General features: G+C 64.1%; 111 protein-coding genes and 4 tRNA genes (2 of these 115 only partly in view). 44 read left to right on the plus strand and 71 right to left on the minus strand.

The features are described 5' to 3' along the window. From IVA88_RS21400 to IVA88_RS21420, 5 genes are all read right to left on the minus strand, one after another. Positions 1-1,323: the 5' portion of an acetamidase/formamidase family protein gene (locus IVA88_RS21400; protein ID WP_247499157.1), read on the minus strand. Its footprint begins 1,011 nt before the window's first position; the window shows 1,323 of its 2,334 coding nt (coding positions 1-1,323); its start codon is at positions 1,321-1,323; the stop codon falls past the left edge of the window. A 133-nt stretch (positions 1,324-1,456) separates the two neighbouring features. Continuing rightward, entirely contained in the window at positions 1,457-2,698 is a 1,242-nt protein-coding gene (locus IVA88_RS21405) for an acetamidase/formamidase family protein (RefSeq protein WP_247499158.1), read from the minus strand. A 49-nt stretch (positions 2,699-2,747) separates the two neighbouring features. Beyond that, the gene (locus tag IVA88_RS21410) at positions 2,748-4,370 is read right to left on the minus strand and encodes an amino acid ABC transporter permease/ATP-binding protein (RefSeq protein ID WP_247499159.1); all 1,623 of its coding nucleotides are present in this window, start codon (positions 4,368-4,370) and stop codon (positions 2,748-2,750) included. Beyond that, complete coding sequence (locus IVA88_RS21415) at positions 4,370-5,287, minus strand: ABC transporter substrate-binding protein (RefSeq protein WP_247499160.1); 918 nt, start codon at positions 5,285-5,287, stop codon at positions 4,370-4,372. The genes IVA88_RS21410 and IVA88_RS21415 overlap by 1 nt, the downstream gene beginning before the upstream one ends. A gap of 430 nt (positions 5,288-5,717) precedes the next feature. Next, positions 5,718-5,981 (minus strand): hypothetical protein, encoded by a 264-nt coding sequence (locus IVA88_RS21420; protein ID WP_247499161.1) that lies wholly within the window; start codon positions 5,979-5,981, stop codon positions 5,718-5,720. Positions 5,982-6,238: 257 nt separating this feature from the next. Between IVA88_RS21420 and IVA88_RS21425 the strand changes: the two genes are divergently transcribed. Continuing rightward, positions 6,239-6,451: a hypothetical protein gene (locus IVA88_RS21425; RefSeq protein WP_247499162.1), complete on the plus strand. Its 213-nt coding sequence runs from the start codon at positions 6,239-6,241 to the stop codon at positions 6,449-6,451. A gap of 83 nt (positions 6,452-6,534) precedes the next feature. Here IVA88_RS21425 and IVA88_RS21430 read toward each other — a convergent pair whose 3' ends face one another. The 9 genes from IVA88_RS21430 to IVA88_RS21470 all read right to left on the minus strand — a co-directional run bounded on the left by IVA88_RS21430 (position 6,535) and on the right by IVA88_RS21470 (position 18,581). After that, on the minus strand, positions 6,535-6,681 hold the full coding sequence (locus tag IVA88_RS21430; RefSeq protein WP_247499163.1) for a hypothetical protein: 147 nt from the start codon (positions 6,679-6,681) through the stop codon (positions 6,535-6,537). Between the two features lie 175 nt (positions 6,682-6,856). Next, a tRNA-Cys gene (locus IVA88_RS21435) sits at positions 6,857-6,930 on the minus strand. Between the two features lie 57 nt (positions 6,931-6,987). Continuing rightward, positions 6,988-7,740 (minus strand): ABC transporter ATP-binding protein, encoded by a 753-nt coding sequence (locus IVA88_RS21440; RefSeq protein WP_247499164.1) that lies wholly within the window; start codon positions 7,738-7,740, stop codon positions 6,988-6,990. Between the two features lie 10 nt (positions 7,741-7,750). Then, positions 7,751-8,467: an ABC transporter permease gene (locus tag IVA88_RS21445; protein ID WP_247499165.1), complete on the minus strand. Its 717-nt coding sequence runs from the start codon at positions 8,465-8,467 to the stop codon at positions 7,751-7,753. Positions 8,468-8,664: 197 nt separating this feature from the next. Next, positions 8,665-9,408, minus strand: a complete 744-nt coding sequence (locus IVA88_RS21450) for a tRNA-uridine aminocarboxypropyltransferase (protein ID WP_247499166.1) — start codon at positions 9,406-9,408, stop codon at positions 8,665-8,667. Between the two features lie 41 nt (positions 9,409-9,449). Next, a complete protein-coding gene (locus IVA88_RS21455; protein WP_247499167.1) occupies positions 9,450-12,557 on the minus strand; it encodes an efflux RND transporter permease subunit in 3,108 nt (1,035 codons plus the stop codon). After that, the gene (locus IVA88_RS21460; RefSeq protein WP_247499168.1) at positions 12,557-15,706 is read right to left on the minus strand and encodes an efflux RND transporter permease subunit; all 3,150 of its coding nucleotides are present in this window, start codon (positions 15,704-15,706) and stop codon (positions 12,557-12,559) included. Before IVA88_RS21460 ends, IVA88_RS21455 begins: the two co-directional genes overlap by 1 nt. A 36-nt stretch (positions 15,707-15,742) precedes the next feature. Then, positions 15,743-17,140, minus strand: coding sequence for an efflux RND transporter periplasmic adaptor subunit (locus IVA88_RS21465; protein WP_247499169.1), 1,398 nt, complete (start codon positions 17,138-17,140; stop codon positions 15,743-15,745). Beyond that, the gene (locus tag IVA88_RS21470; protein WP_247500379.1) at positions 17,130-18,581 is read right to left on the minus strand and encodes an efflux transporter outer membrane subunit; all 1,452 of its coding nucleotides are present in this window, start codon (positions 18,579-18,581) and stop codon (positions 17,130-17,132) included. Before IVA88_RS21470 ends, IVA88_RS21465 begins: the two co-directional genes overlap by 11 nt. An 839-nt stretch (positions 18,582-19,420) precedes the next feature. On the opposite strand from IVA88_RS21470, the gene IVA88_RS21475 reads away from it, so the two are divergent. Further along, complete coding sequence (locus tag IVA88_RS21475; RefSeq protein WP_247499170.1) at positions 19,421-20,455, plus strand: cysteine synthase A; 1,035 nt, start codon at positions 19,421-19,423, stop codon at positions 20,453-20,455. Positions 20,456-20,580: 125 nt separating this feature from the next. Here IVA88_RS21475 and IVA88_RS21480 read toward each other — a convergent pair whose 3' ends face one another. The 7 genes from IVA88_RS21480 to IVA88_RS21510 form a co-directional block, all read right to left on the minus strand. Then, complete coding sequence (locus tag IVA88_RS21480; protein WP_247499171.1) at positions 20,581-20,985, minus strand: hypothetical protein; 405 nt, start codon at positions 20,983-20,985, stop codon at positions 20,581-20,583. 130 nt (positions 20,986-21,115) lie between these two features. Further along, on the minus strand, positions 21,116-23,359 hold the full coding sequence (locus tag IVA88_RS21485) for a tetratricopeptide repeat protein (protein WP_247499172.1): 2,244 nt from the start codon (positions 23,357-23,359) through the stop codon (positions 21,116-21,118). 133 nt (positions 23,360-23,492) lie between these two features. Then, the gene (locus tag IVA88_RS21490; protein WP_247499173.1) at positions 23,493-25,736 is read right to left on the minus strand and encodes a tetratricopeptide repeat protein; all 2,244 of its coding nucleotides are present in this window, start codon (positions 25,734-25,736) and stop codon (positions 23,493-23,495) included. Between the two features lie 166 nt (positions 25,737-25,902). After that, positions 25,903-26,640 (minus strand): amino acid ABC transporter ATP-binding protein, encoded by a 738-nt coding sequence (locus IVA88_RS21495; RefSeq protein ID WP_249811324.1) that lies wholly within the window; start codon positions 26,638-26,640, stop codon positions 25,903-25,905. Between the two features lie 11 nt (positions 26,641-26,651). Next, on the minus strand, positions 26,652-28,172 hold the full coding sequence (locus tag IVA88_RS21500; protein WP_247499174.1) for an amino acid ABC transporter permease: 1,521 nt from the start codon (positions 28,170-28,172) through the stop codon (positions 26,652-26,654). Further along, positions 28,169-29,374: an ABC transporter permease subunit gene (locus IVA88_RS21505; protein ID WP_247499175.1), complete on the minus strand. Its 1,206-nt coding sequence runs from the start codon at positions 29,372-29,374 to the stop codon at positions 28,169-28,171. Before IVA88_RS21505 ends, IVA88_RS21500 begins: the two co-directional genes overlap by 4 nt. A 25-nt stretch (positions 29,375-29,399) precedes the next feature. Further along, the gene (locus tag IVA88_RS21510) at positions 29,400-30,416 is read right to left on the minus strand and encodes an amino acid ABC transporter substrate-binding protein (RefSeq protein ID WP_247499176.1); all 1,017 of its coding nucleotides are present in this window, start codon (positions 30,414-30,416) and stop codon (positions 29,400-29,402) included. A 409-nt stretch (positions 30,417-30,825) separates the two neighbouring features. Between IVA88_RS21510 and metC the strand changes: the two genes are divergently transcribed. Both metC and IVA88_RS21520 read left to right on the plus strand, forming a co-directional pair. Beyond that, complete coding sequence (gene metC, locus IVA88_RS21515; protein ID WP_247499177.1) at positions 30,826-32,010, plus strand: cystathionine beta-lyase; 1,185 nt, start codon at positions 30,826-30,828, stop codon at positions 32,008-32,010. 176 nt (positions 32,011-32,186) lie between these two features. Continuing rightward, on the plus strand, positions 32,187-33,878 hold the full coding sequence (locus IVA88_RS21520) for a Na/Pi cotransporter family protein (protein WP_247499178.1): 1,692 nt from the start codon (positions 32,187-32,189) through the stop codon (positions 33,876-33,878). 10 nt (positions 33,879-33,888) lie between these two features. On the opposite strand, the gene IVA88_RS21525 is transcribed toward IVA88_RS21520, so the two are convergent. The 6 genes from IVA88_RS21525 to IVA88_RS21550 all read right to left on the minus strand — a co-directional run bounded on the left by IVA88_RS21525 (position 33,889) and on the right by IVA88_RS21550 (position 45,029). Then, positions 33,889-34,227, minus strand: a complete 339-nt coding sequence (locus IVA88_RS21525; RefSeq protein WP_211395887.1) for a lipid-A-disaccharide synthase N-terminal domain-containing protein — start codon at positions 34,225-34,227, stop codon at positions 33,889-33,891. Further along, the gene (locus tag IVA88_RS21530) at positions 34,224-34,973 is read right to left on the minus strand and encodes a glycosyltransferase family 2 protein (RefSeq protein ID WP_249811326.1); all 750 of its coding nucleotides are present in this window, start codon (positions 34,971-34,973) and stop codon (positions 34,224-34,226) included. Before IVA88_RS21530 ends, IVA88_RS21525 begins: the two co-directional genes overlap by 4 nt. Positions 34,974-35,040: 67 nt before the next feature. Continuing rightward, a complete protein-coding gene (locus IVA88_RS21535; RefSeq protein ID WP_247499180.1) occupies positions 35,041-35,886 on the minus strand; it encodes a phosphatase PAP2 family protein in 846 nt (281 codons plus the stop codon). A gap of 1 nt (position 35,887) precedes the next feature. Then, positions 35,888-37,630, minus strand: coding sequence for a glycosyltransferase family 39 protein (locus tag IVA88_RS21540; protein ID WP_247499181.1), 1,743 nt, complete (start codon positions 37,628-37,630; stop codon positions 35,888-35,890). Between the two features lie 50 nt (positions 37,631-37,680). Next, complete coding sequence (gene pbpC, locus IVA88_RS21545) at positions 37,681-39,813, minus strand: penicillin-binding protein 1C (RefSeq protein WP_247499182.1); 2,133 nt, start codon at positions 39,811-39,813, stop codon at positions 37,681-37,683. 11 nt (positions 39,814-39,824) lie between these two features. After that, complete coding sequence (locus IVA88_RS21550; protein ID WP_247499183.1) at positions 39,825-45,029, minus strand: alpha-2-macroglobulin; 5,205 nt, start codon at positions 45,027-45,029, stop codon at positions 39,825-39,827. Between the two features lie 404 nt (positions 45,030-45,433). On the opposite strand from IVA88_RS21550, the gene IVA88_RS21555 reads away from it, so the two are divergent. Beyond that, positions 45,434-45,510: transfer RNA gene (locus IVA88_RS21555), tRNA-Arg, on the plus strand. Positions 45,511-45,731: 221 nt separating this feature from the next. Continuing rightward, positions 45,732-45,974 (plus strand): hypothetical protein, encoded by a 243-nt coding sequence (locus tag IVA88_RS21560; RefSeq protein WP_247499184.1) that lies wholly within the window; start codon positions 45,732-45,734, stop codon positions 45,972-45,974. Positions 45,975-46,106: 132 nt separating this feature from the next. Here IVA88_RS21560 and IVA88_RS21565 read toward each other — a convergent pair whose 3' ends face one another. Next, positions 46,107-46,382 (minus strand): hypothetical protein, encoded by a 276-nt coding sequence (locus IVA88_RS21565; protein ID WP_247499185.1) that lies wholly within the window; start codon positions 46,380-46,382, stop codon positions 46,107-46,109. A 103-nt stretch (positions 46,383-46,485) separates the two neighbouring features. Beyond that, the gene (locus tag IVA88_RS21570) at positions 46,486-47,763 is read right to left on the minus strand and encodes a hypothetical protein (RefSeq protein ID WP_247499186.1); all 1,278 of its coding nucleotides are present in this window, start codon (positions 47,761-47,763) and stop codon (positions 46,486-46,488) included. Positions 47,764-47,887: 124 nt separating this feature from the next. On the opposite strand from IVA88_RS21570, the gene IVA88_RS21575 reads away from it, so the two are divergent. Next, positions 47,888-48,115, plus strand: coding sequence for a DUF2171 domain-containing protein (locus IVA88_RS21575; protein WP_247499187.1), 228 nt, complete (start codon positions 47,888-47,890; stop codon positions 48,113-48,115). A gap of 712 nt (positions 48,116-48,827) precedes the next feature. Here IVA88_RS21575 and IVA88_RS21580 read toward each other — a convergent pair. After that, positions 48,828-49,139, minus strand: a complete 312-nt coding sequence (locus IVA88_RS21580; RefSeq protein WP_247499188.1) for a hypothetical protein — start codon at positions 49,137-49,139, stop codon at positions 48,828-48,830. Between the two features lie 213 nt (positions 49,140-49,352). Between IVA88_RS21580 and IVA88_RS21585 the strand changes: the two genes are divergently transcribed. Continuing rightward, positions 49,353-49,514 (plus strand): hypothetical protein, encoded by a 162-nt coding sequence (locus IVA88_RS21585; RefSeq protein ID WP_247499189.1) that lies wholly within the window; start codon positions 49,353-49,355, stop codon positions 49,512-49,514. Between the two features lie 112 nt (positions 49,515-49,626). On the opposite strand, the gene IVA88_RS21590 is transcribed toward IVA88_RS21585, so the two are convergent. From IVA88_RS21590 to IVA88_RS21600, 3 genes are all read right to left on the minus strand, one after another. Beyond that, positions 49,627-50,439: a hypothetical protein gene (locus IVA88_RS21590; protein WP_247499190.1), complete on the minus strand. Its 813-nt coding sequence runs from the start codon at positions 50,437-50,439 to the stop codon at positions 49,627-49,629. Positions 50,440-50,624: 185 nt separating this feature from the next. After that, positions 50,625-50,849 carry a hypothetical protein gene (locus tag IVA88_RS21595; RefSeq protein ID WP_247499191.1) on the minus strand — a complete coding sequence of 75 codons (225 nt, stop codon included), beginning with the start codon at positions 50,847-50,849 and terminating at the stop codon, positions 50,625-50,627. Between the two features lie 76 nt (positions 50,850-50,925). Next, a complete protein-coding gene (locus IVA88_RS21600; RefSeq protein ID WP_247499192.1) occupies positions 50,926-51,162 on the minus strand; it encodes a hypothetical protein in 237 nt (78 codons plus the stop codon). A gap of 265 nt (positions 51,163-51,427) precedes the next feature. Here IVA88_RS21600 and IVA88_RS21605 point away from each other — a divergent pair, with 265 nt between their 5' ends. After that, entirely contained in the window at positions 51,428-51,775 is a 348-nt protein-coding gene (locus tag IVA88_RS21605) for a DUF6481 family protein (RefSeq protein ID WP_247499193.1), read from the plus strand. Positions 51,776-51,913: 138 nt separating this feature from the next. Here the strand turns inward: IVA88_RS21605 and IVA88_RS21610 are convergent, their stop codons facing one another. Further along, the gene (locus IVA88_RS21610; protein ID WP_247499194.1) at positions 51,914-52,156 is read right to left on the minus strand and encodes a pentapeptide MXKDX repeat protein; all 243 of its coding nucleotides are present in this window, start codon (positions 52,154-52,156) and stop codon (positions 51,914-51,916) included. Between the two features lie 317 nt (positions 52,157-52,473). Here IVA88_RS21610 and dctP point away from each other — a divergent pair, with 317 nt between their 5' ends. The 4 genes from dctP (at position 52,474) to IVA88_RS21630 (ending at position 56,585) form a co-directional block, all read left to right on the plus strand. Then, complete coding sequence (gene dctP, locus IVA88_RS21615; protein WP_247499195.1) at positions 52,474-53,496, plus strand: TRAP transporter substrate-binding protein DctP; 1,023 nt, start codon at positions 52,474-52,476, stop codon at positions 53,494-53,496. After that, entirely contained in the window at positions 53,493-54,047 is a 555-nt protein-coding gene (locus tag IVA88_RS21620) for a TRAP transporter small permease (protein ID WP_247499196.1), read from the plus strand. Before dctP ends, IVA88_RS21620 begins: the two co-directional genes overlap by 4 nt. Then, positions 54,044-55,402 carry a TRAP transporter large permease gene (locus IVA88_RS21625; RefSeq protein WP_247499197.1) on the plus strand — a complete coding sequence of 453 codons (1,359 nt, stop codon included), beginning with the start codon at positions 54,044-54,046 and terminating at the stop codon, positions 55,400-55,402. The genes IVA88_RS21620 and IVA88_RS21625 overlap by 4 nt, the downstream gene beginning before the upstream one ends. Before the next feature lie 682 nt (positions 55,403-56,084). Then, the gene (locus tag IVA88_RS21630; RefSeq protein WP_247499198.1) at positions 56,085-56,585 is read left to right on the plus strand and encodes a hypothetical protein; all 501 of its coding nucleotides are present in this window, start codon (positions 56,085-56,087) and stop codon (positions 56,583-56,585) included. Between the two features lie 149 nt (positions 56,586-56,734). Here the strand turns inward: IVA88_RS21630 and IVA88_RS21635 are convergent, their stop codons facing one another. After that, a complete protein-coding gene (locus tag IVA88_RS21635) occupies positions 56,735-57,427 on the minus strand; it encodes a GntR family transcriptional regulator (RefSeq protein WP_247499199.1) in 693 nt (230 codons plus the stop codon). Positions 57,428-57,633: 206 nt separating this feature from the next. Between IVA88_RS21635 and IVA88_RS21640 the strand changes: the two genes are divergently transcribed. From IVA88_RS21640 to IVA88_RS21655, 4 genes are all read left to right on the plus strand, one after another. Further along, the gene (locus IVA88_RS21640; RefSeq protein WP_247500381.1) at positions 57,634-58,242 is read left to right on the plus strand and encodes a TRAP transporter small permease; all 609 of its coding nucleotides are present in this window, start codon (positions 57,634-57,636) and stop codon (positions 58,240-58,242) included. Next, positions 58,242-59,507, plus strand: a complete 1,266-nt coding sequence (locus IVA88_RS21645; protein WP_247499200.1) for a TRAP transporter large permease — start codon at positions 58,242-58,244, stop codon at positions 59,505-59,507. The genes IVA88_RS21640 and IVA88_RS21645 overlap by 1 nt, the downstream gene beginning before the upstream one ends. Positions 59,508-59,531: 24 nt before the next feature. Then, positions 59,532-60,515, plus strand: a complete 984-nt coding sequence (locus IVA88_RS21650) for a TRAP transporter substrate-binding protein (protein WP_247499201.1) — start codon at positions 59,532-59,534, stop codon at positions 60,513-60,515. Between the two features lie 72 nt (positions 60,516-60,587). After that, positions 60,588-61,514, plus strand: coding sequence for a dihydrodipicolinate synthase family protein (locus IVA88_RS21655; protein WP_247499202.1), 927 nt, complete (start codon positions 60,588-60,590; stop codon positions 61,512-61,514). 2 nt (positions 61,515-61,516) lie between these two features. Here the strand turns inward: IVA88_RS21655 and IVA88_RS21660 are convergent, their stop codons facing one another. Genes IVA88_RS21660 through IVA88_RS21675 form a run of 4 tightly spaced genes read right to left on the minus strand, consistent with a single transcriptional unit; the run spans position 61,517 to position 67,240 of the window. Beyond that, positions 61,517-62,428: a hydroxymethylglutaryl-CoA lyase gene (locus tag IVA88_RS21660; protein WP_247499203.1), complete on the minus strand. Its 912-nt coding sequence runs from the start codon at positions 62,426-62,428 to the stop codon at positions 61,517-61,519. A gap of 2 nt (positions 62,429-62,430) precedes the next feature. Then, positions 62,431-64,434 carry an acetyl/propionyl/methylcrotonyl-CoA carboxylase subunit alpha gene (locus tag IVA88_RS21665; protein WP_247499204.1) on the minus strand — a complete coding sequence of 668 codons (2,004 nt, stop codon included), beginning with the start codon at positions 64,432-64,434 and terminating at the stop codon, positions 62,431-62,433. A 4-nt stretch (positions 64,435-64,438) separates the two neighbouring features. Beyond that, a complete protein-coding gene (locus IVA88_RS21670) occupies positions 64,439-66,043 on the minus strand; it encodes a carboxyl transferase domain-containing protein (protein ID WP_247499205.1) in 1,605 nt (534 codons plus the stop codon). A gap of 24 nt (positions 66,044-66,067) precedes the next feature. Continuing rightward, positions 66,068-67,240 carry an isovaleryl-CoA dehydrogenase gene (locus tag IVA88_RS21675; protein WP_247499206.1) on the minus strand — a complete coding sequence of 391 codons (1,173 nt, stop codon included), beginning with the start codon at positions 67,238-67,240 and terminating at the stop codon, positions 66,068-66,070. 110 nt (positions 67,241-67,350) lie between these two features. Here IVA88_RS21675 and IVA88_RS21680 point away from each other — a divergent pair, with 110 nt between their 5' ends. Continuing rightward, positions 67,351-68,379, plus strand: coding sequence for an AraC family transcriptional regulator (locus tag IVA88_RS21680; RefSeq protein WP_247499207.1), 1,029 nt, complete (start codon positions 67,351-67,353; stop codon positions 68,377-68,379). Positions 68,380-68,475: 96 nt separating this feature from the next. Here the strand turns inward: IVA88_RS21680 and IVA88_RS21685 are convergent, their stop codons facing one another. The 3 genes from IVA88_RS21685 to IVA88_RS21695 all read right to left on the minus strand — a co-directional run bounded on the left by IVA88_RS21685 (position 68,476) and on the right by IVA88_RS21695 (position 69,933). Continuing rightward, positions 68,476-68,775: a DUF3551 domain-containing protein gene (locus IVA88_RS21685; protein WP_247499208.1), complete on the minus strand. Its 300-nt coding sequence runs from the start codon at positions 68,773-68,775 to the stop codon at positions 68,476-68,478. 271 nt (positions 68,776-69,046) lie between these two features. Beyond that, positions 69,047-69,532 carry an Lrp/AsnC family transcriptional regulator gene (locus IVA88_RS21690; RefSeq protein WP_247499209.1) on the minus strand — a complete coding sequence of 162 codons (486 nt, stop codon included), beginning with the start codon at positions 69,530-69,532 and terminating at the stop codon, positions 69,047-69,049. 95 nt (positions 69,533-69,627) lie between these two features. Next, positions 69,628-69,933, minus strand: a complete 306-nt coding sequence (locus IVA88_RS21695; protein ID WP_247499210.1) for an ETC complex I subunit — start codon at positions 69,931-69,933, stop codon at positions 69,628-69,630. 260 nt (positions 69,934-70,193) lie between these two features. On the opposite strand from IVA88_RS21695, the gene IVA88_RS21700 reads away from it, so the two are divergent. Beyond that, on the plus strand, positions 70,194-71,363 hold the full coding sequence (locus tag IVA88_RS21700; RefSeq protein WP_247499211.1) for an OpgC domain-containing protein: 1,170 nt from the start codon (positions 70,194-70,196) through the stop codon (positions 71,361-71,363). Positions 71,364-71,402: 39 nt separating this feature from the next. Here the strand turns inward: IVA88_RS21700 and IVA88_RS21705 are convergent, their stop codons facing one another. Beyond that, positions 71,403-71,597, minus strand: a complete 195-nt coding sequence (locus tag IVA88_RS21705) for a hypothetical protein (protein ID WP_247499212.1) — start codon at positions 71,595-71,597, stop codon at positions 71,403-71,405. A gap of 309 nt (positions 71,598-71,906) precedes the next feature. Between IVA88_RS21705 and IVA88_RS21710 the strand changes: the two genes are divergently transcribed. Together IVA88_RS21710 and IVA88_RS21715 are read left to right on the plus strand one after the other, a co-directional pair. Next, positions 71,907-72,065 carry a hypothetical protein gene (locus IVA88_RS21710; RefSeq protein WP_247499213.1) on the plus strand — a complete coding sequence of 53 codons (159 nt, stop codon included), beginning with the start codon at positions 71,907-71,909 and terminating at the stop codon, positions 72,063-72,065. A gap of 823 nt (positions 72,066-72,888) precedes the next feature. Beyond that, entirely contained in the window at positions 72,889-73,050 is a 162-nt protein-coding gene (locus IVA88_RS21715) for an RNA-binding protein (RefSeq protein ID WP_247499214.1), read from the plus strand. A gap of 14 nt (positions 73,051-73,064) precedes the next feature. Here IVA88_RS21715 and IVA88_RS21720 read toward each other — a convergent pair. The 4 genes from IVA88_RS21720 to IVA88_RS21735 all read right to left on the minus strand — a co-directional run bounded on the left by IVA88_RS21720 (position 73,065) and on the right by IVA88_RS21735 (position 75,508). Further along, positions 73,065-73,141 (minus strand) — tRNA-Pro (locus IVA88_RS21720). An 85-nt stretch (positions 73,142-73,226) separates the two neighbouring features. After that, positions 73,227-73,700 (minus strand): DUF192 domain-containing protein, encoded by a 474-nt coding sequence (locus IVA88_RS21725; RefSeq protein ID WP_247499215.1) that lies wholly within the window; start codon positions 73,698-73,700, stop codon positions 73,227-73,229. Positions 73,701-73,915: 215 nt separating this feature from the next. Next, the gene (locus IVA88_RS21730) at positions 73,916-74,548 is read right to left on the minus strand and encodes a cold-shock protein (RefSeq protein WP_018457757.1); all 633 of its coding nucleotides are present in this window, start codon (positions 74,546-74,548) and stop codon (positions 73,916-73,918) included. Positions 74,549-74,746: 198 nt separating this feature from the next. Further along, on the minus strand, positions 74,747-75,508 hold the full coding sequence (locus tag IVA88_RS21735; protein WP_247499216.1) for an NAD-dependent protein deacetylase: 762 nt from the start codon (positions 75,506-75,508) through the stop codon (positions 74,747-74,749). 295 nt (positions 75,509-75,803) lie between these two features. Between IVA88_RS21735 and IVA88_RS21740 the strand changes: the two genes are divergently transcribed. Then, entirely contained in the window at positions 75,804-75,968 is a 165-nt protein-coding gene (locus IVA88_RS21740) for a hypothetical protein (protein WP_015686271.1), read from the plus strand. Positions 75,969-76,035: 67 nt separating this feature from the next. Here IVA88_RS21740 and IVA88_RS21745 read toward each other — a convergent pair whose 3' ends face one another. Then, positions 76,036-76,329 (minus strand): hypothetical protein, encoded by a 294-nt coding sequence (locus IVA88_RS21745; protein ID WP_247500382.1) that lies wholly within the window; start codon positions 76,327-76,329, stop codon positions 76,036-76,038. 97 nt (positions 76,330-76,426) lie between these two features. Between IVA88_RS21745 and IVA88_RS21750 the strand changes: the two genes are divergently transcribed. Next, positions 76,427-76,843 carry a hypothetical protein gene (locus tag IVA88_RS21750; protein WP_247499217.1) on the plus strand — a complete coding sequence of 139 codons (417 nt, stop codon included), beginning with the start codon at positions 76,427-76,429 and terminating at the stop codon, positions 76,841-76,843. A 75-nt stretch (positions 76,844-76,918) separates the two neighbouring features. Next, complete coding sequence (locus IVA88_RS32470) at positions 76,919-77,044, plus strand: hypothetical protein (RefSeq protein ID WP_256466817.1); 126 nt, start codon at positions 76,919-76,921, stop codon at positions 77,042-77,044. An 11-nt stretch (positions 77,045-77,055) separates the two neighbouring features. Here IVA88_RS32470 and IVA88_RS21755 read toward each other — a convergent pair whose 3' ends face one another. The 4 genes from IVA88_RS21755 to IVA88_RS21765 form a co-directional block, all read right to left on the minus strand. Continuing rightward, positions 77,056-77,253, minus strand: coding sequence for a hypothetical protein (locus IVA88_RS21755; RefSeq protein ID WP_247499218.1), 198 nt, complete (start codon positions 77,251-77,253; stop codon positions 77,056-77,058). A gap of 187 nt (positions 77,254-77,440) precedes the next feature. After that, on the minus strand, positions 77,441-77,620 hold the full coding sequence (locus IVA88_RS21760; RefSeq protein ID WP_247499219.1) for a hypothetical protein: 180 nt from the start codon (positions 77,618-77,620) through the stop codon (positions 77,441-77,443). Between the two features lie 52 nt (positions 77,621-77,672). Then, a complete protein-coding gene (locus IVA88_RS32475) occupies positions 77,673-77,807 on the minus strand; it encodes a hypothetical protein (RefSeq protein WP_256466818.1) in 135 nt (44 codons plus the stop codon). 244 nt (positions 77,808-78,051) lie between these two features. Continuing rightward, positions 78,052-78,219, minus strand: coding sequence for a hypothetical protein (locus IVA88_RS21765; RefSeq protein WP_247499220.1), 168 nt, complete (start codon positions 78,217-78,219; stop codon positions 78,052-78,054). Positions 78,220-78,487: 268 nt separating this feature from the next. Between IVA88_RS21765 and IVA88_RS21770 the strand changes: the two genes are divergently transcribed. Next, positions 78,488-78,715: a hypothetical protein gene (locus tag IVA88_RS21770; RefSeq protein ID WP_247499221.1), complete on the plus strand. Its 228-nt coding sequence runs from the start codon at positions 78,488-78,490 to the stop codon at positions 78,713-78,715. Between the two features lie 236 nt (positions 78,716-78,951). On the opposite strand, the gene IVA88_RS21775 is transcribed toward IVA88_RS21770, so the two are convergent. Further along, a complete protein-coding gene (locus tag IVA88_RS21775; protein WP_247499222.1) occupies positions 78,952-79,128 on the minus strand; it encodes a DUF2934 domain-containing protein in 177 nt (58 codons plus the stop codon). Between the two features lie 135 nt (positions 79,129-79,263). Continuing rightward, positions 79,264-79,560 (minus strand): HU family DNA-binding protein, encoded by a 297-nt coding sequence (locus IVA88_RS21780; protein WP_247499223.1) that lies wholly within the window; start codon positions 79,558-79,560, stop codon positions 79,264-79,266. A 406-nt stretch (positions 79,561-79,966) separates the two neighbouring features. Between IVA88_RS21780 and IVA88_RS21785 the strand changes: the two genes are divergently transcribed. The 4 genes from IVA88_RS21785 to IVA88_RS21800 all read left to right on the plus strand — a co-directional run bounded on the left by IVA88_RS21785 (position 79,967) and on the right by IVA88_RS21800 (position 81,397). Further along, positions 79,967-80,152, plus strand: a complete 186-nt coding sequence (locus tag IVA88_RS21785; RefSeq protein ID WP_007591378.1) for a hypothetical protein — start codon at positions 79,967-79,969, stop codon at positions 80,150-80,152. A gap of 275 nt (positions 80,153-80,427) precedes the next feature. Then, positions 80,428-80,730 carry a hypothetical protein gene (locus IVA88_RS21790; protein WP_247499224.1) on the plus strand — a complete coding sequence of 101 codons (303 nt, stop codon included), beginning with the start codon at positions 80,428-80,430 and terminating at the stop codon, positions 80,728-80,730. Between the two features lie 95 nt (positions 80,731-80,825). Continuing rightward, positions 80,826-81,098 carry a hypothetical protein gene (locus tag IVA88_RS21795; protein WP_247499225.1) on the plus strand — a complete coding sequence of 91 codons (273 nt, stop codon included), beginning with the start codon at positions 80,826-80,828 and terminating at the stop codon, positions 81,096-81,098. A 122-nt stretch (positions 81,099-81,220) separates the two neighbouring features. After that, positions 81,221-81,397 carry a hypothetical protein gene (locus IVA88_RS21800; protein ID WP_247499226.1) on the plus strand — a complete coding sequence of 59 codons (177 nt, stop codon included), beginning with the start codon at positions 81,221-81,223 and terminating at the stop codon, positions 81,395-81,397. Between the two features lie 123 nt (positions 81,398-81,520). Here IVA88_RS21800 and IVA88_RS21805 read toward each other — a convergent pair whose 3' ends face one another. Continuing rightward, positions 81,521-81,808 carry a hypothetical protein gene (locus tag IVA88_RS21805; RefSeq protein ID WP_247499227.1) on the minus strand — a complete coding sequence of 96 codons (288 nt, stop codon included), beginning with the start codon at positions 81,806-81,808 and terminating at the stop codon, positions 81,521-81,523. 175 nt (positions 81,809-81,983) lie between these two features. Between IVA88_RS21805 and IVA88_RS21810 the strand changes: the two genes are divergently transcribed. From IVA88_RS21810 to IVA88_RS21820, 3 genes are all read left to right on the plus strand, one after another. Further along, positions 81,984-82,199, plus strand: a complete 216-nt coding sequence (locus IVA88_RS21810) for a hypothetical protein (RefSeq protein ID WP_247499228.1) — start codon at positions 81,984-81,986, stop codon at positions 82,197-82,199. A 434-nt stretch (positions 82,200-82,633) separates the two neighbouring features. Beyond that, a complete protein-coding gene (locus tag IVA88_RS21815; RefSeq protein WP_247499229.1) occupies positions 82,634-83,086 on the plus strand; it encodes a VOC family protein in 453 nt (150 codons plus the stop codon). A gap of 285 nt (positions 83,087-83,371) precedes the next feature. Beyond that, positions 83,372-84,010 (plus strand): glutathione S-transferase, encoded by a 639-nt coding sequence (locus IVA88_RS21820; protein ID WP_247499230.1) that lies wholly within the window; start codon positions 83,372-83,374, stop codon positions 84,008-84,010. Positions 84,011-84,128: 118 nt separating this feature from the next. Here the strand turns inward: IVA88_RS21820 and IVA88_RS21825 are convergent, their stop codons facing one another. Genes IVA88_RS21825 through IVA88_RS21835 form a run of 3 tightly spaced genes read right to left on the minus strand, consistent with a single transcriptional unit; the run spans position 84,129 to position 84,860 of the window. Next, positions 84,129-84,296, minus strand: a complete 168-nt coding sequence (locus IVA88_RS21825; RefSeq protein WP_247499231.1) for a hypothetical protein — start codon at positions 84,294-84,296, stop codon at positions 84,129-84,131. 6 nt (positions 84,297-84,302) lie between these two features. Next, the gene (locus IVA88_RS21830) at positions 84,303-84,548 is read right to left on the minus strand and encodes a hypothetical protein (protein ID WP_247499232.1); all 246 of its coding nucleotides are present in this window, start codon (positions 84,546-84,548) and stop codon (positions 84,303-84,305) included. Between the two features lie 57 nt (positions 84,549-84,605). Next, positions 84,606-84,860: a PilZ domain-containing protein gene (locus IVA88_RS21835; protein WP_247499233.1), complete on the minus strand. Its 255-nt coding sequence runs from the start codon at positions 84,858-84,860 to the stop codon at positions 84,606-84,608. A gap of 223 nt (positions 84,861-85,083) precedes the next feature. Here IVA88_RS21835 and IVA88_RS21840 point away from each other — a divergent pair. Then, positions 85,084-85,158, plus strand: a tRNA-Glu gene (locus IVA88_RS21840). A 297-nt stretch (positions 85,159-85,455) separates the two neighbouring features. Here the strand turns inward: IVA88_RS21840 and IVA88_RS21845 are convergent. Together IVA88_RS21845 and IVA88_RS21850 are read right to left on the minus strand one after the other, a co-directional pair. Beyond that, positions 85,456-85,857 carry a hypothetical protein gene (locus tag IVA88_RS21845; protein ID WP_247499234.1) on the minus strand — a complete coding sequence of 134 codons (402 nt, stop codon included), beginning with the start codon at positions 85,855-85,857 and terminating at the stop codon, positions 85,456-85,458. Next, positions 85,854-86,579, minus strand: a complete 726-nt coding sequence (locus IVA88_RS21850; protein ID WP_247499235.1) for an AraC family transcriptional regulator — start codon at positions 86,577-86,579, stop codon at positions 85,854-85,856. The genes IVA88_RS21845 and IVA88_RS21850 overlap by 4 nt, the downstream gene beginning before the upstream one ends. Before the next feature lie 615 nt (positions 86,580-87,194). On the opposite strand from IVA88_RS21850, the gene IVA88_RS21855 reads away from it, so the two are divergent. From IVA88_RS21855 to IVA88_RS21875, 5 genes are all read left to right on the plus strand, one after another. Beyond that, complete coding sequence (locus IVA88_RS21855; protein WP_247499236.1) at positions 87,195-89,072, plus strand: ATP-binding protein; 1,878 nt, start codon at positions 87,195-87,197, stop codon at positions 89,070-89,072. Beyond that, complete coding sequence (locus IVA88_RS21860; RefSeq protein WP_247499237.1) at positions 89,069-89,740, plus strand: response regulator transcription factor; 672 nt, start codon at positions 89,069-89,071, stop codon at positions 89,738-89,740. The genes IVA88_RS21855 and IVA88_RS21860 overlap by 4 nt, the downstream gene beginning before the upstream one ends. A gap of 100 nt (positions 89,741-89,840) precedes the next feature. Next, positions 89,841-90,221 carry a response regulator gene (locus IVA88_RS21865; RefSeq protein WP_247499238.1) on the plus strand — a complete coding sequence of 127 codons (381 nt, stop codon included), beginning with the start codon at positions 89,841-89,843 and terminating at the stop codon, positions 90,219-90,221. Positions 90,222-90,545: 324 nt separating this feature from the next. After that, positions 90,546-90,869, plus strand: a complete 324-nt coding sequence (locus tag IVA88_RS21870) for a hypothetical protein (protein WP_247499239.1) — start codon at positions 90,546-90,548, stop codon at positions 90,867-90,869. Positions 90,870-91,184: 315 nt separating this feature from the next. Then, complete coding sequence (locus IVA88_RS21875; protein ID WP_247500383.1) at positions 91,185-92,231, plus strand: AraC family transcriptional regulator; 1,047 nt, start codon at positions 91,185-91,187, stop codon at positions 92,229-92,231. 186 nt (positions 92,232-92,417) lie between these two features. Here the strand turns inward: IVA88_RS21875 and IVA88_RS21880 are convergent, their stop codons facing one another. The 10 genes from IVA88_RS21880 to IVA88_RS21925 all read right to left on the minus strand — a co-directional run bounded on the left by IVA88_RS21880 (position 92,418) and on the right by IVA88_RS21925 (position 100,556). Further along, on the minus strand, positions 92,418-93,356 hold the full coding sequence (locus IVA88_RS21880; RefSeq protein WP_247499240.1) for an acyltransferase domain-containing protein: 939 nt from the start codon (positions 93,354-93,356) through the stop codon (positions 92,418-92,420). Between the two features lie 9 nt (positions 93,357-93,365). Next, the gene (locus tag IVA88_RS21885; protein ID WP_247499241.1) at positions 93,366-94,316 is read right to left on the minus strand and encodes an AEC family transporter; all 951 of its coding nucleotides are present in this window, start codon (positions 94,314-94,316) and stop codon (positions 93,366-93,368) included. Beyond that, positions 94,313-95,194: a triphosphoribosyl-dephospho-CoA synthase MdcB gene (gene mdcB / locus IVA88_RS21890; protein WP_247499242.1), complete on the minus strand. Its 882-nt coding sequence runs from the start codon at positions 95,192-95,194 to the stop codon at positions 94,313-94,315. Before mdcB ends, IVA88_RS21885 begins: the two co-directional genes overlap by 4 nt. Then, positions 95,191-95,871, minus strand: a complete 681-nt coding sequence (gene mdcG / locus IVA88_RS21895; protein WP_247500384.1) for a malonate decarboxylase holo-[acyl-carrier-protein] synthase — start codon at positions 95,869-95,871, stop codon at positions 95,191-95,193. Before mdcG ends, mdcB begins: the two co-directional genes overlap by 4 nt. Beyond that, positions 95,846-96,568 (minus strand): biotin-independent malonate decarboxylase subunit gamma, encoded by a 723-nt coding sequence (gene mdcE / locus IVA88_RS21900; RefSeq protein ID WP_247499243.1) that lies wholly within the window; start codon positions 96,566-96,568, stop codon positions 95,846-95,848. The genes mdcG and mdcE overlap by 26 nt, the downstream gene beginning before the upstream one ends. After that, entirely contained in the window at positions 96,555-97,493 is a 939-nt protein-coding gene (locus IVA88_RS21905) for a biotin-independent malonate decarboxylase subunit beta (RefSeq protein WP_247499244.1), read from the minus strand. The genes mdcE and IVA88_RS21905 overlap by 14 nt, the downstream gene beginning before the upstream one ends. Continuing rightward, a complete protein-coding gene (gene mdcC, locus IVA88_RS21910) occupies positions 97,490-97,807 on the minus strand; it encodes a malonate decarboxylase acyl carrier protein (protein WP_247499245.1) in 318 nt (105 codons plus the stop codon). The genes IVA88_RS21905 and mdcC overlap by 4 nt, the downstream gene beginning before the upstream one ends. A gap of 9 nt (positions 97,808-97,816) precedes the next feature. Next, the gene (gene mdcA, locus IVA88_RS21915) at positions 97,817-99,463 is read right to left on the minus strand and encodes a malonate decarboxylase subunit alpha (protein WP_247499246.1); all 1,647 of its coding nucleotides are present in this window, start codon (positions 99,461-99,463) and stop codon (positions 97,817-97,819) included. Beyond that, positions 99,460-99,681 carry a hypothetical protein gene (locus IVA88_RS21920; RefSeq protein ID WP_247499247.1) on the minus strand — a complete coding sequence of 74 codons (222 nt, stop codon included), beginning with the start codon at positions 99,679-99,681 and terminating at the stop codon, positions 99,460-99,462. The genes mdcA and IVA88_RS21920 overlap by 4 nt, the downstream gene beginning before the upstream one ends. A gap of 89 nt (positions 99,682-99,770) precedes the next feature. Then, entirely contained in the window at positions 99,771-100,556 is a 786-nt protein-coding gene (locus IVA88_RS21925; protein WP_247499248.1) for an alpha/beta hydrolase, read from the minus strand. 297 nt (positions 100,557-100,853) lie between these two features. Here IVA88_RS21925 and IVA88_RS21930 point away from each other — a divergent pair, with 297 nt between their 5' ends. From IVA88_RS21930 to IVA88_RS21955, 5 genes are all read left to right on the plus strand, one after another. Next, positions 100,854-101,195 carry a hypothetical protein gene (locus IVA88_RS21930; protein WP_247499249.1) on the plus strand — a complete coding sequence of 114 codons (342 nt, stop codon included), beginning with the start codon at positions 100,854-100,856 and terminating at the stop codon, positions 101,193-101,195. A gap of 1 nt (position 101,196) precedes the next feature. After that, entirely contained in the window at positions 101,197-101,874 is a 678-nt protein-coding gene (locus tag IVA88_RS21935; RefSeq protein WP_247499250.1) for a hypothetical protein, read from the plus strand. Between the two features lie 20 nt (positions 101,875-101,894). Continuing rightward, positions 101,895-103,067: an efflux RND transporter periplasmic adaptor subunit gene (locus IVA88_RS21940; protein ID WP_247499251.1), complete on the plus strand. Its 1,173-nt coding sequence runs from the start codon at positions 101,895-101,897 to the stop codon at positions 103,065-103,067. Next, the gene (locus IVA88_RS21945) at positions 103,064-106,207 is read left to right on the plus strand and encodes an efflux RND transporter permease subunit (RefSeq protein WP_247499252.1); all 3,144 of its coding nucleotides are present in this window, start codon (positions 103,064-103,066) and stop codon (positions 106,205-106,207) included. The genes IVA88_RS21940 and IVA88_RS21945 overlap by 4 nt, the downstream gene beginning before the upstream one ends. A 598-nt stretch (positions 106,208-106,805) precedes the next feature. Further along, positions 106,806-108,866 (plus strand): ATP-binding protein, encoded by a 2,061-nt coding sequence (locus tag IVA88_RS21955; protein WP_247499253.1) that lies wholly within the window; start codon positions 106,806-106,808, stop codon positions 108,864-108,866. 23 nt (positions 108,867-108,889) lie between these two features. Here the strand turns inward: IVA88_RS21955 and IVA88_RS21960 are convergent, their stop codons facing one another. Next, a complete protein-coding gene (locus IVA88_RS21960; RefSeq protein WP_247499254.1) occupies positions 108,890-111,181 on the minus strand; it encodes an FdhF/YdeP family oxidoreductase in 2,292 nt (763 codons plus the stop codon). A gap of 251 nt (positions 111,182-111,432) precedes the next feature. Between IVA88_RS21960 and IVA88_RS21965 the strand changes: the two genes are divergently transcribed. Then, a protein-coding gene (locus IVA88_RS21965) for an oxalate decarboxylase family bicupin (RefSeq protein WP_247500385.1) crosses the window boundary here: on the plus strand, positions 111,433-111,786 show its 5' end (the start). The gene runs 894 nt beyond the window's last position; the window shows 354 of its 1,248 coding nt (coding positions 1-354); the start codon lies at positions 111,433-111,435; its stop codon lies beyond the right edge, outside the window.

Genomic DNA, 111,786 nt, shown 5'->3' on the forward strand with positions numbered 1-111,786 from the left:
GGCATCCATCGGGCCGGCGCCGCGGCGGTCGATATTCTTCTTCTCTCGCGTCCAGCCGAACACGTTTTCGGCAGCGGCATCGCCCGCGATCATCAACTCAGGATCGTCGGAGGCGTGCTGCGTCAGCGTTTCGATGGTGATGGTATCGCCCGAGGCGATCTCGAGCTGCGGCTGTAACGAGCGGCTGAAATAGCCCCAATGAACACGGTTGGCGTCGATCGGAAGATGATGATGCTTGCGTTCGGCCGTCCCCCGCTCATCGATGTCGGTCCGGGCGAGATCGCTGCGCGCCTCTACACTCGCCTGGTGCACGCGGAGCTGCGCCAGCGCATCCTGCGGCCAGCCGCGCTGGCCGGTTATCCCATGCTGCGTCGTCGCTCGCTCCGCCTCCTGCTGGCGAAACTCGCGCGGCGGCAGCCCGAAGCGATGGCGGAAGGCGCGGCTGAAATGCGCGGAATCGCCAAACCCATAGGCGTAGGCGATCTCCGAGATCGAGCGGTGCGCCTCGGACGGATTGGACAGGTCGGCCCAGGCGCGCTGGAGCCGCCGCTCGCGAACGTAGTGCGTAAAGTTGTCGCCCACGGTCTCGAACAGCTTTTGCAGATAGCGCTCGGAAATTCCTTCGGCCTGCGCGACGCGCGCCGGCACCAGTTCGGGATCGTCGAGGCGGCGTTCGATGGTCTGGCAGATCCGGTGCAGCAGTGCTGACTGCGTTGCGCTCGATCCGGCGTCGGACGTCGAAGCGGCCAGTTGATGGGCGAGTGTCAGCAGGAGATCGACGAGCGACTGCGCGACCGCATTCCATTCGGCATCGCTCAGCGTGTCGAGCGTGCGCGCGGTCGCGTTCATCAGGCGCGCGAAAACATCGGCAAAGCCGCTGGGCGGAACGACCCGGGGTTCGCCGAGCCGCGGCCTGCCCGAGAGCCGGCCGTGCAGCGCCTTAGACGTCACCGACAGCACGATGGCGCGCATGTCGCGCTGGAATACGATGCTCCAGTCCCCGCTCCGCGGCAGCAGCACGAGATGGCCGACCGGAACGATGCGATGGCCGCCGGCGCTCTTGAGCACCATGCCGTCTTCGAGCGGCATCAGCGCAATCGGCATGTCTTCGTTGGATTGCGAGAGCGGACCGATGCTCTGGGCGCCGGCCGCCATGCGCGTCAGCGCGACGCCCGCGGCGTGGCGATGCGACGCCGTTGCGTGCCCGTCGAGGAAGGAATGCCCGGTCGCCGGCTGCAGGCCGACCGCGGCCAGCACGTCCCGCCAGGCTTCGGGGCGGTCGTCTTGCGCGTAGGACTCGCTCGTGAAGGGACGGAAGCTCATCGGATCCACCCAGATTGCAGTGGATCGAAGCAACCTCTGTGCCAGACGCACATGGTCATCCGTTGCGGCGACGGCCTGCAAATGAGGTTGGCTGGTCACGTGCTCATCCCCAAATGGGCTGTGCTTCAATGCATTAGTCGCATCGGAAGATGTTCTTGCGGATCGTGCCGTGGACGCCCCAATTGGCGTCGACCACCTGGGTGACGCCAAAATCGGCGCCGACCGACAGCAGGGAGATCGCCTCGTCCTCGCTCAAACCGTGCACCGTCATCAGGAACCTCCTGAGCTTGCGGAACGCATCGCGCATCGCACGGTCGAGACTCGAATGATTGGCAATCTCGGTTTGAGCGTCGGCGCCGAGCGCGGCGAGGTAGTTCGGATAGGTAAAGCCGTAGAACGACCACGCCTGATCGGTCTCCAGCATCGGATGGTCGAGACCTTCGAGGCTGGTGCCGGCGAGATCGGCCTTCTTGTGCAGGATGAACTCGAAATCGCCGGTCAGTGAGGTCTCGATCGCGGTACCGCCAAGCTCGCTGTCGCCTTGCGCGGCGTGAGGATCGCCGACAGAAAAATAGGCGCCGGGGACCGCGACCGGATAGAACATCCGCGCGCCCTTGCCGATGCGCCAGTCGTCGATGTTGCCGCCGGTATAGCTCGGCGGGATCGAGCTGACGAAATCGGCCTCCGACGGTGCGAGCCCCATGGTGCCGAAATGCAGCCGTGCCGGCACCTTGACGCGTGCGAGGATGTTCTCGCGCTTCTTGATGGTGGCGTGATCGACGCGCACGCCGGGATAATCGATGGTCGGATGCACGATGCCGTCAGGGTCGGTCTGCGGCGTCCAGACGTAGTTGTAGACCGCCTTGGCATAGGGCTCGCCGGAGGTGTCGAGCTCGAAGATGGTAACGACCTCGCGCGGTTTCGGCTCCTCGATCAGATCGCGATAGTGAAAGCCCCAATTCGCGGCGACATTGGAGCCGAAGCAGCGCCCGGCATGGCAGGCGCTGCAGCTCGGCCGCGGCCGGACGTCGAGGATGCGCACTTCCAGGATATCGCCGGGCTCGGCGCCTTCAATGGCGACTGGACCGGTGAGGAGATGCACGCCAATCCCCTCGCCTGCGCCGCGGATGAAGGGGCCTTCGACGGGCCCGGCGCCGCGCCGTGCCACCGCCTTGTGCTCGCGCGTCCACTGGAACACGCTTTCTGCGCCGGGATCGCCCTGGATCATGCGCTCGTAATCGTCATTGGCGTGATGAGTCAGCGTCTCGATGGTGGCGCGATCGCCAGAGCGCAGCGTCAGGGCCGGCGCGACCTTCTTTGAGAAGTAACCCCAGTGAACGGTTTTCGGCGAAACCCGCAGTGTGAAATGCTTCATGACGTGGCCTTTTCGGGGAGCGCGGTCTTGAACGTTGAGGATGCGGCTCTCATCGCACCGCCTCCGAAGTCTTGTCGGCTTCCATCACGCTGAGGAAACGCGCCGTCAGCGGATTGCGGGGGTTGGAGAGCACCTCGTGCGCTGGCCCCTCCTCGATGATCGCGCCGCCACTCAGGAACGCGACGCGGTCGGCTACTTCATCAGCGAAGCGGATCTGGTGCGTCGAGATGATCATGGTGAGGCCGTCATCGATGGCGAGCCGCCGGATCACCTCCAGCACCTCGCTGACGAGCTCGGGATCAAGCGCCGAGGTCGGCTCGTCCAGGAGCAGCACGCTTGGATTGGGTGCCAGCGCCCGCGCGATGGCGACGCGCTGCTGCTGGCCGCCAGAGAGATGCCGCGGCAGCGCGTCGGCGCGGTGCGACAGCCCGACCCGGTCGAGCAGCTCGGCAGCGCGGCGATCCGCATCAATGCGGGTCATGCCGTGCACCCAGCGCAAGGGCCCCGCGATGTTTTCCTTCGCCGAAAGATGGGCGAACAGGTTGAACTGCTGGAACACCATGCCGACGCCCAGGCTGGCCCGCTCATTGGCAATCGCGCGCGGCGGCAGCAGCTTGCCGGCGTCGTCGAAACCGAGGCGGCGGCCGCCGACGCGCACGGTGCCGGAATCCCAGCTTTCGAGATGATTGATGCAGCGAAGCAGCGTGCTCTTGCCGGAGCCACTGGGCCCGAGCAGCGCGACCACCTCGCCGACGCGCACCGTGAGATCGAGGCCGCCGAGCACTTTTTGCGCGCCGTAGCACTTGGTGAGGTCCTTGGTCTCGACCGCGATGTTGTTGCGCGAAATCGTCGCCGCACGCCGGGTGCGCTCCTCGCGGGTCAAGGCGAGCGGAGGTGTGTCGGCGAGTTCTGCCTGTGCGGGCACTGGATCATCAGCCGTGACGGCGGCAAGTTCGACTTTGGCGGCGAGATCGACGCGGCGCCAGGGCAGATAATCGGCGAGCTTGCGCTGGCGAGCTTTGGCGCGGTCGAGATCGAGCAGCCATTCGACAAAAAGCTGAATGATGCTGATGGCAAAGGTCAGCACGAGGTACAGCAAGCCCGAGGCGAAGAAAATCGAGAAGAAATCGAAGGTCGAGGACGCAAGCTGGGTCGAGCGCAGCGTCAGCTCCTGGACCGCGACGACGGAGGCCAGCGAGGAGTTTTTCAGCGCGCTCACCGCCTCGTTGCCAAACGCAGGAATCATGGTGCGGATCGCCTGCGGCGCGATCACCCGCCACATCAATATCCGCGGCGTCATGCCGAGCGCCTGGCCGGCCGTCACCTGCCCGCGATCGACGCCGAGCACGCCGGCACGCAGCATCTCGGCGATGAACGGCGCCTCATTGCAGGCCAGCGCAAGGCCGGCGGCGAGCACCGCCGGCAACTTGATGCCCATATGGGGCAACGCGTCGTACGCAAACACCATTTGCAGGATCAGCGGCGTGCCGCGGAAGATCACAGTGTAGGCCCTGGCGATCGCCGCCAGCAGCCAGAAGCGAGAGAGCTGCATGCCGGCGAGGATCAATCCGAGGATCAATCCGCCGCCGAGCCCGAGGGCAGTCACCTCGAGGGTGAGCTCGATGCCCTCGAGCAGATACGGCATGCTCAGGTAATGGAGGAACAGCGACATCAGTCGGCCGTCAGAATGTCAGGCTCCTTGAAGTTGTTCACGTCGAGCCCATGCTTCTTCAGAAGCTCCATATGCGTGCCGGCCTTCTGCACCTCGACCAGCGCGGCGAGCACGGCGTCACGGAATTTCGGCTTGTCCTTGGGCACGGCGATGCCGACCGAATACGGGATCGTCACCGCGGTCGCCTTCTCCAGCTTGTCCGGATAGGCCTTGACCGCGCTGTCGACGGTGTTGACGTCGTTGACATAGGTGTCGGCGCGGCCGGCGAGGATCGCCTGGATGCAATTGGCGTTGTTGTCGTAGAGCTGGACGGTCGGCTCCGGCTTGCCGGCCTTCTTGCACTCGGGCATCAGGGCCTGGATCAGCGGTACCTCGACATAGCCGGTGTTTTCGGCGGCAGCCGCGCCGCACATCGACATGTTGATGCCGTTGATGCCCTTAGGATTCCCCTTGGCGACCAGCACGCCGTCGAACACCTTCGAATAGGTGATGAAGTCGGCGGCCTTGGCGCGCTCCTTGGTGGCGTAGATGTCGGAGATGACGATGTCGGCTTGTCCGGCGGCGAGCGTGGTCAGGAGTGCAGCGAACGTCACCGGCTTGTAGGTCAGCTTGAAGCCGAGGCATTCGCCGATGGCTTCGCCGAGATCGATGTCGAAGCCGATATATTTGCTGGGATCCTTCGGATCGATCGTCTCATAGCCCGGCGTGTGCGGATTGATCGCGTTGACCAGGGTCTTGCCCTTCCAGTCCGGATATTTGTCCTGGAGCGCGGCGCAGGACGCCGGCGCCGCAGCCTGCGCGCTCAGGGGCGCGGCTGCCAGCGTGCCGAAAGCAACGGCGGCGCCGAGCGCGCCCTTGCGCCAAGACAGCGATGCACGCGCGATCCCCCGCGCCTGGGACAATACCGGTCTCTCCATCTCCAGCTCCTTCGAATTGTCATGGCAATGGCCATGTTCCAGATTCCGGAAGCGAGCCTAGGAGGAGAGCGGAGCGGAAAGCTTGTCCGCGGGCGTACAAATAATTGGATGGAGGGAGCCCGTCATTTGGGCACGCGGCTGCACAAAAACTGTTCGTGCGTGAGGGATGCTCGCGGGGGCGCAACTCCGAATTCGGAGGAATCAAGATCTTGCGCCACGCGGTGATCTGCACGATCAGGGAAACATGTGGTGTGGTCATTTGACAGGGATATGACAATCGAAGGACGCATCTGAGGGCGACATCCGAAGCACATCACCGCCGTCCACAGCCTGTCCGCAGCATACCCACAGTATATCCACAAGCCGACTATGCCGGATTCGCAAGCCCGCAAGGGCCACTTGCTGCGCACAAACCCACAGGGCCGGTATGTCAGCCGCCGCCTTGATCGAAAACGGTGCGGCAAGCCTCACTCAAGCTTGACCGGTTACGGCGCAGGCACGCCGTGATGGCCCGGACGTTGGGGATTTCGCCGGCACAGAGGCGGTAGACGTCGGGGGTGCAGGCCCGGCGCTGTTCGGGCGTTCCCTGCTGTGCATGGGCCGCGGAGGCAAACAGCGTCAGGAACAGCCCGAGCGTCGAGGCGCGACGCGCCCGGCTTTTCACACCCGCGAACCGCAAGAACCTCGCCTTCATGACCAGTCTCCCGTTCTGCCCTGCCCGCCCGGCCTGTCTTGGCCGCTGTGCAAAGGGGTAGGAGAAAGGAACAGCCGAAGATGTGATCTCCTTCACACTGAGGGCGCGCGATAGGAACCCAAGTCTCCCAGGGGGATTTTTACCAATCGCTAACCAATCGGAACCCGATTGGCGGATCGTTAAAATGCGAACGATCGGCTCAATCCGGAAACAAGCCGGCTTTGCGACATTGCCCCATCCGCGGTCCGGAGGGTGGGATGAGCGAAGCCGAATTCAACTTGCTGCTGGATGCCGTCCAGGACGCCATGGTCCATGAAGATCTGGCGTTCGGGCCGGAGGAGGATTTCGTGCCCCGCTCGTGGACGTATTACGCGAAACCCAAGGCTTTCGCGAAGTCCCAGGCCGCCAATGACAACGAGGGCGCCTGGCCCCTGCTGCCGTTTCCGGACGGCTGGTACGCGGCCTGCTGAGCTCAATTCCACCGTGAACGGATCCGCCCGCGCCCTGCGGGCGTTCTGCTATGGTCCCTACGCCGAATCCGGCGCGGCCGCGATCACGTCTTGACGCTCTCCCCGCCGTTCTGGGGCGCCTGGTCGGGTGCGGCCGACAGAAAGATGCTGTCATAGATCGCGCGGGCCTCGCGAATGAGGCGAGCCCGCTCCAGTTCGGATTTCGGGATAAATCGGACGATTTCGCTCACGTGCTCTCCAGCGCTCGATCGTTGGGATGCATCACTTCGCAGATGCGAAGACTATGCCAGCGGGCTGAATGGCAGGTTTCCGCCACGCTCCGGGCAAACCCGGTGTCCGCAGCCGGCAGGCATCGCCCGCGAGCCCGATGGATCCAATAATTGCTGAGATATCAGGAGGTTGTGATGGAGGCCACGTCGGGACTCGAACCCGAGTAAACGGTTTTGCAGACCGGCGCGTAACCACTCCGCCACGTGGCCCCAACGAGGGCGGAGCAATATAGGGGATCAAGGATTTAGGCAACCCCGGCCGGGCGGCTACGCCTTCCCGCGGCCGAGATATTGGGCGAGAATCTCATCGGTCGCGCCGGCCGCCACGATCCGCCCCTCCTCCAGCAGGATCGCGCGATTGCAGGTGCTTTTGATCAGATCGACGTCGTGCGAGGCCAGCACCAGGATGCCGGCGCGCGCGACAATCTCGTCGAGCCGCTGCCGCGCCTTTTTGCGGAATTGCTGGTCGCCGACGCCGATCCATTCGTCGAGCAGCACGATCTCGCCCTCCACTGCGGTTGCGACCGCAAAGATCAGACGCAGCATCATGCCGCTGGAATAGGTGCGCAGCGGCAGGTCCAGCCGGTCGCCGAGCTCGGTGAATTCCGCGATTTCTGTGCGCCGGGCGTCGATCTCGGAGCGCCGCGCGCCGATCACGAGCCCGCGCCGCATGATGTTCTCGTAGCCGGTCGCTTCCTCGTCGAAGCCGGCCGACAGGTCGAACAGCGACAGGCAGCGGCCGAGCACGTCGACGTTGCCCGCCGTCGGATGGTAGATGCCTGCGAGCACCCGCAGCAGCGTGGTCTTGCCGGCGCCGTTGGCCCCGACGATAGCGACGCGGTCGCCCGCAACGATATCGAGATTGACGTCGTTCAACGCGCTGACGATGTGCGGGCGCGGCGCCTCCCGTCGCAGCGTCACGGCACGTACGAACCGGCTGCGCAGCGAGCGGTCGCGGAACGACAGCACCGGAAATCTCACCGAGACGTTGCGAAGCGCGATATGAGCTGCGGGGATCATATCTCGCGCCTCACAGCCAATACGCCACGCGGTGGCGGTATTTTGCGTAGCAACCGAGGGCGACGACGACCACGACGGCTGCATAGACGATCCCGAGCAGCCATTGCTCCGCATCGGTCGGCTGCGAGAGCAGCGGCCGGCGCACCAGATCAAGCAGTGTCGCGAACGGATTGGCGCGGACCAGCCACTGGAACGCGGTGCCGCGCACGCTGTCCTCGGTCCAGATGATCGGCGTCAGGAAGAAGACGAATTGCAGCCCGCTGACGATCGCCGAGCCGACGTCGCGAAACCGCGCGCAGAGCATGCCGAGCGCAACCGAGCCGCCAAGCAGCACGACGAGCAGGATCGCAAGGCCCGGCGCCGCGAGCAGCATGCTCCCCTGCAGCGGCCACCGCATCACGAGATAGAGCAGGATCACGATCACCAGATGATGCGCGAAGATGAGGACGTTGCGCGCGATCATCTGGAGCACATGCACGATCAGCGGCGCCGGCACCGCCTTGATCAAATGGCCTGACGCCACGAAGATGTTGGAGCCCTCCTGAAGCGTCGTCGCGATCAGGGTCCAGACGATCAGGCCGACGGCGAAGGCCGGCAGAAAGCTGGTGATGTCCTGCCTGAACAGTGCCGCATAGACCGTGCCGACGCTGGCAATCGTCGCGGCGAGCGTCAGCGTGATCCAGAGCGGGCCGATCACGGTACGGCGGTAGCGCAGCGAAATGTCCATCAGGGCCAGCGTGCCCCAACGATCGAACCGCGCCGCCTGGGCAAGGATTTCCTTCGCTGCAAGCTGAATTCGACGGCCCCTTCCGCTTCCGGCTCTCCGATGCGCGACAGGATAGCAGATCGCGGCCTGTTGGCCGATGGTCTCTATCCGCCCGCTCCGCGCCGGGCAATCAACCGTACGGATGATCTAGGCCGAAGTCAGGCTCGCTTCCCCCGCCGGACACCGCGCCGGCGGTCCTTCACCGGCGGCTTCGGAGCCAGTTCCGGCATCGCGACCTGCACCTCGCGGTAGCGCGTCAACATCCGTTCAAAACTGGCGTTCAGCGTTTCCGCGATGTCAGGGCGCTTCTCAAGACTGGCCAGGATCGTCGCCGCCGCCTCGATGGTGGAGAGCCCATCTTTCCGCGGCTCCTTGCGCAGGCGCCCGTAGCGCGAGGGGCGCGCCGGGTTGAGGATCACCCGCTGGCATTTCAGCATCCAGGGGTTGCGCCACCACAGCGCCTTGGCCTGGCTCCAGGTGCCGTCGAGCAGCACCACGCCTTCGAGCTTGCCCAGGATCGCGCGCTGGTTCTCGGCGATCTCGCCTTTGCGGTTGAGCGCCAATATCTCGCCCTCGGCCTCGAGATCGGCGGCGTGCGCCGAGCCGAGATAGAGCACGGCCCAGTGCGAGGCGTTCTCGATCGGTTGCCCCAGCGCCTTGGACAGACTCGGCCAGGACAGGCCGACCCGCAGCGTGGCACCGGCGAAATGCTTCGCAAGCAGCCGCGCGGTGCCGAGCGCCCTGTCCTGCTCCTGCGGATGCTGCAGGATCAGGAGCCCAAGCCGGCTCTTTTCGATCGGCGTGACACTGTCGCAGATGCACAGCGGCATCGGCTTCTGGCAATGCGGGCATTCGGGGATCGGCTCGGGCGCTGCGGCGGCCGTCTCTGCTGGGTTCGACATGGCCGCCGCTATACGCTTTGCACGGCGGTTCAACAACCCGCCTATTCAGCCGGCGCGGCCAGGGGGCGCGGCTCGGAACGCCGGCGCAGGCGATCGATCAGCAGGTAGATCACCGGCGTGGTGTAGAGCGTCAGGATCTGCGAGACGAACAACCCGCCGATGATGGTGATGCCGAGCGGGCGGCGGAGTTCCGTGCCGGGCCCGGTCGCGACCACCAGCGGAATGCCAGCGAACAATGCCGCCATGGTCGTCATCAGGATCGGGCGAAAACGCGCCTGGCAGGCCTCGAAGATCGCCTCCGCAGACGACAAGCCGCGCTGGCGCTCCGCGTCGAGCGCGAAATCCACCATCATGATTCCGTTCTTCTTGACGATGCCGATCAACAGGATGATGCCGACGAACGCGATCACCGTCAGCGGCGTATTGGTGAGCTGCAAGGCCAGCAGCGCGCCGAGGCCCGCCGAGGGCAGCGTCGAGATGATCGTCAGCGGATGGGCGAGGCTCTCATAGAGCACGCCGAGCACGATATACATCGCCACCAGCGCGCCGAGGATGAGGAGCGGCTGTCGGCCGCTGGTCTTGGCGAAATCGCCGGCATTGCCATCAAAACTGCCGCGAATGCCTTCCGGCATGTGCAGCTCCTCGACCGCGCGCTGGATGTTCTGCGTTGCGGCCTGGAGCGCTGCGTCCGGCAACAGGTTGAACGACACCGTGGTCGATGGGAACGACTGCGAATGATAGACCGCGAGCGCGGCGAGTCCGCGCGTCGCATGCACCACGGCCGACAGCGGTACCTGCGCGTCATTGGCGCCAGCGACATAGATGCGTTCGAGGTTGGCCGGGTCGACCTGGAATTTCGGATCGATCTCCAGCACGGTCATGTACTGGTTGCGCTGGGTGTAGATGATCCCGATCTGCCGCTGCGAAAACGCGTTGTTCAGCGCGTTGTCGATGTCCTGGACGCGCACGCCGAGGGCCGACGCCTTCTGGCGGTCGATGGACAACGTCAGTTGCAGCCCGCCGGGATCGCGGTCGCTGGAGATGTCGGTGATGCCCTCGACGCTTTCCATGCGCTTGGCCACGATCGGCGCCCACTTCTGCAATAGGCCAAGATCGGTGCTGGTCAGCGTGTACTGGTAGTCGGAATCGCTCTGCCGCCCGCCGGCGCGCACGTCCTGGGCCGCGAACATGAACAGGCGGATGCCGGGCACGGGGTATAACGCCCGCCTGAGACGGTCGATCACCACCTGGGTCGAGACGTGGTCGCGCTCCTCCGGCGGCTTCAGGCTGATGAACATGGTGCCGCGATTGGAGGTCGCAGCGCCCGGGCCGCCACCCCCGCTGCCGACCGTTGAGCCGATGCCGGCCACCGCCGGATCCTGCATCACGATGTCGGCGAGCCGCTGCTGGAGGCCGAGCATGGACTGGAACGAGATGTCGGCCGAGGCGCGCGTCGCCCCGATGACGAAGCCGGAATCGTCCGTCGGGAAATAGCCCTTCGGAATCTTGATGTAGAGCGTCACCGTCAACGCAATGGTGGCGAAGAACACCAGCAGCGTCAGCATCGGAAATTCCAGCACGGTGCGCAAGGTGCGGGTGTAGAACGCGACGATGCGCGACAGCGAGCCTTCGATGATGCGGTCGAACAGGGTTGCCGTGCCGGACGTGGTCTGCCGGATGTAATGGGCGCAGATCATCGGCGTTACCGTGAGCGACACCAGCGTCGAGACCAGGATCGCAAAGGTCAGCGTCAGCGAGAACTCGCGCAGCAACCGGCCGACGATGCCATCCATGAAGATCAGCGGCGTGAAGGCCGCGATCAGCGACAGGCTGATCGACACCACGGTGAAGCCGATCTGCCGGGCCCCGTCCAATGCCGCCTGGAGCGGCCGCATGCCGTGCTCGAGATTGCGGTACATGTTCTCGATCATGACGATGGCGTCGTCGACCACGAAGCCGACGGAGATCGCCAGCGCCATCAGCGACAGATTGTCGATCGAGAAGCCCGCGACCCACATGCCGGCGCAGGTCCCGGCCAGCGCCAGCGGCACGGAGATCCCGGCCGCGATCGTCGGCGTGAGCCGTCGCAGGAACACGAATACCACGACCATCACCAGGATGGCGGTCGCGAGCAAGGTCCACTGCATGTCGAGCACGCTGGCGCGGATCGTGGTGGTGCGATCGACCAACGTGGAAATATCGACGCCCGCCGGGATCCACTGCTTCAGCGCCGGAATCAGCGCCTTCACCCGGTCGACGGTGTCAATGACGTTGGCATCGCCCTGCTTGGTGATCTGGATCAACACCGCCGGCTGCTTGTTGAACCAGGCGATGGAGCGGGCGTTACGGACGGAATCCTCGATGTCGGCGACATCGGCCAGCCGCACAAAATTGCCGTTCGAGCTCTTGATGACGATGTCGCGGAACTCCTTGGCCGTCCGCATCTGCCTGTTGAGCCCCAGCGTCTCGCTCTGGCGCTCGCCGTTGAAGATGCCGACCGGACCGAGCGGGTTGGCATTGATGATCGCGGTCCGCACGTCGTCCGTGGCGATGCCGGCGTTCGACAGCGCGACGGGGTTGAGCTGCACCCGCACCGCCGGCTGATCGGCGCCGGAAACCGTGACGTCGCCGACGCCCGGCACCTGCGAGATGCGCTGGGCCAAAACCGTATCGGCGACGTCATAGATCGCGCTCGCCGACAGCGTCTTCGAGGTCAGCGCCAGCACGAACACGGGGGCGCCGGCGGTGTTGGCCTTGCGAAAGCGCGGCAGCGTCGGCAAATCGCTCGGCAGGTCCACCAGCGAGGCGTTGATTGCCGCCTGCACGTCGCGCGCGGCCTTGTCGATGTTGCGGCCGATGTCGAACTGGAGCTGGATGTTGGTCGTACCGAGCGACGACGTCGAGGTGATCTGGTTGATGCCAGCGATCTCGCCGAGCCGCCGCTCCAGCGGCGAGGCTACGGTCGCGGCCATCACGGACGGGTCGGCGCCGGGACGGCTGGCCGAGACGAAGATGGCGGGGAAATCGACGTTCGGGACCGACGCGACGGGGAGAAACTCGTAGGCAACGACGCCCAGCAGGAACAACCCGATCGACAGCAGCGTGGTCGCGACCGGGCGGCGGATGAAGGGCTCCGAGATCGATGCCATCACTGCATCCCCTCGGTCGCGCCCGCGACAGGCGGGCCGCCGGATTCGGCCGGCGGCAACGCCTGCTCGAGGCGGCGGTTGATGCGGTCGAGCGCGAGGTAGATCACTGGTGTGGTGTAGAGCGTGAGCAGCTGGCTCAGCAGCAGGCCGCCAATGATGGAGATGCCGAGCGGAAAGCGCAGCTCGGCGCCGGTGCCGCTCTCGATTGCCAGCGGCAGCGCGCCGAACAGCGCGGCCAGCGTCGTCATCATGATGGGGCGGAAACGCAGGAGACAAGCCTGAACGATCGCCTCGTTCGGCGACATCCCCTGCCGGCGCTCGGCCTCGAGCGCGAAGTCGATCATCATGATCGCGTTCTTCTTGACGATGCCCATCAGCAGGATGATGCCGATCAGCCCGATCACCGAGAGGTCCTGCCCGCACAGCATCAGCGCCAGGATCGCGCCGACGCCGGCTGACGGCAGCGTGGACAGGATCGTGATCGGATGGATGTAGCTCTCGTAGAGCACGCCGAGCACGATGTAGATCGTGATCACCGCGGCGAGCAGCAGCCAGGGCTGACCGGCAAGCGCCTTGGAGAATTCGGCGGCGTCGCCGGCATAGACGCCGACGATGCTGTTGGGCATCTCGATCCGGGTCTCGATGGTCTTCACGGCCTCGACGGCATCGCCGAGCGCCGCGCCGGGCGCGAGGTTGAAGCTGAGCGAGATCGACGGGAACTGCGCCTGGTGCGAAATCGCGAGCGGCGCGATGGTGCGTGTCAGCGTCGCCACGGCGGAGAGCGGCACCTGTGCGTTAGGCGCGCCGGCGGTCGCGCTCGCCCCGCCCGGCAGATAAAGCTTCGACAGAATCGATGGATCGCGCTGGTACATCGGCAGCGCTTCAAGCACCACGCGGTACTGGTTGGCCTGACCGTAGATGGTCGAGATCTGGCGCTGCGCGAAGGCGTCATTGAGCGTGTCGGTGATGCCCTGGAGGCTGACACCGAGCTGGCCGGCGCGGGTGCGGTCGACCGTGAGCTGCGCCCGCAATCCGCCTTCCTGCGCCTCCGACGAGACGTCGCGGAACATCGGTTCGCGCCGCATTTCGGCGACCAGCTTGCGCGCCCATTCCGACACCAGCGCCGCGTCGGTGCCGGTCAGCGTGTACTGGTATTGCGAGCGGCTCGATTGGGTCGAGATCTGCACGTCCTGCACCGGCTGGAAATAGACGGTCATGCCGGGGATGCCCGACACCCTCTCCTTCAGACGGGTGATCACCACGCTGACATCGTCGCGCCGCTCGCCCCGCGGTTTCAGCGTCATGACAAGACGGCCGACATTGGTGGTCGGATTGACCGAGCCCGCACCGATCACCGAGACCACGCCGGTCACATCGGGGTCGGCCTTGATGGCATCGGCGGTCTCGGCCTGCCGCTTCTGCATCTCCGCGAACGACACGTCAGGCCCGGCCTCCGTCACCGCCGTGATCGAGGCGGTGTCCTGCAGCGGCAGGAAGCCCTTTGGCGCGACGACATAGAGCGCCAGAGTCGCAATCAGCGTAGCAAAAGTCACGACCAGCGTCGCGCGCTGGCGTTCCAGCACCCACAACAGCGTTCGATGATAGAACTCGACGGTTCGGTCGATGAAGCGGCTGACGGCGGCCAGTCCCGGTACCGCCAGTTCCTCATGCGCATGGCGAAGCAGCCGCGAGCACATCATCGGCGTCAGCGTCAGCGAGACCACGGCCGAGGTCACGACCGCGATCGTCAGCGTCAGCGCGAATTCGCGGAACATGCGGCCCACAAGGCCCGACATGAACAACAGCGGGATGAACACCGCAATCAGCGACACCGTCAGCGAGATCACGGTGAAGCCGATCTCGCTGGCACCCTTCAGCGAGGCTTCCATCGCGTTGTCGCCGTTCTCCATGTGACGGACGATGTTCTCGATCATCACGATGGCGTCGTCGACGACGAAGCCGGTGCCGATGGTGAGCGCCATCAGCGACAGATTGTCGAGGCTGAAGCCGGCGAAATACATGATGCCGAAGCTCGTGATCAGCGACAGCGGCAGCGCCACGCCGGCGATCAGCGTGGCGCGCAGCGAACGCAGGAACAGCAGCACCACCAGCGTCACCAGCACGACGCTCAGGATCAGCGTGAACTGCACGTCGCGCACCGAGGCACGGATGGTGACGGTGCGATCGGAGACGATGGTGAGGTTCACGCCGGCCGGAATGGCCCGCTGGACCTTTGGGATTTCCGCGCGGATCTGGCTGACGACGTCGATCACATTGGCGCCGGGCTGACGCTGGATGTCGATGATGACGGCCGGCGAGCCCTGGTACCAGCCGCCGGTACGGTCGTTCTCGAGGCCATCGACGATCTGGGCGACGTCGGCAATCGTGACCGGCGAGCCGTTGCGGTAGGCGATGATGACAGGTTTGTAGGCGTCGGCGGCGGCGATCTGGTCGTTGGCGGCGATGATGTAGGATTGCTGCGCGCCGTCGAGCGAGCCTTTCGGCCCCGACACGTTGGCATTGGCAATCGCGGTGCGCAGGTCCTCCATGGCAATGCCGTAGGCTGCGAGCCGCGCGAGATCCGCCTGGATGCGAACCGCCGGCTTCAGCCCGCCGAGCACCGAGACGCGTCCGACACCGGATATCTGGCTCAAACGCTGCGCCAGAAGCGTGTCGGCGATGTCGCTCATCGCCCGCAACGAGATCGTGTCGGAGCGCAGCGCCAACGTCATCACCGGCGCATCGGCCGGGTTCACCTTGGCGTAGGTCGGCGGATAAGGCAGCGTCTTGGGCAGCACGCCGGCCGCCGCGTTGATGGCGGCCTGGACGTCCTGGGTCGCGCCGTCGATGTCGCGGTTGAGATCGAATTGGAGCGAGATCTGGCTGACGCCGAACGAGCTCGTCGAGTTCATCGCCGACAGTGACGGGATCTGGCCGAGCTGCCGCTCCAGCGGCGCGGTGATCAGTGAAGCGATCACGTCGGGGCTCGCGCCGGGCAATTGCGTCGTCACCTGCACGGTCGGGAAATCGACCTGCGGCAGGGCAGACACCGGCAGCGCGAAATAGCCGAGCAGCCCGCCGATCAGAAGCGCGATGCCGAGCAGCGAGGTCGCGATGGGACGGCGGATGAAGGGTTCGGAGACGCCCATGGGATGCGCCTGCCGTTCAGGCGGCTGTTGTCGGGATCATGGCTGCTTGGCTCCACTTCCCGATGCTCCCGGCCCTGGTGCCGGTCCGGTCTGGCCCTTCTGGTCGCCTTCGCTGCTCTTGCGCTTGGCGCGGAACTCGCCGTCCTTATCTTGTCCGTCCTTCTGGCCGTCTTTTGCGCCATCCTTCTTCTGACCATCCGGCCCGCGCGAGCGCTTGCGCGGCGCGAGATCGGCCGACGGGGTCTGGTCGTCGCGGCCGACGACCACCTTGGAGCCGTCGGACAGATTGGCAAAGCCTGTGGTGACGACCTTGTCGGTCGCCGACAGGCCGCTGGCAATGACAGCGTCATGCTCGTTCTGCTGGGTCACCGTCACCGGCTTGGCCGAGACGACATTGTCCTCGCCGATCACATAGCTGAAGGTGCCGATCGGTCCGCGCTGCACGGCCGAGGTCGGCACCACCAGCGCCTGCGTCAAGGTCTCGACCTTGAGGCGGACATTGACGAACTGGCCGGGCCAGAGCTGGTAATTCGCGTTGGGGAATTCGGCCTTGAGCTTGAGCGTGCCGGTGGTCTGGTCGACCTGGTTGTCGATGCCGGTGAGCTTGCCGGTGTCGATCACGGTGAGGCCGTCATTGCCGAACACGTCGACCGCGAGCGTGCCCTTCGACGCGGCGGCGTTGACCCGCATGATCTGCTGCTGCGGCAGGCTGAACCACACCGCGATCGGCTGCAACTGCGTGATGACGACGAGGCCGGTGGTGTCGGAAGCGTGGATGATGTTGCCTTGATCGACCTGGCGCAGGCCGGCGCGGCCCGAAATCGGCGCCACGATCTTGGTGTAGCTCAGCGTCGCCGCCGCATTGTCGATCGCGGCCTGATCGGCCTTGACCAGCGCCTCGGTCTGCGCGACCAGCGCGCGCTGGGTGTCGGCCTGCTGCTTGGATCCGGCATTGGACGCTGCGAGCTGCTCGTAGCGTGTGAGGTCGATACGCTGGTTGGCGAGCTGGGCTTGGTCCTGCGCCTTCTTCGCAACGGCCTGATCGTACGTCGCCTGGTAGAGCGCCGGGTCGATCTCGCCGACCACGTCGCCTTTCTTGACGTCCTGTCCCTCGGTGAAATTGACCGCGATCAGCTTGCCGTCGACCTGCGAGCGCACGGTCACGGTGTTGAGTGCGCGGATCGCGCCGACGCCGTCGAGATAGACGGGAACGTCTTGGACCCGCGGGGTCGCCGCCAGCACTGGCACCGGCAGATCCGGCCGTTGATTGCGGCCGTTCGCCTGCTGCGGCTGCTGGTGCCAGGTGGTCCAGCCGTAGTAACCGAGCCCGCCGAGGATCGCCAGCGTGATCAGGGTCATGACGAAGCCGCGCCCGCGCGACTTCTTCGCCGTTCCCTCCTTCACGCCTTGCTTCGCATCCGGCTTAAAGAGCATTGACCGGTTTCTCCATCCTCGGCTCCCAGCCGCCGCCGAGCGCCTGATACAGGCTGACGATAGCAAGAAGCCGGGCAAGTTGGGCCTGCGACAGCGCGTCTTCCGCCTGGAACAGGGTCAATTGGGTATTGAGCACGGTCACGATGTCGGCGGTGCCGGCGCGCAGTTGTTGCTCCGAGAGATCGAAGGCGCGGCGCGAGGCGTTGAGGACATCGCGCTGCAATTGCAGCCTGATCGTGGTCTGCTTGATCGAGAAGAGCGCATTGTCAACGTCGGCAAACGACTGGATGATGGTCTTGCGGTAGGTCTGCAGCAGTTCATCCTGCCGCGCCTTGGCAAACTCGAAATTGCCGAGGATCCTGCCGCCGTCGAAGATCGGCTGCGTCGCGCTGCCGACGAGCTGGAAGAACGCCGCATGCGGCTGGAACAGTGAGACCAGCGCCGCGCTCTGATAGCCGCCATTGCCGGTGAGCTGGATGGTCGGAAAGAACTGCGCACGGGCATTGCCGACGTTCGCGGTCGCGGAGGCGAGCTGGGCCTCCTGCCGGCGGATGTCAGGCCGCTGCGTCAGGAGCTCCGACGGCAGGCCGGGTGTCACGCGGGGAATCGCAATCCGGTTCAGCGAGCCGCCAAGCACGCGCACGCTCTCCGGCGGACGCGACACCAACACGGCGAGCGCATTGACGTTCTGGTCGAGCGTCTGGCGCAGCGGCGGCACCAGCGCCTTCTGGTTCGCGAGCACGCTCTCCTGCTGCGCGACGTCGAGATCGGTGCCGGTGCCGGCCTTGCGCCGTTCCCTGACGGCATCGAGGATGCGCTGCGCGCTCGCGATGTTGCGCTGTGAGGTCCTGATGCGATCCTGCGAGGCCAGCACCTGGAAATAGGCGTTGGCGACGCCTGCAAGCGTGGTCAGCGCAACGACGTCGCGATCGAAGCGGTTGGCATTCGCCGTCTCTTCCGCTGTCTGGAGCGCGTCGCGGTTCTGCCCCCAGAAGTCGAGCTGGTAGCTCGCGCTCAGCGAAGCCTGATAGTTGACGACCTCACGGCCGCCATTGGTGAGCCCCGAGGCGGAGGAGCCGGACGTGCGCGAATAGGTCTCCTGCCCAGTGCCGGAAAGGCTCGGCAACAGCGCCGCACCCGCCTGCCGCGCCTGGGCGTCGGCCTCGACGATGCGCGAAACGGCGGCGGCGATATCGAGGTTGACGGTGTGCGCCTCCTCCATCAGTTGCGTCAGCTCCGCCGAGCGGAAGCCACGCCACCAATCCAGCGACGGCGGTGCATCGGCCTTGCCGGCATATTTGTACTGCGTGGGAACGTCGAGCGCCGGATCCGGAAGATCCTGCGTCAGCACGCAAGCGCCCGAGCCCGCGGCGAGGCCCAGCACCGCAAGCCAGCGTGCCGCACGTCGCGTCCGGGACGCGGAACCTGGAGACCGCCGCACGGCGATCGCAGGAACATCCTGTGTCACATCGAGCCCCCGCCCGGCAGATCGAGCCGCCGCCGCGCAGCCGGATTAGCCGATTCGCGGCGGCACAGTCGGGGGGCGTTGGACAACTCGTTCACAGTGGTGATGCTTCCTGGGCAACCTGATGCCCATACTAGCCGGGCACGAAACTGCGGGACAGTCCCGCGGTTGCGAGATGGCCGCCAAAGGACGACGATCCCAAAACCAAGAAAATACAAAAAACTGCTCTGCTGCAGTAGCTTTTTGGATTTCAGGGTCATTCCCGAGTGCGTTCAAGCTTACCAAGATTTCATGTGATATTGCCGCCACACCGACGCCCGTCCCTTCAATCCACCTGCACCGCTCGCGACGCGGCTTCAGCCCGGTCCCCAAACCGGGCCGGGCCACTCCCACGAGGTCGTCTATTGTCGAAGACGAACAGGCATTCGTCGTGCAGATATGTCTACCGCCTCCCGCGTACCCAACCGCATCCTTCGACGGCGCGACGGCGACGCGTCACGTCCAGTGGCGAAGGTCTGCTGACGACGGCGTTTATCTTCCAAGTCCTGGTCTTCCAAGTCCTGGTCTTCCAAGTGGTCTTCCAAGTCCTTGCCTTCCAAGTCCTTGCCTTCCAAGTCCTGGCAGAGGTTGGCCACATTCTCCTACCGATATCCCGCGACGTAGCACAGCAGCATCGGCGATCTCTCCTGCCAAAAATTTCACTGCTTCCGGGCACTTCCGCCGGTTTCGCCGCAGCGCAAAAGCCTTCCCCTTTGGCCTCCCAGGCACTAGGTTCTGGCCAACAAGATCAACCCCTTGGTAGCGATTTGCCTGACATGACCATTCGAAATGACGTTGTCGAAGCCATCGGCAACACTCCGCTGATCAAGCTCAAGCGCGCTTCCGAACTGACCGGCTGCACCATCCTCGGCAAGGCCGAGTTCATGAATCCCGGCCAGTCGGTGAAGGATCGCGCCGGCAAATGGATGATCCTGGAGGCCGAGAAGCGCGGCGAGCTCAAGCCCGGCGGTCTCGTGGTGGAAGCGACCGCCGGCAACACCGGCATCGGACTCGCGGTCGTCGCGAGTGCCCGCGGTTACCGCACGCTGATCGTGATCCCGGAGACGCAGAGCCAGGAGAAGAAGGATTTTCTGAAGCTGTGCGGCGCCGAGCTGCTGGAATCGCCGGCACTGCCCTATTCCAATCCGAACAGCTACCAGCATGTCGGCCGCCGACTTGCCGACGAGCTGCGCAAGACGGAGCCGAACGGCGTGCTGTTCGCCGATCAATGGAACAACCTCGACAATGCGAAGGCGCATTACGAGTCCACGGGTCCTGAGATCTGGGAGCAGACCGGCGGCAAGATCGACGGTTTCGTCTGCTCGGTCGGCAGCGGCGGCACGCTGGCCGGCATCAGCCGCTTCCTGAAAGAGAAGAACAAGGACGTCAGGATCGCCTGCGCCGATCCGCATGGCGCCGGCATGTATGAATACTTCAGAACAGGCGATGCGAAGGCAACGCCGGGCGGCTCGATCACCGAGGGCATCGGCCTCAACCGCGCGACCGCAATCGTCGAGAGCGCGAAGGTCGATGACGCCTATCTCATTCCCGATGCCGAAGCGGTCACAGTGATCTACGAGCTGCTCCAGCACGAAGGCCTGTGCCTTGGCGGCTCGACCGGCATCAACGTTGCCGGCGCGATGCGTCTCGCAAAGCAGCTCGGGCCCGGCAAGACGATCGTCACCGTGCTCTGCGATTCCGGCAGCCGTTACCAGTCGAAGCTGTTCAACGCCGACTTCATGCGCGCCAAGAGCCTTCCGGTGCCGGAATGGCTGGAGAAGCGCAGCAACATCAAGCTGCCGTTCGTCTAGCTCCAGGTCGGCCGCACCGATCCCTGCGACACCCGCGCGAGGCGCTCGTTCGATAGTGAGGGCTTGATCTCGCGCGTGCGCGGCGGGAGGGGAGTGCCGTAGGAGCCTTCGCTGCCGCCGCTCGGCTAGAACATGAGCGCGAGCATCAGCACGAGGTTGACGAGCGCGCCGACCGCCGTTGCCTGGTGCTCCTGCCCGATCGCCCAGGCCGGAAACCGGCCCGCGACGACATGGTCGACGATCATGAGCGCGATCCAGGCAGGAATCACGCAGACCGGATCCCAGCCGATGTCACGGATGCGCATCGATTGCAGCGTGAAGGTCGCAGCTCCGAAGAAGACGATCGCAGCGATGATCGCCCAGCTCTTCATGAGGTCTTCCGGCCGGATCGCGCTGGGCGAGGTGTTGCGCAGCACGGCCATCGCGATTCCAAAGCAGATCGCCGTCATCACGACCGCAAGCGCGACCGAGGCGAGGAAGAAATGCAATCGCCCGAGCCGGGGGTTCAAGCCGAAAACGAAACCGAGCATTGGCGCACCCTTTTGGCGCCATAAGCACAGAGATAGCTTTCGGAGCCATGAACCGGCGCGGCCGCGCGCCGGAGCGTGGTTTCCGGACGACTAAGCCGGCCTACGCAATTTTAGGCTTCGCCCGGCAGGGTCAGGCGCCCTCGTCGCCCTTCGAAGCCGAGGCACAATAGTCGCGCCAGAACTGGCGATAGCCTGCCTCGACGCTGCCCGTGTAGATTTTGACATTGCCGGCGGGCGAACTCGCGATCCGGGCCGGCAACTCCGCGCGCAGCTTCGCAAGATGTGCCGGCTGCGCCGCGTATTTGCAGGCGATCGCGGCATAGCCGTCGTCGTCCTCGGCGACCCAGTCATTGAGGTCGACGGCAGCCACGATAGAGCCGCCGGCGCGCGACGAGGCGCCGTTGCCGAGCTTGGCCACGACCGGGACGCCCGCATAGAGCGATTCCCAGGTGCTGACGCCACCATTTTGCGGGAACGTGTCGAGGGAAATATCGACATTCGCAAACGCCAACAGATGCTCGTGGCGCGGGGTCGAGCCCAGGCACGTGACATTCTCTTCGGCAATGCCCTGTGCCACGAACCGCGCGACCAGGCTGTCACGCAGCAAGGGATCGTCAAGCAGGGTATGCTTGATGATGATCTTTGATCCCGTCACCTCGCGCATCAGTTTCGACCACACGCGAATGGCCTCGTCCGAGATCTTGTAGATGCGGTTGAACACGCCGAAAGTCACATAGCCGTTGCGGAGCATGGGAAGCTCCGAAGGCGGCATGTCCAGGATGGGATCGGTCGTGATCAGGCACGGCAGATCATGAACCTTTTCGGTCAGCAGATGACGCGTCGATTCCGGAATAAAGATTGGATCCGCGAGCACATAGTCCATGGTCTGAAGGCCCGTACCGGTCGCATGTCCGAAGCCCGTGACCTGGATGGGAGCGGGCTTCCGTGCGAAGACAGGAAGCCTGTTGCCGGTCGTATGCCCGGACACGTCGATCAGGATATCGATCCCATCGGCTTGGATGCGGTCGGCCAGTTCGTCGTCCGACAGCTGCCAGACGTCGACCCAGACGTCCGCCATCGACTTGAACCTGGCGGTCATCTCATCCTGCGTCGGCCAACACGAATAGCAGACGATCTCGAACCTGGCGTGATCATGATGGCGCAGCACCGGCAACAGGCCGAATGCCGCCGAGTGGTACCAGAACTCGGCCGCGACATAGCCGACCACGATCCGCCGATCAGGATCGAGCTGCCGGGGTGAGAGCTTTCTTTGCGGCAGTCCGGCGCCGATTGCTTCCCCCCAATGTTTTCGCGCTGCCTGCTGGAGCGCGAAATCGGCCTCGGAGAGAAAGTCGAGCAAGTAGATCTTCCGCGCGATCAAGTCCGCATGATCAGGCGCGATTGCCAGCGCGGCGTCGAGATGCTCGATCGCGGATGCGATCTCTCCCTGCTGTGCAAGACAGGCGCTCAGCAGCGTCATCGCGATCGTGGAGCGTGGGTTAAGCTCGAGCAAGGTCGTGCAGGCCAGCATCGCCTGCACCGTATTCCCTGCGTTGAGCGAGACTTTCGCCTTCCCCTCCAACGCCACCTCGAGCTTGGGCGAAAGCGCAAGTGCCGCATCGAAATCCGCGGCCGCCTGTTCCAACCGCGACAGCTCGAGATGAAGCCGTCCGCGGTGCGCCAGGGCCTTGGCCGAATTGGGCCTGATCGCGAGCGCGGCTGCGAGCGCGGCTTCCGCATCACCGTAGTGCCTGAGGTCGACACTGACCGTGCCTTTGCCGATAAGCGCTTCCGCGTGGCGGGGCTGAAACAACAAGGCGCGCTCGAAACTTTGTTTGGCGCTGCCAAACCTGTGCAGCGCCAACTCGGCAATGCCACGATTGCAAAGCGCGTCGGCATAGTCCGGCTTCAGCCGAATGGCGCGATCGTACAGTTCGATGGCCTGTTCGGGCAGGCTCATATGCAGCAAGGTATTGCCAAGGCTGGTCAGCGCCAGCACAAAATTCGGCTTCAGCGCGATCGCCTTCTCCTGACAGGCGCGGGCCGCCTCAAGGTGCCCGAGGTCCGAGTGCACGGTCGCGAGATTGTTATAGGCCTCATGCGAGCGCGGATCGATCGCGATCGCGCGCTCGAGCAGCTGTCGCGCCTCCTCGATGCTCCCGCCATGGCGCGCGCACAGGCCTAGCAGGTGCGTGGCGTCGAAATGATCGGGAACAGCTTGCAGTATCTGACGGCAGAGCGCATCCGTCTCGGCATATCGGCGCTGGTCGTAGGCGCTCGCCGCCGCGGTGATAACGGCATCCGCCTGCTTCTTCAATTTCTTCTGCAATCGCGCGTTCTGGAATGCGCGCGCGCCGGCGCCGCTGCTTTGCAAGATGTCTCTCCAGAGGATGGCCCGTGGCGAGTCTAACTGATTCGCGCGTCAAGCCGGCCGCTCGGAGGGCCTCCGGGACATCCCGGGGCTCACCCCGGGATCTGGCCGCGGAATGACCTGGCGCCTGCCCCGCCTATGCAGCGCCGCCGCCTTCCGCGGCAGCAGCGCAATAGTCTCGCCAGAACTGGCGGTAACCCGCTTCGAGCTCGCGCGTGTAGATCTCGACATTGCCGGCGGGCGAGGCTGCGATTTGCGCCGGCAGCCCTGCGCGCAACTTCGCCAGATACCCGGGCTGCGAGGCAAACTTGCGGGCGATCTCGACGTAGCCATCGTCGTCCTCGGCGACCCAGTCGCCGAGGCCGACGGCGGTCACGATGGAGGCGCCGGCACGCGAGGAGGCTCCGATGCCGAGCTTGGCGACGACGGGAACGCCCTTGTAGAGGGATTCCCAGGTGCTGATGCCACCATTTTGCGGGAACGTGTCGAGGGAAATATCGATGTTGCCAAAGGCCATCAGGTGATCGTCGCGTGAGGTGGTGCCGAGGCACGTGATGTCCTCCTCCGCAATGCCCTGCGCGATGAAGCGTGCGACCAGGCTGTGGCGCAGCAGCTGATCATCGAGCAAACCATGCTTGAGGATGATCTTCGATCCCGGCAGTTCCCGCATGATGCGCGACCACACGCGGATCGCATCATCCGAGATCTTGTAGATGCGGTTGAACACGCCGAATGTGACGTAGCCGTTGCGGAGCATCGGCAGATCGGGCGGCTGCAGATTGGTGACGGGCTCTATTGTGATCAGGCACGGCAGATCGTGGATCTTTTCGGCAAACAAATGCCGGACCGACGGTGGAATGAAAATGGGGTCGGCGAGCACATAGTCCATGGTCGGCATGCCCGTGCCCGTCGCGTGTCCGAAGCCCGTGGCCTGGACCGGAGCCGGCTTCCGCGCGAAACACTGCAGCCGGTTGCCGGTCGTGTGGCCCGAAACGTCGATCAGGATGTCGACATTGTCGGCCTGGATACGATCGGCGAGCTCGTCGTCCGAGAGCCCCCAGGCATCGACCCAGACGTCCGCCAATGATTTGAACATGGCGGTGTACTCGTCCGCGCCCGGCCAGGAGTAGTAGCAGATGACTTCAAATTGGGTGTGATCATGCTGGCGCAGCACCGGCAGCAGCGTCAGCCCCGCGGAGTGCTGTCGGAATTCGGCAGCGACATAGCCGACCACGATCCGCTTGTCCGGATCCAGCGGCCGCTTCGGCAGCTCCCTTCGCGGCTGCTTGGAGCCGATCTGGTCCCACCACGTCTTTCGCACCGCCTGCTGGACGACGAAATCAGCCTCGGCGCGGTAGTCCTCCAGGAAGATCTTTCCTCTGATCGCATCTCCATAATCCGGCCGGACCGCCAGCGCGCGATCGAGATATTCGATCGCGACGTCCATGTCCCCCTGGTTCGAATAAGAGAAGCCCATCAGCGCCAGCCCCATCTCGGAGCGTGGATTTTGCTCGATCAGGGCCGTCGCGGCTGCCATGGCCTGCGCGGTCTTTCCCATCACGAGGCAGGTCTGAGCCTTGCCCCGGAGCGCCAGTTCGAGCTTGGGCGAGATCGCAAGCGCGGCCTCGAAATCCGCGAGCGCCGGCTCCAGGCGCTGCAGTTCGTAACTGAGCCGCCCGCGCTGGGCCAGGATTCGCGGCGAGCCGGGCTTGATCGCCAGCGCCATGGCAAGCTTCGCCGCCGCCTCGTCGTGGTGCCGCAGCTCCATGCTGACCATGCCGCTGCCGACGATGGCCTCGGCGTGGCGGGGCTGAAACAGCAGGGCGCGGTCGAAGCTTTCCTTGGCGCGCATGATCTGTCCAAGCACAATCTCGACCATGCCGCGATTGCAGAACGCATCGGCATAGTCCGGCTTGATCTTGATGGCGCGCTCGTGCAGCTCGAGCGCCTGTTCGTACTGGCCCAGATGCATCAGCGTATTGCCGAGATTGGTCAGCGCGACCGCGAAATTCGGCTTCAGCGCGATGGCCCTCTCCTGGCACCGCCGCGCCTCCTCGTAATTGCCGAGGTCGAAATGCACGGTCGCGAGGTTGTTGTGGGCATCGTGCAGGCGCGGATCCAGCGCAATCACGCGCTCGAGCAGCTGTTGCGCCTCCTCGAGGCGCCGGCCGTCATGCGCGCACATGCCGAGCAGGTGCATGGCGTCGACATGATCCGGAAGCGCTTTCAGGATCTCACGGCAGAGCGCCTCGGTCTCCGCATATCGGCCCTGACCATAGGCGGCAGCCGCGGCGGAGAGGACGGCATCCGCCTGCTTTATCAATTTCTTCTGCAATCGCGCGTTCTGGAATGCGCGCGCGCCGCCGCCACTGCTCTGCAAGGTGTGTCTCCGGAGGATGGTCCGGGCAGAGTCTAGCTGATTCGCAAGCCTGACCGGCCGGTCAGCTGGCGCGGTGATACCCCGGGATTTCCCGGAGCTCAGCGGCCCGGCGCTGCCGGCCTGCTACGCAACGTCGCCACCTTCCGCAGCCAACGCACAATAGCGCTCAGCGCAGGATCTGGCTCAAGAACAGTTTTGTGCGGGCGTGCTGCGGGGCCGCGAAGAACTCGTTGGGTGTGTTGGCTTCGATGATCTGGCCGGCGTCCATGAACACCACGCGGTTGGCGACCTCGCGGGCAAAGCCCATCTCGTGGGTTACGACCAGCATGGTCATGCCCTCCTCGGCGAGGTCGACCATGGTGTCCAGCACCTCCTTGACCATTTCGGGGTCGAGCGCCGAGGTCGGCTCGTCGAACAGCATCACCTTCGGGTTCATCGTCAGCGCGCGGGCGATCGCGACGCGCTGCTGCTGCCCGCCGGACATCTGTCCCGGAAACTTGTTGGCCTGGTGCGGGATCTTGACCCGCTCCAGAAACTTCATCGCCGCCGCCTCGGCGTCCCTCTTGGGGATGTTGCGCACCCAGATCGGCGCCAGCGTGCAATTGTCCAGCACGGTCAGGTGCGGGAACAGGTTGAAGCTCTGGAACACCATGCCGACTTCGCGCCGCACGGCATCGACGTGCTTCAGGTTCGGCCCGAGCTCGATGCCGTCAACGACGATCTCGCCCTCCTGAAATTCCTCCAGCGCATTGATGCAGCGGATCAGCGTCGACTTGCCCGAGCCGGAGGGGCCGCAGATCACGATGCGCTCGCCTTTCGCGACCGCAAGGTCGATGTCGCGCAGCACGTGAAACTCGCCGTACCATTTGTTCAGGCCGGAAATCTTGACGATGGGGTCGGACATGGTGAGCTCGATCAGTTGCGGCGGTGAGCGTTGAGGCGATGCTCGACGAAGAGCGAGTAGCGTGACATTCCAAAGCAGAAGATGAAGTAGATGATCCCGGCGAAAGCGAACCCGGTGAACGCGGTCGAGGGCGACGACCATTTCGGATCCGAGAACGACGCCCGAAGCGAGCCCAGGAGATCGAACAGCGCCACGATCGAAACCAGCGACGTGTCCTTGAACAGCGAGATGAAGCTGTTGACGAGGTTCGGAATGACATGGCGGAGCGCCTGCGGCAGTACGATCAGCGAGGTCGTCTTCCACCAGGACAGTCCCAATGCCGCAGCCGCCTCGCCCTGCCCGCGCGGGATCGCAGCCAGCCCGCCGCGGACGTTCTCGGCCTGATAGGCGCCCGTAAACAGCGAAATGCCGATCAGCGCACGCACGAGACCATCAACCGTGAAATTGCCCGGCAGAAACAGCGGCAGCATGTAGGTGGCGAAGAACAGCACGGTGATCAGCGGCACGCCGCGCCAGAACTCGATGAAGGCGATCGAGAAGATTCGGATCAGCGGAATGGTCGAGCGGCGGCCAAGCGCCAGCGCAATGCCGATCGGCAGCGAGGTGACGATGCCGGTGACGGAGACCACCAGCGTCACCAGAAGTCCGCCCCACAGGTTCGTCTGCACGATCGGCAGTCCGCCGTGATCGAGCCCCATCAACTTGATCACGATTGCGATGGCGACGAAAGTGGCGATGCTGGATGCCAGGGCCCGCCCGCCGGTGCGGACGCCGCCACCGAGAACGAAGGCGATCAGGGAGACGATCGCGGCCGTGATGGCGAAATCGGCCCAGACCGACTGGCCCGTCCCCTGGAGCTGGTCGCGCAACCAGGTCAGCGGAAAGATCAGCCAGGAGATCGCGGTACCGACCAGCACGATCAAATTGCCGACGACCCACAACAGCGGAGCAGCAGCAGAGGTCTTGGCGAGACTGAGCAGCGCCTGTCCCGCGCCGATGATGCTGTCGTCGAATAATTGCAGCAGGTCAGCCGTCCAGCTCAGGCCGAATCCCTTGATGCCGCCACCATGCAGCAGAAAGAATGCAACCAATGGAAACGCGAAGAAGAACAGGCCGGCGTTCAGGCCTTTCGACGGCAGCCGCGGAATGAGCAACGGCAACAACAGGAGCACGGCGAGGACGAGCGTGAGGTTGACCCGCCAGCGTTCGGCTTCGGGGTAGAAGCCGTAGATCAGTTGCGGCAGCTTGGCCTGGATGTAGGGCCAGCAGGCACCGACCACAAAGCCGGCGTTCTCGGCGAGGCAGGCCGTGCGATCCTTGCCGGTCCAGACTGCATCCACCACGAGAAACTTGACGGAAGGAATGATGGTGAACCAGAGCAGCAAGGCGCCGATGATCGTGAGCAGGATGTTGGTCGGCGAGTTAAACAGGCGGGTCCGCACCAGGCCGATGAAGCCCGTGGTCTTCACCGGCGCGGGACGCTCATTGAGAAGGTCCTGGCGGACGAAGCTGGACGAGGCGATATCGCTCATGCGCCGAGACTCCGGCTGACGCGCCAACCGTAGACGCTCATGACGGCACTGGTGATCAGCGAGATCAGGAGATAGACGCCCATCGTCATGGCGATGATCTCGATGGCCTGTCCGGTCTGGCTTAGCGACGTGCCGGCGAACACGGAGACGAGGTCAGGATAGCCGATCGCGACGGCCAGCGACGAATTCTTGGTGAGATTGAGATACTGATTGGTCAGCGGCGGAACGATGACGCGCATTGCCTGCGGCACCACGATCAGGCGGAGCGTGGTGCCGCGGCTCAGGCCCAGCGACGCTCCCGCCTCCATCTGTCCGCTGTGGACGGAGAGAATGCCCGCGCGCACGATCTCGGCGATGAAGGCGGCGGTATAGGTCGACAAGGCCAACGTGAGCGCCACGAACTCGGGGATGATCCGCGAGCCGCCGGCGAAATTGAAGCCCTTGAGCTGCGGCAGCTCGAAGGTGAAGGGCAAACCTGATACCAGCATGGTGATGAGCGGCAGCCCGAACAGCAGGCCCAGCACATAAGGCCAGATCCGGATCATCTGGCCCCGCTGGAACAGCGCCCGGCGCGCATAGATGCGCAGCGCCAGCGACGCCACCATGCCGAACGCCAGCACCGCAAGAAACGCCTCGAAGCCGCTCTCGCCGATCGGGCGGGGAATGACGAGACCGCGATTGCTGACGAAGGCGATGCCGAGCAGCGAAATGCTCTGCCGCGGATTGGGCAAAGCCGCGAGCACTGCCAGGTACCAGAACAGGATCTGGAACAGCAGCGGCAGGTTTCGGATGATCTCGACATAGATCTCGCCGACGCGCGCGAGCAGCCAGTTGGGCGACAGCCGGCACAGCGCGACGATGAAGCCGATCACGGTGGCAAAGAAGATGCCCACCACCGAGACCACGAGCGTGTTGAGGAGCCCGACCAGGAACACGCGCAGGAACGTGTCCGAGCCGGTATACGGGATCAGCGTCTGATTGACGTCGAAACCGGCGTTGTTTCCGAGAAAGCCGAAGCCGGCGGCAATGTGCTGGTTCTCGAGGTTGGCGCGGGCGTTGGAGACGATTTCATAGGCGATCCAGCCCAGGATCGCAGCGAAGGCAAACTGGACGGCGATGCCGTTCCAGCCTGTCTTGCCGCCCAGCACGCGCCTGATCTTCAGCGCGATCTGGGGCGGCGGTTTGCGGGCTTCGGTGCTCATCGCCGCGAGCGCGGGTCAGGCGGTATCAGCGGATCGGCGGCGCGTACTGGAGACCGCCCTTGTTCCAGAGATTGTTGAGACCCCGATTGATGGCGAGCGGCGAACCCGCGCCGACATTGCGGTCGAACACTTCGCCGTAATTGCCGACGGCCTTCACGATGCGCACCACCCAGTCCTTGCTCAAGCCGAGCTGTTCACCGAAATTGCCGTCGGTGCCGAGGACGCGCTTCATCTCCGGATTTTCCAGCTTCGCTTTCTCATCGACGTTCTTGGCGGTCACGCCGAGCTCTTCGGTGGTGATCAGGGCAAACAGCGTCCACTTCACGATGTCGAACCACTGGTCGTCGCCGTGGCGCACCATCGGTCCGAGCGGCTCCTTCGAGATGATTTCCGGGAGCACCATGTGATCACCGGGATTGGCAAGCTTCAGACGGTTGGCGTACAGGCCCGACTGGTCGGTGGTGAAGACGTCGCAGCGCCCCGCCTCGTAGGCCTTGACCGTTTCGTCGTTGGTGCCGAATGCGATCACCTCGTACTTCATGTTGTTGGCCTTGAAGTAGTCGGCGAGATTCTGCTCGGTGGTGGTGCCGGTCTGGACGCAGACCGAGGCGCTGTTGAGCTCAAGCGCCGAGTTCACCTTGAGCGACTTCTTCACCATGAAACCCTGTCCGTCATAATAGGTCACGCCGGTGAAGTTGGCGCCGAGCGAGGTGTCGCGCGAAATGGTCCAGGTGGTGTTGCGCGACAGCACATCGACTTCGCCGGATTGCAGCGCCGTGAAGCGGTCCTTCGCGGACAGCGGCACGTACTTGACCTTGGTCGGATCGTTGAAGATCGCCCCGGCGATCGCGCGGCAGACGTCGACGTCGAGCCCGGTCCAGTTGCCCTTGTCGTCCGGCGAGGAGAAGCCGGGCAGGCCCTGACTGACGCCGCAGGACAGCATGCCCCGGTCCTTGACGGTCTTGAGCGTTTGCGCATCGGCGGCTTGGGCAGTCAAGCCGGCGGCGACAGCGAGAGTGAGAGCCAGGGTTACGCGTTTCATGGGCTTTAGGCCTTTCAAAGTCGTCTCAAGGTCGGGAACGTGGTCTTTGGGATCGTCTCTGCCAGGGCTAGCCGCATCAAGACCAGCCTTGCAAGAGTCGTGCTGGAAACAGTCGTGCTGGAAACCTTGCCAAACACCCGCCGATCCCGGGAGGCCCTACCTTAATCCCCGCCGAAAGGCGCCCGCCGTCACGGCTGTGGCGCAAGGTCCGGTCAGGCGATGGATCGAAGGTCGCAGCAGGCCCCTCAACATGCGGCGACTGAGTAGCACCTGCGATAACAGAACGACTGGCGTGCCGGGTCAAGGGGTTGACGGGACTCTTCTGTGTTCTGTTATTAACAACAGCGGCCTTTCGGCCAGCCCGCGGGCGCAGCGCGCCCGGCGGAAACGCCGTTTTGAAAGCAGACGCATGGATTCCTCGCACCCCCAAGAGCAGCACGCCGAGACCCGGCTGGTCACCTCCGGCCGCGACACCAAGGCGCAGAAGGGGTTCGTCAATCCGCCGGTCTTCCACGGCTCCACGGTGCTCTATCCGACTGCCGAGGACCTGCACGCCCATCGCGGCGAGTTCACCTATGGCCGTCACGGTTCCCCCACCACCAAGGCGTTCCAGGAGACCCTGATGGCGCTGGAGGGGCCGCAATGCGCCGGCGTCGGCATCGTGCCGTCGGGGCTGTCGGCGATCTCCACCACCCTGCTCTCGGTGCTGAAAACCGGCGATCACATCCTGGTCTGTGACAACGTCTATCGGCCCACGCGCAATTTCTGCAACGGCATGCTCACCCGCTACGGCGTCGAGACCACCTACTTCGATCCGATGATCGGCGCCGCCGTCGACAAGCTGTTCAGGCCCAACACAAGCGCGGTGCTGGTCGAGGCGCCCGGCTCGCAGTCCTTCGAGATGCCCGACATCCGCGTCATCGCCCAGGTCGCACATGCGCGCGGCGCGCTCGTCATCGACGACAACACCTGGGCGACGCCGCTCTATCACCGCTCGCTCGAACAGGGCGTCGACATCAGCATGCAGGCCGCCACCAAATATATCGGCGGTCATTCCGACATCATGTTCGGCACCATCTCGGCCAATGCCAGAGCCTGGCCGCAGATCGCCGAAGGCATCCGCCTGCTCGGCGTCTGCGCCGGTCCCGATGACGTCTTTTTGGCGCTGCGCGGCCTGCGCACGCTGTCGGTGCGGCTGGCGCAGCATCATCGCTCCGGGCTCGACATGGCACGCTGGCTTGCGAGCCGTCCCGAGGTGGCGCGCGTGCTGCATCCGGCGTTGGAGACCGATCCGGGCCATGCGATCTGGAAGCGCGACTTCACTGGCGCCTCCGGCCTGTTCAGCATCGTCTTGAAGCCGGCACCGCAGAAGGCGGTCGACACCATGCTCGACACGCTAAAGCTGTTCGGCATGGGCTTTTCCTGGGGTGGCTTCGAGAGCCTCGCGATTCCGTTCGATTGCGACGCCTATCGCACAGCCACGAAATGGTCGCCCGGCGGTCCGACGCTGCGTCTGCACATCGGGCTCGAAAGCGTCGATGACCTCAAGGCCGACCTCGATCGCGGCTTCGCTGCCCTCAAGGCAGCAATGTGAGCCTGCTCACAAGGCATCGCGCCTCGGGGCGCGGCAACCGCGCTGGCGGACGCTCCAACGCGCGACGCAGGAACGTGCAGAAGCCGCAAACGTTAACGCCGACGCGCCAACAAATGGTTTGATCCCCCGTCGTTTGGCGCTAGCCTCACCACTCGACTCCAATCCGGACTCGGAGCATGGGAACGTTGGTACTGCTCGATCTGATGGGCGGCGTGGCGCTGTTGCTGTGGGGCCTGCACATGGTCCACAGCGGGATTCTGCGCGCCTTTGGCCCTGACCTGCGACGGCTGCTCGGCAAGGCGCTTGGTAACCGCTTCAACGCGTTTGCCGCCGGTCTCGGGCTGACGGCGCTTCTTCAGAGCAGCACCGCGACCGCGCTGCTCACGAGCTCGTTCGCAGCCGAGGGCCTGCTCAGCCTGGTCACCGCGCTCGCCATCATGCTCGGCGCCAATGTCGGCACGACGTTGATCGTGCAGGTGCTGTCGTTCAACATCGCCGCCGTCGCGCCGGTCTTGTTCGTGCTCGGACTGGTCGCCTTCCGAGTGGGTCCGCGCTCGCGGATCAAGGATGTCGGCCGTGTCTTGATCGGTCTCGGACTGATGCTGCTGTCGCTGCACATCCTGCTCGACACCCTAGCGCCGGCCGAGAATGCGCCGGGCGTTCGCGTCGTGATGTCTTCCATTACGGCCGATCCCGTTCTGTGCATCGTGATTGCAGCGCTCGTCACGTGGGCGGTGCATTCGAGCGTCGCCAGCGTGCTGCTGATCATGTCGCTGGCCTATTCGCAGTTCATCTCGCCTTACGCGGCTTTGGCAATGGTGCTTGGTGCCAATCTCGGCAGTGCCATCAATCCCGTGTTCGAGGGCGCCAAGCGCGACGATCCCGCGAGCTATCGCCTGCCGGTGGGCAATCTCATCAACCGGGTGGTCGGAATCGTTCTGGTCCTGCCTTTCCTGAGCGCCATCGCCCAGCATATGCACGCCTGGCAGCCGGATCTCGCCAGGATGACGGCGGCGTTTCATATCGCCTTCAACGTCGGAACGGCCGTCATCTTCATCGGCCTGCTCGATACCATGTCGCGCCTGTTGACCCGTCTCCTGCCCGATCGTGTTCAGGAGGCCGATCCGGCCCGGCCGCGCTATCTCGACGAGACCGCGCTGGAGTCGCCGTCGCTGGCGCTTGCCGACGCGGCGCGTGAGGTCTTACGCATGGGCGATCTCGTCGAGATCATGCTGCGCAAGGTGATGGCGGCGATGATGAGCGGCGACCGCGCGCTGGTCGACCAGGTCTCGAAGATGGACAACATCGTCGATGGCCTCGACGAAGCCATCAAGCTCTACGTGACGAAACTGATGCGGGGCAGCCTCGACGAGAGCGAGGGCCGGCGCGCGATGGAGATCATCTCCTTCGCCATCAATCTCGAACATATCGGCGACATCATCGACAAGAGTCTGAGCGAGCTCGCGACCAAGAAGATCAAGCGCCGCTTTCAGTTCTCGCCCGAGGGCGCCGAGGAGCTGGCCGCCTTTCACAAGCGCACGATGGATTCGCTGCGCATCGCTTTCGGCGTCTTCATGTCGGGCGACGCCAACGAGGCCCGCAAGCTGCTGGTGGAGAAGACGGCACTGCGCAACACCGAGCTTGCCGCCGTGGAACGCCACCTCGACCGCCTGCGCGAGGGCCGCCCCGAGACCATCGAAACCACGTCGCTGCATCTCGACGTGCTGCGGGACCTGCGCCGTATCCACTCGCATATCTGCTCGGTCGCCTATCCCGTGCTCGACGCGGCCGGCGAACCTTATCGCAGGCACGAGGCGGATACCGCCGCCCTGCCCGCGTCGGGCGCGGCGTCGGCGTTGCCGCGCTAGTCGCCCCGGATCAGCGCTCCAGCGTCCTTGAGCCGCGGCTGCGGTTCTTCACGATCAGCATGATGTTGCGGATATAGATGATGGTCGCGAGCGCCTGACCGAGGATGATGACGGGCTCGCGCTTGACGACGCCATAGACCAGCGTCATCAACCCGCCGCCCATGGAGCAGAACCAGAACGCCATCGGCACCACGCTGTTGCCGGCGCGCTCGCTCGCGATCCATTGCACGAGAAAGCGGGCGGTGAAGAACAGCTGCGCGACGAGGCCGAACGCCAGCCAGAAATCGAACTTGGCGACGAAGACGTCGTAGAAATAGTTGCTCAGCGCCTGACCGTATTGGATGATCATGCCTGCACCTCAGTCACATCTGGCGTCGGCTTCTTGCGGCGGATCAGCCACCACACGCCGACGAGATCCATGATGCCGATCCACAGCCGGTCGAAGAAACCGTAGTTTGACACGCCGGAGCGGCGCGGCCGGTCGATCACGTCGACATAGGCGATCTCATAGCCCTCGCGGCGCACCAGCGCCGGCAGGAAGCGATGCAGCCCGTCGAAATAGGGCATCATCAGGAACACCTCGCGCCGGAACGCCTTCAGGCCGCAGCCGGTGTCGCGCGTACCGTCCTTCAGGATCGCGTTGCGAACGCCGTTGGCGACGCGCGACTGGAATTTCTTGAAGCCGGTATCCTTGCGGCCGACGCGTTGTCCCGCGGCAAGTCCGACCCTGCTTCCGTTCTCGACGGCCGCGATCAGGTCCGGCAGGAAAGCCGGATTGTTCTGGCCGTCGCCGTCGAGCGTCGCCACGATCGCGCCGCGTGCCGCACGCACGCCGCTGCGCACCGCCGCGGATTGACCGCCTGATTTGGCATGGCGGAGCTGTCGCAGATTGTCCCGCTGCTTCATGACCGCGCCGAGCCGTTCGCCGGTCGCATCCGTCGAGCCGTCATTGACGTAGATGATCTCATAGGCCCAGCGGCCGTCGAGCGCCGCACCGATCTCCTCGATCAGCGGCACGATGTTGTCGGCTTCGTTGCGCACGGGAACGACAATGGAAACCGAGGGCTGGGAAACCGAAGGCTGGGGCGACGACAAATCGAAAGCTCGTGGTTGGAAGTGGCCTGCCCTTTGGAGAACCGGCGGTCCCGGCAGGCAGCCGCTTTTATGGGGCGGATGCGCCGTGGGCAACCCTTTTGAGGCGGCCCGAGACCGCCCCCGCAAGAGGCACAATGGTGCCGTCGGCACGGATGGCAAAGCCGAGCCTGCGGGCGGCGAACCAGTAGCGCACCGCCATGGCGCCGACCATGCCGACCAGGGCGCCGGCCACCACGTCGCTCGGGTGATGCGCGAGCAGCACCAGCCGCGTCAGCAGGATCACGATCGCGTAAGTGAACATGAACACGCGCAGGCGCGGCCACAGCGCCGAGACCGCAAACGCCAATGCGAACGCAGTCACCGCATGACCCGAGGGCAGGCTGGCATAAGCCCCCGTCCCCTCGAACGGGATGAAGTTGAACGGGTTGGCCTTGCCGCCGACGAACGGTCGTCCGCGCCCGATGAGATATTTCAGGATCTCGGCGATGAACGCGGACAGCGCAACAGACAGAAACATGAACTGCAGCCGCGTGCCGACGCCGAGCAGCAACGTGCGGCTTGTGCCGTGCAATCCCGCTGCAACGAGCGCCAGGACCACCAGCGCACCTCCGAGCACCGAGAGCACATACTCGTCCTTGCCGAAATCGGTGAGGATGCGGATCGGCCACAGGCCGGGCGTGCCACGCGCCGGCATCAGCTGGATCTCGGTCAGATCGAACGCCAGCATCAGCACGATGACCAGGGCCGCGCCTGCCGCACTGAGCCACAGCGAATGCCGCGCCAGCCTTCGCGCGGCCTCGGCGCGGCGCGAATGCGAGGGCGTGCGCACGAGCTGCGCCAGGGCGCGCCCCGACAAGGCGAGCAATTGCGCGGGATAGCTCGCGCGCGGCGCGATGTCCGTTGGCGCCGACATCCTATTCGGTGCCTTCCGAGCGGAAGATCGAGATCGAGATCGCACGCCCTTGCGAGAAGTTATAGCCGTCGATGCGCGTGCCAACCTTGTAGCGCAGCCCGATCGCCTCGGCGCGCTGCACGAAGCCGCGCTCCGAACGCTGCTCGATCAGCGCGAAACGGCAGCTCCCCTGCCCCAGGAAATCCGCAGCACCCGAGCCGTCGGTGAGCAGCGTCTGCGTACCGGTCAGGAAGACGAGGCTCGGCTCGTGATAGCCGGCGGCGGCCGCCTTCGGGCCGATGCAGGTGACGTTGCGAAGCGCGCGTGCGATCTCGATGCTCGGAAACAGCGGCGTCAGCGACGGCAGCACGATGCCGTAGACCGTCACCGCAAGCATCAGGGCTGCGACCAGCGCGTTGAGCAGCGAGCGCTCTGCGTGGTTATTGTCGTGAAGCCACCAGGCAAACAGGCCGAAGATCAGGGAGGCCGCGATGAACGGCCAGGCCACGAAAGCAGGCTGCCGCGTCAGCATCACCGCGCCGACAACGGCGATGATCGAGCCGGCCACGGGGATCGCGAACCACCAGGCCGAGCCGCGCATCAGCCAGGACCACGACAGCACGCGCCGCTCGAGCGCACCCGCGGTGAGGATCGCGATCGCGGGGTACAGCGGCAGCACGTAATGCGGCAGCTTGGTCAGCACGACCTCGAACACGATCCAGGACGGAACCAGCCAGGCCAGCAGGAATTGCGCGCCGGGCTCGCGCCGCGCGCGCCAGACCGCGGGCGCTGCCATCGCCGCGAGCGGCGCGCCGGGCCAGAACGTGATCCAGAACAGCGCCAGATACAGTCCAGGCGGCGCGCCATGGGATTCCTGGGCCCCTAACTTGCTCAGCATGTCGCCGCCGACCGAATCGGCGAAGAAGGCATCGCCCGCGCGCCAGAAGATCGCGACGAACCAGGGTAGCACCAGCACCAGCATCCACATCAGGCCCCAGAGCGGGCGCAGCTTCCATAGCCAGGAGGAATCGCGGTCCTGTATCGCGAGCGCGACGATGGTCAGGCCTGCGAACATCAGGATCAGCGGGCCCTTGATCAGGATGCCGACGGCGAGAGCTGTCCAGAAGATCGCGGGCCAGGTCCAAGGCGGATGGGTCTCGTCCTCGGCACGCTGCCAGGACAGATAAGCGCGCGCCATCGCGCCCATCGCAGCGACCACGCAGAACAGCAGCATCGCGTCGGTTTTCGCCAGCCGCGCCTCGACGCCGAGCAGCACGGAGGCGCACATCAGAAGTGCTGCGAGCACAGCGGCGCGGCGCGTGACGAAGCCGAGCGCCGCCCAATAAGTCATGAGCACGGCCCCGATGGCGCCGATCAGCGACGGCAGCCGGTACACCCAGATCCGCAACTCAGCCTTCGGCAGCTTGAGCGCCGAGGCAGCTTCAACCGCCGCCGATTGCAGCCAGTAGATCCCGACCGGCTTCTTGTAGCGGACGTCCTCCTGGAAACGGATGTCGACATAATCGCCGCTCTCGACCATTTGCTTGGTCGCTTGCGCAAAGCGGGCCTCGTCGCGGTCGACGGGCGGAATCGTGAAGAAGCCCGGCAGGAACAGCAGCAACGCGCACAGCAGCAGGAAGCCGACCGCCCGGGCATGGCTGGCCGTGGCGTAATCGAGCACGAGCACGAGCCGGCTGCCCGGATTTGCGGGCGCTTTCGGCTCGCGGGGAGCTCCAAAACGTGGGCTGGGATAGGTCTCGGCCATTGGTTCCGCTTACGCTGAAACCGTCATTCCGACAACCGCTTGAGGCAGGGTCATTGAATTCGAATGACAACTGTGTCCGCGGCGCCCGTGGCATCGATGACTGTCAGCCGCGCAAAGCCCGGACCGGGCGGATCGATCAGCCGCTGGCGCCGTCCGTCGATCTCGCCGAGCGCTGTTCCGTTAACCATGACGGTCATGGGCAAGACGCCGCCCGCGACCTTGACCGGCATGGCTGCGCCCCCCTCGCCACCCGAGCGATCGACGTCGATCCGCGAGCCGTTCAACGGGAACTGGATGTGCAGGGCCTGTTCGCCTCCGGCCCGCACGAGATCCCCGAGCGGGCGGAACCGCCTCAAAGGCAACGGCAGCTTGGCGTTGCTGGCGACCAGGGTTCCCTTCGGTGGCCTCGGCAACGGGACGAGCGTCTTGCCGCTTCGGGCGAAGGCGTCGAACAGGATGGGCGCGGCGGCGACGCGACCGATCAGGCCCGGAACCGGTGCGCCGTCGGGCCGGCCGACCCACACACCAATAGTCATGCGGCCGTCGAAGCCCATCGACCAGGCGTCGCGGTAGCCGTAGGAAGTGCCGGTCTTGAAGGCGATGCGGTTGTGAGCCGCGTTCTCCGGCGGCGGCGTGCCGAGCAGCACATTGCCGACCTGCCAGGCCGCGACCTGATCGAGCAGCCGCAGCGACTCGCGGTCGTCTTTGTCAGTCATGATCTCACGCAGCGGCTTGGTGGTGCCGAGCCGGGCGAAGCCCGCATAGAGCTGGGCGAGGTCCTGCAACGTTACGCCGACGCCGCCAAGGCCCATGGCAAGCCCCGGCGCCTCGTCCTTGGGGAGAACCAGATTGCCGCCGGCCTGGCGCAGCCGCGATGTCAGCCGGCTCGCGCCGACGCGATCGAGCAGGACGATCGCGGGCACGTTGAGCGACAGCTGCAGCGCCTTCTTCACCGGCACCGTGCCCTGGAACGTCATGTCGAAATTTTCCGGCGCGTAGGAGCCGAAGCGGACCGGGCGGTCATCGATCAAACTGTCGGGGTGAACGAAGCCGTCCTCGAAGGCGAGCCCGTAGATGAAGGGCTTCAGCGTCGAGCCCGGCGAGCGGATGGCGCGGGTCATGTCGACCTGCCCTGCCCGGCGCTCGTCGAAATAATCCGCCGAGCCGACACGGGCGAGCACGTCGCCGCTCTCATTGTCGACGACGATGATGCCGACCGAGATGTTTTGCCCCAACGCAATGGCGCGGTCGCGCGCCAGCGGCTCCAGCACCTTCTGGAGGTTGGCATCGAGCGTCAGCTTGATGACGGGCGTGTCCTTGACCGTCGCAAGCGCCGCATCGGAAGCGTGCGGCGCCAGGATCGGCATCGGCTTGCGCAGCTTGGGCACCGGCACGGCCTTGGCCTGCACCGCATCGTCGAGGCTGATCTGATGCTCCTCGACCATGCGGTCGAGCACGCGGTCACGCGCTTTGCGCGCCGCATCGGGATAGCGGTCGAGCCTCCGGGTCTCCGGCGATTGCGGCAGCGCGACCAGCAGCGCGGCTTCAGCCAGCGACAACCGCTTCGGCTCCTTGCCGAGATAGGCGATCGAGGCCGCGCGGATGCCTTCGAGGTTGCCGCCGTAAGGCGCGAGCGCCAGATAGAGGTCGAGGATCTGCTCCTTGCTCAAGCTGCGCTCGATCTCGATCGCACGAACCATCTGCCGCAGCTTCGCATAGAGCGAGCGCTGCCGCCGCGGCTCCATGAGCCGCGCGAGTTGCATTGAGATGGTGGAGCCGCCCGAGACGATGTGGCCGCGCGTCGCAAGCTGAAACGCAGCGCGCCCCAGCGCCAGCGGGTCGATGCCGTCGTGCACGTAAAAGCGCTGGTCCTCATAGGCGAGCAGCAGCTTGAGATAGGTCGGATCGATGTTCACCTTTGTCTCGACTGGCAGCCGCCAGCGCCCGTCCGCCATCGCATAGGCGCGCAGCAGCTTGCCGTTGCGATCGACGATGGTGGTGGAGACCTGGCGGGCTTCGTCGAAAGGCAGCGGGCCGAGGGAGTAGACCCAGGCGACGAAGGCGCCAACGGCGAGGATGAGCGTGAGCGCGAGGCCAGAGAGGAGGCGATGGCCCCAGCCCCTCACTCCGTCGTGGCCGGGCTTGCCCCGGCCATCCAACTGGTCTCTCACCACATCGCTCATCTCGCCATCACTCACTTCGCCGCCCGCACTTCGACGGTGCCCGTCCCGGTCCGGCCGTAGCGCGAGGGATTGTACATGTCCTCGACATAGGCCTGCGGCAGCACGTATTTGCCGGGCGAGACCACACGCACGACATAGGCGACCGTGAAGACCGCCTTGGAATCCGAGGCCCGATCGACGGCCGCCGTGAAGCGGTCGTCGCGGAACTCGGTATCCTCCGGCTCTTCGCCATCCTCGATCCAACCCAGCGTGCCGCTGTCACCCGACGACACCAGCTTTGGATTGTCGATCTCGAGGCCCGCCGGCAGATAGTCGGACACCATGATGTGGCCGTACTCGGGCTTGGCCTCGGTGATCTTCAGCACCACGGCGAAGCGGTCGTTCTGCCTGACCTTGCTGATATCGGCGGGCTTGCCGTCGAGCGTGAAGAAGCTGCGCTCGATCTTGAAGCCATTCGATGCCGCAGGCTCCGGCGTCACCGGCGAGCCCGACACCGAGACCACCGCTTGCACCGGCGCATCGCCGGTGTTGGTGATCTTCAGCGGCTTGCCCTCCAGCGTCGAGGCCTTGTAGCTGCGGTACAGCGCGGTCTTGACTGGCTGACCGTCGACCTCCATCGCCAGGTTCTCCTTGGCGAGCGCGCGCGCCGCCAGCACCAGCCACGCGTTCTCCTGCGTGGAGGTATAGGGGGTCAGCCCGCGCGCGGTCTCGACCCGCGTCACCGCCTGCGTCAGCGTCGCCTTCGGTGCGTTGCCTTCGCTGGCAAGCGACACCAGCGCTGCGGCATCGCGGAGCTGCGAGCCGTAGTCGGTGCGGCCGAATTCCAGCACGGGCTTTGGCGCGAGACTGTCGAGGGCCGCGCCATAGACCCGCTCGGCGCGGTTGCGGTCGCCGACCAGCGCGAGCGCCGCCGCAAGCTGCGACTTCGCGATGGGAGTCGCGAGGTTATTCAGCTTGGTGTCGGCGAGATAGCGGAGGTCGCCGATCGGCGCTGCACCGTTGCGCGCCAGCACGTAGAGGCCGTAGGCGAGATCGCGGCCACCGTCCTTCTCCGGCTCGTTGCCGTTGACGACCGAGTTGCGAATGCGGTCGAGCGCGTTCTTGAACAACACATCCGGCACCACAAAACCCTTTTCGCGGGCGCGGGTCAGGAAGTCCGTCACGTACGCATCGAGCCAGGCATCGTCACCGCCGGCCGACCACAGGCCGAACGAGCCGTTCGAGCCCTGGCGCGCCAGTAGCCGCTCGATGGCGTCGCGGATGCGCTGGTCAACGTCAGTGTCCATTGCCAGATGCGCGCCGGCCGCGAGCTCGTTGACATAGAGCAGCGGCATGGCGCGGCTGGTGATCTGCTCCGAGCAGCCATGGGGATAGCGGTCGAGCGCTTTGAGGATCGTCGCCGCATCGAGCGCAGTCGACAGGCTGGCCGACACCGAGACGCTGCCGGTGCCCGGCACGAGATCGGCGAACATATCCGGGGTCAACGTCAGGCTCTCACCCTTCGCGAGCGTCCGGATCGAGCGCCGCGCCAGGACTTGCGTCGCCGCCTTGACGTCGAGCGCATAGTGCCGCGCCAGCGCCAGACCATTCGGCCCCTTGATGTCGACGTCGAGCGTCGCCTGCCCCGCCGCCGTCGCGTCGATGGCGAGCGAGAAGGAATTGCGCTGCTTGGCGGCGAGCTTGACCGTGGTCGCGGGATTGCCGGTCATCTTCACCGGGCCGCCCGCGTTCACGTTGATGACGTAATCGCCGGCCTGCCCCTCGACATTGTCGATCTCGAGATTGACCGTGCCGTGGTCGCCATTGAGCAGGAAGCGCGGCAGGGTCGTGGTCAGCACCACGGGATCGCGGATCACCACATCCGTGTTGGCGCGGCCGAGCTTGGTCGCGGTCCACGCCACCGCCATCACGCGCGCGGTACCGGCGAACTCCGGAATGTCGAAGCTCACTTCTGCGGTGCCGTCGGCGGCAACGGTGACGATGCCCGAATAGAGCGCGAGCGGCTTTTGCGCGGGCGGCGAACCCTGGAGCTCGGCGGCACCGGCGTCGCCGCCGGACTTGATCTGCCCGCGCGTGCCCGACATGCCGTCGATGAGTTGCCCATAGAGATCGCGGATCTCCGCGCTCAGGCGGCGCTGGCCGAGATAATAGTCGTCCGGCGCCGGCGGCTTGTAATTGGTGAGATTGAGGATGCCGACGTCGACCGCCGCGATGACGATCTTGGCGTCCTCGCCCGGATTGAGGCCGTCGAGCTTGACCGGGATCTTCAACATCGCATTCGGCCGGATCAGAGCCGGTGGCGTCAGCTTCACCTGGAGTGTGCGGGTCTGCTTGTCGATGCCAAACCATTTGAGTCCGATCGCCCGGCCCGGCATGCGTTGCGCGGTCGCATCGAGCGGACGGCGCAGCGTCGCCACAACATAGGCGCCGGTGCCCCAATCCTTGCCGACCGGGAGCTTCACCTGCGCGGTGCCTTCCTTGACGTCGATGGTCTGCGTCGTCAGCAGGCGATCGCCGAGCACGTTGACGGTCAGCTTGCCGGCGCTGCGGACGTTGATCGACACAGTCATCGTGTCGCCCGAGGCGTATTGCGGCTTGTCGATCGAGGTCTCCAGGAGGTCCGGCGTGTCGGCGCTGCCGTCGGAATACCAGCCGACGTCGAACTGCACCGAGGTCACCGGGCCGTCCGCGTCGTTCGACTTGACGTCGAGCCGGTAGCGGCCGGGCTGCGGGGTCAGCGAGATCCGCGACGGCTTGTCGGCGGCAACGGTCACGTCGCCGTCAGAGACGCGCGAGGTCGACTTGACCGGCTCGTACTCCCAGTAATTGCTCTGCCGATACCATTGGTAGCGCGACTCCATCTTCATGAGCTCGTAGCGCAGGCCATCGCGGCGAAGCCTCTCGCCTTCGGGCGAGACGAAGACGATTTCGAACTCGGCCTTGTCGCCCTCGGCGACGTTCTTGTCGCCGAACAGCGGCTTGATGCCGATCATCGCGTTCGCGGGTGCGACCGGCAGCACGATCTTGCGCTCGACCGCGCGGCCGCCAGTCTCGACCATGCGGACGAAGATCTGCGCCTCTTGCGACCGCGTCGAGGCCGGCTGCTTGTCGAGCGTGACCGGGAAGGTCGCAACGCCGTTGGCGTCGGCCTCCGGCAGGTTCTCCAGCGGCGTGCGCTCGCTCGACGTGGTCTCCTCGTCGGCGACGCCGAACTGGTAGCCGGCAAAGCCTGGCCGCTCGGACGCGGGCGCGACCAGCATGTCGCCTTCGAGCGCCAGACCCGAGGCCGGCGCGCCATAGAGGAAATGGCCGTCCGCCTTAAGCTCCACTGGAGTGTTAGCTTTGATCAGCTTGTCCTTGGTGGACAAGTCGAATTCGATCCGATCAGGGACGTAGTCCTCGACCATGAAGGTGGTTTCGCCGACCGAAGAACCCTTCGGATCGGTGAAGGCGCGCACCCGCCAGGTCCCGGTCGGGACGGCCGGGTTGAGCGGCACGGGCAATGTGCGCCCGCCGGCGCCCTGGTCGGACAGCACGGCGCGGCGGTATTCGACGCCATCAGGGCGCTCGATCACCAGGGTCATCGGCCCGCCGGTAACAGCATTGCCCTGCCCGTCGCGGAGCAGCGCGGTGAGATAGACGGTCTCGCTGGAGCGATAGACGCCGCGCTCGGCATAAACGAAGGCGTCGGCGCCCGCAGGCACCGCACGGCCAGAGACGCCGCGGTCGGACAGATCGAAGGCGGAGGTCTTGAGGCTGAGGAAGGCATAGTCGGCCTTCTCGCCGGTCACGGTGAGCATCGCCGGCGACAGGCCGCCCTCGCCGCGCGCCAGCCCCGCCTCGAACAGCACATGGCCGCTGTCATCGGTCTTGCGAGTGGCAAGGATCTCGTTGTTGCGGGCGACCAGCCGCACCTCGGCCTTGCCGACCGGATCGGTCGACGCCAGCGAATTCACGAAGACGTGGATGCCGTCCTTGCCGGAATAGGCTGTGACGCCGAGATCGGAGACAATGAACCATTGGGTAGCGAGCTGGTAGTCGTCGTCCGAGCCCGGCCCCTTCGCCGCGGCCGTCATCACGTAGACGCCGGGCTGGAGCTCGCCGAGCGCCTGGTCGACCGGGAATGCCGTGGTGACGTCCTGGTTCAGCGTCATCGCGGTCGCGAGCTCGCCGGTCCAGACCTTGACGCCGCGCTCGCCGCCGAGATCGCTGAGCTGGTATTTCGACAGAGTCTTCTGGAAATCGCTATCGACCACCGTGTTGATCAGATTGCGGTCGCCGATCCGGAAGACGTTAATGTTGACGGCTGGCGTATTGACGCTGACCACGGGAATGCCGCGCTGGCCCGTCCTTGGCAGCACATAGGCCCGGCTGGTGAAGCGCACGAACGGCTTGCGGTCTCGCACATAGACGTTGAACTCGGCCGATTTCGGCAGGCCCTCCTTCACGGTGGACGGCAGGCCGGCGCGCAGATTGATGTTGTAGCGGTCGCCATGCTTCAGCCCGTCGACGCAGAGCTGCTTGCCCTCGGCCGACAAAGCCGGCTTGTCCTGGCCTGCCAGCGCGAGGTACGGCGCGAAATCGGTGCGCTTGGCGAGTTCTTCCGAGAACTGGAAGCAGGCGCGCGGACTGGCGGAGTCCGAGTCCACGGTGTAGTCGAGCAGCCGAAAACCGTGCTCGTCGCGCATCTTCTCATATTGGCCGCGGACGTCGGCGACCTCGCGCATGTCGAGCGACAGCCGTAGCGCATCCAGCGCCGGCCGCCACAGCTTGCGTTCGGACAGCGACTTGCCGAGCACCGCGAGCGCGTCGGCCTCCTCGCCCGCATTGCCAGCCCGCTGGTAGGCGATGTAGGCGGCGGTCGAGGCACGCTCCAGCAGGAACGTCTGCTCGCTCGAGCTCTTGGGCGTGATCTGGAAGATGACTTTCGCCAGGCGCAGCCAGTTGCCGGCGTCCTCCGGCGTAGTTGCCGCGATGTGGCCGAGCACCGACAGGCCGGTGCGATAGTCGTTGCGCCGGAAGGCGGCATCGGCGTCGGTGCGCAAGCTTGCGCCGGACTTGGCGACCGGCCCCGCCTCGCCCTTGATCTGCGCCTCCAGCTTGATCGCGGAATCAGCGAGGTCGTCCCGCTTGAACGCCTTGTCCGCCGCGTGCGTGGCCACAAGGCCAAACGCCAGCGTGGCGCAGAATGTGGCGGCGCGAACCAGACCGATCATGGTGGACTCCCGGAAATCGCGGACGAACGCCCGCTGACGCATGAAATGCGCGGAAAGGTGACGGACTCAAGGCGATGGAACCAAAGGTGCAAATTCGTCGCATTCGCCATGGCAAAGGCAAGCCCAGAGGAGACTGATCAAGATCTCGCCACGCACGCCGTCCTGATGGCGCAGCAATACCCGACCAGTCGACCGGCGGCCGTGCCCCGGAAGCTGGCCAGCGCCCCCGGCGATGTGATCCATCGTCCAGTCCGCTGCCGCTCGACCCGGCACCCTGACACCCCACCGTCCCGCTTTGTTGCGGCTTCTAGGAAAACGGTTCGGTTCAGGCTTGGCGAAAGACGATATTTTTCATAATGGCATGGTAGACGAACAGCAGGCCCCAAACCGAGGTGGCTCAAGACGGTCCCGTAGCTCAACTGGATAGAGCATCAGATTTCTACTCTGAGGGTTGCAGGTTCGATTCCTGCCGGGATCGCCATTTTCAGCTCCATTGGCAATCTCATCCACCGGAGCATCATCTTGGCTCACCCGGCGAGTTCTTCCGGCGCCCGGGGACTCGATGCAACCGGCGTTCATCACGACGCGCACCTGCAGAATCAGTGTCCTTCACGAACGCGTGGGTAGCCTCGCTCCGGGCTTTGATCCGGGCAAACGAGCCCTATCTATGCGCCGAGCGACGTGCGCCCGATAAGGACTTCGATGCTGCTATCCGACTGGACGAGAATGGCTATCGCATCTGCGGTGGCGATCGTCGCAATATCGTTCCTGGCAATCGACGCGGGAGTCCTGAACTCCGGGATGATCACAAAGCCCATCGCGACGGCGCAGGCTTCCATCGCAGACGTGGCGGTGAGTCAGCATCAACTCGCCTTCGCCGTTCAGGCGTGGGCGCGTCGCGGCCACCAGAAGCCTGCCCTGGAAGAATGCCTGGCGGTCGATTGATCCAAGCGCAGTTTGTCGCAGCCCCGTCTCGCGGATGCATACGCGCACGTAACAGTGATGTTTGTTGCAGGCGATGGGTTTCGCACGGGCTCCACCTATCCTGCGAGCTGTAGAGCTCGCACAACAACGCCATTATTCCCCCCGGATGAAGATCGTCCAAATCCAGCCGAACAGTGCGCTCAACGCGGCAACCGATGCGGCGATTGCTGCGGTTCGAGTCCACCAGATCTGCCGCTCATGCCGTTCGATATCCGCCTCGGATTTTTGATTATCTTTCCAGTTCAGCCATTCCTGGGCGAACCCGATCGTCATGACGGGCGCGGCTCCGATCGCAATCGCCCCAGCGGATGCCGCGTCGGTCTGGGCAAGGCGCGCGCGGACGTTGGCTGCACCCGTCTTTTCAAGCACCGCAAGCCATCGCCGGGACTGTTCGTCTGAAACATGCCACGTGCATTCCCTGTAAGGAAATGCTTTCGGTCGCTCTGTCATGGCCTCGCACCGTGCTCACCATTCAGGGGGCCCCCTGATGTCTCGCCCACCACCGCGCAATCGCCGCCGCGACATCCTTCCACAGCTCGGTCGGCAGATCCGGCACGGCCACCCGCACGCTGTACCGGTCCGTGGTCGCATCGTGAAACCACTCGGTCGCGGCGAAATCGAAACCAAAACTGCCGGCGTGCCGAATGGGAAAGCCTTCGCCGCTCAGATCGCGGCTCATGTCTTCGGCGGCCTGCCGTGCGGTCGCCTCATTGAGGGCGCGCCTGCCGCGAAGCGTGACATAGAGACCGTGAGTGAAATGGAGCTCGGCCGAGAGCGAGGCGAGCTCAGAGGCGAAGTATCGCGCCGTGTGGCGACCGTTGCGCAGGATCGCCGCGACGCGTTTTTTCGTCAGTGCCCAATAGGCTGCTGTGCCCACAAACGGCGGGAAGTGCGCCGGCAGCGCCGCGCCGCCGAGAAGCCGTACGGCATTGCCGGTTTCCGCCGCCAGGCTTTCGGACATCAGACGACCTGCCTTCATATCCTTGCCGCTCCAACGCACGAATACAGCAGAGCCGAGCCGGCCGTATTCCACCCCGAGCGAATCCAGCTTGTTATGACTTCGCACCAACACGACGGGAATGTCCCATCGCGCGGCCCATCTCAGGACGCGCCGGATGCGTCCCGATCGGCCGGCGAAACATGTCGTATCGAAGATCAACAGATCGAGCGCCGAACCGTTGCAGTGCAGAGTCGCTTCGAACGCTCCGGCAGAGGCGCATGAATCCAGCAGGAGAATCTGCGGCGAGGCTGCCGAAGCAAGTGCATCGTCCAGCGGCAGCTTCAGCGTGACAAGCCGCAAATGGCGGACGAGGCTTCGGATCAGCTCCAGCGTCTCGCCGTAAGTACCCGGCAGCAGCACGATGTCTGCCTTGCCGATGATGCCTGCGGAGGCGAGCAGCAGCGCGGAGATCGCGGCCATGCCGGAGGCGGTATAGATCGCCTCGCTCCTGCAGCCCCGCTCGAGTTCATAAAACGAGGGGCCGCGCACCCTAAGGTCCGCACGCTGATAATCGTAGCTGAACGCAAACGGACCGCTGCTGGGAGACGTCGCGTGCGACCAGGCGGTCTCTGTCGCCTTCCAGTCCTGCAGCGCATGCTCGGCGCGCAGCGCGGCGGCTAGCTGAAACTTGGAGTCCACAACCTCGTCGACCGATCGCGGACGAACCAAATGCAGCGGGCTCCTCAGGCAATCGTTCAGCAGCCCGATTTCCCCGTGCTTTCGTTCGAGATAAGCCTCAAAAGTCTCCATGCGAATCTTGGCAATTGCGACTGCGTTTCAACGTTCGGCGAACGCATTGGCTCCAACAATCGGCCCCGCCCATCCTTGCAACGAAGACCGGTGCTCGCCGTTGATACTGGACAAGGAGAACATCATGAACGATGTCAGAGAGCACATGAAGATCATCGGCAAGGACGGCGCCCATGTCGGCACCGTCGACCGCGTCGAGGGCAACCGCATCAAGCTGACGCGGAGGGACAGCCCGGAAGGTCACAGGGACCATCATCATTACATCGACACGAAATATATCGGTGCCGTCGAAGGCGATGTCGTCAAGCTTTCGGTGAATGCAGACGCGGTGCCGAAGTCGGAAGCGGTCTGACACACTGAGCCCCTGCGGGGGCTTGTCGTTTGTTCACGGGTCCTGCTCCGCTTCGTTCCCCGAAACGAATCGAGATCAGAAAATCGTCGTCGGAACGAGTGTTAACGCCGTGTTTCGGCAGCTCGCGTCAGGCGTCGAGCGTCACAAGCGCGGGCCGCAACCGGTAGGCGTCGATCGCGGCGTTGGACAGCAGTAATCGTCGCCTTTCCTTCGTGATCTCACGAGGATGGAATGAATCGAGGGGCACGGAACGAACCTACGATCGGCGCGTTAGACTCCGAGTGGCGCCGATCTGCCAGCCCCGGTCGGCTCTAGAACCCGTGCTTGTCCCCCGAGCACCGGGTTTTTCCTGTGAATGCGCGTTCTCCTCGTAAGCGTGCGCTCAGTCCGCCCGTTCCTCGCGCCGGTCACGGGCGAGCTGATGCCAAGCCAGGGCCAATTCGATGAAACGTTGCCGGTCGGGACCTTCGGCGGCCACGGCGCGCTTCATCGCTGCCTCGGCTTCGTGCTGTGGATCGTACTTGCTACACATGAGGCCGACTCTAGCCGGCCGATCTGGACAAGCGCATGGCAATTTCGTCCGTATGATTGCGGGGTCAACACCCGCCTCACGCGAACTTGCGAGGCGCGGTCCAGTTCACGCGCCTGTCGAACGACCGGCGCGACCATTGTCGCGCCGGATTTCGGATTTACACATTCCATGCGAAGCCGCTCAGCGGCCCGTCGCCGGATTCGGAGGCGACGCCGGTTGCGACGGGTTCTGACCGCTGGGCAGCAGCGTGTTACCTGAGGGATTGATCGTCGTGTTCATTCCCCCAGTTGCGCCCGTCGCGCCCGTGCCGGTACCGGTACCGGTACCGGTACCGGTCGTCGTGCCGGAGGAGGCGCCGCTCGACGTGCCAACGCCTCCGGCGGATGCGCCCCCGGATGCGCCGCCTGCACCGGCGCCGCCTGTGCCCTGCGCGAGAACGGCGGTCGATGAAATTGCCAATGCCAGTCCCAGGGTGATCGCAGCCAACTTCATGAAACTCTCCTTCTGATCGCTTGCTGATCGCTTGCCGACAGAAGGGGAAGCCGCGAACGGCGCGTTTGTTTCCAGAGATGTGCCGCACGAAGCAGTGAAGCTGGGCTCGATATGGACGATCTGTGAAGTGCGTCACAGCCTGCGCCCGGCGGCTCCGCTAAACAGCCCTCAACGCTCTCAAGAGAGCGAGAAGGCATGGGAGATGTTCCCGTCATGACACAAAAAGCCGCAGCCGAAATTGTCGCACCGACGCGACGCGAAAAATCCGACCCGCTCGGCATCGCATGTCTTGCGACCATCGGCATCGTGATGCTGGCCTGGATCGCTGGCCTGGTGTGGGCCGCGATCGCATTCTTCAGCTGGCTCGTGTCCTGACGCACACGGCCATCCTTCTTTAATCAATTCTCGGCCAGCTGACGGCCAGCGCCAAAACGAAAAGAGGCGGGCCTTTCGCCCGCCTCTTCGCTTCAGATCTCGCCTGAGGTGCTCAGTAACACGCGCGGGGATCAGCCTGCACGTACTGGCCGCTCGGATAGCGGTAGTAGCAGTTGCCCTCGGCCAGATAGTAGCCGGGACGCGAGGCAGCCGTGGCGCCGGCGATCGCGCCGCTGGCACCGCCGATCACGGCACCCGCGGCCGCTCCCGAAGCGTTGCCCGAGATCAGGCCGCCCAAGAGGCCGCCCACGATGGCCCCGCCAAGCGCACTCGCGCCGGGATCGGCCGGTGGCGGAGGCGGCGGCGGTTCGTAGGCCACGGGAGGCGGCGCCGGGGCATAGGCCACCGGCACGTCGTCGTAATAGTCTTCGGAAATGTAGGCGGGCGGGCCGTCAATCCGCTGCGGATAATAGTACCGCGCGCCCCCAACATCCCACCACCAGCCGGAGCGGCCGTTGTGGACTTCGTGGCGCCAGCGTCCGCCATCCCAGGCGAGATGGCCGCGATAGGCCTGTCCGCCCCAATCGCGCACCGGTGCGGGACCCCTGGCGTAATTGCGTCCGGGCGGCGGGCCGCCGACATTGCGCGGGCTAGGACCTGGACCCCCTGCAAGAGCTGGATTTGCACCCGGACCTCCGCGACCAGGACCGCTGGCCTGAGGCTGGCCGGCAGGCCCGGGCCGGACCGCCTGCTGCGGCGGCGGACCCTTGCGCACGTTCTGCGGCGGGGTACCCGCGCCCGGCCCGGCCGATGGCTGGGCGGCGTCTCTCGGCGGCCTGGCGTCCTGAGCCTGCGCCGAGACGGCGAGCAGTGACATGGCCGAAACCAAGGGAATGATGATCTTGATGCGACTGGACGCACTCATGCGTGTTTGCCCCCCTACTCTCTCGATTGCCGTCGATGGCCGTGGTGCCCGGCGCGATAGATGATTCGCCTCGCGCTGAGCTGATGCCGGCTGACATGACTGACCTGCTTTGGTCGGCTATGTCCCATTACAAATGATTAGGATCACGGCATTTTTTCGTCCGCGCGGGGCGCGCTGGAGCGCTTCTAGCGGGCCGGCTCGATCACATTGCAGTTGCTTCGCCCCGACATCAGGCAGTCCTGCATCTTGCTTGCGGAGGTGAGATCGCGGGCGAGCCACCAGCCGACGCCGAGGATCAAAATCGCGATGATCAAACCGGCGATGGCGCCGCGGCGGTTGTCACCCGATTGAGCTTTTGGAGGGGATTTGGGCTTCTGGCCCGGTTCGGGCCTAGGTTCGGACTTTGGCATGGCTGACCGATCACGGGGGCGAGCGGGCTTTATCACCTCTGCGGCGTGGCGTCACATCCTGCTCAGCTTCTCCCGTTCAGCCTCGGGTCGGCCGGATCGCATCCTTGCGCGAGGTTTCGACCCCCGGGATCGCCTGCTGGCGTCGCGGGGCGCAGGTCGTGAGCACAAACGCGGTCTGGGTGCATTCCCAATCTGCCCCCAGGACGGCACTTTCGATCGGCTGCGGACGGGCAAGGAGCAGCGTGGCGCCGGCCATGGCTGCTACCGCGACGGCGATTGCGAGCGCTTTCAGGCTCAGTCTTGAGATGGTCATACCCGTGCTCCGTATCGTATCGGGCGGACGCTAGGCGTCGCTCCGCGTGGCCCCTTATGAGGGACATCACAATTCGGCAGTTTTTCCGGGCTACGAGAGATCGTCGGGGCGGCGATTTTTCGTCTACCTGATCGGCTGCGATTATGGGTGGCGTCGCGCCGCGCGGCGATGTAAACGCTTCTGCGTCGCGTTGCGCCTGCTATGCCCAGCCGACGTACCAACCGAAGTGATGTAGGACCGGAAGCGAGGAAGACAAGGCTCGTCGATGAGTGGATTCAGGGAACCCGGCTTCGCAGACCGGCAAAAGGCGGCGCAGGACGCACGCAAAAATCTTTTAAACAAATTCAAGTCGCAGCCCGGGCTCGATGATCCCGCGGTCGCGGCGAAGCGTGCCGAGCGCGAGGCCCTCGCGGCCAAGCGGGCCGAGACGAAGGCTGTGCGCGAGGCGGAGAAGGCTGAGCAGAAGCGCCTTGCAGAAGAGGCTGCCGCGCTCGATGCCGCGCGGATCGCCCGCGAAGCCGAAGAAGCCATCGCGAAGGCGGCTGAAGCCGAGGCCGAACAAAAGGCCAAGCGAGACGCCCGCTACGCCGCCCGCAAGGCGAAGCGCAAATAACATTCGCAAGTCTAACGCTCGCAAGTCACGTTCATTTGAATTCGGACTGAAACATTACTTCCGGGCGGTCCACGTGACCGCCCGGAACTTTTGACGCGCTCGTCTGCCTGTCGCAAGCGCCTCCACGACGATGGAAGATCAATTCTTCTTCATCATCCCGTTGTCTTTCTTCATCCCGTCCTTCGACATCGTGTCCTTCTTCATGCCGTCGTCCTTGGACATGGTGTCCTTCTTCATGCTTTCCTTGGACATCGTGTCCTTTTTCATCATGCCGTCATCCTTGCCCATCTTGTCTTGGGCAAAAGCGGCCGGCGACAGCGCGAGGCCGAGCGAGAGAACGGCCGCCGAGACGCCGAGCGCGTTGCGGGTACGAATGGTCATGACTGGTCTTCCCTTCGAGATGATGTTTGTCAGCGACGGACGCCGCTATCCGATTTCGACGGATTGCCACGGGCCGTTGTTACGCGGCCGCTGATAAATTTCTGCGCACTTGCCGCTGTCCTTCGTTCGCCGGATGCAGGAGATCAGGAGTGTGCAACGCAGCATGGTCGGCACTTGCCGCGGCATTCGGTCTCGAACTATCAGATGAGAGAACATTGTTTGAAAGACCGGTTAGGATGGGCCTTAGCGCGGTCTCAGGACCAGCCCAAATGACAGCAAACAACAACGCTCCAAAGAAACGTCCAAGGGATCACACCATGCTCACGCGCCGCCATCTGATCGCGACCGCCGTCGCCGCACCCGCCATTCTCCGTTTCGGTACCGGCACCGCGCATGCCGCGACCACGCTGAAGATCTCGCATCAATTCCCGGGCGGCACCGTCGACAAGGGCGATTTCCGCGACCGGCTCTGCCGCATGTTCGCCGCCGAAGTCGCCAAGCGCAGCAACGGCGACATCGCCGCCGAGATCTATCCGAACTCCTCGCTGATCAAGACCAACGCGCAGTTCTCCGCGATGCGCAAGGGCGCACTCGACATCAGCCTCTATCCGATGCCCTATGCCGGCGGCGAATTGCCGGAAACCAACATCGGCCTGATGCCGGGCCTCGTCACCACCTACGACCAGGGCATGCGCTGGAAGAAGGAGCCCGTCGGCAAGGCGCTGACCGACTTCCTCGCCGACAAGGGCATCATCCTGCTCAGCTGGGTCTGGCAGGCCGGCGGCGTCGCCAGCCGCTCCAGGCCGATCGTGGCCCCCGAAGATGCCAAAGGTCTGAAGGTGCGCGGCGGCTCGCGCGAGATGGACATGGTGCTGCAGACCGCCGGCGCCTCGGTGCTGTCGGTGCCCTCCAACGAAATCTATGCAGCGATGCAGACCGGTGCCTGCGACGCCGGCATCACCTCCTCGACCAGCCTGATCTCGTTCCGCCTCGAAGAGGTTGCGAAATCGCTGACGTCGGGCGCAGGCGCGTCCTACTGGTTCATGCTCGAGCCGCTGATGATGTCGAAGGCGATCTTCGACAAGCTGCCGAAGAACCAGCAGGACGTCCTGCTCGCGGTCGGCACCGAGCTCGAAGCCTTCGGCCGCAAGGGCGCGCAGGACGACGACGTCGAGGTCACCAAGGTCTACGAGAAGGCCGGCGCCAAGGTCTCGGCGCTCGATGCCGCCACCGTCGGCAAGTGGCGTGACATCGCCCGCGACACCGCATGGAAGGACTACAGCGCCAAGACCGCGATCTCGGCCAACCTGCTCAAGCTCGCGACCGACGTCGCGGCATGAGCCACGGTCCGCTTCCGGATCGCGACGACCAGGCCAACGCTGCCGCAAGGACCGGCCTTGCGGCGGCGATCGATCGCGGTCTCACCATCCTCAACAGCATCATCGTCGTGTTCGCCGCGATCGCACTGATCGCGGCCTGCGTCATCCTGAGCTACAGCGTGCTCAGCCGCGCCTTGTTCCACGCCGCCAACTACTGGCAGGACGAGGCTGCGGTGTTCCTGCTGGTCGGCGCCACCTTCATGACGGCCGCCTACGTGCAGCAGAACCGCGGGCACATCGGCATCGAGGCCTTCGTCGGCCTGCTCTCGCCGCTGGCGAACCGGATCAGGCTCTGGCTGGTCGACGCCGTGACGCTTCTGTTCTGCGCTTTCTTCGCCTGGAAGTCGTGGACGCTGGCGCACGAAGCCTATGTCGACGGCCAGGTCTCGAACTCGATGTGGTCGCCGCCGCTGGCCATCCCCTATTCGTTGATGGCGCTCGGCATGAGCCTGCTCTGCGTCCAAATCCTCGTGCAGCTTGCGCTGCCTTTCGCTGGAGCCAGGCGTTCATGAGCGTTTTCGGTATCGGCCTCGCGTACGGGATCGCGACGCTGGTCGTGATGTTTTCGGGCATGCCGATTGCGTTCGCGCTCGGCGCGGTCGCTGTCGTGTTCATGGGCATCTACATGCCCGCCGCCTCTCTCGATACGGTGACGCAGAACGTCTACGAGGAAATGGCCTCGATCACGCTGCTGTCGATCCCGCTCTTCATCCTGAAGGGCGCCGCGATCGGCAAGTCGCGCGCGGGCCAGGATCTCTATTCGGCCCTGCACGCTTGGCTGCACCGCGTGCCCGGCGGCCTCGGCGTCGCCAACGTGTTCGCCTGCGCGCTGTTTGCGGCGATGGCGGGCTCCTCGCCCGCGACCTGCTCGGCGATCGGCTCGGCCGGCATCCCCGAGATGCGCAAGCGCGGCTATTCCGGCGGCTTTGCCGCCGGAATCATTGCCGCCGGCGGCACGCTCGGCATCCTGCTGCCGCCGTCGATCACCATGATCCTGTTTGCCGTCGCCGCCGAAAAATCGCTCGGACGGCTGTTCCTCGCCGGCATCGGGCCCGGCCTGCTGCTGGTCTCGCTGTTCGGCGCCTACGCCGTGATCCGCTTCCGCCAGGAATATGCCGCGGCCGAAGCGATCTACAAGAACGGCGGTCCTGAGGCCGCGATCCTCGCCCGCGACGAGTACACGCTGGCGGAACGTTTCAGCGTGCTGCCGCGGGTGATCCCGTTCGTGCTGCTGCTCACCGGCGTCATGATCGCGCTCTATGGCGGCTACGCAACGCCGTCGGAGACCGCCGGCCTCGGCGGCCTCCTGGCGCTGGCGCTGATCGCGGCGATCTACAGCGTGTGGCGGCCGAGCGACCTCGCCCCGATCCTGAAGTCGACGATCCGGGAATCGACCATGCTGATGATGATCATCGGCATGTCGCTGCTCTATTCCTACGTGATGAGCTATCTCCACATCTCGCAATCGGCCGCCGAATCCGTCGTGGCGATGCACCTGCCGCGCTGGGGCCTCTTGTTCGCGATCCTCGTCATGGTCGTCGTGCTCGGCTTCTTCCTGCCGCCGGTCTCGATCATCCTGATGACGGCGCCGATCATCCTGCCGCCCCTACGCGCCGCCAATTTCGACATCATCTGGTTCGGCGTGGTCATGACCATCGTGATGGAAATGGGGCTGATCCATCCACCCGTCGGCCTCAACATCTTCGTCATCCGCAACGTCGCGCCCGACATCCCCTTGCGCGAAGTGATCTGGGGCACGCTGCCGTTCGTGCTGCTGATGATGGTCGCGGTGCTGCTGCTCTGCTTCGTGCCGGGGATCTCGACCGCGCTGCCGGATCTGGTGATGGGGCCGGACGGGAGCAGGTAGGGGCAATCACAACTGCCGTGGGGTGGGCGAAGCGAAGCGTGCCTACCACTCGCGAATGCAATCGCGGAGGATGGAGTAGACACACAGCCTTTTCGAGTTCGCCTCTAGTGCGCGCCGACAGAGAGAAAGCGCGAGTTTGTGGGAGGTCGAACATGAAATTCGGCACTTTGGAGAGCAGCGATTTTTCGATCATAGAAAACCTGCTCATCCGCAGACGTATCGCGGCTCCAATCCTCACCTCCGAGACCGTGCCGCAAGACCTCCATAAATTCTATTCGGAATGGAGCGATTGGGCGGAGGAATGCATCGTTAGTGTGAGGCAGCGCTTAGCCGTCTCTGCAGATGTACGCTTCTGTCTAATCGCCACGTCAACACCCAACGCATTCGCTACGCGATCACGAGGCCGCTACTTCGTCGCCGTTCAATTGGCATCATATGGCAGAACCTGTTTCGAAAACTGCTGCAGTCCACCGAGTTTGTCGCTTACCTAGGCCTCGCTCCGCTGAACGTCGATCAGCTCAATGAGCATTCCCTCACTCTCGCTTCGCTAGCCTTCCGCTGGATTGTGCTCCACGAACTTGGCCACATAAAAAATGGCCACCTCCATCTATCTGTTCATCGGGCATTCGGCGCCAGTTCCGCGGAGATAATGAGGCATCGTCCCGGCGAGATCGATCGCAATATGACGAAGCACACACTTGAAATGGATGCCGACACCTTCGCTTGCACGCAACTGTTGCACGAAGTCCGCGCAAATGAGCACTCGCCGCTCCTTATGGGAGGCACAGCCAAGCTGAAGACGCTCCTTGCAGCGATCTACATTCCACTCCGCTCTTTCGATCGAGGTTCCGCGTCGACCAAGCAGCTATTCGATTATAGCCATCCCATGGGCATTGTGCGATTTGCCCAGATCGGAGCTTGGTCGCAAGCATACGCAGATAAATTCAACTTTCTGAACCGCGAGCAATGTAAAGAGCTGTTCGTGCAATGTGTCGCTGCATGCGAGCCGTTGATGCGCGAGAACGGCGCGATCCCCTTTCATCCCGATACCGCAACTTTTTTCCAAGATTCGTTCGGCCCGTACGGAGAGAAAATATTGGCGCGGTGGGCAAAAATTAGACCTCAGTTAGAGCCGCACCTGCTTGGTGGTAGCTTATATCCCGCGCAGGCCGATCCAGCCTAGAGTTTGTGGCGCGGTATTGGCCGCGAGCGCAAAGGCGCCTCTCTTCGGGTCCTCACATTGAGACTTTGGGGTGGGAAGAAGCGCAAAGACGTGCTGACCATCTATCGCATTCGATGAAGACGTGGTGGGCACGCTTCGCTTTGCCTACCCTACAATTTCTCCTTGCGCCGTGACTTCGGCGCCATCGTGCTGCCAGCGACGACCTGCAACAGATCCTTGCGCACGGCCTCGATATGTCGTTCCAGGAAGCGGCAGGCCTCCTCGACCTTCTGCGCGCGGCAGAGCGCGATCAGATGGGCGTGCTCCTTCTCGGCAGTCCCCATCGCCTTGGTGTTGGAGAGCTGAAGCCGCGTATAGCGATCGCTGGTCTGGAGCAGCGACAACACGATGGCGCGGGTGCGGGGCTGCGGTGCGTGAACGTAAAGCGCCATATGGAAGTCGGCGTTGAGCTGCCCCCATTCGCTGACGTTGCGGGCCTTGATCGCCTTCTCGAAGCGCTTGTGGATGTCGTCGAGCCCCTCGAAATCCTCCGCCGTGAATCGGGGGGCCGAGTGTGCCAGCAACCGCGGCTCCAGGATCCGGCGCAGGTCGAAGACGTCGTTGATCTCGTCCAGCGACAGCTCCGAGACGATGGCGCCTTTCTGCGGAACGATCCGCACCAGGCCCTCCGCTTCGAGCTGAAACAGCGCCTCGCGCACGGGGATACGGCTGACGCCATAGGCTTCGCCAAGCGCATCCTGGCGCAATTGCGATCCGGCAGGATAAGTCCCGTCGAGGATTGCTTGCCGGAGCTGGTCGACGATCGCAGCCGACAGGGTGCGATGCTTTAGAGGCGCTTTCATCCGATCTTCCGTCCCTTCCCGACTCGGCCGGCCGGAACGGTCCCTGTCTTGCATGTTGAGGTCATTTCCGTTCCCGCAAAAAGCGCGTGCCCCGCCTTCGACGCAGGGCGCAATTCCATTTGACAGCCAAAATGTATAAATTATACATTCGGCCATCGCACGACAAATCTTGCGGGCAATGGGGCCTCTTCATGATCGAGCAGACGATGCCGGCCACGCGCGCGTTCAGCGTTCGACGCATGGTCGTCCGCGCCTCCAGCGCCCTGCTCGCCGTCGAGCGCATCGCATTGATGGGCCTGATGTATCTGCTCACCGGCCTGATCCTGGTCAACGTCGTCACGCGCTACTCGCATTTCCCGATCTACTGGATCGACGAATCCGCGGTCTATTGCGTGGTCTGGCTGACATTCGTCGGCGCCTCCGCGATGACGCGGCTGCGGCTCGATTTCGCGGTGACGATGCTGACGGAACGTCTTTCGCCCCGCGCCCAGAAGATCGCGAAGGTGATCTCGACCGGCCTCGTCGTCGTATTCGGCCTCGCCCTGATTATCACCTGCGTGCTCTGGATGGACCCGATTGGCCTCGCCCGCGCCGGTTTCGACGGGCGCAAGCTCGCGGCCGAGACCTTCAACTTCCTCTACACGGAGCGCACCCAGACGCTGAACTGGCCGACCTGGGTGGTTTATCTGACGCTGCCGATCTTCGCGGTGTCGATGACCGTTCACGGTCTCGCCAATTTGCTGGAAGATCTCGAATTGGTCCCGCGCACGTCACCGAAGGGTTTTGCGCTTTCCGAACTCGACGGCGTCAACTGATGATCACGTCAGCGGCCTTTCTCGCGATCATGCTGGTCGGCGTACCGATCGGCCTCTGCCTGTGCCTTGCCGGCCTGGTCTACATCGCGGCCTCCGGCAATCCGGTGCTATTCCAGTCCTATCCGCTCCAGCTGTTCGGCGGCGTCGACAGCTACGGCCTGATCGCCATCCCGCTCTTCATCCTGATCGGCGAGATCATGAACGGCGGCGGCATCACACGGCGCATCGTCGACATGGCGATGGCCTTCGTCGGCTCGCTGAAAGGCGGGCTCGCCTACGTCAACATCCTCGCCAACATGTTCATCTCCTCGATCCTGGGTTCTGCGACCGCGCAGGTCGCGATCATGGCCCAGATCATGGTGCCGGAGATGGAGAAGAAGGGCTATGACAAGACGTTTGCGGCGGGACTGACCGCCTATGGCGGCATGCTCGGTCCGATCATCCCGCCGTCGGTGATGTTCGTGGTCTACAGCGTGCTCGCGCAGGTCTCGGTTAGCGACATGCTGATCGCCGGCATCGTGCCGGGCGTCATTCTCACCGTGATGTTCTGCGTCGTCATCGCGCTGATGGGATACATCTACAACTATCCGCGCGCGGACTATCAGACGCCGCGGCAGCGCGTGGCGACGATCCTGCGCACATCGCCCACCCTGCTGATCCCGATCGTCATCGTCGGCACCATCCTCGGCGGTCTCGCCAACGCGACGGAATCCGCCGCCGTCGGCGCGGTTGCCGCAGCCCTGGTCGGAAAGTTCTGGACCAGGGAGTTCGAGTTCTCCCAGCTACCGCAGATGATGCTGCGCAGCGCGATCTATTCGGCGATCGTGCTGTTCCTGGTGGCCGCCGCGGCGGTGTTCTCCTGGGTCCTGATCTTCGGCAAGGTGCCGCAGGAAACCGCCGCCTGGATCCAGACGGCGGCCAAGGACCCGATCAGCTTCATGCTGATCTGCAACGTCATCCTGCTGGTGATCGGCACGGTGATCGACGGCATTCCCGGCCTGATCATGACGGTGCCGATCCTGCTGCCGGTCGCGACCGACGTCTATCACATCGATCCCAGGCATTTCGGCGTCGTGGTGGTGATCAACCTCGTGCTCGGCCTGTTGTCGCCGCCGGTCGGGCTCTGCTTCTTCGTCGCGGCCGCCGTCACCGGTGCCAAGCCCGGCAAGATGTTCATGGTGACGCTTCCTTTCTTCGTCATCTCCTGCGTCCTGCTGGTGTTGCTCTCGCTCTATCCGTCGCTTTCGCTGATCCTCATCAAATAGGCCCGTCCAAAAGGAAGCCCGACCATGCCGCTTTCACGCCGCCGCTTTCTCGCAGCCAGCGCCGCCCTGCCGCTGTTCGCGCCGTCGTTGGCGCTTGCCCAGGCCAAGGAATTCCGCCTCGGCCTGATTACGCCCAACGGCCATTCCTGGAACAAGGCCGCGCTCAAATTCGGCGAAGATCTCAAGGCGGCCACCAACGGCCGCCTGACCCTGACCGTGTTCCACTCCGGCCAGCTCGGCAACGAGCCCGCGATGATGCAGCAGTTGCAGTCCGGCGCGCTCGACATGGGCTTCATCCAGGCCGCCGAGCTCGGCTCGCGCGTGCCGCACATCGCAGCGATCAACGCGCCCTACATCGTCCGCTCGACGCCAGCGGTCGCCAAATTCGTGCGGCATCCGGCGGCCGTCAAGCTGTTCGAGGTGCTGCCGCAGGAGACCGGAACGATCGGGCTCGGCTGGGGCATCACCGGCATGCGGGCGGTATTCTCCTCCAAGGACCTGACGAGCCTCGCAGATATCCGCGGCATGAAGCTGCGCATCAATCCGACGCCGGTCTATCGCGATTTCTATTCCTCGCTCGGCGCCGCGCCAACGCCGATCCCGACGCCGCAGGTATTCGACGCGATGGCCAACGGCCAGGTCGACGGCCTCGAGGCCGACCTCGAATTCTCCTGGAACCAGCGCTTCGACAAGGTGTCGAAGGTGATCCTGCAGATGAACGCCGTCTTCATGCCGATGGCCGCGGTGGTCTCGGGCCGGGTCTGGCAGTCGCTTCCCGCGGCCGATCGCGAACTGATCGCCAAGACCATCAAGTCGACGCTGGACGCGCAGATTGACGAGCTCGCCTCAAACGAGCCCGCGTTGATCGAGAATTTCCGCAACGCCCCGATCCCGATCCGGCAGGTGCCGGCCGGCGACACCGAGGCTGTCATTGCCGAGTTCGACAAGATCTGGCTGCCGAAGGCACCTGTCCTCGCCGAGCTGCGCAAGGTCGGCGCCACGCTCTGATCCCACCCGCCATCCCTTTCAAAGCACCCGGCGGATCCAGCCCCCGCCGAAAAAGCCACTTGGAGTCAAACCATGAGCCGCCGTGTTTCCTGGGAAGGCGTCTTCCCGGCCGTCACCACGCAATTCCACGACGATCTCTCGCTCGACATCGACGCGACCGCGAAGGTCATGGACGGGCTGATCCGCGATGGCGTCTCCGGCCTGATCGTCTGCGGCTCGGTCGGCGAGAACACCTCGCTGGAGCGCAAGGAGAAGATTGCGATCATGGAGACGGCGAAGTCCGTCGCGGCCGGCCGCGTGCCCGTGTTGTGCGGTATCGCCGAATTCACCACGGCCTTCGCGGTCGAAACCGCGAAGGAGGCCGCGCGCGTCGGCATCGACGGGGTGATGGTGATGCCGGCCCTGGTCTATTCGTCCAAGCCGCATGAGACCGCCGCGCATTTCCGCGCCGTCGCTACCGCGACGGATTTGCCGGTGATGCTCTACAACAATCCGCCGATCTACAAGAACGACGTCACCCCCGACATCCTGGCCACGCTCGCCGACGTCGAGACCGTGGTCTGCTTCAAGGATTCGTCCGGTGACACAAGGCGCTTCATCGACACCAGGAACATGGTCGGCGAGCGCTTCGTGCTGTTCGCCGGCCTCGACGACGTCATCGTCGAGAGCATCGCGATGGGCGCGGTGGGGTGGGTCTCGGGCATGTCGAACGCCTTCCCGCGCGAAGGCGAGACGCTGTTCCGGCTCGCCAAGGCGGGACGTTATGCCGAGGCGATGCCGCTCTACGAATGGTTCATGCCGCTGCTGCATCTGGACGCGCGCCCGGACCTCGTCCAGTGCATCAAGCTGTGCGAGCACATCATGGGCCGCGGCACCGCGCTGACGCGCCCGCCCCGTCTCGCGCTGCTGCCGCAGGAGAAGGCCGAGGTCGAGGCCATGATGGCCAAGGCGCTCAAGAACCGGCCGCGCCTGCCCGATGTCGGGCTGAAGGCAGCGTAAGCCTAGTTCGTGACGCGCTTCTTCTTCGCGTTCAGCGCGGACGCCACGCGGCTCACCGGCGGCTTGCCCAGCACGCGGCTCATCTCGTTGATCGTGGCCAGCAGCCGGTCCATATCGACGCCCGTCCTGACTCCCATGCCCTCGAGCATGTAGACGACGTCCTCGGTCGCGACATTGCCGGTCGCGCCCGGCGCGTAGGGACAGCCGCCGAGGCCGCCTGCGGCGGCGTCGATGACACGGACGCCCTGCTCCATCCCCGCATAGAGGTTGGCGAGCGCCTGGCCGTAGGTGTCGTGGAAATGCATCGCGAGATTGGCTGCAGGGATGTTGGCGCTGACCGCGCGCAGCATCTGTCTGGCCTTGTCAGGCGTGCCGACCCCGATGGTATCGCCGAGCGAGATTTCGTAGCAGCCGAGCTCCCACAGCGCGTTGGCGAGATCGGCAACAGCTCGCGGCTTGATCTCGCCGTCGAACGGACAGCCCAGCACGCAGGAGATATAGCCGCGTACCTTGACACCATCGGCCTTGGCGCGCGCCAGCACCGGCTTGAACCGCTCGATGGACTCCGCGACCGTGCAATTGATGTTGGCCCGCGAAAAACCCTCCGAGGCCGCGGCGAACACGGAGACCACTTTCGCGCCGGCGGCGCGGGCGGCGTCATAACCCTTCTCGTTCGGCACCAGCACGTGAAATTCGGCGCCCTTCACATGGCTTATGCCGCGCAGCACGGCGTCCGAGCTCGCCATCTGCGGGATCGCCTTGGGCGAGACGAAGGCGCCGACCTCGACGGTATTGAGGCCGGCAGCGACCAGCGCCTCGATGAAGGCGATGCGGGCCTCGACGCTGACCGCCGTCTTCTCGTTCTGCAGGCCGTCGCGCGGCCCCATTTCGATGATGCGGACCTGATCGCTCATCTTTATTCTCCGGAAGGCTCGACCACGGCGAGCTCGACGCCCTCCTGGACGATGTCGCCGACCTTGCATTTGATGGACTTGAGCACGCCGGCATAGGGCGCCCGCAACGTCTGCTCCATCTTCATCACTTCCAGGGTGAGGATCGGCGCGCCCTTCTCGAGCTTGGCGCCCTGCTGCGCCAGCACGGCGACGACGGTGCCCGGCAAAGGCGCCGCGATCTTGTCCGCGCCGGCCTGCTCCTCCATCTCGCCGCCGAACGGGTCAACCCAGTGCAGGTCGAAGCGACCGTTGCGCGTGCGCAAATACAGCTCATGGCCGTGAATCACGGCCGCGACGAACGATTTGACGCCGTCGAGCGTGAGATCGAAACCGCCATCTCTCGGCACAACCGCAAACGCCAGCTCGCGTTCGCCGATCACGAGCGTCGACGGGCCGCTGCCATAGTTCAACGCGATTGTCTGCTCGGGCTCATGCCCAACGCGGAAGGAAAAATTGCGCTGGCGGCGGCCGACCGGCATCCAGCCAAAGGTCTGCCAGGGCGAATTCGCTTCCGCCTGCGCAGCCTGCCGTTCGTCGTTGATCACGGCGGCCACTGCGGCGCAGAGCTCGAGCTCGCCCGGCGCCGGCGTGGCCTGCGTCAGGACCGCCAGCTCGCGTTCGATGAAGCCGGTGTCGATTGCGTTCGCCCGCACCTCCGGATGCGTCATCAGCGCCGACAGGAAGGGGATGTTGGTGACGATGCCGCGGACGTCGGACTCCTCCAGCCCCCGGTTCAGCCGCTCGATCGCGACATCCCGCGTCGGCGCCCAGGCGATCATTTTTGCCAGCATCGCATCGTAGTACGGCGAGACCGCATCGCCCTCGCGATAGCCGGAGTCGATGCGCAGGCCGCCGGTTTCGGCGGGCAGACGCCAGGTAGATATCTTGCCCACTGACGGCATGAAATTCTTGGTCGGGTTTTCCGCGTAGACGCGCGCCTCGACCGCATGGCCGTTGAGACGGATCTCGTCCTGCTTCAAGGGCAGCGCCTCGCCGAAGGCGACGCGGAGCTGCCACTCGACCAGGTCGATCCCGGTAATCAGCTCGGTCACGGGATGCTCGACCTGGAGACGGGTGTTCATCTCGATGAAGAACACGTCCTTGCCGTCGGAGACGAACTCGATGGTGCCGGCGCCGACATAGTTGACGGCACCCGCCGCCTTTCGCGCGGCGGCACATACTGTCTCGCGCTGGGCCGCATTGAGCGTCGGCGACGGCGCCTCCTCGATCACCTTCTGGTGCCGGCGCTGCAACGTGCACTCGCGCTCGAACAGCGACAGCAGATTGCCGTGGCTGTCGCCGATCACCTGCACCTCGATGTGGCGGGGATGATCGACATATTTCTCGATCAACATGCGGTCGTCGCCAAATGCGGCCTTGGCCTCGCGCTTCGCGCTGACGATCGCAGGGGCGAGCTCGTCCGCTGAGCGAACGATGCGCATGCCACGGCCGCCGCCGCCGGCGGACGCTTTCACCAGGACGGGGAAACCGACCTTCCCGGCCGCCTTCGCCAGCGTCGCCTCGTCCTGGGCCTCGCCGTGATAGCCGGGCACCAGCGGCACGCCGGCCTTCTCCATCAACGCCTTGGAGCCGGATTTCGAGCCCATCGCCGTCATCATCGCGGCGGTCGGCCCGACGAAGACCAGGCCCGCATCGAAGCAGGCTTGCGCGAACTCGGCATTCTCCGACAGGAAGCCATAGCCGGGATGTATCGCCTCGGCGCCCGTCTTGCGCGCGGCCTCGATCAGCCGCTCGGCATCGAGATAGCTGTCGCGGGCGCGTGCGGGCCCGAGCAGCACGGCCTCGTCGGCGAGCGCGACATGCATCGCGTCGCGGTCGGCCTCGGAATAGACAGCGACCGTGCGCAGGCCCATGGCGCGCGCGGTGCGGATCACGCGGCAGGCGATCTCGCCGCGGTTGGCGATCAGGAGCCTGCGAAAACGGCGGTAGAGCTTTGAGCGGTCCATCGCATCACATCCTGAACAGGCCGAATTTCGTCGGTTCGATCGGCGCATTCGACGCCGCCGAGAGCCCAAGGCCGAGCACCAGCCTTGTGTCGGCCGGGTCGATCACGCCGTCGTCCCAGAGACGCGCGGTCGCGTAGTACGGATGCCCCTGGCTCTCATATTGCGCGCGGATCGGGCTGCGGAATGTCTCTTCGTCTTCTTTCGACCAGCTATCGCCCTTGGCCTCGATATTGTCGCGCCGAACCTGGCTCAGCACCATCGAGGCCTGCTCGCCGCCCATCACCGAGATGCGCGCATTCGGCCACATCCACAGGAAGCGCGGTGAGTAGGCGCGGCCGCACATGCCGTAATTGCCGGCGCCGTAGGAGCCGCCGATCACCACGGTGAATTTCGGCACCGAGGCTGTCGCGACCGCCGTCACCAGCTTGGCGCCATCACGCGCGATGCCGCCGGCTTCGTATTTCTTGCCGACCATGAAGCCCGTGATGTTCTGCAGGAACACCAGCGGAATGCCGCGTTGGCAGCAAAGCTCGATGAAATGCGCGCCCTTCAGCGAGCTCTCGCTGAACAGGATGCCGTTGTTGGCGATGATGCCGACCGGAAAACCCCAGACGTGGGCGAAGCCGCAGACCAGCGTCGTGCCGTAGAGCTTCTTGAACTCGTCGAACTCCGAACCGTCGACGATTCGCGCGATGATGTCGCGCACGTCGAACGGCTTGCGGCCGTCGACGGGCACCACGCCGTAGATCTCCTCCGCGGCGAACAGGGGATCACGCGGCGGATGCATGTTGAGGTTCGGTCGCACGGATGGCTTCAGCGTGCCGACGATGCGGCGGGCGATGCCGATCGCGTGCGCGTCGTTCTGGGCGTAATGATCGGTCACGCCGGATTGCCGGGAATGCACGTCGGCGCCGCCGAGTTCTTCGGCGGTCACCACCTCGCCCGTCGCCGCCTTCACCAGCGGCGGGCCGCCGAGGAAGATGGTGCCCTGATTGCGCACGATGATGCTCTCGTCCGACATCGCGGGGACATAGGCGCCGCCGGCGGTGCAGGAGCCCATCACGATGGCGATCTGCGGGATGCCCTGCGAGGACATCTGGGCCTGGTTGTAGAAGATGCGGCCGAAATGGCGCTCGTCCGGAAAGATCTCGTCCTGCAGCGGCAGGAAGGCGCCGCCGGAGTCGACCATGTAGACGCAGGGAAGATTGTTCTGCCGCGCCACGTCCTGCGCGCGCAGATGCTTCTTCACGGTCATGGGATAATAGGTGCCGCCCTTGATGGTGGCGTCGTTGGCGACAATCACGCATTCGCGGCCCGAGATGCGCCCGACCCCGGTCACGACGCTCGCCGAATGCACGTCGCCGCCATAGAGGCCGTAGGCGGCGAGCGGCGACAGCTCCATGAACGCGGTGCCGGGATCGACCAGCAGGTCGACGCGCTCGCGCGCCAGCACCTTGCCGCGCGAGGTGTGGCGGTTGCGCGAGACCTCGCCGCCGCCGCCGGCGACCTGGCTCAGCTTTTCGCGCAGGTCCGCGACGAGGGTGCGCATGGCCTCGGAATTGCGCGCAAAGTCCGACGACGACGTATCGATGCTGGAATGGAGCGGCATGTTGATTCCAATTGCGTGAAAGTTTTAAGCCGTCTCGGCCATCAATTCGCGACCGATCAGCATGCGCCGGACCTCCGAAGTGCCGGCGCCGATCTCGTAGAGCTTTGCATCGCGCCACAGACGTCCGACCGGAAATTCGGATGTGTAGCCGACCCCGCCCAGCGCCTGGATCGCCTCCCCCGCCATCCACGTCGCCTTTTCCGCAGAATAGAGGATCGCAGCGGCGGCGTCCTTGCGCAAGCTGCGCGCGTGATCGGCGCGGTCGCAGGCGCGCCCCACCGCATAGACATAGGCGCGCGTGGCCTGCCAGGTCGCATACATGTCGGCGAGCTTGCCCTGCATGAGCTGGAAGTCGCCGATTGGCTGCCCGAACTGCTTGCGCTCGTGCATATAGGGCACCACCGCGTCCATGCAGGCCGCCATGATCCCGAGCGGGCCGCCCGAGAGGACCGTACGCTCATAGTCGAGGCCGGACATCAGCACCTTGACGCCCTCGCCGACCTTGCCAAGCACGTTCTCCTCCGGCACCTCGCATTCGTCAAAGAACAGCGGATAGGTGTTGGAGCCGCGCATGCCGAGCTTGTCGAGATGCTGGCCGTGGCTGAAGCCCTTGACCCCTTTCTCGACCAGGAAGGCGGTCATGCCGCGCGGGCCCGCTTCCGGATCGGTCTTGGCGTAGACCACCAGCACGTCGGCATCGCCGCCATTGGTGATCCACATCTTCGAGCCGTTGAGCACGTAGCGGTCGCCGCGCTTGTCCGCGCGCAGTTTCATCGAGACGACGTCGGAGCCGGCGCCGGGCTCGGACATCGCGAGCGCGCCGACATATTCGCCGGAGATCAGCTTCGGCAAATAGCGATCGCGCTGCGCATCGTTGCCGTTGCGGCGGATCTGGTTGACGCAAAGGTTGGAGTGGGCGCCGTAGGAGAGCCCGACCGCAGCCGAGCCGCGCGAAATCTCCTCCATGGCGACGATATGGGCGAGATACCCCATGTTGGAGCCGCCATATTGCTCCGGCGCAGTCATGCCGAGCAGGCCGAGTTCGCCAAGGCGCTTCCAGAGGTCCGCCGGGAACAGATTGGCTTTCTCGATATCGGCGGCACGCGGGGCGATCTCCGCCTCCACGAAGGCGCGCAGCGTGTCGCGCAGCATGCTGATGTCTTCGCCCAGATCGAAATCGATGCTCGGGATGTTCAAGGCGATTCCTCCGTATTGGGGACCGAACCTAGCGGCATCAGGGCCCTTCTGCGGTCGAAAAGGTTGCATTTTCCGCCAAACTTGGCGAGGATTTTCCCAAAGGAATTTCGATGCCTTTTCAAGTCGCAACCGCGATCCCACGCCGCGCCGTGACCCCTGCCGCCTTCGTCCGCGGCGTCGTTGCCGCTTACGAACGCTACGGCCGCGATCCGACCGAGGCGCTGAGCCGGGGTCAGGTAGCGCCGGACCTTGTCAATTCTCCGGATGGGCGGGTCACGGCCGGCCAGTTCGAGGCGCTGGCGGGCCATGCCATGCGCGAGCTCGACGACGAGGCGCTCGGCTGGTTCTCACGGCGGCTGCCCTTCGGCACCTACGGCATGCTGTGCCGAGCCTCCATCACGGCCCCGACGCTGGAGGTCGCGCTCAAGCGCTGGTGCCGGCACCATCGTCTGCTCACCGAGGACGTGCTGCTCGATCTCGCGGTCGGCGAGGAGACCGCGGTCGTGTCCATCCGCGAGCTGCGCGACCTCGGACCTCTACGCGAATTCTGCCTGGTCACCCTGCTCCGCTATGTCCTGGGCTTTTCCTGCTGGGCTGTGGATTCCAGGATCGCGCTTCGCGCCGCGGAATTCCCGCACCCAGAGCCCCGTCATGTCTCGGTCTATCCGACCATCTTTTGCCGGAGCATCCGCTTCGACGCGGACTGCGCTTCCATCATCTTCGACAAGCGTTATCTGTCGCTGCCGCTCACCCGTAGCGCGGCGGACCTCGACAACATGCTCAAGGGCGCGCTGCGGCTGACCGTGCTGCCCTACCGGCGCGACCGGCTGCTGGTCGAGCGTGTCCGCCGCGTGCTCCGAAACGCGCGCGGACGCAGTCTCGGCGCCGAGGATGTCGCGAGCGAACTCGCGCTCTCTACCCGCACCATGCACCGGCGCCTGCGCGAAGAGGCAACCTCGCTGCGCGATCTCAAGGAAGAAGCAAAGTTCGAGCTCGCCAAGCAGGAGCTGATGCGCGGCCGCACCCCGATCAAGCGAATCGCGGAGATCGCCGGCTTCCGGAACGAAAAGAGCTTTTCCCGTGCCTTCCGCACCTGGGCCGGCGCCTCCCCGCGCGAATTTCGCAGCCGGTACCGCTGACGCGCGGGCGAGCGCGACGTCGCGTCCTTCAGAAGTTTACGGCCCCCGAGATGAACCTCGGAGGCCGCGATGTTTCGAACCGGCAGCGATGTCGGATCAGTTCGAGTTGGTCTGCCCGCCCGGACGAAGCTTGGTGCGCGACTGGGTCTGCTTCGGCTGGAAGGCAAGCGCGTCGGTCGAACTCTTCGCGCCGCCGCTTTGCGAGCACGAGCCGCCGATGCCGTGGGCCGCGGCACGGCAGGCCTCCATCGTCGGATAGCCGCAGCCGTGCGCGGCCTGGGCGCCGTTGGTGATGCAGTATTCTTCTGCCTGCGCAGCCGGCGCAGCCATCATGAGAAAGGCGGATGCAAACAGCGTCGCAGCTGATGCGACGAACGTCTTCGAGGTCGAGATCATGTTGTCTTTTCCTGCTTCAGGGTCCCACGGAAGAGGCCTCGGCATGCGACGCAGGCTGAGGTTCACCTCTCGCATGTAGGCCGGCGCGGGGAACCGGCAATCACGGCAAAGCGCATTGCAGGACTTCGCAAATCACATGTCACAGTTAGGTGAGCTACTAATCTTTTTATCCGTCCTATCCGAACTTGGTACCCCGGCAACGAAGCACTCCGCGCCTTCTGATTTTGGAATTCGTTGCGCGAGCCACGCTTTGTGACGCGTCGCTGCCGATCTATCCTGCCGCCGCGATCTCCTGCAACGGCAACGGCACGTCCTTCGCGACGCCCAGCACCGGGAAGCTGCGGACGTTCTTTACGTTCGGCATCGCCGCGAAATGCAGAAGTTGCTGGCGCATGCTCTCGACGCTCGGTGCCACGCATTTCAGGAGATAGTCGGTGTCGCCCGAAATCCGCCAGCACTGCTGAATGCGCGGGATCGCGGCGATCGAGCTCTCGAACGCCGCCAGCACCGGCTGGGCCTGGCTGCCGAGCTGGATAGAGACGAACGACACCACCTCGTAGCCGAGCAGCCGCTCGTCGATGACGGCCCGCACCGCCCGGATCACGCCGCGGCTGAACAGCGATTTTAGCCGCCGCAGGCAGTTCGGCGCAGACACGCCGACCCGCAGCGCCAGTTCGTTGTTGCGAACCCGCCCGTCCTGCTGCAGCTCGGCCAGTATCTTCAGATCGACGCCGTCGAGCTGGTCACGCCCCGCCATAGCCCACCTCGTCCTGAGCCCCTCATGCGAGGCAGCGAAGCACGCGGCAAAATCGCTGCCAAGGTCCCCCCGCAGGTCTGACCGCTAAAGTGGGCTCAGTGCGTCCAGGGCTCGCCGCGGCGGAACGAGAAATTGTCGGAATAGGCGACCGGCCGGCGCACCGATTCCTTGGGCTCGATCACCTGGTAGGCGATGCCCTTGCGCTCGCAATAGGCGACGGCCTCTTCCTTGCTGTGGAAGCGCAGCGTGATCTGCTGCTTCATGTCGCCGGACGAGGTCCAGCCCATCAGCGGCTCGACCGCGCGCGGCTGCTCGGGCTCGTAGTCGAGCTGCCATTCCTTGGTCTTCGACCGGCCGGATTGCATCGCGTTCTTGGCGGGCTTGAAAATGCGTGCGGTCATGGATGGTCCGGGCCTCTTGTTCGTCTTTTCGTTCGATTTCGATGCGTCACGGTAGCAGTTGGTGGAAACCGCGGGCATAGTATAGAGACACCTTTTGGGAACTGATCGGTGATTCCGGCCCCCGGGGATGGCTCGCCGACGGATATAGTCATTATGCTGCACCGTGACAATTGTGCACCCGCCTTCCGCGCCGGGATTCCGCCCGGCGCTACTGCCTCGCTGACATCGGCCTGTCCGTCCCCTCCGAAAGCTCCCGTCGCATGGCCTTCCTGAACATCAACGCCACGCTCCCCGAGAAGGGCCGTGACCTCAGGCTCGACCTGTTTCGCGGCATCGCGAACTGGGCGATCTTCCTCGACCATATCCCTGACAACGTGGTGAACTGGATCACCACCCGCAATTACGGCTTTTCCGACGCCGCCGACCTGTTCGTCTTCATCTCCGGCTACACCGCCTCCTTCGTCTATGCGCGGATGATGCTCGAGCGCGGCTTCCTCGTCGGTGCCACGAGGCTGACCAAGCGGGTCTGGCAGCTCTACGTCGCCCACATCATCCTGTTCGTGATCTACATCGCCTCGATCAGCTATCTGGCGCTTCGCTTCGGCGATTCCGAGATGATCAATGAGTTCAACGTCGCAGGCCTCGTCGACAACGCCACCGAGACGCTGCGCCAGGGCCTGTTCCTGCGCTTCAAGCCGCTCAATCTCGACGTGCTGCCACTCTACATCGTGCTGATGGGGCTGTTTCCGCCGGTGCTCTGGTTCATGCTGCGCAAGCCAGACCTGACGATGGTCTTGTCCATCGTGCTGTGGCTGACCGCGCGCCATTTCGGCTTGAACCTGAATGCCTATCCGGCCGGCCAATGGTACTTCAACCCGTATTGCTGGCAGGTGCTGTTCGTGTTCGGCGCCTGGTGCGCCATGGGCGGCGCGCGGCGTTCGATGACGCTGATCAACGCGCCGGTCACGCTCTGGTTCTGCCTCTTCTACCTCGCCTTCGCGCTGGTCATGACCATGGCCGGCCGCTTCCCGGTCCTCGGCGGCATGTTCCCGGAATGGCTGTTCTCGGCGTTCAACCCGAACGACAAGACCAACCTCGCGCCCTACCGCTTCATCCACTTCGTCGTGATCGTGATCCTGGTGATCCGCTTCGTGCCGAAGGACTGGCCGGGCCTGGAATGGAGAGGGTTCGACCCCATCATCGTGTGCGGCCAGCAGTCGCTCGCCGTGTTTTGCGTCGGCGTGTTCCTGTCCTTCGTCGGTCATTTCGAGCTGTCGATGAGCTCAGGCTCGCTGTTCGCGCAGATCTTCGTCAGCGTCGCCGGCATCGCGATCATGACGACGGTGGCCTATTACATCTCCTGGTCGAAGAGGCAGGACAAGCCGCTGAAGCCGCCGCCGCCCAAGCCTGCGGCAGCAAAGGCAGGCTGAAGGGACGGCAGCGATGCGCCGGACGGCAGCTATGCCGCTTCAGGCCGCCGCTTCGCTGTCGAACTCGGTGAATTTCTTGTAGATCCAGTCGCGGCCGTCGTGGCGGCGCCAGACCTTGCCGTAGACGAGCTGACCGTTGATCGAGCGACGCGGCACGATCACGGTCCAAAGGTGCCAGATCTCGGTCCAGCTCGCCTGCGGACCGATGGTTCGAACGTTGCGATCGAAAGACATGATGCAGAACTCACAGAATACGAGCGCTGCGACGAACTGTGATGTCCTGTGAGCACCAATTTCAGCCAGCCCATCGCGAGCCAGCTCGATCTGATAACATTCGCTATGACGGCCGCAACAACCTCTCGCCCTTAACCTAACCGATCAACCTTACTTCTTGTGAGCACGCGGCAAGACCGGTTGAAAGCCGGCGCCGATTTCCCTAGACTGTACGCAATTTGAGAATATTGCGCGGCGTTTTGAGGTCGCGCTGTGATTTCTAAAGCTGACACGAATTTTGAAAACTATTGACGGGCGGGGGCGACCACAATGAATTTGCAATGTGCGTGTCTGCGGCTGGCGCTGCGATCGACGCCGCCTGCGCCGCTCGCCAAGACGCCGGCGCAGGAACTGCCGAAGGTCGCCAACGACAACCAGGGGGTCTGGCCGTTCCTGCCGTTTCCGTTCGGCTGGTACGCGACGAACTGATGCTTGGGAAAGCGCAACGCCGCGCAAGCGGAATATCATCGCTTGGCGGCGTCCGTTTAGGTATTGGGCGCTGAAATCCCCCAACAACTATATGTCTATGCCGAGGCCTAAAGGTTCGACAAAGTTTTACGAATTCCGCGCCGCGCGCCCGACCCATTCCCTTGAAAAACCGCGCGGAAGTCGCGTTGCGCAGAGAATGAGCGCTGAGGGTTAGCAGCTCCGAGCATCGGTTCGCCCGGAGCTTCAAGGCGCAGCAAACCGCGTGCCCCCCGGCGATCGGGCTCGTTCAGACGCCGGCGCTTGCGCTGGACGCGCCCTGGGCATCGGCACTGAATGCGCCTTGTGCCTTGTAGGTCTGTCCCGCCTGATTGCCTTGGGTGCCTTGCACGCTCGCCGAGGTCTGGACCTCGGTGGTGCCGTCGGAATGGTGATCGTGGTGGTGGTGATGCCGTCGATCGTGATGGAGACCTCGCTGACATGGAGACCTCGCTCGAGGCAGATTTGAAGTAGCTTGGGGCACGGCGCCAATGGCGCGCCCTGTCCTTTCCCTTCAACGCGGCAGGCGGGCGGAGCAGGCGCCGGAGCTGTGAAAAATCCTTCGGTGCCGCGGGCATTTCAGCTCTCAGCCTCGCAACCAATCCGCGTATCGCGAGTTGCAGCTTTTTCCTACGTGTCGGGGCATCCGCGAGCAGCTGCGATCAGCCGATCGCGCGCCTGGACGGGCAGCCATCGTCTCACGTCCGTGTGAGCTGGAGCGCGGCCGGTGAATTCTTGCGAACGCGCAGAGACCAATGAAGAGCAGGCCGCAAGGCAAGGGGACGCTGTGAACCAGATTGATACGACTGAGAAACTCGTCGAGGTGCCGGAGCCCGGAAGCTCGCCGTTTGCACTCTGCGGCCTCGGCGTGGCCGGGATCGCCATGCTGGGCTGGATCTGCGCCCTCGCCTGGATCGCCTGGCGCCTCGCCGATTGGCTGTTGTTCTGAGGCCACCTCGGGACTGGTCGGGGCAGCTGGATTCGAACCAACGACCTGCAGTACCCAAAACTGCCGCGCTACCAGGCTGCGCTATACCCCGAATGTCCGGTGAGCCCCGTCGATACACGCTTCCCAAGGCGCCAGCAAGCACCCTTGCCGCCCGCAAGGCCCGCCGCCGGGTCCTGCTACTTACTGCCGAACAGCGGATGGCCGACGCGGTCGCCGGCGCGGATGCCGTATTTTTGGGCCGTCCCCGCCACCACCTCCAGAACGGCCCGCGCGGGCCCCCTGGATGAGATGATCTTTGTCGACATCGGCTCGGTGTTTTCGGCGATGCGCAGGATGCGGCCGTCGGCGCGAATGAAGATCATGTCGAGCGAGACGTAGGTGTTCTTCATCCACATCGACACCTCCTGCTCGGGATTGAAGTCGAACAGCATGCCTTTGCCGTCGGCCAGTTCCTTGCGGTACATCAGGCCGGTCTGCTTCTCCTCCTCGGTCGTCGCCATCTCGACCGAGAACACCTGCACGCCGTTTCTGGTGACGATCTCGAGCGGCTGGAAGCTGGCGGCACCGGCGACGGCAGTGCTGGCGGTGACGAGGATGGCGGCAAGCCAGCCCTTCGCAACGGCGAAGACAGCCTTTCGATCGAAATTCATGAATGGCACTCGAGGCGTGGGACCGGACCAGTCCTTACGCGGGGGTCCGCGGAAAAGCCAGAGGCGCGCCGGCCAGCCAGCGTGCCTCTGCTCACGATTGCGGGAATTGGCGAGCCATGGCGTTTCGAGCGAAGCGGAAACCGGTTCGCGTCAAGAAAACGCGTCCAAAACAAGAAGCTAGAGCCCGTTCCGATTTCAGCGGAACGAAAATGGCTCTAGTGAGACGAGACCGGCGACCCCGTCTCGGGATGAATCTCGGCCGCCATCATGCCCTTGGAGCCGGGCCCGAAGCGGACGAGGACATACTGGCCGGGCCGCAGTTCGGTCATGCCGAAGCGGCGCAGCGTCTCCATGTGCACGAAGATGTCGGGGGTGCCCTCGCCGCAGGTCAGGAATCCGAAGCCGCGCAGCCGGTTGAACCATTTGACCTGGGCCCGCTCCAGCCCGCTGGTCGCCGTCACCGTGACATGGGTGCGCGGCGGCAGCATCTGCGCCGGATGGATCGCGGTCGATTCGTCCATCGAAACCACGCGGAACGCCTGGTAGCCCTTGGCGCGCTGAATGCACTCGACGACGATACGGGCGCCCTCGTAGGCAGTCTGGAAGCCGTCGCGCCTAAGCACGGTGACGTGTAGGAGGACGTCGGGCCAGCCATTGTCCGGAACGATGAAGCCGTAGCCCTTTGATGCGTCGAACCATTTGATGACGCCATGAACCTCGACGAGGTTGGCGCTGCTCTCACCGAGTCCGGTGAAGGGGCTGAGCGCGCTGTCGCGACCTCCACCGCCGTGTTCGCCTACCGCGGGAACTCCGACCTTCTTGGACTCAAATCCGTCCGACGACCCCATAACCCCGGACCCCACACATGTCATGCAACCCGCCTGAATGGCGGCGTCGAATCACGCGTCTTTAGAGAATCTTCTCAACTCGACGCGACGCGAATCTTTCGACTCAAAAGATAACACTCCCGGTTGCGACGCATAGACAAAAAAGAGATTCGGCGGAACCTATGAACAGCTTGCACAGCCGCGAATCAAATTACCGCCTCAATTACCGACAAAGGGCCCGAAGGTTTCCGCGATGTCGTGGCGGATCACGAGGTCGGCGATGTCGTCCTGCTCGGTGGGCTCGCGATTGACGATCACCAGACGTGCACCTGATCTCTTCGCCATCATCGGAAAGCCCGCGGCCGGCCATACGACCAGCGAGGAACCGATCGCGATGAAGAGGTCGCAGGCTTGCGACAGCGCGGTCGCACGCTGCATTTCGTCCTCGGGCATCATCTGGCCGAATGAGATCGTGGCGGTCTTCACCGGCTCGTCGCACGCGGTACAGTTGGGCGCGGCGCCCTCCTCGTCGAAGCGGCGCTTGACCCAGTCGAGCGGATAGGCCTGCCCGCAACCGATGCACCGCGCGTAAGTGGTATTGCCGTGAAGCTCGATCACGTGCTCCGCGGCGAAGCCGGAGGCCTGGTGCAGATTGTCGATGTTCTGGGTGATGATCGCGGGAACCTTGCCGGCGCGGTAGAGCGAGGCGAGCGCACGATGGCCGCGGCCGGGCCTGGCCGCCGCAAAGACCTCCTCCATCGCAAAGCGCCGGCGCCAGGATTCATCGCGCGCCTCCTGACTGGCGACGAACTCGTCGAACGGGATCGGGCGGTTGCGCGTCCAAATTCCGCCGGGCGAGCGGAAGTCGGGGATGCCGCATTCGGTCGAGATGCCGGCGCCGGTGAACGGCACGATCCGTTTGGCTTCGGCGATCATGTCGCCGAGACGCTCGACGCCATTGTGAAGATCCGATGCAATCAACGCGACCTCCCGTTCTGTTTCGCCGCTTGTTTCGCCCGCTGGTTTTGGTGATTTGTTTTTGCGCTAGCCGCAACATGCGCAAGCGACAAGATTATTGACGCTGTTATCCACCGCCTCGCAAGACGTGGTGGGCAATTTCTTCCGACCTTCGCTTATCACAATCCTGCAATGCCTCCTCCCCATTGACGCCCCAATCAGAAGCGCCAATGCATGTGTTGACGCGACTCAACGTGATTGCGGCGGCAGTGCTTGAGTTCAGTAATGTACACATACTCACGTGTAGAGGGGATTTGACATGACCGAGGACGAACAACGCAAAATCCGCGAACGCGAAGAGATCGCCGCCCGTGTCGCCGCCTTCCGTGCCACGCAGGAAAAATTCAAGCGCGAGCGTGAAGAGTATTTCGTGTCGACGCTCGACAATGCGCGCAAGGTGGAGCGGCCCTCGCTCTGGCCGTAACACACCAGCTCACCCACGCATAAAAAAGCCCGGAGCGTCGCTCCGGGCTTTTTCATTTGTTCAGCCGTTACCAGTGACGGTAATGATGGTGGCGGCGGTAGTACGGTCCATCGCCATAATAGGCGTACGGGCCGGGGCCGTAAGCATAGGCCGGGCGGTCATAGTAGCCATATCCCGGGCCGTAGCCGTAGCCGTAAGGATGCGACGCCGCGACGGCGCCCGCAGTTATGGCGCCGGCGGCGAGGCCAAATGCCAGCCCCGGACCGATGCCGCGGCCGCGCGCCTCGGCGGGCGCAGGCGCCGCGACGGCGGTCACGCCGACGGCCGCGACGGTAGCCAGAACTGCCAGTGTCTTCCTGATCATGAACTCCTCCTTCGCATCTCGCGTGGACAACGCCGGCGCAGTGCGATGGTTGCGCGCACCTGGGGAACCGAGCTCAGAATAAATGCGAGCCTGCATGGAACGGGGCCGCGTTCCGCGACTTGCATCTTTGGGTGCGGAAGCCTCCGCTATCCGGTTGAGGCGACAGCACGAAGACCCCGTCAGCATCTTTCGCGATGCTGGCGGGGTTTTGAGTCTCACGGACAGCAAATGGCAGCGAACGATCATTGCTGCCAACGGGGCGGATGTTGAGGAGGAAAGATTGCCGATTTCCGCGTTGCTGGCCCGTATCCGCAGGCTCGTTCCCAAGTCCGGCGATGAGCATTACGACGAGATCGTCCGCAATTTCGGTGTCGGCACGCTTCGCCCGCCGGCGACGCCGATGAGCGACGGCGAGCTGGCGCGGGCCATTGCCGAGTTCCTTAAGGAGCAGCCGTCGAGCGAGTCGGTAACGGCCCTCGGCCGGCGGCTCGATCCTTCCACCCCGTTGTGAGGCGCGGTTGGTCTTTGTCCCGGAACATGCGCCTCGCCCGCACGTTGGCGTAGCCTTCAAGGAAAAGAGGCCGACATGCCCGTTTGGCTCGAAGTTTTGCTCAATTTGTCCGGCTATGCCGGCTTCGTGGCGCTCGCCTCACGCGGCACCGCGTGCCCAGACCATGGCGCCGACAATCAGATCTGCGGCGACGATCGTTAATTGGTGTGCGGCTAGTTGGTGTGCGGCGACTGGCCCGCCGTGCGCATCAGTCTGTCCGCCTTGACCGCGACATGCGTGTCCTCGAGCTGCGGGCGCAGCGAGACGCTGATCACCACGAAAGCCAAACAAAACAGCGTGCCGACGATGGCGACGCGCCGGTAGGTGTGGCGGTCGCCCTGATAGAAGCTCGGTTCTGAAAAAGGTGTCATGAATTCGTACTCATGAATTCGTTCTTATGAATTTGTTCTTGGCAAAGCGCTTGTTGGCAAAGTCGTATCTCGTCTTCCAGAGACCTATCCCAAGTAGCGGCAAGCGCAACGCGATTGGGCTTTTAACCTAACCGAATAGGGTTATCGGCTTCGCGGCAAGCTTCCGTTAGGCGTTCGCGAAGCGTCTTCAGAACTTGGCGAGCCGCTTCAAGCTCGCGCGAAAATCGAGGCTGCGGCGGCCTGCGATCAGCGCGGTGCCGAACACCTCGGCCGCGTCGTCGCTGAACGCCGTCCGGCTTTGTTCCAGCTTCGCCTGCGTTTCGTTCTCGAAGAACGAATCGGAATCGCAGAAATCGGCGCGACGCAAGCCTTAATAATTCGTTTGCGCGCGAACGACCGCGATCATAAACGACCGCGCCTCACATCGCCTCTTCGGATTTCGATCGCAGCGGCACCTGCGGCACCGACGGCCTGCCTTTGCGCAAGCGCGGGTGCCGGTCGTACCAGAACACTTTTGCGATCTCGACCAACATCTCGAGAAAACCAGCCCGCATCCATGTCGCGTCTCCCTCGCCTCATTCCTTAATGAGGACACGCAGAGGAGACTGTGCGAAGCATCACGCCGGCTTGGTTAGGGCGTGTGCCGCATCGACACAGAAGGCACGGCTTGTTCTGCATCCGACTCCATTTCGTTCGCAGGGAACGAATCGGAGTCGGGAAACTCAGCGCGAAACGATTCCTAATGATCAGTGAAAGCGGGCGCGATTGCCTGAAGTCATCGACGTAGCGCAACGCTCATCACGCCGCTCGCTTCACCCTGTCCTTCCCCGACGAGTTCTTCCCCGGCAAATCCCTTTCCGAAAAGCATTCAAGGATCTGGATGCGGAGTTCTTCCGCGGCCGGGCCCTCGAGCTTCCTGAGTTGATTCCAGAGTCTGATCACTTCGCGTTGTTTCTCGACAGTCATGGACACCTCCAAAAGAGATGCTTCACTAGAACAAAATGAGAACGAAAAGTCCAGCCCCTCCCGCGACATTCGCTGGCACATTGCCTTGGGCCATTCAGGCGCTGGCGCGGTTGCTTTTGGATTTTCACCTTAAGTTCGGGACCCAACTGGCGGCCAGGCACTGAAAATCCCGTCGCGGCCAGCCAAGAAGCCCCATGTGAAAGCGCGGGGTTTTCTTTTGGGGAACGCGCCACCACCCTCCCCGTTAGCCATTCGGGAGCGAGGGACCGTGACCAGGAAATACTACGCCGTCGAGGTGGTTCGTCAGATCGAGGAGACCGTGGAGATCATGGTCGAGGCGCCGGACCAGACCAGTGCACACGATGCAGCGCTTGCGCACCTGAAGGCGCGCGGCTCCGAATATCAGTGGCTCAATCCCAGATGCGATCTCGTCGTCTGGCGCGAGCGCCAGGTCGATACGCCGCCGATCATCGACGTGTCCGTGTCGCAGGAGTAGCAGCCGGAACGAAATTTCCCGGTCCGCGTTGTCCGATCGAATTCAGTGGTGCTGGCGGCTGTGCGACGCGGCCGGCCAGCTTGAAGAACCCCGGTCCCCAATGCCGGGGTTTTTCTTTGAAGCGCCTGCAGGCAGGCGCCGCCATCCGAGCGCTGGCCCAACAGCAAAGCAGCCACCCGGGCGTTACGCCGGGTGGCTGCTTTGACGATCGGCGGCGCGCTGGCCTGTGTCCACCGTTAGACCGGTAAATTGTCGGTCATCCCGGGTGGGACTTCGCCTTGCGCGGTGCGCTCGGCGAGGAGCTCTTTTTCGGCCTCATACCAGAAAGTGTCCATCGTGCCCGCGGGCTCGCCGGCCCCTTTCCAGAGGTGATAGGCCCGGTTTCGAATCTCTTCTTCGCTGAGACCAGTCATGTGATTTCTCCCTTTCGGAAGCAAAGCCTGACGACGCCCGAGGGTTCCTGACGAGAGTTCCTTATCGGTTCAGCATAAGCAAGCAGTCATTGCGGCGCTCCGCGAAACGAAGCCGCCGCAACGCAATGCCAACCCTTAGACGGAGTCCTTGGCCACCTTCAGCGGCGAGGCCTTCACCGACTTGCTCGCCGGCTTCGCCGCGAACTGCATCGGCTCCTTTGTGAAGGGATTGACGCCCATGCGGGCTTCGGTCGCCGGCTTGTTCACCACGGACATCTTCACGAAGCCGGGAATGACGAACTCGCCGGACTCGTTGAGCTCTTTGTAGCCGACCGTCGCCATGTACTCGACGACCGCCTTCACGTCGTTCTTCGACAGCTGCGTGCCCTCGGCAATTGCATCAATCAATTGGGTCTTCGTCATCTTCGCCATGTCTGAATTTCCTTCTGTGCGCGCGAGCAGGCTTTGCTCAGGACGCGGTCCGACCGCGCAACGCGCTTCTGATTCATGCCAACTTTCATGAAGTGACGGGGCTTAAAACCCATCGAGGCCTAAAACGCAAGCAGGGGTTCTGCGGGGGCCCGGACGTTCCAGGAAAGATGCCGCAGCTTGCGCCGTTTTCTGGTTGAACCATTTTCTCCCTGGGGCGCCTAACTCTTTGAAGTCCCCAAGCTTCACCCCATCCGCGAGCCCCGCTTTCCCCAGGCGGGGCTTTCGCTTTCAGGGACCCGGACAGGCCATTTCCGAGCAGGCCGGGCCCGAGGTCTGCGCCCGGGCCATGCGGGTGACCGTCACAAGGCAGGGTTCTCTTTTCCGGCCATCTCCTGCATAATGCGGCATGGCAAAAACAAAAGTGACCTTCAAAACCGTCCGCATTGCAGACAACGACTGGAAAATCCTGGCGGATTACCCGGACAGCGAACAGCGCGAAATCAAGGGCTTCACCAGCAAGGCAGATGCCGACGACTGGATCAACGGCGACCGCAAGATCGCGTGGCTCCGCTCCCAAGGATACGCTAAATAAGGATAGGCCAAATAGCGCATACGCCAGGTCGCGCGCGTGTAAGTCACGCGCCCATCCTCTGACGGCCTTTTGGGTATCAGGCGCGCTTAGTCCCTCCCCACCCCAAACGTTCTTTCCGTGCCGGCGCGTTGTCGAGCAGGCGGCAACGCGCGCTCGTCTACCGCCTCGCGGGGGCACCTCGTCGTGAAACCTGTGACTGGGCCTGCGCCGTTGAGACTTCGGTAACCTAACGCCTCCAAGCTCCTCTCAGTATCGTTGCGTTGGAGTATCCCACAGTGCTGGATTTTAACGAGCTGCGTGAACTCGCGGCCGATGTTCGTGTTTTCGTCGACATTGCCGAAGACAAGGCCGAAGCGCTTCGCGCCGTCATCACGGCCTATGACGTGGTGCTCGCGATTTTCCCGTCCGGAGAGGGCATGGGCCTCCATGTCATCAAGGGCGGCGATATCCTGGACGGAATCGCAAACTCACGAACCCATGCGATCTACAGTCACACGGCCATCGCGGTTCCCGACCTGGAGCATGCCGAAGTGCTCAAGCACCTGACGGGCCCCGCCGACCGGCGGATCGCGGCTTAATCGCAGACCAGACTTTCTAGTTCGGAACGCCTCGTCTGGGAACGGGGCTTCCGCGCTCCCGTTGGTCCACCACGCAAACCAACCAGGAGTTTGAGATGAAGAAGCTCATCATTGCGACCGCCGCCCTCGGCCTCATGTGCGGCACCGCCTTGGCCCAGAACCAGACGGGCCCGGCCGCGCAGTCGGACAACATGCAGAAGCCCGGCATGAACAACACGGACAAGGGCACGATGACCAGAGGCACGACCGGCATGAGCCATGACGGCACGAGCAAGGGTGGAATGGTGAGGCCCGACGCCTCCGGCCAGGGCGGCTCCGGCCCCGGCAGCGACCAAGGCGGCACCAAGTCCCGCAGCAATTCGAGGTAAGCTGCTCGCCAAGGTTCGCTTGCTCCGATCCGACTGTTCAAGGCAACTGCCCCGCTCGATCTTGGGGCACGGAACGGTCAGGTCGCGCGCGCATTGACCCGTCTTCAGACGAGGAGATCAACATGAGCGTAGAAGGTAAAGTGAAGGAAGGCGCCGGGTTCATCAAAGAGGAGATGAACGAACACGGCAAGTCCGCCGAGAGCCAGAAGAAGGCTCAGGAAGGTCGCGACCTGCGCAACGAAGGCCGGATCGAAGACGGCAAGCCGCCGAAGACGACAAAGCCCGGCACCGGCCACTAGATCCGTCTCGAGCGAGAGCGGATACCGGTTCGCGTGAATTTCAAAACCCGCCCCTGGCAATGTCAGGGGCGGGTTTTCAATTCACGACAGGTCGTGTGGGGTCGGCGGCGCCTGAAGGTCTCTTCAGTCACGGAACCGGTTGACCGCCCATAGCGGCATCCACGATCCCAGCACCACGATCGCAATGGCTGCGACGAGGATATATTTCAGGGCATGTTGCGACGACGCGAGCGAACCTTCGAGATGAAGGTACGGCAGCATCGCCTGCATGGCCATTCCGATCAGAGCAACCGCGACCAGGCCGCCAAAAGCAGCGGCGAGGACGTTGATGATCCCTCCAAGGGCGCCGCGCTTGTTCGACCACGCCTCGTAAATCGCGACAGCCAGCACCACGAGCACGAAGATCAGCATGAAGCTCATCGAGCCGCCGACGCTCGACGTCGGCCCAAAGATTTCCACCACCAGAATCTCGGCTTAGTCCCGGCATCCTCAGCAGGAGTTCATCTGCCAACGCCTTGATCAGCCCTGCTGCTTCTCATTGCTCCTGAATCCCCGTCCCCGCGAGAACAAAAGGATTCTGTTTGCTATGACTTTGTCGTTGCAAGAAAATGCAGCCGGCTTCACTGCACCAGCACTACCCAGCTTGCGTGCCCATCTTTTCGGAAGCGAATTTGGCAATACCAAGCCCGAGCGTCAGAAGCCCGACAAGCCAACGATCACGGCAGCAACGACGTTTGCTTTGCGGGATTGGTTTTACTCTTCTAAAGTCGTAACTCTTAAAGTCATAACTCTCACTTTTTGAAGTAAGCTAACACGCCGAAGATGCTGCCAATAAGAGCAAGCGCGAGCGTGACCCGGTTTGGTCATAAGCTCGGTATAGCGCGTGCTGCGCTTTCAGGTATTTCCTGAGCGCCCAACGATATTTCAGCTCGTCGAACATTTCCCGCCCCTAAAGAACATCTCCGGCGTTCCTACTACCACCAATTGAGCCCACCTTCACCCGCTTCACCATTTCGTCCTCCATCAACTTACCCTTTTTGTGATGTGGCTCCGTTTGCTTGAGCGTATCACGCAAGCTTGTCGACCGCCCTGGTGCAGGCTGGGTGGTTTGCTTCACCAGCCGTTTTCCCCCTCACGCGCACGTGCACGCTCCCCCTGCCCCTTTTCACATTTTGCTGCTATTCATCGCCCCCGCCGAAAACCAAAACCCTCCATCCGTTCCAGGGAGCAACAACCATGCGATACCTCCACACCATGCTGCGCGTGCGCAATCTCGATGTCGCGCTGAAGTTTTACCAGGATGCGCTGGGACTGAAGGAGGTGCGGCGGATCGAGAACGACAAGGGACGTTTTACGCTGGTGTTCCTGTGCTCTTCGGACGATCTCGAGGCGCTGAAGAAGCAGCCGCAAACGCGCGGCGCGCCGCTGGTCGAGCTCACCTGGAATTGGGACGAGGAGAAGTATGGCGAGGACCGCTTCTTCGGCCATCTCGCCTATGAGGTCGACGACATCTACGCCACTTGCGAGAAGCTGCAGAAGGCCGGCGTCACCATCAACCGGCCGCCGCGCGATGGCAACATGGCGTTCGTCCGCTCGCCGGACCTGCACTCGATCGAGCTCCTGCAGAAGGGCGAGCCGAAGCCGCCGCGGGAGCCCTGGTCGTCGATGCCCAACACCGGCCATTGGTAGGCTCGCAGCTGGAACAAGCCCGCGTCGCCGGCGTTCTCTTCCTGACAAATGCAATTGGAGGAGGACGCGATGGGACGCGGTATTTTGTTGTGGATGCTGGGTGTGCCGATCCCAGTGATCATTCTGTTGTGGCTGTTCTTCGGCCGCTGATACAGTGCAACTTGCTTACGGAAAGCTCCGCCTCGGCGGAGCTTTTTGCATGAGAGGATCGGCGCAATCGCGCGTCGCTCGCCGCCGCGAATTCCGCTATCACCCGCGCCGAAACAAACGCTGCGGGAGGATGATGTGCCGGAGCAAAAACTGACGATCTGGGGCCGCGCCAATTCGGTCAACGTGCAAAAAGTGCTGTGGTGCCTCACCGAGCTCGGCCTGGCTTACGAGCGCATCGACGCCGGCATGGCGTTCGGCAAGACCCGCGAGGCCGACTATCTCGCGATGAATCCCAATGCGCGGATCCCGACGCTGGTCGAGGGCGACTTCGTGCTGTGGGAGTCCAACTCCATCATGCGCTATCTCAGCCTCGCGCACGGCCGCGGCACGCCGATCTATCCCGAGGCGCCGAAGCTGCGCACCAGCGTCGACCGCTGGCTCGACTGGACACTGTCGACGGTGCAGCCGGTCGACCGCCCGGTGTTCTGGGGCATCGTGCGCACGGCGCCGGCCGAGCGCGACATGATCCAGGTGCAGCGGGATGCCGATACCGCCGCCGAGGTCTGGGCCATCGCCGACCGCCTGCTCTCATCGCGCCCGTTCATGGACGGCGATGCGTTCACGCTCGCCGACATCGCCATCGGCGCCTATGCGCGGCGCTGGCTCGGCGTCGAAGGCGTCGCCCGGCCCGCGCAGCCGCATCTGACGCGCTGGCTCGCCGACCTCGGCAAACGGCCCGGATTCGCAAAATATGTGGCACCGCCGATGTCGTGAGCGGTGATGCGGCGCAAGTTGCTTTCGGGGCACGCTGAATCGGCATTTTGGCGCGGGCCGCCGGGACATGACGGCTACTGTGCATGGGGTTGTTTTCGCGTTTTTTGTTTGGGTGCCCTTAAGGCCAGCCACGCTCGAACAGCAGCACACACACGATCAGCACGAGCGTGACGGCCGCGGTGGCGAGCCGCGCGGTCCAGCTCAGGCCGCGGCCGACCCACCACAGCAGCGCGCAATACATCACGAACGGGACGATGATCTCGGGGCGCACGATATCTGTCGGCATGGGGCCTCAGCGCCTGACCGTGGTCTCGACGCTGATCGAGCCGCCGATCTTGACGCAGGTGCCGGTGCTCTCGACCATATGGAAGCCGCGGCCGTAGGCGGCGCAGGAGCCCGCCTTCGCCGTCCCGCCGGCGCCCTTCAGCGGCAAGGTCTTGCCGGCCTGTGGGCGCTCCGGAGGCGGCAGACGCAGAGCCTCCGCCGCGGCCGCGGACATGGTCAGCAACGAGATCAGGATGAGGAGCGGCGCACGCATGCGGCCGTTGTAGCGCGGACAAGCGCCATGCGCCATTGGGAGTCGCTTCGCCCTGGGTCAGATGAACTTGATGCCGGCCGACTTGCCGCGGCGCCAGACCACTTGGCAGCTCCGCCCGGTCCGCGCATCACGCGCGAACGCCATCCGGATCACGCCCGGGAGCTGGCTCGCATCGTCGTCCAGCGTGATCTTCGCCCCAGAGTTCGAGATGTCCTGGACCAGGCAATGCCGTGCCGCGAACCCGCCGTCGAGCGTGATCCAGGCGTGCTGCGACAGCGACTTGCGGGCCGCGCGCTTCTTGGGCTGTGGCATTGGCTCAAATTCTCCCAGTCCAGCGCTAGCTAGGGAACCCTAAGAAATCGTTGAATTCGCCCCCGAATGACCCGGGGGCGACACTGCCCACCGGCCTAAAAGAGCGTTCCCGAACGGCTTGCCGAGGGCGCCAAAGGCCATTATAGGTTCGCCCGCTGCAGCCGCCGGGCACGAGTCGGGCGGCCAGCGGCCGTGCCGCGAAAAGCGGCGGGGCCTTAGGTTTGCTCCCTTCGTCTATCGGTTAGGACGCCACCCTTTCACGGTGGAGAGAGCGGTTCGATTCCGCTAGGGAGCGCCAAAACCACCCCAATTCCGCACGAAATCAGTCACTTAACTGATTTTCTTGACACTCTCTGGCCATTCGTGCCGACGCCACGTCTTACAAAGACGTCCAGCACCGGGTCGGGGGAGATGAGCGAGCCGTGCGTGCGGCTTATGCAACGTTGACTTGTAGTGCGGCGCCACACCCGTCGTCCCATGTCGCCGCAACCGCAAGAGCACCATCCGTCGCGACAAACAGCGCTACCGCGGCCGCCGCGTCATCGGGAACGCCTTCTGTCGCCAGAATAGTCGGCTATCGTTCGTACACTGAAGCTCAAGGACTTAAGTTCATCACGATCGAAGCGCGTCGCAACGATGCCCGGCGAGAAGAACCCGTCGTTCGAGCATTGGGAATCTCCACACGTCTTGATGCTTGGAAGTTATGTCGGCGTTCCTCCTGATCGCGGCGCTGGCACAAGGGCTGGCTCCGTCTTTGCGCATCCCGCTCTGCCCCAGAGGCCCAGCCGCCTACCGCGAGCCACATCACAACGCCCCGACAGAAGTTGAAGGCGAGACGTCCATGAAGAAAGCTGCTCCCCGGCTCTGACGCAGCCAGGCGATACGAATTGCCGAGAGCGCGGACGATCTCGATCATCGCCATGAGGTCATGGTGCGTCAGCATCAAATGAGTGCTCGCGAGCGGCAGCAGAAGGGCTTGAATGCCAATGTTGTTCATGACGGGCCTGCTCCTGCGCGCGGCAGCGGCATGAATTGCGCGAGATAGGCGCTCCTCCATTGATACGGCGTATCGCCGACAAAGCGCTTGAACACCGTGGTGAAATGCGCCTGGGTCTGGAAGCCTACGGTCAAGGCGATATCGACCAGAGTGATTTCGGCCTGCTTGAGCAGCTCCTGAGCGCGCTCAATGCGCCGCCGCAGCAGATATTCGTGAGGCCGCACGCCGGTGGCTGCGCGGAACTGCGCGGCGAAGTGCATCCTGCTCAGACCGGCCACGGCGGCCATGTCCTGAAGCGTGATCTTGCTGGTCAGATTCTTGTCGACATATTGCAGGACGCGCTTGAGACGCCAATTCTGCAATGACCGTACGGTCCGGGTTCCGTCCTGCTCGTGAACGGTGTCAGCCGGATCGAGCTCAGCTAGTCCGCCTGTCGCCTGCCGGCTGAACGTCCGGGTGAGGATCGCAAGCCGTAGCGCGTCGGCCATGATGGCGGAATGGGTATCGTGCGTGGCCTCGGTTGCCGCGAGCGCATCCGCGAGCCGTTGCATGACCGGATCGGTGAATTCTCCCGCTGCAAATGCCGTCTCGCTCTCGGCAGGCGCCCCCGCCAGGAGTTTTCCGGAGAGCCTGAAGCGAGGCTCGCGAGCGGCTGTGCGCTCGACATCAGCCGCATACGTCTCGACCGCCAGGGCCACGTCCAGATGGACCAAAGACAGCATAGTTTCGCCTTGGTCGAACCGGTCAGGAAGTTTCGACAGCCCGAGCCGATCGCGATCGGCCGCCGAGATATCGATTGCGCGAACGTCATGATCCAAAACCGTCTGTGAGCGTGACACCTGCAGCGACATCGTCGACTCTCCTTCTTCCGTTTTCGATCCGGCCAGGCCTGACCGGCTTGTCCGAATGTCATGAGAGCAGAGTAGTTCGGCGGTCCTCGCGATCCATTCTACGCGCGGGTGAGTCGATAGGTTCTCGGGTTAACCGAGTCATACCTAGGTATGTTCGCGGCATGTTCGTCTGGTGAGAATGCCGACGCGACACCTCACCGGCGTCGCGGATGCGGGCGGGACTCGCGGCGCGAACTGCCTGCGATAAGTTGACGCGCTTTTTGCGTGGCTTCGCCGTGGAACCAGGCGAGTTGGCCGGCTTTTCCGGGGAATACCACACGTCGGTGCTTTCTCCGGATTGCGTGGCGCGCAGGTCTTCCACGCGAGCACGAAAATCACGCCGCTAGATGTTGTGGACACGATCAAATCGCGGCATCAACGCTGCCGGTATGAAAAGAACGACTGCCAGCGACGATGACGGCTCATGATCGAACCACGGGTTCATCCATGAGCCGCGCCGGCTTGCGATTCTGGTCCGCCGTGCTCGCCATCGCGGTCTTCCTGGTTGATGTGCTGACCCCGCTTGAGGGCGCGGTTGCGGTTCTCTACGTCGTGACGATCCTGCTCGCAGCGAAGACGAACCGGCGCGACGACACCATCGTCGCCGCGACCGGCTGCGTTGTCCTGACGATTATCGCCTATCTCCTGTCGCACGATCTGGAGAGCATCGCCTCGCCCGCCCTTCGCTTGCTGGTGAGCCTCGCGGCGATCGGGATCACGACCTTACTGGCGCTCCAGAATCATGCGGCAACGAAGCGCCTCGCGGCGCAGGCGCGCCTGCTCAACCTCTCGCATGACATGATCTTCGTCAGGGATCGCGGCGGCGTGATTACCTTCTGGAACAAGACCGCCGAGCAGGCCTTCGGCTGGTCGGCCGACGAGGCGCTCGGGCAGCTTGCCGACAGGCTTCTGCAAACCACATATCCCGATCGGCGCGAAACCATCGAAGCCGGCCTGCTCCAAACCGGCAGGTGGGAAGGCCGCGTGCAGCAGCGGACGAAAGACGGCGCCGTGCTCATCGTCGATGCCCGATGGGCCCTGCAGCACGACCGGCGCGGCAAGCCCGTCGGGGTGCTCGAAACGCATACCGACGTCACCGAGCGCGTCGCAGCACACAGCGCGCTGGTGCAAAGCGAGCAGCGATACCGCAGGATGTTCGACGCAAGCCGGATCGGCGTGGTCGAAGAGGACTGGAGCGAAGTCCGAGCCGCGCTGCAGTCGCTGGACACCGCGGATGCCAACGTGCGCGACTATCTGGTGCAACATCCCGATTTCGTCCGGCATGTCCGCCGGCTCGCTGGAATCACCGACGTCAATCCGGCCCTGCAGGCGATAGCAGGGGCAAACGGCGCCGCGATTTTCACCGAGAATGTGGACCGGCTTCTCGGCGAGAACGATCGGAATTTCCTCGGCGCATTGGTCGCGTTTGCGGAAGGCGAGCCGTTCTACGAAGGCGAGACCGAGCTCGTCAGGCTCGACGGACGCAAGGTTCCCGTGCTGTTTACGATCACGTTTCCCTCCGGGCCCGACGGCGATCGCAACGTGCTCACCTTCGTCATCGACGTCACCGAGCGCAAGCAGGCGCAGGATGCGTTGCTCGCGGCGCAGGCCGAACTTGCCCATGCCGCGCGCGTCGCCACCCTCGGCGAGCTCAGCGCCTCAATTGCGCACGAAGTCAATCAGCCGCTGGCGGCAATAGTCACCAGCGGCGAAGCCGGCTTACGATGGCTGCGGCGCGACAAGCCCGATCTGAAGGAGGTCGCAGCCACGATCGTTCACATCGTCGCACAAGGCCGCCGTGCCAGCGAGGTCGTGGCCCGCATCCGGACCTTCCTGAAGAAGGCGCCTGCCCAGCGGGACAGTCTCGACGTCGCCGAGATCATCCAGGAAGCGGCCCTTCTGGTCGCGCGGGAGCTCGCGAATGATGACGTCGTCCTCACTGTCGAGACGGAGCCTGGCCTGAAGCCAATCCGCGGCGACCGGATCCAGCTTCAGCAGGTGCTTGTTAATCTGCTGGTCAATGCTGGCCAGGCCATGTCGGACCAGCCCGGTTCCCGCACCGTCACGCTACGCGCCAGCGCCGTCGACCCAGAGAGACTCGCCATCGCGGTGCAGGACAGCGGCCCCGGCATCCGGCCCGACGACATGCCGCGCCTGTTTGATCCGTTCTTCACGACGAAGCGCGGCGGAATGGGCATGGGACTTGCGATCTGCCGGACGACGGTGGAAGCTCACGGAGGCCAGTTGTCAGCCGAGAGCACGCCCGGCGCGGGAGCGACATTCCGCCTGACACTGCCATATGACCAAGAAAACACTCGACCATGATACGACCAGATCACGCGCAACCGCCGGCCGGATCCCTCAACTCAGTCGTCATCATCGTTGATGATGACGCGGGAATCCGCGCCTCGCTCGACAGCCTGTTCCGATCCGTCGGCCTCGAGACGCGCCTGTTCGGCTCGCCGGCCGAATTGCTCGGCGGCTCGCTGCCCGACGGCCCTGGCTGCATCGTGCTGGACGTCCGCCTTCCCGGGGTGAGCGGGCTCGATCTGCAGAGCCAACTCGTCCGGCAGGGCATCAGCTATCCGATCATCTTCATGACGGGCCATGGGGACATTCCCATGTCCGTGCGTGCCATGAAGGCCGGCGCTGTCGATTTCCTTTCCAAGCCGTTTCGCGACCAGGACATGCTCGACGCCGTGACGGCCGCGCTCGAGCGCGATGCGCAGCACCGGACCGAAGCCGCGACCAAGGAGGACATCCGCGCCCAATACGAGACCTTGACGGCGCGCGAGCGCGAGGTGATGGGCCATGTCACCGCCGGCCTGATGAACAAGCAGGTCGCCGCCCTGATCGGCCTCAGCGAGATCACGGTCAAGATCCACCGCGGGAACGTCATGCGCAAGATGGGGGTCCGGTCGTTCGCCGATCTCGTTCGCAAGGCCGAGGCGCTCGGAGTTTCCCAGACCCGCAGGACTACGGACCAAACCTGAGTATAATTCCGGCGAGACTGCCCCGGGTGCATAAGGCCCCATCGGCCGCGCAAAGGGGGACGCTCTCCTTGCGGAACACCGCAGTCAGGATTAAGCGCCTATGGCCAAGACCCCGGTGATTGCGATCGTGGACGACGACGAAGGCGTTCGCGCGTCGCTGGCGAGCCTCGTGCGTTCGATCGGCTACGAGGCGCAGGCGTACGAAACCAGCATGGACTTCCTGCAAAACGCGCCGGGAGACGATCCGGCATGCATGATCGCCGACGTCCAGATGCCCGTTATCACGGGAGATGAGCTGCAGGCGCGGCTGGTTGCCGCAGGCCGCAATTTCCCGATCATCTTCATGACCGCATTTCCGAACGATACTGTGCGCCAGCGCGTCATGGCGGCGGGCGCACATTGTTATCTCGGCAAGCCGTCCAGCGGTGACGAGATCATCCGCTGTCTCGAAGAGGCGCTGGCAGGCCACTCGCCGCTATAGACCGCCCGGCCATCTCATACTCGCAGGCGTATCACGACATCGGCGGCGCCCACCGCTCTGCCGAGGGGATCGTGCGCGATGCGAAGCAACGCCGATGCTGCCGCCGAGGCGGACCGGCGTGGTCGGTCCGGTCGACGGCTAAATCACCAACCTCCTGCCGCGAGCAGGAGACTGTGCCATTACGAGCGTCAGCAACGTCTCGGTCATTGATTCCAACACTTCTTGGGCGACGGCTACTCCAAAGAGACCAATATAGCCCACGTCTGCGTGAGCGATCGCGCAAAAGCACGCTTGGTCGGCTACGCCGGACCCACATTGGGACACGTGAAGACCGTGCCCCGCGGCATCAAGGTGTCGAACGCCGCACGGGGCACGCAGGGCTTGCCAACGTGGATCCCATCGACGCCGTGCCGCCGGAAGGTGCCGCTGGTCTCCGGCATGACCCGCGACGGTGACGACCCGACAGCCTGTGCGGGGACCGCCAAAACCTGGTTCGACCTGTTCCGTACGGGCCTCACGGATCCCTTGTCGGACTGGTTCGGCGAAGGTCGCCCGCCCTGTCCGAACTGCCTGCCGACCCACATCGCAGCCGCCACCAGGCTTGGAAGCGCTGCCCTGCTCTCGCGAACCGGCAATTCCTCCGGCTGAGAAGTCGTTCCAGGCCCCACCCCGGTCTCGACGCTTCTCCGCGGCTTCCCTGAATCGATCGTGAAAGCGAGCCGCCATCCATCTCCCGGGGCTGTCTCACACGGAACATGCAAAATCCTGATCAGCAGCCAAGGCCTTTCACCGCCTGATCTATTTAATGTCTTGGCCACATACGGTCGCTCCTCCGCATTTTGCAAAATCTCACAGTTCTTAAGGATCGATCACAAGCTTTGTGGCGGGACTAAACATATCGTCGTGGCATGCGGTTCTTGCGTTCGGCAGTCCGACAGCAAGACCTGAGACAGGGAATGAATGATGCTCACCGATATGCAAGCGGCCGGCGCTTGGTTGAGGTATCAACCCAGCCACCGCGAACCAGATTCTTCATTGGGGACGTCTGCACTTTTCTGCGAACGGACGTGGCGTCAGCCGGGGCAACGCGCGCGTACCGCGCTCGAGGAGATCACAATCTCGCGCTGGACCTATACGCAAACAGGCGTAAGGCACGAAGAAGCGACAACGCCTGCCGACCGGTACTTCCTCGCGATAGCCCTGAAGACGACCCGGCTCAAGCTGACCAGGGGCAATCAGACCGTCTTTGACGGCATTATGCCAGCCGGGACGCTATACGTCGGCGCGCCCTGCCAGCAGCTCAGCGCGCAGTTCCAAGCGCCGTGCGACTTCCTGCACTTTCACCTCTCTGCCAATTGCTTTTCATCTATGCAGCCGGAGACCAGACCGCTCACGCCCAATGGCCTGAACGATCTCGTGCTGTTGCGCGATCCCTTCGCCGAGCAGCTCGCTAAGGCGCTGATGCAACACGGCCAATCGGCCGATCAGGAGTTCGCGCACTGCATCGCCCGGACGCTTGCGATGCACGTAGCCCGACGCGAACTGCCGCACACGAAAGTCAATGCCTTGCCGAAATGGCGTCTTCGCCGCGTAGAGGAGTATGTCAGGGCGCACTACGGCCGCTGCATCAGCCTCTCGGACCTTGCCCGGGCCGCGGGACTCTCCCGCATGCACTTCGCGGCGCAGTTTCGCGCCGCGACCGGATACCGGCCGCGCGAGTACCTCCTGCACCAGCGCATCGAGCATGCGAAATCGCTATTGTCGCATACAGAGACCCCTTTGGCTGAAGTGGCGCTGGTGGTCGGCTTCTGCACTCAGGCGCATTTCTCGACCGTCTTCAAACGGATCGCAGGCGAAACTCCGGCACGTTGGCGATGCGCCAGCCGGAACGCGCTGGCCTCGTCGGGGCTCGCCAGCGCCGATCCGGTTCCGGCACGCGCGCCAATGTCTCTTGTCCTGCCGGTGGACCTGCGTGAATCATGCGAAATGGGAAATAATTTGCGCACGTGAAATACTTCGCCCGCGGAATCGGCGATGCTGCGCGTGTTAAGTGACTGAGACCTCCAAGTCACCGCTCGAGCCTCTCTCCTCCCTGGGCATACGAGCATTCTAGGGGCCGTCCTCCCCCCAAGGACGGCCCCCTTTTTTGACGGCGCGGCGCGATCGACGGCATCGTCTCTCCGGAACTTGCTCGCGCTAGGCGCTCAGGCGACGTGCAACCCAGGCGCGGACGCCCTGAAGGCTCCTGAAATCATCCAGGGAGCGAGCCGGAAGTCCGGCCGCGATGTCCGCAACCATGCCGCTGAGCGCGTGTCCCGGTCCGAGTTCGAGGAATGCCGTCGCGCCCGCTTCGACACAGGCTAGCAGGCAATCTGCCCATTGCACGGTTTGGGAAATCTGCGCGGCAAGCTTGTCGAGGCCGGCCTCGAGCGAGACGACCGGAGCGGCATCTATTCCGCTCAGAATGCGCGCACCGGTCGCCGGCGGGAAGACCACCGGTGCCAGGCGCAAGGTCTCACGAAATACGGCGGACGCCGCGGCGAGCCGTTTGGTGTGGGAGGCGACCTCAACCGGCAAAGCGATGATCCTTGCGGCGTGCATCCCCCGCGCGTTCTCGGCAATCCTGCTCAACGCCTCACGGCCGCCGCCGATGACAAAGGCGTCGCCCGGATTGACAATGGCGATCGATGCGCCGTGGCGTTCGCAAAGGCGACCGATCTCGTCTCGGGAAAGGCCGCGGACGAAGATCAGCCCGTCGCCCGCGCGCGTGGCCGCATCCATGGCCTCCGCGCGGCGCGCCACGAGATCGAGCGTGGTGGTCGCATCAAACAAGCCGCCGACACCCCAGGCCGCGACCTCGCCGACGCTATAGCCGGCAATGATGACGCCATGCGGGATGACATCTCCGAGCGCCCGCGCCGCAGCGAGCGGCTGCAAGGTGCAGAGAATCTGGCCGGCACGGTTGCGATGCAGGGTCTCATCGGCTTCGCCGCGCACTAGATCGCGCGGATCCCGGCCGCCGAGCAATGCGGCCGCATGCGCAAACAGCTGCGCGGCTTCCGGCGCATCGCCCGTGAGAGCGAACATGTCCCGATGCTGACTGCCTTGCCCCGAGCAAAGGATCGCAAGCGTCATGGTCCCGGCCTAATGAGGATAGAGCAGCGCGATTGCGATCGCCAGGGTCACCCCGCTGAAACCGGTACTGGCTATGACCATGGACCCTGCCCTTGCAGAATCTAGCCGGTAGTTGACTGCGAACAAGATTCCAAAGAAGCCAGAGGGGACGGCGGCGAGCAGAATAGCCGTTTTCGCAGCATCCTGCGTGATCGGAATGACGCAAATGACCGCAACTGCCAACAGCGGGCGCACGATGTCCGAGGCGACGGTTGCAGCGGTGATCTTCCAATCCAGCCGAAACGACTGCGCCGACAGAATGGCTCCGGTGAGGAACAGGGCGACGCCGGCGGCCGAACTTCCTATCAGCGCGAGGCTCGCATGCGCCAACGCGTCGAGGCTCACATCCGACAACGAGAACAGGATACCAAGCGCGGGCGCGAGCACCACCGGCTTGGTGATCGCACGCCGGATTGCCGTCAGGACCTGCCGCGCCGCCATTTGCTCGCCGCGAGCCTTGGCGGCGCCCATTTCCGCCATGATCAGCGTCAGCGGACTGATGAGGATCGAGCCCGCCGCCAATGCAACGGCAACCGGCACAGTGCCGTCCGGCCCCACGACTGACGTCATGATCGGAAGGCCGACGCCGGCTAGATTCGGAAAGCCGATCGTCAACGCCTGTAACGATGCTTCCGACCGGGAGACCTTGGAGAACCCACGTGCGGCAAAATACCAGGCGAGATAGAGCAGCAGCATCGTCACGCCGAGCACCAGGAAGAGCGGGATCTGCTCGATCATCTCGCGGCGCGACGCCGAGGCGGTGGCGGCGAACAGCGAGGCTGGCAACGCAAAATCCATCACGAGTGCGTTGAGGGCGTCGACGTGGAGATTGTCGACGATATGAAATCTTCCGGCGGCGTATCCCAGCAATAGAACGAAGAAGACCGGCACCAGCGCCATCAGGATCGCGTTTGACATCATGTAATCGGCCTTTCGTGGGCGTTGACGAAGAGCGTCATGGCAAGCAGGTCAGCCGATCCACCCGGGCTGAGACGGCGGGCGACGAAGCTTTCGTGGATCGATTGCGCTCGCGCACGCCAGTCGGGCGCGTGGACGCCGCCTGAAGCGATGAAGCTCCGCGCTGCGTCATGCGCAAAGCGGAGGCCGTCGAGCCCGCCGCGATGCAGGAGATTGGTGTCTTCGACGGATGCGATCAGGGCAAAGCACGCTTCAACCCGGGCGGGCTCCATATCCTGCGGCACGACGGACGTCGCTCTGCGCAGGGACGGCAAGCCGATCCCGTACACGCTGGGAAATCCCGTCGCGGCCTCGATGCGTGCACCGCCCGCGCGAAAGCGCCGGCGGGCCACGCTGCCATGACTGTGCAGCAGCACCGGACCATCGAGTATGCTGTCGCCCCACAGGCGCGCCACGGCGTGGCCGAGCGGAAGCGCGGAATCGACCAACCCGCCAGCCCTCGCGCCGGCCGCGGCGCACAGCAGGCCGAGTCCGAAGATCGCGCCACGATGCGTGTTGACCCCCGACGTCGCCGCGAGCATGGCGCGCTCCGCCTCCAGGCCGATGATCCGCAGCCGCCCCATACCGGAGCCAAGCGCGCCCGCATCGGCCAGGCCTTGCAGATAGGGCCTGATGGCCGCGGCGCTGCGACGAAACGTGGCCGCATCCATGTCGTCGTGACTGCCGTTGTCGACATGGCTCACGAGCCCCGGCTTTGGCCAGGTTTCGAGCTCCTGCACGAGACAATCGGCGGCGACGGCGCCGATGGCGGAGACGTCAGGTGTCGTCTGCGCCTGGCGCAGATATGCCCGTTCCGGGCCTCTTGCGGCCGTGACGATCATGATCCCCTCGCTCCCGAGATGAATTGATGCCTGCCGAGCAGGACCACGCGGTCGATGCTCTTGACCAGAACCTCGCCCGCGCCGCCGTGGAATTCGCGCCAGTTGACTGCAGCGCCGTCGGTGCCCATCAGCTCGCCGTCAAGCCGCATCGGCGCGCCGGTCTCGATCGCGGCGACTTCAGCAACGAAACGATCGATGTCGATCTTGTCTTGAAACTCAAACAGGACATCCAGGTCGGAAAGCCCGGTGACGTAGTCGAGCCCGGTCAATGACTGCCAGGCCAGGCTACCGAAGACCCGCGCGTCCACCGTATGGCGAAGCGCGAGCGCCTCCAGCCGGTCGAGCGTCGGCCACCAGTTGCGCGGCGCGTAAGCCCGCGCCTGCCGCAACAATGGGGGCCTCGCAACCGCGGCGACGTGGTCGATATGAACGATTAGGGAGATCCGTTTCTTGCCGGCCGAGGGCGGCAAGGGCAGGCCGAGCGCGACGCCGCTTGCCTCGCATGGCAAAGCGCGCCGCCTGATCGCGGGCCATCGCATTTTGGGCCAGCGCGAGAGAAGGGAATCGGCTGCGAGATCCTCGCGCGCGTCCAGCATGGCGCGCCATCCCGCGGGGCTGACGAAGACGAGGTCATGACGACCCGGTGGACGCTCACCGTGCTTGCAGGGCCAGGCCACGAACACGCTCCGCGATCTCGGCGGCCTTCAGCCGGCCGCCGCGCTCTTTGCCGAGCGCATCTCGCCGATCCTGCGCAGCCGGCATGTCGGCGAGCAACGCCTCCAGCTGGTCGGCGAGCGAAGCGGCGTTGCTCCATGTCATGTGAATGGCGCCCATCTGTGCGAGGTTGGACAGGCCCGGGGCGAACACCGGCGTCGACTTCGCCTTCTCCTGCAGCGCTTCCATCGACAGCTTGGTGACCTTCGCCATCGACGGCAGGTCCATCACCGCTGGATCCGCCCCGGGCAATCCGACCAGCACGCGCGTTGCAAGGCCTGTCGCAAGCAGGGCACCCGCAGCCGAGTGACCGTACAGGAGGCCGATGGTCGGGCGGCCGTTCACGTCCGCATGGATCAGCACCTTCGCCAGATGCGCGAGGAATTCATTCAGCCCGAGCAGCTCGTCGCGCTTGCTCATGCGCTGGCTGTCGCTGTCGACGAGCACCAGGATCGGACCGGAATCCCGACCGATCGACCCTAAGACATGGTCGGAAAGTCTGATCGCTTCGTCGACGCCGAGCGCAGTCCGATCCGCGACACCAATGACGATCATTCTGCCGCCGGACCGCGGTGTCGCTGACCCGGCAATGATGCCCTTATCGTTGCTGACCTCATGGCCGTCCGGAAACAGCGAGGTGAGAATGTCATCGAGCGTCACGGCTGGTCCTCCCGATCCTGTTGGCGAGCGCGACGAACTGGTCGGCAGGCAGCTCTGGAACGGTTTCCGCATCCGGGATGCCCTCCTCCGTCCAGATATCAACGGCATCCTCGCAGGCGCCGAAGCGGCGCAATCTTTGGGCAAGCCGCTCCTGCTCGGCCCTCAGCCTGTCGAGGCTGAAAGGTCCGACCAGGCGGAGCAACTCGCGCGCAGCCTCGCGAAAATCTTGCACATTGTCGTCGGCGAACACGTCGGCGGCGCCGAGCAGCCGGCGGTGCTTGCCGCCCATGGTGCGCCAGACCAGGGCACGATCTCGGGAATCGAACTCCTCGACGCCGCGATTAGTCTCGATGACTTCGGGGCCCGAGACCGCGATCCGTCCCGGCTCCGAAACGGCGAGCGCGGAGCAACAGCCTGCGATCAGGCCGCCGCCGCCATAGCATCCGGACCTGCCGCCGATCAGACCGATGACCTTCACGCCGGCGCTGCGCGCTTCCATCACGGCGCGCATGATCTCGGCGATGGCAAGTTCGCCGGCATTGGCTTCCTGCAACCGGACGCCACCTGTATCGAACAGAATCAGAACGGGGATCGAGCCGATCTGGCGCGCGGCGCGGAGCAGCCCCGTCAGCTTGGCGCCATGCACCTCGCCGAAGGCACCGCCCATGAAGCGGCCCTCCTGCGCGGCGACGAACACCGGCGAACCGTCGAGGTTGCCGCGACCGACAACGATGCCGTCGTCGAATTGCTCGGGAAGATCGAATATCTTCAAATGCGGGCTGACCTCGCGCTGCTCCGGTCCGATGAACTCGACGAAGCTCCCGGCATCGAGCAACAGCTCCAGCCGCGTGCGCGCCGACGCCTCGTTGAAGCTGGTGCTGCGGGCCCGTTCGGCCGGGGTGATGTCCTTGAGCGGAGCGATCATTGGCCGTTCTCCGCGATCAATCGCACCGCTTGCGCCAGCCGAAGCGAGACCGTATCGGGACGCGCGCCGCCGTCATTGATTGAGAACTTCAGTCCGCCGGGTGAATAGCGCTCGACGAAGTCGCCAATCACGGCACTCCAGACGTCACCGAAGCCGACCGCCACGGTCCTGATTTCGATCGCGCATTCCGCGTCCGGCAGCACACGCTCTACCAGCACCTCCAGATTGCCCGAGGCGACCACGCCGATAATCGCACTTCGCCTCGCGCCGTCCGCGCGGGAGCGGACCGGATGTCGAAAGCTGAGATCTTCCATGGCGCGTCCTCACCAATTTCTGAATTTCGACGGGGGTGCGTACAAGCCGCCCGACCAGCGCACGAGATCCTTGATCGAGCGCGCCGCCAGCAGGCTGCGATCCGCGTCGAGCGGATTGATGCCGAGATCCTCCGGCCGGCGGATCACGCCGCGCTCGCGCAGGCGCGAGACCATGCCGTGGTCCCGCCGACGGCCGACATCGGTGTAGCCGGCAACGCCACGAATGGCCTGTTCGCGCTCCTGCGCGGTGCGGCACAGCAAGAGGTTTGCGACGCCCTCTTCGGTGACGACGTGCGTGACGTCGTCGCCATAGATCATGACCGGCGCGAGATCGAGCTTCAGCTTCTCGGCGAGCTCGATCGCATCGAGCTTCTCGACGAACAGCGGTACGTTCTTGTCGCCGAATGTCTCGCCGATCTGCACGACCAGCTTGCGGCCACGTCGCATCAGTGCCGAGCCGTCCGGATCTGCCTCCGCTCCGGCCCTCAGCCAGGGCTCGCTCGGATGACGCCGCCCGCGCGCGTCGGCTCCCATGTTCGGGGCGCCGCCGAAGCCTGCAATGCGCGAGGTGGTGACGGTCGACGAATTTCCTTGCAGGTCGATCTGCAAGGTGGAGCCGATGAACATATCGCAGGCATAGAGCCCGGCGGTCTGACAGAAGGCGCGGTTGGAGCGCAACGAGCCGTCGGGACCGGTGAAGTAGACGTCGGATCTGGCGCGGATGTAGTCATCCATGCCGACCTCCGAGCCGAACGAGTGAATCTGCCGCACCCAGCCGGACTCGATGGCGGGAATGAGCGCGGGATGCGGATTCAGCGCGAAGTGGGTCGCAATCCTGCCCTTCAACCCGAGCCGCTCGCCGAATGTCGGCAGCAGAAGCTCGATCGCCGCCGTGCTGAAGCCGATGCCGTGATTGAGCCGCTGCACGCCGTAAGGTGCATAGACACCCTTGATCGCGAGCATCGCCGTCAGGATTTGGCCTTCCGTGATGGCAGCCGGATCGCGCGTGAACAGCGGCTCGACGAAGAACGGCTTGTCGGCCCTGACGATGAAGTGGACACGGTCCGCCGGGATATCCACCCGCGGCACGGTCTCGACGATCTCGTTGACCTGGGCGATGACGACGCCATCCTTGAACGCCGTCGCCTCGACCACGGTCGGGGTGTCCTCGGTGTTCGGGCCGGTGTAGAGATTTCCGTCGCGATCGGCGCTGACGGCTGCAATCAGCGCGACATTCGGCGTGAGATCAATGAAGTAGCGAGCGAACAGTTCGAGATAGGTGTGAACCGCGCCCAGCTCGATCTTGCCGCCGAACAGCATGCGCGCAATGCGTGCCGACTGCGGCCCGGAATAGGCATAGTCCAGCCGCTTCGCAACGCCCCGATCGAACAGGTCCAGGTGTTCGGGCAAAACGACACCCGACTGTACCATGTGCAGATCGTTGACCTTGGAGACATCGATCGCCAGCAGCGCGCGGCTCAAGAGATCGGCCTGCTTCTGGTTGTCGCCCTCCAGGCAAACCCGATCGCCCGGCCGGAGCACGGCCTCCAGCAGACGTGTGACGTCTTGCGTTTCGACGACCTTGCCGTTGGCAAGACTGGCTCCCGCCGCGATGCGGGCATCACGCGCGGAGCGGTTGTTCTCCCATGTCGTCATGACCTCTGCACCTTTGTGGCGTTGGCTCCGCTCCAGAGCGATCCCGGATCGGCACGGTCGGAATGGGGCTTGAGCACCGCCCCGTAGAGCTCGCGCGGCGAATTCGCGAGCCACATCAGATCCGGATTGCCGGACGGGAAATCGCGGCTCAGTCCGGACCGCTTCACCGTCGTCACCTGCCCGCTCAGGGCAGCGCTGGTCGTCTCGATCATGTTCATGGGAATTCTCCAGTCCGGCCGGCGGGAGTGCTGTCACCCCCGCCGTCCTTCCTTCCGCTGCTCGTGCGTCAGGACCGGCGGAAACGTGGTCAGCGCGTGGCCGGCTGCGGGATGCTACGCGCAGCGTGGGTGATGACCGCCGCAACCTCCTTCGGATGCGACTCGTAGACCGAGTGGCTGGCGCCCGGGATCACGGTGGTCTGGCTCTTGGCGCGCTCGTAGTACCAACGCTCCAGATCCGGGTTGATGATCTGGTCATTGCCGGCGACGATGCCCCAGCTCGGCTTGGTCTTCCATGCCGCCGCCGTCAGTGGCGTGCTGAACACCTGGGTTGCGGCCGGAACCTGCGAGCGCGCGGCGAACTCGGCCCGCTCACGCGGCAGATCCGGCGCGAACAGTTTCGGGAATTGCACGGGATCGAGATAGGTGAACTTGTCGGGCGTCACCTTGATGACGCCTTCGGTCTTTCCGAGCACGCTCGGCGTCTTTTTGCCCAGCGCCGATTCGTCCTCTCCGACGTCGGGCGCGTGCGCGGCGACATAGACGAGGCCGACGACGTTGGGATGAACGCCGGCCTCGGTGATGATCGAGCCGCCGTAACTGTGGCCGACGAGAAGCGTCGGGCCGTCCTGAAGATCGAGAATGCGCTTCGCCGCTGTGACGTCGTCGGCGAACGAGGTCTCGGGCTCCTGCACCATGGTGACGCGGAATCCCTCCTTCATCAGGATCTCATAGACCGGCTTCCAGCCGGACCCATCCACCCAGGCGCCGTGCACCAGGACGATATTCTTCAGGGGTTCTGCACGGGCGGGAGCAACGGTCGAAAACAGGGAGAGAGCGGCGGCAAAGGCGAGGCCAGCGTTGAGGTGTTTCATGTCGGGATCACTCCGGGTTGGAATGCAGCGACACTAGTTTCGAGGCTTGCTGGTGTATTTCGACAACGCAACTGCCCTTGCCACTTCGCACGTCGGGACGATCGCCAGTCGCGCGCGGCGTGGTTGAGAGATGCATCTTAAGAGGAAGGGACCACGTCATGCACACTGACATTCATGGACTTGATCTCTCGCAAGCGTGAACGGCCGGCGTTCGTACGTGAAAGACGATCGATTCGCACCCTGGCATTCACGACAAAGTTCCTGACGTCGCTCGAAATCCAAGCATAGGACCGAACAATGACATCCATCGCAAAATGCGGGATCGCTTTCTTCATTCTGCTAGGCGCAACACTGCCTGCGCATGCCGGAACCTGCACGGATGACATCGCGCAAACCCAGGGCCAGCTCGATCTGGCCATAGAGAAGGACGCAGGCTCCCACGGCTGGAAGCCGGAGAGCCTCAACGCGTTGCGCGGCCATCAACCGACGCCGCGCTCGCTCGCTGAAGCAGAAGGTAGCAACGGCCTCGATCTCACCGACGCGCTCGATTCGCTCGATCGCGCGCGCACCGCCAGTCGTACCGGTGACATCGCCGCGTGCAGCCGGGAGATCGCACGCGCGCGGGCCATCCTGAGATAGCGTGCGCAACCTCAAGATCGATGCCGAGGCGACGCGTCATCCTGGTCGCGCGAAACGGATGCAGTTTGCGACGCGCCGAATCCTCCTCGCCGTCGTGCAGCCGGGGAGCGGGACGTGCGTTCTGGAAATACCCAAGCTCGCGCACCTTTCTATTGTTCGCAATCAGCCGGAGGCTCGTCCCATGCGAAAGCAGTATTCAGCAAACAACGGTGTGATGCTGGCGGCAGCCATGCTGTGGCTGATCCCGGCCACGGCCGTCGCCCAAATAACGGTGCCGGGAATGCAGCCGCCTGCCGGCATGCTTGCGACGTCGCCGCTCAATCCGCAAGCCTCGCGGCCCGTGGGCATTCCGTTGGGATCGACCGAGATCGCAACGCCCGGCATCTCTCCGGTCAATCCTGCGCAAAGCACGACGCAATGCGCCGGGTCCGGCAGTGCTTCATCCTCCGGGGCATTGTTCGATGGTGGCGGGCTCTCCAGCACCTCATCGGCCAATTGCGCCAGCAGCACCGCAGCTGCCTCCGTCTCATCCCTGCCCTCGACGTCGACGGTCGGGCGCGTCGGGATTCCGCTGGGCTCCGCCGAGATCGGCGGCGCCGGAATCAGCCCGTCCGTGCCGGTGCCCGGCCCCACGTCCATGGGCAGCACGACTTCGATCGACGGCTCCGGCAATCCCTGAGATCAAGAAGGATCATCACCGTGAAGCGGAACCTTACCATTGCGTTCGTTGCTCTTGTCGCGATCCTGGCCGGCGCAGGCCTCTGGTTCTTCGGCCCCGACCGGAAGCCGGCCGTAGTGGCCGCCCCCCTCCCCACCGCTGTGCCGGTGGTCGCCGCCAGTGTCATCGGCAAGGACGTTCCCATCTATCTGCGCGGCATCGGCACGGTGATCGCCTACAACACCGACGTCGTGCGCAGCCAAATTCAGGGACAGATCGTCAAGATCGCCTTCACCGAGGGACAGACCGTCAAGGCTGGCGACCTGCTCGCGCAGATCGATCCACGTCCCTACGAGGCACAGATTGAGCAGCTGACGGCCAATCGCGACAGGGACCAGGCGCAGCTCGCCAATGCCGAAGCCAATCTTTCCCGCTACAACCAGCTTGGCGCCAAGGGCTATGCGACACCGCAACTGATCGAGACGCAGACCGCCCAGGTGGCGCAGCTCAAGGCCGCCGTGAAGGCGGACCAGGCGCAGATCGATGAAGCCAACGTCCAACTCAGCTATACTCGCCTGACCTCGGCCATTCCCGGCATCACCGGCGTTCGCCAGATCGATGTCGGCAACGTCATTCATCCGACCGATCCGAACGGTCTCGTCGTCGTCACCCAGATCGAGCCGATCTCGCTGCTGTTCACCCTGCCGCAGACGGATCTGCCCGTGATCCAGCAGCATGCCGCAAAGGGCGAGCTGAAGGTCATCGCCTACAGCCAGGACAACAAGACCAAGCTCGACGAAGGAACGCTGCTGCTGGTCAACAACGAGATCGCAGGAACGACCGGCACTGTGCAGCTCAAGGCGGTTTTCCCGAACCGTGAGCACCGGCTGTGGCCCGGCCAGCTGGTGAACGCGCGCCTGCTGCTCAAGATTCAGAAGGGCGCGATCACTGTCGCCGGCTCTGCCGTGCAGCAGGGACCGAACGGCAGCTATGTCTATGTCCTGACCGACGGCCAGACGGCCGCCTTCCGTCCCGTTCACGTCGTACAGATTAGCGATGGCCAGGCCCTGATCGACCAGGGATTGAAATCAGGTGACGTTGTCGTGATCGACGGCCAGTACCGGCTCACGGAGGGTAGCCGTGTTCGCGAGCTGCACGGCAAGGCCGCGCGTGAAGCCGACCTGCAGAGCGCCGTGCAGGACGCGATCCCATGAACATTTCCGCGCCCTTCATCCTGCGGCCAATCGCAACCGCTCTGCTGATGGCGGGCCTGCTGCTGTGCGGCCTTGCTGCCTATCCGCTACTGCCGGTCGGCGCGTTGCCGAACGTCAACTACCCGACTATCCAGATTTCCGCACAACTGCCCGGCGCAGACCCGGGAACGATCGCCTCGTCGCTGGCGACGCCGCTGGAGCAGCAGCTCAGCCAAATTCCCGGCGTCATCCAGCTCACCTCGTCCAGTGCGCTGGGCGTGGCCCAGCTCACGGTGCAATTCGAGCTGTCGCGCACGGTGGACAGCGCGGCGGTGGACGTGCTGGCTGCGATCAACGCCGCGAGCCCGTTCCTGCCGCCAAACATCCCCTACCCGCCGACAATCCGGAAGGTGAATCCGGCGGAGACGCCGATCATGCTGATCGCGCTGACATCGGACTCGCTACCGCTGACCACAGTCGATGCCTATGCGGAGAACATCCTGCTGCCGAAGATTTCGCAGGTGCCGGGCGTGGGCCTTGTCGGCATCGGCGGCCAGCAGAAACCCGCGATCCGTGTTCGCGTCAATCCGCAGGCGCTTGCCGCCCGCGGCATCGGCCTCGAAGACGTCCGCACCGTGATAGCCGGCGCGAACGTGGATCTCCCCAAGGGCACGCTCAACAGCCCGCGGGTGACCTATACGCTGAACACCAACGATCAGTTGCTCAAGCCGTCCGCCTATGAAGACCTCATCATCGCGTATCGCAACGGTTCCCCGGTGCGGATACGGGACATCGGCACGGCGATCGATGGGCCCGAGAACGACCTCTTGGCCGGCTGGTACGGCAAGGACCCCGCCGTCATTCTGGCGGTCCAGCGCGTTCCCGGCGCCAACGTGATCGAGACCGTCGACCGCATCAAGAAGCTACTGCCGCAACTGCAGGCCTCCGTTCCGCCGGCGATCAAAGTGACGATCGCCGCGGACCGGACCGCCACCATCCGCGCCGCAGTCTCCGACGTTCAATTCACCCTGATGCTGACGGTCGCACTGGTGGTGATGGTCATATTCCTGTTCTTGCGGAATTTCTGGGCCACCATCATTCCTGCGATCACGGTTCCCCTGTCGCTGGTCGGCACCTTCGCGGTCCTCTACGTGCTCGGTTACAGCCTGGACAATCTCTCGTTGATGGCGCTGTCGATCGCGGTGGGTTTCGTGGTTGACGATGCCGTCGTCGTCATCGAAAACATCGTGCGCCATCTCGAGCAGGGCATGACGCCGATGGAGGCCGCACTCAAGGGCTCCAGCGAAATCGGCTTCACGATCGTTTCCATCACCCTGTCGTTGATCGCGGTGTTCATCCCGCTGTTCCTGATGGGCGGCTATGTCGGCAAGCTGTTCCAGGAATTCGCCATTACGATCACCGCCTCGCTGCTGCTGTCGCTGGTCATCTCACTCACGCTGACACCAATGATGTGTGCGCGCCTCCTGAAGGACGATTCGCGGAAGAAACATGGCCGGCTTTATCTCGCCTTCGAACGTGGCTTCGATGCCCTGCTCGCGCTTTATGCGAGAGGCCTGCGAGTCGTGCTGCGTCATCGTTTCGTGACGCTGATCGTGATGCTCTCGACCATCGCGCTGACGGGCTATCTGTACGTGATCATTCCGAAAGGCTTTTTCCCGCAACAGGACACCGGGCAGATCGTCGGCATCACCGAGGCCGCGCAGGACATCTCCTTCCCCGCCATGTCCGAGCGCCAGCAGGCGATCGTCGACATCCTTTCGAAGGATCCGGCGGTGCAGTCCGTAGCGAGCTATATCGGCCCAGGCGGCCCGACCGCGACGCTCAACCAGGGACGCATCTTCATCGTCCTGAAGCCGAAGCCCGAGCGCAAGGCCAGCGCAGATCAGATCATCGCGCGGCTGGGACCCCGCCTCGCCCATATCCAGGGAATCAAGCTTTACATGCAGGCCGCTCAGGACATCACCATCGGCGCCCGCCTGTCGAAGACGCAATATCAGTACACGCTGACGGATGCCGATTCCAACGAGCTCACCAATTGGTCGGCGATCTTCCTGGCGAGGCTCCGCGCGCTCGACCTCATCACCGACGTTGCAAGCGACCAGGCCAATGCCGGCCCGAGGCTGGAGGTCACCGTCAATCGCGAGGTCGCATCGAGTTTCGGCATCCTGCCCACGACGATCGACAATGCCCTGGACGACGCATTCGGCCAGCGCATCGTCTCCACGATATTCACCTCGCTGAACCAGTACCATGTCGTGATGGAGGTCGATCCGCGCTTTCAGTACGGCCCCGAAGCGCTCAAGGACATTTACCTGAACTCAGCGAGCGGCCAGCAGGTCCCCTTGAGCACGCTGGTGCATAGCGTCATCAAACCCGCGCCCATCCTGATCAACCACCAGAGCCTGTTTCCCTCGGTGACGATCTCGTTCAACCTGAAGCCCGGCGTGGCGCTGGGCGATGCGGTGAAGGCGATCCAGACCATCGAGAAGAGCACCGGCAAGCCCGCCTCGCTGTCGACCGCGTTCCAGGGCAATGCGCAGGCGTTCCAATCCTCCCTGTCAGGCACGCCGTTGCTGATCGGGGCCGCGCTAATCGTGATCTACATCATCCTCGGCGTGCTCTATGAAAGCCTGATCCATCCGATCACGATCCTGTCAACGCTGCCTTCGGCCGGCATCGGCGCGTTGTTGCTGCTGCTGGCGGTCCACATGGATCTCAGCGTCATCGCCATCATCGGCATCATCCTGCTGATCGGCATCGTCAAAAAGAACGGCATCATGCTGGTCGATTTCGCCCTCGAGGTGGAGCGCCAGCACGGACTCAGCCCGGAAGAGGCGATCTACCAGGCCTGCACGCTGCGCTTCCGCCCGATCCTGATGACGACGATGGCTGCGCTCCTGGGCGGCGTGCCGCTGATGATCGGTTCCGGCACCGGCGCGGAGCTGCGCCAGCCGCTCGGCTACACCATCGTCGGCGGCCTGATGCTATCGCAGGTCCTGACGCTCTACACGACGCCCGTCGTCTATCTCTATCTCGACCGGCTCGGGAACTGGCTGACAGGGCGGAAGCAGCACGTGGTCGAGACAGCCAAACCCTCCACGACCGAAGCAGATGCGGGATTAAGCCATGAGTCCGCTTGACAAGGTGACCGCCGGCTTGACGCGGAGAAGCTGGTAACCGTCGCGGCCGACATGACGGTCGGCCATGTGGTGCCGGAATGCCCGCCGTCTACGGCACGCCCATGATGATCCTGCATATGGAGACGGCTGCGGGATCGAGGCCAAGAGCATTGTCTTGGAGGTCGAGGCCTGGGACAGGAACCGCAAGGTCGGCGACGGCACCACCGGCACGGCGTTGCGATCGTCGCCGAGTTCGAGAAGCGATTCGGCGTCACGGATCCCGCTGCCGCGATGGCCCAAGGTTGCAAACGCCTTGCCGCACCGAGACCGGGAGGTGAAGCCGCGACACTCTGCTCCCAGCCCGCAAGGTGACGTCGTTCGTTTTGACAAAAATCCGGCAGGAAAGCAAAAGACCGATTTTCCGCGACGCGGTACACCGTCTGCGTCTTGTGTCCGGACACTCCGGCTCGGGAATTAGTTTCATGCTCAGCGAGTATCTCTTGGACCCCTTCAATCTGCTGGCCCGGCCCCGACTCGCACAAAGGAAGACGTCTGCTATGGCCCGACGCATAGCGATGATCTGCCGAGCGTCGTGGCCGGACCAGCTGCGGTATGCTTCATGACGATCGAGTGTCAGCGGCCGGCCGCGACGACCGAACGCCTGGATGGCTCACCCGCGGCACGATCCAAGCGATGGTGGCTTCGCTGGTTGCCTGTTCAAGTGGACCGCCGCAAGGATCGCTTCCCCGCCCAAGCTGCTCTTTTTCTCCTGGGAAGTGTCGGGCTGAGCTTCTTATCGTTTGCCTACTTCATGCTCGGGCTCAACTTCACCACCAGCGCTTTCGCCCATCTGATCATCATCGTCCTGTTGTCGCGGCTGGCCGGTTTCCTGACGTCGGCGATCCTTTCAGCGGTCGCAGTTGGCTGGCTGGTGTTCCTGTTCGTCGAACCCGTCCATTCATTTGCAGCGACTGACCTTCAGGACATCGTCGCTCTGGCCGCCTTTCTCGTCACTTCGCTCGTGATCGTGAACCTCGTCAGTCAGTTGCGCCGCGAAGACGCATTGCGGAAAATTCAGGCCGCCTATCTTGCCGAGGCCCAGCAGCTCAGCAACACGGGTAGCTTCGGCTGGAACGTCGCGAGCGGAGAACTGTCATGGTCGGACGAGACATTCAGGATCTTCGATCTCGCCCCGACGTTACCTCCGTCGCTCGATGTCGCCCTGAAACGCACGCATCCCGACGATCTCGACGTTGTACGCGAAGCGCTCGGTCGGGCTGCGAACGAGGGGGACGACTTTTCCCATGAGCACCGGCTGATTCTGACCGACGGTTCGATCAGGCACATTCGCGTGGTCGCGCGTGGAACGACAGACGAACAGGGACGATTTCAGTTCATCGGCGCGGTCATGGATATTACCGCTCAGAAGAAGGCCACCGCGGAACTGGAGCGGAGCGAGCAGCGCTACCGCCATCTGTTCAGCCGGATGCCGATCGCACTTCGGCAGCTCGACGCCAGCGGGCTGGTCGCGCTGTTCCGGAAACTGCGCGCCGAAGGCGTCAAGGACCTCGGCCCCTATTTCGACAGCCATCCCGAATTCCTCAGGACCTGCATGGACGCGCTCTCGTTTCAGGAGGCCAACGAACGGGCCATCCAGATGTTCGGCGGAGGCGTCGACGGCTATGTCGGACGTTCCATGGCTGAGACCTGGAAGGAGCGTCCCGATACGTTCCGGCGGGCCATGGAGTCCCGTTATCGCGGCGAGACGAACTTCGAGGAAGAGACCCAGATGGTCACGTGGGACGGTCGCGTGGTCGACGTTCTCTTCACGACGGCTCGGGTCGGCCCCATCAATGACCTCGAAATCAGCCTGGTCGGCACCATCGACATCTCCCAGCGTGTTCGCGCGCAGGAGAGACTCCGGCAGGTACAGGCCGAGTTCGCACATGCCGCGCGGGTCTCGATGCTGGGTGAACTCACCGCATCGATCGCCCACGAAGTCAACCAGCCCCTGGCCGCTATTGCCACGAACGGCGCCGCCGGGCTGCGGTGGCTGAACAGACCTACCCCTGATGTCGTCGAGATCCGCAAGACCATCGAGAACATCGTCGTGGATACCCAACGAGCTGCGAACATCGTGGCGCGTGTTCACGGGATGGCGTCCCGGAAAGTCCCCGAGCAGGCATCCCTGTCGTTTGACGAGATCATTCGCGAAGCACTCCTCTTCCTTCGACACGAGATGGAATCTCGCAGCGTGACCATCCTGCACCGGCCCGATCCGCGCGCGCCGCAGGTGCTTGGTGACCGCACCCAGCTCCAGCAGGTGATCGTCAACTTGGCCATCAACGCGGTGCAGGCGATGACGCAAGCCGGAGATGACGATCGCAGGATCGTCATCAGCACAGTCACGCAGGACGCGCCCACGTTGTGCTGCTCCGTGGAGGACAATGGCCCCGGCATCGCCGCCGAACATGTCGATCGGCTGTTCGAAAGCTTTTTCACGACCAAGGACAGCGGGATGGGCATGGGACTGCCGATCTGTCGGTCGATCGTCGAAGCGCATGGCGGCCGGATCGGCGCCGAAGGTCATGGTGCAAATGGCGGCGCCCGCTTCTGGTTCACGCTGCCGATCGCCGTCCCGGCGGTTTTGCCGCGCTGCGACCTTCACGCCGATACGTGACTGCGACCTTTCCAGCGCTGCCGCTATTCCGCGGGAACGGCCGAGCGCACCAGGCGGACCGGGACGCCCTTGTATGACGGCGTGAAGCTGAGGGGGTCGCGGGCATAGAGCGGGACCAACGGATTGGTCTCCGGGTAGTACGCGGCGCAGCAGCCGGTCGGGAAGGAATAGGCTACGACGCGGAAATTGCGCACGATCCGCTCGGCACCATCGGTCGAAACGGTTACCAGGTCGACCCGGTCGCCGTCGGTGAGCCCGCGCTTCCTCAGCTCGTACTCATTGAGAAAGATCACGTCGCGCTGACCGAACACGCCGCGATAGCGGTCGGACATCGAGTAGAGCGTGGTGTTGTACTGGTCGTGGCTGCGTATGGTTGTGAGCCAGAGGAAATCGGGATCGCTCTGCGGCGGGTCCTCGCCGCAACCCGGATAGACCAGGAAGTTCGCCTTGCCTGACGGCGTCGCCCAGATGCGCTCGCGTGCGGTCGAGGCGAGATGGAAACCGCCGGGGACGCGGATGCGGGCATTGTAGCCCTGGAAGATCGGGAACACCGCCTCGATCGCATCACGAATGAGGTCGTAATCGCCGACGAAGCCGTCCCAGTCCACCACCGTGCGCTCGCCCAGCGTCGCCTTGGCGACGCCGGCGATGATCGCGACTTCGCTGAGCAGATGCTCCGACGCCGGCTTGTTGCGCCCACCGGACGCATGCACCATCGACATCGAATCCTCCACCGTGACCGACTGCGGCCCCGATTCCTGCACATCGATCTCGGTGCGCCCGAGGCACGGCAGTATCAGGGCGCCGCGGCCGTGGATCAGGTGGCTGCGGTTGAGCTTGGTCGAGACATGGACGGTCAGATCGAGCTTTCCAAGCGCCGCTTGGGTCGCTTGCCAGTCCGGAATGGCCGCGGCAAAATTGCCGCCCATCGCGAAGAACGCCCTCACCTCGCCGCGGATCATGGCCTCCAGCGCCGTCACCACGTTGTGCCCCGGCGCAGCCGGAGGCTTGAACCCGAAACGCTGCTCGAGGCGCTCGAGGAAGTCTGCCTTGGGAACTTCAGTGATCCCCACGGTCCGATCGCCTTGCACGTTGGAATGACCGCGAACCGGGCAGACGCCAGCGCCTTCGCGCCCGACATTGCCACGCAACAGCGCGAGATTGGCGATCTGCTGGACGTTGTTCGCGCCGCGCCAGTGCTGGGTGATGCCCATGCCATAGACGAGGATGGCGCGCTCGGCCTTCATATAGGCGCAAGCCGCATATTCCATGTCCTCGCGCGTCAGGCCGGACTGACGTTCGATATCAGGCCATTGGGTGCGCTTGAGATCGTCGATCAGCGCCTCGACGCCAACGGTGTGACCGCGAATGAAATCCCAGTCCAGGATCTCGGGCTGCTCGACGGCACGAGCCGCCTCGTCGGCTTCCACCAGAATCTTCATGATTCCCTTGAGGACGGCGACGTCGCCGCCGACCCGCACCTGGAACAGTTTTGAGCTGATCGTCGTCGACGACAGCGTGATCATCTCGACCGGGCTCTGCGGCGCCTGGAAACGCTCGAGCGCCCTCTCACGAAACGGGTTGAACGAGATAATGGAGGCACCGCGGCGGACTGCATTGCGCAGGCTGGTCATCATCCGCGGGCTGTTGGTGCCCGGATTCTGGCCGAAGATGAAGATGCAATCGGCCTTGTCGAAATCCTCCAGCAGCACGGTGCCCTTGCCGACGCCGAGCGAGTACGGCAGGCCGACGCTGGTCGCCTCGTGGCACATGTTCGAGCAGTCGGGGAAATTGTTGGTGCCGTATTCGCGCACGAAGAGCTGATAGAGGAAGGCGGCTTCGTTTGAGGTCCGCCCGGACGTGTAGAACTCCGCCATGTTCGGGTCCGGCAACGCCCTGAGCTCACGACCGATCATGTCGAACGCTTCGCTCCACTCCACCGGGAGATAGCGGTCGGATGCGGCATCATAGGCCACCGGATGCGTGAGCCGCCCGACCATTTCGAGATCGTAATCGTTCCAGCTCGCGAGCTCGGTCACGGTGTGCTCGGCAAAAAACTCGGGTGTGCAGCGCTTCGATGTCGTCTCCCAGGCGATCGCCTTGCCTCCGTTCTCGCAAAATTCGAATGACGAGGTGTGCTTCGGATCGGGCCAGGCACAGCCGGGGCAATCAAAGCCCTCCGGCTGATTCATCCGGCTGAGCGTCACCGCGCCCTTCAGCGGCGCCCGCTGCACCAAGAGCGCCTTGCTGAGCGCCTTGAGTGCGCCCCAGCCGCCGGCCGGTTCACGATAGGGACGAACCGATTTCGTGGTCATCTCGATATCTCTCGGTATGGCAATTTTCCGGACCAGTTAAGGATCGCGCGGACAGAGCCGTCTTTTCAAAACGAAGCCCAATTTCGCAATTGCACACGTTCCGACCCGTCCGGCCGGCCGGCCGCAGCAGCCATGCTTTCCAGCAAAAAGAGCGCCGTTCGCGGAAGCTCGAATGGCAACCGGAAACTAAGTTTGTCGGCTGGAGCCCCGTCGCTATGACGGCTTTCGACAATTTTCAGGAGCGACCCAAGATGTTTTCAAGACGTGACTTGCTGGCCATGTCCGCGGCAGGCGCCGCCATGGTCGGCTCCAGCGCACAGGCAGCAACCTTCGGCAATCCGGACGAGCCGCCGCAAGGCGCCGTCAACGCCAAGAGTCCCGGAAGTCTGACCGATCCCGGCCCGCAGAATCCTGAATTAGCCAGCCAGTTCCCTTCCGCACAAACACCGCCGGCGACGGACGTTGGCGGGCTGCCGATGAATTGGGCTTCGTTCAACAATGCGCCGCGACGCATCCAGAATGGTGGCTGGGCGCGTCAGGTCACCGTCGAGGACTTCGCCATCTCGAAAGAAATCTCCGGCGTCAACATGCGACTGTCCGCCGGC

This window comes from Bradyrhizobium sp. 149, from assembly GCF_023073915.1.
In the GTDB taxonomy this organism is placed as follows: Bacteria; Pseudomonadota; Alphaproteobacteria; order Rhizobiales; family Xanthobacteraceae; genus Bradyrhizobium.

Excerpts from the sequence above, each read along its gene's own strand:
- IVA88_RS21405 (WP_247499158.1), bottom strand. The coding sequence starts at position 2,698 with ATGAAGCATTTCACACTGCGGGTTTCGCCGAAAACCGTTCACTGGGGT.
- IVA88_RS21410 (WP_247499159.1), bottom strand. The coding sequence starts at position 4,370 with ATGTCGCTGTTCCTCCATTACCTGAGCATGCCGTATCTGCTCGAGGGC.
- IVA88_RS21415 (WP_247499160.1), bottom strand. The coding sequence starts at position 5,287 with ATGGAGAGACCGGTATTGTCCCAGGCGCGGGGGATCGCGCGTGCATCG.
- IVA88_RS21420 (WP_247499161.1), bottom strand. The coding sequence starts at position 5,981 with ATGAAGGCGAGGTTCTTGCGGTTCGCGGGTGTGAAAAGCCGGGCGCGT.
- IVA88_RS21425 (WP_247499162.1), top strand. The coding sequence starts at position 6,239 with ATGAGCGAAGCCGAATTCAACTTGCTGCTGGATGCCGTCCAGGACGCC.
- IVA88_RS21440 (WP_247499164.1), bottom strand. The coding sequence starts at position 7,740 with ATGATCCCCGCAGCTCATATCGCGCTTCGCAACGTCTCGGTGAGATTT.
- IVA88_RS21445 (WP_247499165.1), bottom strand. The coding sequence starts at position 8,467 with ATGGACATTTCGCTGCGCTACCGCCGTACCGTGATCGGCCCGCTCTGG.
- IVA88_RS21450 (WP_247499166.1), bottom strand. The coding sequence starts at position 9,408 with ATGTCGAACCCAGCAGAGACGGCCGCCGCAGCGCCCGAGCCGATCCCC.
- IVA88_RS21455 (WP_247499167.1), bottom strand. The coding sequence starts at position 12,557 with ATGGCATCGATCTCGGAGCCCTTCATCCGCCGCCCGGTCGCGACCACG.
- IVA88_RS21460 (WP_247499168.1), bottom strand. The coding sequence starts at position 15,706 with ATGGGCGTCTCCGAACCCTTCATCCGCCGTCCCATCGCGACCTCGCTG.
- IVA88_RS21465 (WP_247499169.1), bottom strand. The coding sequence starts at position 17,140 with ATGCTCTTTAAGCCGGATGCGAAGCAAGGCGTGAAGGAGGGAACGGCG.
- IVA88_RS21475 (WP_247499170.1), top strand. The coding sequence starts at position 19,421 with ATGACCATTCGAAATGACGTTGTCGAAGCCATCGGCAACACTCCGCTG.
- IVA88_RS21480 (WP_247499171.1), bottom strand. The coding sequence starts at position 20,985 with ATGCTCGGTTTCGTTTTCGGCTTGAACCCCCGGCTCGGGCGATTGCAT.
- IVA88_RS21495 (WP_249811324.1), bottom strand. The coding sequence starts at position 26,640 with ATGTCCGACCCCATCGTCAAGATTTCCGGCCTGAACAAATGGTACGGC.
- IVA88_RS21500 (WP_247499174.1), bottom strand. The coding sequence starts at position 28,172 with ATGAGCGATATCGCCTCGTCCAGCTTCGTCCGCCAGGACCTTCTCAAT.
- IVA88_RS21505 (WP_247499175.1), bottom strand. The coding sequence starts at position 29,374 with ATGAGCACCGAAGCCCGCAAACCGCCGCCCCAGATCGCGCTGAAGATC.
- IVA88_RS21510 (WP_247499176.1), bottom strand. The coding sequence starts at position 30,416 with ATGAAACGCGTAACCCTGGCTCTCACTCTCGCTGTCGCCGCCGGCTTG.
- metC (WP_247499177.1), top strand. The coding sequence starts at position 30,826 with ATGGATTCCTCGCACCCCCAAGAGCAGCACGCCGAGACCCGGCTGGTC.
- IVA88_RS21520 (WP_247499178.1), top strand. The coding sequence starts at position 32,187 with ATGGGAACGTTGGTACTGCTCGATCTGATGGGCGGCGTGGCGCTGTTG.
- IVA88_RS21525 (WP_211395887.1), bottom strand. The coding sequence starts at position 34,227 with ATGATCATCCAATACGGTCAGGCGCTGAGCAACTATTTCTACGACGTC.
- IVA88_RS21535 (WP_247499180.1), bottom strand. The coding sequence starts at position 35,886 with ATGTCGGCGCCAACGGACATCGCGCCGCGCGCGAGCTATCCCGCGCAA.
- IVA88_RS21540 (WP_247499181.1), bottom strand. The coding sequence starts at position 37,630 with ATGGCCGAGACCTATCCCAGCCCACGTTTTGGAGCTCCCCGCGAGCCG.
- pbpC (WP_247499182.1), bottom strand. The coding sequence starts at position 39,813 with ATGAGCGATGTGGTGAGAGACCAGTTGGATGGCCGGGGCAAGCCCGGC.
- IVA88_RS21550 (WP_247499183.1), bottom strand. The coding sequence starts at position 45,029 with ATGATCGGTCTGGTTCGCGCCGCCACATTCTGCGCCACGCTGGCGTTT.
- IVA88_RS21560 (WP_247499184.1), top strand. The coding sequence starts at position 45,732 with ATGCTGCTATCCGACTGGACGAGAATGGCTATCGCATCTGCGGTGGCG.
- IVA88_RS21570 (WP_247499186.1), bottom strand. The coding sequence starts at position 47,763 with ATGGAGACTTTTGAGGCTTATCTCGAACGAAAGCACGGGGAAATCGGG.
- IVA88_RS21575 (WP_247499187.1), top strand. The coding sequence starts at position 47,888 with ATGAACGATGTCAGAGAGCACATGAAGATCATCGGCAAGGACGGCGCC.
- IVA88_RS21580 (WP_247499188.1), bottom strand. The coding sequence starts at position 49,139 with ATGAAGTTGGCTGCGATCACCCTGGGACTGGCATTGGCAATTTCATCG.
- IVA88_RS21585 (WP_247499189.1), top strand. The coding sequence starts at position 49,353 with ATGACACAAAAAGCCGCAGCCGAAATTGTCGCACCGACGCGACGCGAA.
- IVA88_RS21590 (WP_247499190.1), bottom strand. The coding sequence starts at position 50,439 with ATGAGTGCGTCCAGTCGCATCAAGATCATCATTCCCTTGGTTTCGGCC.
- IVA88_RS21595 (WP_247499191.1), bottom strand. The coding sequence starts at position 50,849 with ATGCCAAAGTCCGAACCTAGGCCCGAACCGGGCCAGAAGCCCAAATCC.
- IVA88_RS21600 (WP_247499192.1), bottom strand. The coding sequence starts at position 51,162 with ATGACCATCTCAAGACTGAGCCTGAAAGCGCTCGCAATCGCCGTCGCG.
- IVA88_RS21605 (WP_247499193.1), top strand. The coding sequence starts at position 51,428 with ATGAGTGGATTCAGGGAACCCGGCTTCGCAGACCGGCAAAAGGCGGCG.
- IVA88_RS21610 (WP_247499194.1), bottom strand. The coding sequence starts at position 52,156 with ATGACCATTCGTACCCGCAACGCGCTCGGCGTCTCGGCGGCCGTTCTC.
- dctP (WP_247499195.1), top strand. The coding sequence starts at position 52,474 with ATGCTCACGCGCCGCCATCTGATCGCGACCGCCGTCGCCGCACCCGCC.
- IVA88_RS21620 (WP_247499196.1), top strand. The coding sequence starts at position 53,493 with ATGAGCCACGGTCCGCTTCCGGATCGCGACGACCAGGCCAACGCTGCC.
- IVA88_RS21625 (WP_247499197.1), top strand. The coding sequence starts at position 54,044 with ATGAGCGTTTTCGGTATCGGCCTCGCGTACGGGATCGCGACGCTGGTC.
- IVA88_RS21630 (WP_247499198.1), top strand. The coding sequence starts at position 56,085 with ATGACGAAGCACACACTTGAAATGGATGCCGACACCTTCGCTTGCACG.
- IVA88_RS21635 (WP_247499199.1), bottom strand. The coding sequence starts at position 57,427 with ATGAAAGCGCCTCTAAAGCATCGCACCCTGTCGGCTGCGATCGTCGAC.
- IVA88_RS21640 (WP_247500381.1), top strand. The coding sequence starts at position 57,634 with ATGCCGGCCACGCGCGCGTTCAGCGTTCGACGCATGGTCGTCCGCGCC.
- IVA88_RS21645 (WP_247499200.1), top strand. The coding sequence starts at position 58,242 with ATGATCACGTCAGCGGCCTTTCTCGCGATCATGCTGGTCGGCGTACCG.
- IVA88_RS21650 (WP_247499201.1), top strand. The coding sequence starts at position 59,532 with ATGCCGCTTTCACGCCGCCGCTTTCTCGCAGCCAGCGCCGCCCTGCCG.
- IVA88_RS21655 (WP_247499202.1), top strand. The coding sequence starts at position 60,588 with ATGAGCCGCCGTGTTTCCTGGGAAGGCGTCTTCCCGGCCGTCACCACG.
- IVA88_RS21660 (WP_247499203.1), bottom strand. The coding sequence starts at position 62,428 with ATGAGCGATCAGGTCCGCATCATCGAAATGGGGCCGCGCGACGGCCTG.
- IVA88_RS21665 (WP_247499204.1), bottom strand. The coding sequence starts at position 64,434 with ATGGACCGCTCAAAGCTCTACCGCCGTTTTCGCAGGCTCCTGATCGCC.
- IVA88_RS21670 (WP_247499205.1), bottom strand. The coding sequence starts at position 66,043 with ATGCCGCTCCATTCCAGCATCGATACGTCGTCGTCGGACTTTGCGCGC.
- IVA88_RS21680 (WP_247499207.1), top strand. The coding sequence starts at position 67,351 with ATGCCTTTTCAAGTCGCAACCGCGATCCCACGCCGCGCCGTGACCCCT.
- IVA88_RS21685 (WP_247499208.1), bottom strand. The coding sequence starts at position 68,775 with ATGATCTCGACCTCGAAGACGTTCGTCGCATCAGCTGCGACGCTGTTT.
- IVA88_RS21690 (WP_247499209.1), bottom strand. The coding sequence starts at position 69,532 with ATGGCGGGGCGTGACCAGCTCGACGGCGTCGATCTGAAGATACTGGCC.
- IVA88_RS21695 (WP_247499210.1), bottom strand. The coding sequence starts at position 69,933 with ATGACCGCACGCATTTTCAAGCCCGCCAAGAACGCGATGCAATCCGGC.
- IVA88_RS21700 (WP_247499211.1), top strand. The coding sequence starts at position 70,194 with ATGGCCTTCCTGAACATCAACGCCACGCTCCCCGAGAAGGGCCGTGAC.
- IVA88_RS21705 (WP_247499212.1), bottom strand. The coding sequence starts at position 71,597 with ATGTCTTTCGATCGCAACGTTCGAACCATCGGTCCGCAGGCGAGCTGG.
- IVA88_RS21710 (WP_247499213.1), top strand. The coding sequence starts at position 71,907 with ATGAATTTGCAATGTGCGTGTCTGCGGCTGGCGCTGCGATCGACGCCG.
- IVA88_RS21725 (WP_247499215.1), bottom strand. The coding sequence starts at position 73,700 with ATGAATTTCGATCGAAAGGCTGTCTTCGCCGTTGCGAAGGGCTGGCTT.
- IVA88_RS21730 (WP_018457757.1), bottom strand. The coding sequence starts at position 74,548 with ATGGGGTCGTCGGACGGATTTGAGTCCAAGAAGGTCGGAGTTCCCGCG.
- IVA88_RS21740 (WP_015686271.1), top strand. The coding sequence starts at position 75,804 with ATGACCGAGGACGAACAACGCAAAATCCGCGAACGCGAAGAGATCGCC.
- IVA88_RS21750 (WP_247499217.1), top strand. The coding sequence starts at position 76,427 with ATGGAACGGGGCCGCGTTCCGCGACTTGCATCTTTGGGTGCGGAAGCC.
- IVA88_RS32470 (WP_256466817.1), top strand. The coding sequence starts at position 76,919 with ATGCCCGTTTGGCTCGAAGTTTTGCTCAATTTGTCCGGCTATGCCGGC.
- IVA88_RS21755 (WP_247499218.1), bottom strand. The coding sequence starts at position 77,253 with ATGACACCTTTTTCAGAACCGAGCTTCTATCAGGGCGACCGCCACACC.
- IVA88_RS32475 (WP_256466818.1), bottom strand. The coding sequence starts at position 77,807 with ATGCGGGCTGGTTTTCTCGAGATGTTGGTCGAGATCGCAAAAGTGTTC.
- IVA88_RS21765 (WP_247499220.1), bottom strand. The coding sequence starts at position 78,219 with ATGACTGTCGAGAAACAACGCGAAGTGATCAGACTCTGGAATCAACTC.
- IVA88_RS21775 (WP_247499222.1), bottom strand. The coding sequence starts at position 79,128 with ATGACTGGTCTCAGCGAAGAAGAGATTCGAAACCGGGCCTATCACCTC.
- IVA88_RS21780 (WP_247499223.1), bottom strand. The coding sequence starts at position 79,560 with ATGGCGAAGATGACGAAGACCCAATTGATTGATGCAATTGCCGAGGGC.
- IVA88_RS21785 (WP_007591378.1), top strand. The coding sequence starts at position 79,967 with ATGGCAAAAACAAAAGTGACCTTCAAAACCGTCCGCATTGCAGACAAC.
- IVA88_RS21795 (WP_247499225.1), top strand. The coding sequence starts at position 80,826 with ATGAAGAAGCTCATCATTGCGACCGCCGCCCTCGGCCTCATGTGCGGC.
- IVA88_RS21800 (WP_247499226.1), top strand. The coding sequence starts at position 81,221 with ATGAGCGTAGAAGGTAAAGTGAAGGAAGGCGCCGGGTTCATCAAAGAG.
- IVA88_RS21805 (WP_247499227.1), bottom strand. The coding sequence starts at position 81,808 with ATGCTGATCTTCGTGCTCGTGGTGCTGGCTGTCGCGATTTACGAGGCG.
- IVA88_RS21810 (WP_247499228.1), top strand. The coding sequence starts at position 81,984 with ATGACTTTGTCGTTGCAAGAAAATGCAGCCGGCTTCACTGCACCAGCA.
- IVA88_RS21815 (WP_247499229.1), top strand. The coding sequence starts at position 82,634 with ATGCGATACCTCCACACCATGCTGCGCGTGCGCAATCTCGATGTCGCG.
- IVA88_RS21825 (WP_247499231.1), bottom strand. The coding sequence starts at position 84,296 with ATGCCGACAGATATCGTGCGCCCCGAGATCATCGTCCCGTTCGTGATG.
- IVA88_RS21830 (WP_247499232.1), bottom strand. The coding sequence starts at position 84,548 with ATGCGTGCGCCGCTCCTCATCCTGATCTCGTTGCTGACCATGTCCGCG.
- IVA88_RS21835 (WP_247499233.1), bottom strand. The coding sequence starts at position 84,860 with ATGCCACAGCCCAAGAAGCGCGCGGCCCGCAAGTCGCTGTCGCAGCAC.
- IVA88_RS21845 (WP_247499234.1), bottom strand. The coding sequence starts at position 85,857 with ATGAACAACATTGGCATTCAAGCCCTTCTGCTGCCGCTCGCGAGCACT.
- IVA88_RS21850 (WP_247499235.1), bottom strand. The coding sequence starts at position 86,579 with ATGCTGTCTTTGGTCCATCTGGACGTGGCCCTGGCGGTCGAGACGTAT.
- IVA88_RS21855 (WP_247499236.1), top strand. The coding sequence starts at position 87,195 with ATGAGCCGCGCCGGCTTGCGATTCTGGTCCGCCGTGCTCGCCATCGCG.
- IVA88_RS21860 (WP_247499237.1), top strand. The coding sequence starts at position 89,069 with ATGATACGACCAGATCACGCGCAACCGCCGGCCGGATCCCTCAACTCA.
- IVA88_RS21865 (WP_247499238.1), top strand. The coding sequence starts at position 89,841 with ATGGCCAAGACCCCGGTGATTGCGATCGTGGACGACGACGAAGGCGTT.
- IVA88_RS21875 (WP_247500383.1), top strand. The coding sequence starts at position 91,185 with ATGCTCACCGATATGCAAGCGGCCGGCGCTTGGTTGAGGTATCAACCC.
- IVA88_RS21880 (WP_247499240.1), bottom strand. The coding sequence starts at position 93,356 with ATGACGCTTGCGATCCTTTGCTCGGGGCAAGGCAGTCAGCATCGGGAC.
- IVA88_RS21885 (WP_247499241.1), bottom strand. The coding sequence starts at position 94,316 with ATGATGTCAAACGCGATCCTGATGGCGCTGGTGCCGGTCTTCTTCGTT.
- mdcB (WP_247499242.1), bottom strand. The coding sequence starts at position 95,194 with ATGATCGTCACGGCCGCAAGAGGCCCGGAACGGGCATATCTGCGCCAG.
- IVA88_RS21905 (WP_247499244.1), bottom strand. The coding sequence starts at position 97,493 with ATGATCGCTCCGCTCAAGGACATCACCCCGGCCGAACGGGCCCGCAGC.
- mdcC (WP_247499245.1), bottom strand. The coding sequence starts at position 97,807 with ATGGAAGATCTCAGCTTTCGACATCCGGTCCGCTCCCGCGCGGACGGC.
- mdcA (WP_247499246.1), bottom strand. The coding sequence starts at position 99,463 with ATGACGACATGGGAGAACAACCGCTCCGCGCGTGATGCCCGCATCGCG.
- IVA88_RS21920 (WP_247499247.1), bottom strand. The coding sequence starts at position 99,681 with ATGAACATGATCGAGACGACCAGCGCTGCCCTGAGCGGGCAGGTGACG.
- IVA88_RS21925 (WP_247499248.1), bottom strand. The coding sequence starts at position 100,556 with ATGAAACACCTCAACGCTGGCCTCGCCTTTGCCGCCGCTCTCTCCCTG.
- IVA88_RS21930 (WP_247499249.1), top strand. The coding sequence starts at position 100,854 with ATGACATCCATCGCAAAATGCGGGATCGCTTTCTTCATTCTGCTAGGC.
- IVA88_RS21945 (WP_247499252.1), top strand. The coding sequence starts at position 103,064 with ATGAACATTTCCGCGCCCTTCATCCTGCGGCCAATCGCAACCGCTCTG.
- IVA88_RS21955 (WP_247499253.1), top strand. The coding sequence starts at position 106,806 with ATGACGATCGAGTGTCAGCGGCCGGCCGCGACGACCGAACGCCTGGAT.
- IVA88_RS21960 (WP_247499254.1), bottom strand. The coding sequence starts at position 111,181 with ATGACCACGAAATCGGTTCGTCCCTATCGTGAACCGGCCGGCGGCTGG.